A 111,090-nucleotide genomic window follows, 5' to 3' on the forward strand; every position below is an offset into this window, starting at 1 on the left:
CCGCGTGGCCGGTCCGGATGCCCTGTTGTCCCTGCTGCGCGAGGACTTGTCGAACGCCTTCGGTGCGCCGGTCCACATCACGCTGGTCGAGCCCGAGAATTTCGGCAAGCTCAAAATGGGCGAACTCGAAGGACTGTCGCTGGACCGCCTCGACATCGAAGTCGACGATTATTCGCCGGCGCCGCACCTGCTCACCGCCAATTTCGACGAGGCGCCGGTCGAGGAAACCCTGGTCTCGAACCTGCTGAAATCGAATTGCCTCGTCACCGGCCAGCCGGACTGGGGCAGCGTGCAGATCGAGTATGTGGGTCCGCAAATCGACCAGGAAGGCCTGCTGCGCTACCTGATCGGCTTTCGCGAGCACAATGAATTCCACGAGCAGTGCGTCGAGCGCATCTTCATCGACATCCTGCGCCAGTGCAAACCGAGCAAGCTGGCGGTGTACGCGCGCTACACCCGCCGTGGCGGCCTCGACATCAATCCGTGGCGGGCGAATTTCAGCACCGGGCGGCCGCACAACCTGCGCGGCGCGCGCCAGTAAATCGGCGCCACGACCGTTGTACCTTTCCAGCCACAGAATCGACGGACAAACGATATTTTATTGTTACCTTCAGTATGCATAATTAATATGCAAAGACGGTGAAAAGACGGCGAACGCGCCGTCTTTCCTTCGATTCATTCAGCCACTACCACTTTTCGTTGCGGAAATTGCGCGTCCTCTTGTGAAAGCGCAAAGAGGGCTAAGACAAGGGTGGCTGAGAGGTCGAAAGAATCCGGCGACAGGCGTAGGATACCGACGCGAAATCGAATTACAGGGCCGGAAAACAGGCCTATAATTCCGCTCCGCAAGTCGGCCTTGGTGCCGCATTATGAAAAGCGTGAAATGACCAACCTCAGCAAAATCCTTTCCCTCGAAAACGTCCAGCTCGACATCGAAGTGTCGAGCAAGAAGCGCGCCTTTGAACAGGCCGGACTGATTTTCGAGAACAACTGCGGGATCGCACGTTCGACCGTCTCGGAGAACCTGTTCGCGCGCGAGCGCCTCGGTTCGACCGGCCTCGGCCATGGCGTCGCCGTGCCGCACGGACGCATCAAGGGCAGCAAGAGTTTGAAGCAGCCGATCGCCGCGTTTGTTCGCCTGGCCGCACCGATCCCCTTCGAATCGCCCGACGGCCAGCCGGTCAGCCTGCTGTTCTTCCTCCTGATTCCGGACCACGTGACGCAGCAGCACCTGGAAATCCTGTCGGAAATTGCCGAGCTGTTCTCGGACGAAGCGATCCGCACTGCCCTGGCCACCGATACCGATCCGCGCTCGATCCACGAACGCATTATCAACTGGCAACCTAGCTTGCAGGCCTTGGGTTAAACTCGCAGGGGAGTCCTCTCCGCCACGCGTTTAACCTTACCGATCTTGCCATGCTGCAGACTCCGCTCACCATCCAACGGCTGTACGACGACAACCGCGACAGCCTGCAACTGGGCTGGTTCGCCGGCTTTCCGGGGGGCGAGCGGCTGATCTCGGGCGACGTCGCCTCGGCCGCCGACCAGGTCGGCCACCTGAACCTGATCCACCCGGGCCGCATCCAGGTCTTCGGACACCAGGAACTGAATTACTACCACCGCCTGAAATCGAGTTCGCGCAGCCACGTGATCGGCGAACTCATCGGCGGCGGCCCGCCGGCGCTGATCATCGCGCAAGGCCTGGAAACCCCGCCCGACATCCTCGCCATCTGCGACGAGCAGAACATTCCGCTGTTTTCGACCCCGCTGCCGGCGGCCCAGGTGATCGACTTCCTGCGCGTATACCTGTCGAAAAAGCTGGCCCAGCGCGTGATCATGCACGGCGTCTTCATGGACGTGCTCGGCGTCGGCGTGCTGATCACGGGCGATTCCGGCCTCGGCAAAAGCGAGCTCGGTCTCGAGCTGATCTCGCGCTCGCACGGTCTGGTCGCCGACGATGCCGTCGAATTCTCGCGCATCGCCCCGAACATGATCGAAGGCCGCTGCCCGCCCCTGCTGCAGAACCTGCTGGAGGTGCGCGGCCTCGGCCTGCTCGACATCAAGGCGATCTTCGGCGAGACCGCAGTGCGCCGCAAGATGCGCCTGAAACTGATCGTGCACCTGGTAAAACGCGGCGTGCTCGACGAGGAAGTCGAGCGCCTGCCCTTCCATTTCCCGACCGAAGAAGTGCTGGGACTGCCGATCCGCAAGGTCGTCATTCCGGTGGCAGCCGGCCGCAACATCGCGGTGCTGCTCGAGGCCGCGGTGCGCAATACGATCCTGCAATTGCGCGGGATCGATACGCTGCAGGAGTTCATGGAGCGGCAACGTCAAGCGATGAGCGGAGATTGAGTGTTGCCAAGGAGTCTGCCCTTGCAAGGGCAGACCGTTCCGCAGGCGCGGGACATGTCCCGCGAAACCCCTGCTCCACCAACGTCAAGCGATGAGCGGAGATTAGAGCGCTCGCTCTGCGCAAAAGCGTCACAACCCCCGTGCATTCGCTGCTAACGTTCACGATCGGAAGGTAAGCGCTTTCAACCGGTCAAAATCGGGACGATCGGGGACAAAGTTGCTACGGTTGCGGTATCATCGCGCCATGCACATCGTTCTCATCACCGGTATCTCCGGATCGGGCAAATCGGTTGCCCTGAATGTTCTGGAAGACGCGGGTTACTACTGCGTCGACAACCTGCCGCCGGCCTTGCTGCCGCAGCTGGTGAAAGCCGTGTCGAGCGAAGGCACGGGCAAGCTCGCCGTCGCGGTCGATGCCCGCAGCTCGGAATCGCTGACCGAATTGCCGCTGACGGTGGCGCGGCTGAAAGAAGAAGGCCACCAGGTCAAGGTGCTGTTCCTGACCTCGAGCACCCATTCGCTGGTGGCACGCTTCTCCGAAACGCGGCGCAGCCATCCGCTGTCGCACACGCTGCGCCCGGGCGAAAACCCGGCCTCGCGCCGCACGCTGATCGAATGCATCGCCGAGGAGCGTGAACGCCTCGGCGCGATCGAGCAGCTCGGTCACGTGATCGATACCTCCGAGGCATCGGCGAATAAACTGCGCGGCTGGATCAAGGAACTGGCCGAAGTCCAGCACGCACCGCTGACCCTGTTCTTCGAGTCCTTCGCCTTCAAGGTCGGCGTCCCGCTGGACGCCGACTTCGTGTTCGACGTGCGCGCCATCCCGAACCCGTATTACGACCTGGCGCTGCGCCCGCTGACCGGCAAGGACGCCCCCGTGATCGCCTTCCTCGAGGCCCAGCCGAGCGCCACCGAGATGCTGCACGATATCTGCAAGTTCGTGGAAAAGTGGCTGCCTTCGTTCAAGACGGACAACCGCAGCTACCTGACGGTGGCCGTCGGCTGTACCGGCGGGCAGCACCGCTCGGTGTACATGGCGGAGCGGTTGGCGGCCTATTTCAACGAGAGCGAGCGCGTGGTGCTGAGGCATCGCGAGCAGTCGTAGCTCCCGTAGGGTGGGCTCTAGTGAAACCGTCGTTGAGGCCATTGGCCTCAACGACCCCACGCGGTGATACGCGCGGGCTCCGATTTCGTGCCGGATGATCTCGCTGCCACGTATCGCCGCGTGGGCTCGGGGAGCCCACCCTGCGTTACGCGACAGTTATCAGCTTAAATGCCGCAGCGGGTGTGCGTGATCCGGCCAGACAGGTTCGAAGAACCGCTCCACCATTTCCGGAGTCACCGCGTCGAGCGTTGGCGGATTCCAGGCAGGCGCATTGTCCTTGTCGATCACCAGCGCGCGCACGCCTTCCAGCACTTCCCCGTGTTCAAAATTGCGGCGCACCAGCGAGCGTTCCATGCGCAGGCAGTCGGCGACATCGAGCGCGGCCCCACGCTGCAGCATCTCCCAGGTCACGCACATCATCAGCGGCGAACGCTGGCGCATCGCGGCCAGGGCCTTTTGCAGGAACGGATTCTCGTCCTTTTCCAGCGAGGCCATGATGGCGGCCACCGAACTGGCGCCGAAGTGCGCGTCGATCGCGGCGCGCTGCGTCTCCAGCACGCTCTGACCCGCGTCCACAGCGAAGCGCGCGGCGAAGCGACGGATCGCGTCAGCCAGCTGAGCGCCCGGCGTCGATTCGATCAGCGCGTTCAGTTCGCCCAACTGCGCGCCCGGCACGAAGACGTCGGCCAGGCCAACGTACAGCGCGTCGGCAGCGCCGATCGTCAGTCCGGTCAGGCCCAGGTAGTTGCCCAGCTGGCCCGGTGCGTGCGACAGGAAATGGCTGCCGCCGACGTCCGGGAACAGGCCGATGTTCACTTCCGGCATCGCCATCTTCGTGCGCTCGGTCACGATGCGCAGGCCAGTTTCAGGACCGCCCTGGGCGATACCCATGCCGCCGCCCATCACCACGCCGTCCATGATCGATACATACGGTTTCGGATAGAAGTGGATCAGATGGTTCAGCGCGTATTCCTCGGTGAAGAAATCTTCGAGCAGGGCGCTGCCGCCGGTGGGGGTCGCGTGGCCGGCTTCGTGGAAGAAGCGGATATCGCCGCCCGCGCACAGGGCTTTTTCGCTGCTGCTGGTGAGGACGACCGCGCACACCGACGCGTCGTCGCGCCAGGCCAGCAGGATGTCGGTCAGACGCCGCACCATCGCCAGCGAGAGGGAGTTCAGGGCCTTGGGACGGTCGAGCGTGATGATGCCGGTGCCGTTGGCAACGCGGGTCAGGACATGGTCGGTCATGGCGAATTCGTTGATGGAAAAGACAAGCATTTTACCCAAGACACTGCCGTCCACCGCACAAAATGAAAAGGGCGCCTTCCGGCGCCCTCGTTCAGACGGTGCTCGATGCGCGATCAGATCGCAGCAGCAGCCTCTCCGCCTTCAGGCAGGCGCTTGAGCGCCTCACGACTATGGTCCTTCAACATCGTCTTGTATTTCATCACCTGGCGATCGAGCCTGTCCATCAGGAGATCGATCGCCGCATACAGGTCTTGCGCCACACTTTCCACGTGTACGGTCTTGCCGGAGACGCGCAGGTTGATCTCGGCCTTCTGTCGTTTGTCTTTTTCGGTGAGGTTGTCGATCGCGAGGATGACGTGGGAATCGATCACTTGATCGAAATGGCGGGTGATGCGTTCGAGCTTGTTCTGTACGTATTCACGGATGGCGGGGGTGACGTCGAGGTGGTGGCCACTGATGGTGAGATTCATACACACTCCTTTGAAAATGTAGCGGCCGCCGCGCCGCGCAGGGAGTGCGCATGGGGGCCGCTGTTACAAGGATTTGCGGAGACTGACGGGAGGAATCTTGAGTGCCTCGCGGTATTTTGCAACCGTGCGGCGCGCAATGACCATCCCTTGTTCACCGAGCATTTCCGCGATCTTGCTGTCGGATAATGGGTTCTTTGGGTCTTCTGCTCCTGTCAGTTGCGCAATGAGCGCCCGTATCGCCGTAGACGATGCTTCGCCCCCCGCTTCGGTGGCGACATGGCTTCCGAAGAAATACTTCAGCTCAAACATGCCGTGCGGGGTCAGCATGAATTTTTGAGTTGTCACGCGAGAAATTGTGCTCTCGTGTAGTCCTAGTGTATCAGCTATCTCGCGAAGCACAAGGGGACGCATGGCAACCGCGCCATGGCTGAAAAAGTTCTTCTGGCGCTCCACAATTGCCTGCGAAACACGCAGGATCGTGTCGAAACGCTGGCGCATATTTTTAATGAGCCACTTCGCTTCCTGCAGCTGCGCGCTCATCTGGCCTTCGCCTTTGCCCTGCTTGAGCAAATTCGCATAGACGTTGTTCACACGCAGGCGCGGCATCACTTCGTTGTTCAGCGAGACGCTCCAGCCGCCCTTCGACTTGCGGACAATAACGTCCGGTACGACGTAATCCGAGACGCTCGACGCGAAGGCGGCGCCGGGATGCGGATTGCACTGGCGGATCACGGCCTGCGCTTCACGCAGGTCCTCGTCGTCGCAGTCGAGCGCTTTTTTCAGTTTCGTGAATTCGCGCTGCGCGAACCAGCTCAGATACCCCTCGACGATTTTCAGGGCCATGCGCCGCGTCACCAGCGGCACGCCCGGCATCGCGCGGATCTGCAGCGCCAGGCATTCGGATGCGCTGCGCGCGCCGACGCCGACCGGGTCCAGGCTTTGCACCAGCGCCAGCGCGCAGCGCAGTTCGTCCATCTCGACCTCGAGCTCCTCCGGCAAGCGCGCATGGATCTCGTCGAGCTGCTCCTCCAGGTAGCCGTTGTCGTCGATCGCGTCGATCACGAGTTCGGCCAGCGCGCGGTCGCGCGCCGTGACGCCCGTCACGCGAATCTGCTCGCACAGATGCTCGCGCAGGGTCACGCCGACCGCGCCGAGCTGCGGGCGGCCGTCGTCGTCGCCGTCGCCGCTCGATGCGCGCGAACCCTCTCCCCAGTCGCCCTCGGACTCGCCGCGTTCGACCTCGCCGCCTTCGCCGCCCTCGGCCGCCTCGGGCGCAGGGGCGCCCTCCTCGTTGTTCGGCGCCGGCGCCTCGGCTTGCGCCGGCGCGCTGTTGATCGCGCCGTCGGCCAGCAGGCGCACCGAGTGGTCGAGCGGGTCGTCGAGCCGTTCGAGCAGCGGGTTATCGGACAGGATCTGCTCGATCTCCTGATGTAGTTCAAGGGTGGAGAGCTGCAGCAGGCGGATCGACTGCTGAAGCTGCGGCGTGAGCGCCAGGTGCTGCGAAGTCCGGAGTTGCAGGGATTGTTTCATGGTGCCGCTCGGTGTCCCGTGTTGTTGCTACAGCCTTGCTACATGCGGAAGTGTTCGCCCAGGTAGACGCGTCGTACCGACTCGTCGGCGATGATGTCGTCGGGACGTCCCGACGCCAGCACCGCGCCCTGGTTGATGATGTAGGCGCGGTCGCAGATGCCGAGCGTCTCGCGCACATTGTGGTCGGTGATCAGGACGCCGATGCCGCGCTCCTTCAGGAAGCGCACGATGCGCTGGATCTCGATCACGGCGATCGGGTCGACGCCGGCGAACGGCTCGTCGAGCAGCACGAAGCGCGGATTGGTCGCCAGCGCGCGCGCGATCTCGACGCGGCGCCGCTCGCCGCCCGACAGCGACAGGGCCGGGTTCTCGCGCAGCTTCTCGATCTGCAGTTCGGCCAGCAGCGAGTCGAGGCGCGTATTGATGGCATCCTTCGTCAGCGCCTTGCCGTTGTCGTCGCGCTGCAGTTCGAGCACGGCGCGGATATTGTCTTCCACCGTCAGCTTGCGAAACACCGAGGCTTCCTGCGGCAGGTACGACAGGCCCATCACCGCGCGCCGGTGGATCGGCAGGCTCGAAATGTTGGCGCCATTGATCTCGATGGTGCCGGCGTCCGACGGCACCAGGCCGACGATCATGTAGAACGAGGTGGTCTTGCCGGCGCCGTTGGGGCCGAGCAGGCCGACGACTTCGCCGCAGCCGACTTCCAGCGAGACGTCGCGCACGACCAGGCGCTTGCCATAGCTTTTTTGCAGTCCGCGCACCACCAGGGTGCTGCGGTTGTCGCGTGCATCTTTCATTATTTCTTTCCTGGTGCTGCCGGCGCTGCCGGAGCCGCCGCTGGAGCCGCGGCGGGCGCAGTGCGGCGCGGCGCGATGATCAGGGTCCCGCGGCCGCCGCCGGACTTGGTCTCGCCGCTGGCGTCGTTGCGCACGGTGGCCACTTCCTTGCGGTTGTCGTAGGAGATGTAGGCGCCATCGAGTTCGTTCGTCAGGCGCCCGTTCTCGAGTTCCTTCACGATCGCCTTCGAGAACAGTTTCACGAGTTCCACCCGCTCGTCGTATTCGATGCGCTCGGCCTGGCCTTCGACCCACAGGTCCGGGCCGCCGTCGCGCTTCTGGCGGAAGGTCGCCACGCGCCCCGGGTTCGAAGTAAGCGTGACGTTCATGTAGCCTTCCGGGGTTTCCTTGAGCAGCGCGCGGTCCGACTTCAGGATCAGGGTGCCGCGCGTGAGGACCACATTCCCCGTCAGGATGCGCGTCTGCGTGACTTCGTCGACGTCGAGCGAATCGAAGTTGATGACGGCCTGCTTGAGCGAGTCCGCGCGCTCGGCGTGGGCTGCCGTCAGCGACAGCAGCGAAAGGAAGGCGGCGGCGAAGATGTTTTTCATTAGGGCTCGTTCCTGTTATTGGTTGGGTGCGGGGCTCGTACGCGGCGGATAGACGATCTGGCCGCGGCCGCCGAGGTGCAGCTTCTGCGTCGGGTTCTCGGCCACCATGCCGACGCCGTTGGCCGAGGCGGCGCCGAGCGTCATCTGGACCGGACGATCGGTCTTGACGATCTCGTCGTCGGCCAGCACGGTCAGGGCCTCGGTTTTCGCGCGCAGGGCCGCGCTCTTCGGCGTGGCCGGGCGGTTGACGTCGACGTTGCCCATCAACTCGACGCGGTCTTCGCCGTGGTAGACCTGGCCGCGGTCGGCGTGCATGGTCATGCGCGGGCGGCCCGGCGCCATGCTCTCGACGACCGGCCTGGTCACTTCCGAAACGTCGTTGTCCGGATGGTGGGCCAGGCGCGCGCCCGACACCACGTAGCGCGGCGCGCCGTGTTCGGTCATGCGCACGAAGCTGAAATTCTCGACGATGTAGTCGGGTTCGTTCAGGCCGTTGCCGACGCCCGTCGCATCGTCGGTCTGGACCGCCTGCAGCAGCCAGAAGCTGCCGAAGGCGAAGAAGACCGCCGTCAGCATCAAGGCCAGCAGGCGCCAGCGGTGCGCGGTCCGTTTGTTCACGTAGGTTGCCATGCGGTTAAGCGCTTAGTCGAATTCATTTGAACTCATGCGAAATAGGGCGAGAGCGCCTGCTCGTACGTGCCCTGGGCGCGCATGACCATGTCGCACACTTCGCGCACGGCGCCGCGGCCGCCGCCGGCTTTCGTCACATAGTGCGCACGGTGCTGCACTTCCGGATGCCCGGTCGGCACCGTCACGGCGAAACCGACTTTCGTCAGCAGCGGCAGGTCGATCACGTCGTCGCCGATGTAGCCGCACTGCTCGGCCGTGAAGCCGGTCTGCTCGAGCAGCTCGGCAAACGCGACGCGCTTGTCATGGTGGCCCTGCCAGACGTGGTTGATGCCGAGGTCGCGGGCACGCGCCAGCACGATCGGCGATTTGCGCGCGCTGATGATGGCGGTGATCACGCCCGTCTTCTGCAGCAGCTGGATGCCGAGGCCATCGAGCACGTTGAAGGTCTTGGTGACCTCGCCGTCCGGCCCATAGGTCAGGCTGCCGTCGGTCAGGATGCCGTCGACGTCGAAGATCATCACTTTTACGCGCGCCGCGCGGGTCATGTGTTCCAGCGGGGTCATTTAAATCACCTTGGCGCGCGTCAGGTCGTGGATGTGCAGCGCGCCGACCAGCACGCCCGCTTCATCGACGACCAGCATCTGGTTGATGCGGAACTCTTCCATGATCGCGACCGCGTCGACCGCCAGCTGGTCGGGGTGCACGGTGCGCGCGCCGACGTGCATCACGTCGCGGATGGTCACATTCGAAAAGTCCTGCATGCGCTCGATCAGGCGGCGCAGGTCGCCGTCGGTGAACACACCCAGCGGCTTGAAGCCGGGGTCGACCACGGCCGTCATGCCCATGCCCTTCTGGCTGATCTCCAGCAGCGCGCGGGTGAGCGGCGTATCCGGGGTCACGGCGGGAATCGCTTCTCCGCTGCGCATCACGTCGCGCACATGGGTCAGCAGGCGCCGGCCCAGGGCGCCGCCCGGATGCGAGCGCGCGAAGTCTTCCTCGCGGAAGCCGTGCGCATCGAGCAGCGCCACGGCCAGCGCGTCGCCCAGGGCCAGCGTGACGGTGGTGCTGGCGGTCGGCGCCAGGTTCAGGGGGCAGGCTTCCTTGGACACCGAGACGTCGAGGTGGACGTCGGAGAGCTGCGCCAGGCGCGATTGCGGCTTGCCGGTCATCGCGATCAGGGGCGTGCCCATGCGTTTCACGACCGGCAGGATGTCCATCAATTCGGAGGATTCGCCGGAATACGAGATCGCGATGAACACGTCCTTGTCGGTCACCATGCCGAGGTCGCCGTGGGCGGCTTCACCCGGGTGGACGAACATGGCCGGGGTCCCGGTCGAGGCCAGGGTCGCGGCGATCTTGCGCGCGATATGGCCGGATTTGCCCATGCCCGACACCACCACGCGGCCGGTGCAGGCGAACATCAGGCCGACCGCGCGGGCGACGCTGTCGTCGGCGCCGAGACGGGCGTGCATGGCGTGGATGGCGTCGGCCTCGATGGTCAGGGTTTCGCGCGCCAGCTCCAGCACGCGGCGCGACTGGTTCTCGTCAAAACTGTTCAGCATTGTTTTTTCATCGGTTACACTCATTCTGTAAGTATAAACGAATTGCGAAAGCAAAAAACTTGCCAGACGTATCAAAACCACGATCGCTCAGCATAAAGATCTTAAAAACGCATGGCATCCGGACTTGAATTGACCCTGCTGCTGCTCGGCAGCGCCGTGCTCGGCGTGGTCGTGTTTCGCAGCCTGCACCTGCCGCCGATGCTGGGTTACCTGGCCGTCGGCGTGCTGATCGGCCCGCACGCTTTCGGCCTCGCGGCGGAAACCGGCGCGACCCACGCGCTGGCCGAATTCGGTGTCGTATTTTTGATGTTTTCCATCGGCCTCGAATTTTCGCTGGCCCAGCTGCGCTCGATGCGGCGCATCGTGTTCGGGCTGGGACTGGCGCAGGTGGTGCTGACCATCGTCGCCACCATCCTGGGCGGCTTCGTTCTGACGATGTGGGCGCCGCAGCTGCACATCAGCTGGCAGGCCGCCTTTGCCCTGGGCGGCGCGCTGGCGATGTCGTCGACCGCCATCGTCGTCAAACTGCTGACCGAGCGGCTGGAGCTGGAAAGCGACCACGGACGGCGCATCATCGGCATCCTGCTGTTCCAGGACCTGGCCGTGGTGCCGCTCCTGATCCTGATCCCCGCGCTGGCGAAAGACCCGGAAAACCTGGTGAAAACCCTGGCCTGGGCGGGCCTCAAAGCCGCGGCGGTGCTGGCCCTGCTGCTGTTCTTCGGCCAGAAACTGATGCGCAACTGGTTCACCATTGTCGCCAAGCGCCGCTCGCAGGAGCTGTTCATGCTGAACCTGCTCTTGGTGACGCTGGGCGCGGCCTGGATCACCGAGCGCGCCGGCCTGTCGATGGCGCTGGGCGCATTCGTCGCCGGCATGCTGATCTCGGAAACCCAGTTCAAGCACCAGGTCGAGGAAGACATCAAGCCCTTCCGCGACGTGCTGCTCGGCCTCTTCTTCATCACGATCGGCATGCTGCTGAACGTGGAAGTGGTGATCACCCACTGGTGGCTCGTGCTGGTGCTGCTGGCCATTCCCGTGCTGCTGAAATTCGCGCTGATCGCGGCGCTGGCGAAGGCCTTCGGTTCCTCGGACGGGGTCGCGATGCGCACCGGTCTCGCCCTGGCCCAGGCCGGCGAGTTCGGCTTCGTGCTGCTGAACATGGCGTCCGGCTCGAAGCTGCTCGACCCGTTCCTGATGCAGCTCGTATTGGCCTCGATGGTGCTGTCGATGCTGGTCGCGCCCTTCGTCATCGCCAAGTCCGACCAGATCGTCATGAAGATCGCCGCCAACGAATGGATGATGCAGTCGCTCCAGCTGACCCAGCTGGCGAGCCGCACGATGGCCGCGCAAAAGCACGTCATTCTCGCCGGCTTCGGGCGCAGCGGCCAGAGCGTGGCGACTTTGCTGTCCGACGAAAAGCTGCCCTGGTATGCGCTCGACCTCGATCCGGAACGGGTGCAGGAAGCGCAGGCGGCGGGCTCCAGCGTCTCCTACGGCGACGCCGGACGGCGCGAGTCGCTGATCGCGGCCGGCATCAATCGCGCCAGCGCCCTGGTGATTACGTTTGCCGACACGCGCGCGGCCTTGAAAGTGCTGCACCTGGTGCACGAGCTGGCGCCCTCGCTGCCGGTGATCGTCAGGAGCCATGACGACAGCGACCTCGAACTGCTGCGCCAGGCGGGGGCGACGGAAGTCGTGCCGGAAGCGCTCGAGAGCAGCCTGATGCTGGCCTCGCACGCGCTGGTCGTGGTCGGCGTACCGCTGCGCCGCGTGGTGCACCGCGTGCAGAGCGCGCGGGACGAACGCTACGCTTCCCTGCGCGGCTATTTTCACGGCGCCAGCGACCTGATCGACGACCCCGAGCACACCTACGTGCGTTTGCACTCGGTGGTGCTGAACGCGGATGCGCAGGCGGTCGGGCGGCGCATCGACGAACTCGGGCTGGAAGAGCTGGGGGCCGAAGTCAGCGGCATCCGGCGTGTGCGGGTGCGGATCGAACCGATGCCGGGGACGGTGCTGCAGGCGGGAGACGTCGTGGTGCTGCGCGGGTCGGGCGATGCGGTGACGCGGGCGGAGGGGCGCTTGTTATAGGCAACGCTGTGCAACGGGCCGAAGGGACCCAGGGTGGGCGGCGTCAAAACCAACAATATTCGATCTTCCGGGCGAAGCCGCCCACCCTACGGGCCTGTTCGACGTTCCCGGTAAATGCCATTTCACCCCGCCATGACCACCCGGTTGCGCCCTGCTTCCTTCGCCTGATACAAGGCGCCGTCGGCGGAAGCGACGAGCGCCTGTGCCACGCCTTCGATCGCATGGTCGCGCGCGTAATCGTCGAGGGCAGCGACGCCGATCGAGACCGACACGTTCAGGTACTGCCCGCCCGCCAGGTCGAAGGGCTTGTCGGCCACGCCCGCGCGGATGCGGTCGGCGACCATGGCGGCCGCCTGCAAATCGGCATTGATCAGCAGGACGACGAATTCTTCTCCGCCGAAGCGCGCCAGCGCGTCCGACACCCGCAATTCCATCTTGATGCGCGCCGCGACTTCGCGCAGCACGTCGTCGCCCGCCTGGTGTCCAACGCTGTCGTTGACCTTTTTGAAATAATCGACGTCGATGAACATGAAGGAGATGTGGTAATTCTGGCGCTGGGCGCGCGCGATTTCTTCCACCAGGCGCCGGTCGATGTAGCGGCGGTTGTAGACGCCGGTCAGCGGATCGGTCAGCCCGATGTATTTCAACATCTCGTTGCTGATCACGTTTTCCAGGCAGATCGCGATGATCGAGGCCATGTGCTCGACGAAATCGGTGCCGAGCGCCGCGGTGAAGCGCTGGGGGTCGCAGCTGCCCAGGTTCAGGCTGCCGATCAGGCGTTTATTGCGCAGCAGCGGCACCAGCGCCACGCTTTCCAGGCCCGCGGGCGGATGCGGGAACATCGCGCCATGCGCGGCGCGCGAATACGGCCCCAGGCGCGGACGCGGGCGTTCGCCCGGCTCAAAGCCGAGTTCGACCGCGTGCTCGCAGAACAGCAGGTTGGGAAAACTCTCGAAATCGACGCCCAGCTTGTGCATCACCGTATAGATGTCGGCGTCGGTGTCGACCAGGGAGAGGGTCACGCTGTCGAGGTCGGAAATGACGGGCAGCAGGCGGAAGATCGTGCCGACCAGCTGCGGAAAATTCGAGGCGCCGACGATTTCGAGGTCGAAGGCCTGGTGGCGCGCCATGATCTCGTGATTGCGTTGGGCCTGCTCCATGACATAGCCGATCCGCGCACGCAGGCCTTCGTTCTCGGCAATGAGGTCCCGCAGGTCGGGCAATACGGCGTCCGGCTGGCGCATGGGCATTCCTTTTAGCAATAGCCGTTACATTACGTGAGTTTTCGGCAATTGAGAACGGGATTGCCGCTTTTTTCGCGCGCGGCTGGCCCGGCGCAGCCTTAAAACGACAGGCTGACCTCGAACGCCTGCCCGACGCGCAGGATGCCGCCGCTGCCCTCGCTCACGATGCAGTTCATGCCGACGCACACTGCCCCGTCCAGGATCGCCCTGGCGCGCCAGGATTGCAGGATGTCGAGCGGATCCGGGCCGGGGATGCCGGTGGCTTGGTCGATGGCCGGGATCGGACAGCGCGCGCAGGGTTTCACCGGCCGGATCACGATCTCGCCCGCACGCAGCGAGGCGGTGTAGTCCTCTTCGAACGGGTCGGTGTCCGCGACCACCAGGTTCGGGCGGAAGCGGTCCATCGGCAGGGCCGCGCGTCCGGCGGCGCGCATGCGGCCGTTGATCTCGTCGAGTGCCGATGCGCCGATCAGCAGCAGCGGATAGGCGTCGGCGAAGCGCGCGGACGAGGGTGCGCCGCCAGTCCATTTTTCGCTGGTCGGGCGGGCCGCATCGGGCTTGCAGCGCACCAGGCGGCAGCGGGTGCCGAGCACGTCGCCGAACCAGGCGGCGGCCCCGTCGCCGCAGTCGATCGCGTCGACCACGTCGTCCCAGATCTGCACGCGCCGCGTAGGTGCTACCGCTTCCAGGGCCAGCGGCAGGCGCAGCGGGCACGCGCCGGGAGCGGTGACCACCAGCGCACCATCCTCGACGCGCGGATTGATGGTGGCCATGCGTGGGAACTCGCGCTGGGTCAGGAACTGGCCCTCATCGGTGACGAGCATCCATTCGCGGTCGTGCACGCCGTGCGCGGCCAGGCCGGAGACGGTGACGACCGCCTGATCGACCGGCATGGCGGCGCAGGATTTGATCGGGTACAGGATGAGGTGGGAGAGCGTGGGCATTGCTGCGATGGGTGCGTGTCGAAGGGTCGACAGTATCGCATCAATCGGGCCGCATGAATGCTGGTCGTGCAAACGCGTGGGCTCGAGAGCCCACGCGTTACACCGTCAACGACCACGCGCCGCCTGTAAAAGCGACGCGCGGTAAACCATCAGGCCTTGGCCAGCTTCATCTGGCTCAACTCCCCCGTCAGATACCCCACCGCCGCGCCGAATTTATCCTTGTAATTCGCGCGCACCAGCGGATCGAGGGTGGTCTTGACGACGTTGTGAATCCCGCCCCAATCACCCGCGTGCTGGAAGTTGCTCATGATGTAGGTCCAGCCGTTGAGTTCATCGACCGCATGCAGGCCGGTGGACTCGCCGCCAGCCGGAATCGACATCAGGCGCGACAGCACTTTGGTGTCGACGTTATAGGCCCACAGGAAGTTATTCACGTGCTGGCCGCTGTCTTCGCCGATAAACAGCGTGCGCATCTTTTCCGAGAATTTCAAATTGTCCGGATTGCCGATGCGGTCCGGATTGGCGGTGTTGCCGAGGGCGTCGGCGGGAATGTCTTCGCCGGTCAGCAGCGCTTTTACATCGACCGGCATCCACTCGCTGTTGATGGCCGCGCCGCCAAGATCCTTCTGGCCGCCCGCCAGTTTTAAAGCCATCACGGCGCCGGCATTCAGGGCCTTCGGAATCGAGATGCCATTGCCGGGCACGTTCAGCGCATTGCCCGCCACCATCGCGCTCTGGCAGTTCTGCAGCGCCGAATAGGCGACCTTGTCCGCCGCGTTGACGGTCGTGCCTTCCATTTTCGTAAAGCCCATCGAGGCGCCGACCAGGGCGGCGTAGCGGTGGGTCTCGAGGAAAGCGGCGGCCTTTTCCATGCCGGGTTTCAGCTTGATCCACTCGATGGCGCCGTTCGCCGCCACCCGGGTAAACGTCGGGTCTTGCGGATCGAGCGTGCGCACGTCCATGATGTCGGTTGCTTTGAGCGAGGCGGCCAGGGCGCGGATCTCGGCGCTGGTGGCGGAACCGAGCCTGATCCAGGTGAGCGGCGCGGCGGCGCCCTGCGGATCGAGCGAGAAGCCGGCGCCGACTTTCGCGACATACAGGGTGCCGCTCGACAGGTCTTTTTCCTTGTCGGCGACAAAGACAAAATAGCCGCTGTTGGTGGCGTCGTCGCCCATCAGCACGGTGCGCTGGTCCGGCATCACCTGCACCAGTTCGTGCGAGATGCGGCCCAGGCAGTAGTGCTTTTTGATGGAGGCCGTACCGTCCGGGTTGACCGTCACTTCCGGCAGGTGGCCGTAGTTATACGGGTTGGCCGCCGTCTCGCTGCCGTACAAATTCTTGCTGAAGGCTTTGAATTGCGCATCGCTTGCCGCCGTAAAAGCGTTCGGTTCGTATTCCTCGCTCGACAGGTGGGTGCCCCAGGGAGACAGGCTGGCGCCGCAGGTGATCCACAGGCCCTCGACGCTGGACGTGTCGACGTTGTGGTATTTCACGAGGCTCAGTTTGCCGGTCGCCTGATCCTGGTCGAGGGTCAGCACGCCGATCGGCGACGGCAGGCGGCCGTACATGCCGGTCTTGCCATCCTGGGCGAACGTCGTGTACTCGAACTGCACCACGGCGAACACCGGCTTGCCTTTGACACCCGCCACGCTGGCGTTCGGCACGGTCAGGAGCGAGGTGCCGTCCGGCGCGTCGGAAAAGAACTGGCGTTCGCGGCCGGGAACGGTGGCGTCGATGATCGGCTTGTTCTGGATGTCGTAGTACCCGCCGGCGAGGACAGTGCCGCCGTTGCCGTTGGCGACCAGATCGCCGGTGATGAAGAAGGGTTGATAGGCCAGCTTGAAATCGAGCTTGCTGGTATCGCTGAAATTCACCGTCATGGTCGAGCCGACCGTGTTGGTCGCCATCGCGGCGGCATTCGCCAGCGTCGGCGCGGCCATCGAGCTGAAGCTGATCGAGCCAAGGGTGGCGACCGGTGCGCTCGGGGCCAGCGCGTCCGACGCGTCGTCGCTGCCGCCGCCGCAGGCGGTCAGCAACGACGCCGCGGCAACGCTCCCCAGCGGCAGCATCGGGGCGGCGCCCAGCATGCGCAACAGGCGGCGGCGGGACAGTTCGGGGGTCGTCGGGTTCATGCGTTTCTCTCCAGGGTTGCGTGATTGCGCGCGGCGGTGGCCGCGTCCATGGAGGAGCACAATAGTGGAGGTGTATGTCAGGCTGATGACAGCATGCCGCCTCGCCTAGTGCAGAGCCCAGTCGGGCAATTCGTCGAAGATTTCGTAGCCCGCCGGTCCGCCCGCCGCTGCCCGCATGCGCTCGACCAGGGGCGCGGGAACGATGTCTTCCGCCTCGCGGCTGTCCCGCCAAGCATCGATGCCGTCCCACCGCGCCACTGCAAGGTAGACATTCGCGTCGATCTGGCTTTTCAGCACGACGCTGCCGCGCGCATCGGGGCAGCCCTGCTGGATGCAGCGCGTCACCTCGCGCCACGCCGCGGCGAATTCCCCTCCACGCTCGGGGTCCACGCTCCAGCGGTAGATTACTCTGATCATCGCATCCTCAAATAAAAAGCCCCGATACGTGAAGGCAGCGGGGCTTTGGTCATCCGCCGGACTCCGGTTTCAGGATGTTAAACGTTGAACAGAAAATTCGGCCTGAAATCCGCCTCGCTTCCAGGCCATATCGTAAGATCGTCAAAATCGCACCCGGTTCTGTACCCGGTTGTCTGATCAAAAGCGCAGACCTGTACTTGTCGCGCACGCAGCGTGCGCGCCACATGCCAGGTACGTTTCTATTACATGGGAAGGAAAAGAATCGTAAATGTATTATCCGTACGATTCCACCCGTGCGCGACAACAGAATTAGCGGCACCGGCAGGCAACGCTACGGATATTCCATTGCCGGTTGAGAGTGAATTGCGATCGATCTTTGCGATTAGCGCAACGTCCAAATTGGGTTTTGCCGACGTTATGAGAAAAGCAAAACTCGAGAGCACACCGAGCGAAACTGCTATGCATAGACGGATGAGTAATCGGAGCGGGGTAAGGCTGCTATGATACGTATTTCCAGCTTGCATCTAGTCCGTTCCGCTACGAAGAACCGTTCGTCTTCAAAGCATTCGTTATAATTTAGCGATTTCATCTCCACAACAAAACCTTCCCCCGCTGCCTTGGTCGGCTGGCGCTTCGGCATGCGCCTCTGCCACGGTGGGCAAAATCGCTGCTGCGTTCGGGCATCGCGCCGGGTCGGCGCGGCGCGCCAGTCGGTCGTGGGTTGCGCATGATCATTGACCTCTTTCCATGCCAGACCGCGTCGCGCCTGTGTGCGTTGGCCGCTGATATCTGCCGCTCGCAATGACGATGCTTCCACGATCGGCCGGGCAGAGTGCGAAGCGATGGGAGATCCGGTTGAGGTCACATCCTGGCGCCACAGCGCGCTCTTGGCGTGGCGCAAGCCTTCGCAGGATCGGGACGAGAACGAGACACTCGCTTACATTATTTATCCAGGATTTGGGCCTGTAGGTTAAAATGCCAGCCCTTGATCTATTGTTGCATCCAAACAATGAATAACCGTCCTACTGCAAGCGCGCTGCTGGATATTGTTGCAGCAACCAAGCGCATTTCGCTTGTCGGTGTACTCGGCTGGCAGGACGTGCGCGCGCGTTACCGCCGCTCGGCACTGGGTCCGTTCTGGATCACGCTGAGCATGGGTGTCGTGATTGCCACCATCGGCATCGTGTTCGGGCAGATTTTCAAGTCTCCAATGCAAGAGTTTCTGCCGTTCTTGACCATCGGCCTGATCCTGTGGGCCTTCATCTCGAACATCATCACTGAAGGCGCAACTGGCTTCATCACTGCCGAAAACATCATCAAGCAGTTGCCGATTCCGATGTTCGTGCACATCATGCGCATGATCTGGCGCAATCTGCTCATCCTTTTGCATAACCTGGTGATTTTTCCGATTGTGCTTCTTGTTTTTGGCAAGACACTCGGCTGGGTTGCACTGCTGAGCATTCCGGGCCTTGCGCTCGGCGTTCTCAATCTCAGCTGGATCGCCCTGCTGCTCGCCATTGTTTGCGCACGCTATCGCGACCTGCCGCAAATGGTGACGAGCGTACTGCAGGTAGTTTTCTACCTGACGCCGGTCATGTGGTTGCCCAAGCTGCTGCCACAGAGGGCCGGCATGTATTTGCTTGACCTCAACCCGGTCTACCATTTGCTCGAAATTATCCGCGCTCCCCTGCTCGGCCAGGCGCCGAGTGTCACCAACTGGGTGGTTGCAGGTGCGTTGGCGGTCGTCGGATGGATCGTGGCGCTGTTCGTATTTGGCCGCTACCGGCGCCGTATCGCCTACTGGCTGTGAAGTGACTTATGGCTTCTATTGAATTCAAAGACGTTGCCGTCGATTTTCCGATCTACAACGCAAGTGGACGCTCACTCAAGAAGCGCCTGATCTCGGCCGCAACTGGCGGGCAGATTGGGGCAGACCCGCTTGGCCGCGTGGTCGTGCGCGCGCTCGAAGGGCTGTCCTTTACGCTGCGTGACGGTGACCGCGTGGGCCTGCTGGGCCACAACGGCGCCGGCAAGAGCACGCTGCTGCGCCTGCTCAGCGGCGTATATATGCCATCCCACGGCAGCGCCCGGATCGAGGGTGAAATCGGTTCGCTGATCGACATCTCGCTCGGTATCGACACGGAAGCAACCGGCCGCGAAAACATCTACCTGCGCGGTGCCCTGCTGGGAATGAGCAAGGCGGAGCTGAAAGATCGCATGGACGAGATTGTCGCGTTTTCCGAACTGGGTGACTTCATCGACATGCCGCTGCGCACGTACTCGAGTGGCATGCATCTGCGCCTGGCGTTCGCGGTGTCGACCACGGTGCGGCCAGAGATCCTGCTGATGGACGAGTGGCTTTCGGTGGGCGATCAGGGCTTCAAGCACAAGGCCGAGGCGCGCATGCGCGAACTGGTCCAGGCCACGAACATCCTGGTCATTGCCAGCCATACGCGCGAACTGGTGCTGGAGACGTGCAACCGGGCGATCTGGCTCGAGCATGGAAAAATCCGTATGGACGGGCCGGCTGAAGATGTTGCCGCTGCCTATTTCGGGAACTGAGCATGGAACGAGTGTAGCGCAGCAGACTGCCAGCTCCGCCAATGGCGGTGCCGATATTGGCGTTGCAGCATTGGGTATCGGTCAGCATCAGTCTCGCCTGGTCGCGCCATACCGGTTTTGACCGCCGAGTCTCTCACTCCACACCGGCATCGCGCCCGGTAAATGACAGGATGGCGACGACCTCTGCCGGACAGAGATGGATAGAAAAAGCCCCGGCTCGATAGGGAAACCGGGGCATTAGTTGTCCGTCAGAATCCAGCGGATTCCGACCTCATGCCTAGACGTTGAACAGGAAGTTCAGCACATCGCCATCCTTGACGACGTATTCCTTGCCTTCGGCACGCATCTTGCCCGCTTCCTTGGCGCCCGACTCACCCTTGTAGGCGATGTAGTCGTCATACGAAATCGTCTGCGCGCGGATGAAACCGCGTTCGAAGTCGGTGTGGATCACGCCGGCCGCCTGCGGGGCGGTGGCGCCGACCTTCACGGTCCAGGCGCGCACTTCCTTCACGCCGGCGGTGAAATAGGTCTGCAGGCCGAGCAGTTTATAGGCGGCGCGGATCAGACGATCCAGGCCCGGTTCTTCCATGCCCATGTCGCCCAGGAAGGCGGCCTTGTCGGCGTCGTCGAGGTCGGCGATTTCGGCTTCGATGGCGGCGGAAATGGCAACGATCGGCGCGTTCTGCTTCTTCGCGAATTCGGTCAGCTGATCCAGCATCGGGTTATTCGTAAAACCGGTGTCCGAGACGTTGGCCACGTACATCGCCGGTTTCGCCGTGATCAGGTACAGCTGCTTGATCAGGGCCATCTCGTCGGCGTCCAGGCCCAGGGTGCGCACTGGCTGGCCTTCGTTCAGGTGCGGCAGCAGGCGTTCGCAGATGGCGACCAATTTTGCCGCATCCTTGTCGCCCGAGCGCGCCTTCTTGTTTTCGCGGTGGATCGCCTTTTCGACGGCACCCATGTCGGCCAGCGCCAATTCCGTCTGGATGACTTCGATGTCGTCGATCGGGCTGACTTTACCCGCGACGTGGATCACGTTGTCGTCTTCGAAGCAACGCACCACATTGACGATGGCGTCGGTCTCGCGGATGTGCGACAGGAACTGGTTACCGAGGCCCTCGCCTTTCGACGCGCCGGCCACCAGGCCCGCGATGTCGACGAATTCGACGATTGCCGGCACGACGCGCTCCGGCTTGACGATGTCGGCCAGCGCCTGCATGCGCGGGTCCGGCACCTCGACCACGCCGACGTTCGGCTCGATGGTGCAGAACGGATAGTTCTCAGCCGGGATGCCGGCCTTGGTCAGCGCGTTGAACAGGGTGGACTTGCCGACGTTGGGCAGGCCGACGATGCCGCATTGGAGACTCATGGGAATTCTTTCTTTCGATGGTGGTGAGCCCGGGAGCGCGGCTCGTAACCCCATATTGTAACCGGGGCCGAAGACGAATGCCGCAAAAACAGGCGCATCGCCCGGGATTTGGCGCTAGATCGCGCGCAGGCGCGACAAGTCGGGCCGTTCGATGAAGGCGGCCAGCTCGTCGCGCAATCTCTGGCCCTCCCCCATCGCCTGCGACCAGGCCTGGATGCGCGCGTCGTGGTCGAGTCCGTAATACTTGAAATCGCTTCGGTCGGGCAGTTTCTGGCGCGGCAGGGTTTTAAGAAAGGCCGGAGTCGGCGCGACGATCAGGACATTGTCGAGCCAGGCACGATTCGGCCCGCGCGCGCAGCGGCGCCAGGGCATCGCCTTGTCGAGCCAGCCGGGCACGATGTGCTCATTGAAGTGCGGATACAGGACGATGGCATCCGGCTCTTCCCGCTCGAGGCGGGCATAGGGCAAGGCGAGGTGGTAATCGATGATACCGCCATCCCAGTAATAGCCGGGAGGCAGGCCTTCGATGCCGGTCACCGGCTGCATGATGAGCGGTAGGGTGCCGGAGGCCAGCAGGCTGGCGGCGAGGTTGGCGCGCGTGAGCGTCGAGAAATGCGTCGTAAACCCGTCGAAGCTGTCGCGCAGCCAGGGGGCCGGAGCGCGGGCATCGGCGATCACGACCCGTTCCAGCAAACCGCCCAGGCGTTCGCGCGAGGCGACATTGGTCAGTGCCGCGGCCGCGAAGCCGCGCATCTCGGCGCGCCGGTGCGCGGGCTCGGCGAGTACTCCCTTGCCGCGCACGGCCAGCAAGTGCAGGTGGTGCTGCGGATGGCCGAGGATATCGTCCTCGTGGCCGCTCACGAATTCGTGCAATAAACCCTGCACGACCTCGTTGATCTGGCCGACGCTGGGCTTGGTGCTGGAATAGCGCTGGCCGGCGTACAGGGCGCCCAGGCGCGCAAAGGCGCGTACCGGGTCGCGCTGGCAGGCCGCGGCCATGCGCCAGGCGCCGATCGAGGAACCGATCAGGGTGCGCTCGCGCGGACTGGCGGGCAGCCACTCGCCGAACACATATTGGTCGAGCGCCTGGAAGATCAGACCCTTGGGCCCGCCGGCGGCGGCGGGAATGACGGCGATATCGGCGGCGCGCAGGCCCTGCGCGCGGATCCGGGCCAGCGCGCGCGGGCCGGCGTGGAAGGAAAGTGCACTCATGCGTGCAATTATCGCAGGAGGCGCGACGCCTCACAGGCCGGCCTTGCTGGACTGGGAGAAAGAATAGCGTGCGGCATTTAATGCAGAGCAGAATTTCGGCTGGGCGATATCAAGGTCCGGTGCCGTTTCGCTTGTTTTTTGACTCGTCCGTTCCTAAGCTCGATTGCAGGAGCCGGGCCGACCGCACGACTCCATCCCGACAGGAGAGTCGCCATGAAGTCGCGCGTTGCGCTGGTGTGCTTGCTATTGTGCTCGCTGCTGAATTCGCTGGCCTGGGCCGGCTCCCAACCGCCCATCGGCGGCGGCCCGGCCTACCAGGTCCAGCCCGGCACGCGCGAGCTGCCGCCGCGCTATGCGCTGCCTTCCGGGCCGAACCCGAGCGCGCGCATCGCGTTCTGGAACGAGGCGGCGCAGCGCGCCAACGCGCTCGACCATACCCCGGCAATCGTCTCCGGCGCGGCGCTGGAAGCGGAACAGCTCGGACCGACGCGCACCAGCCGGGCGATGGCGATCGTCCAGATCGCCGTCTACGACGCCATGAACGCCATCCTCAAGCGCTATCCCGGCTACAGCGGGCCGCTGCCGGCGTTTGCCGACAGTTCGCAGGATGCCGCCATCGCCCAGGCGGCGCACGATACGCTCGTCGCACTCTATCCGCGCCAGGCGGAGCGCTTCGATGCCTGGCTGCGCGCCGACCTGGCAAGCTTGCCGCCCGGGCGTGCCACGCTCAACGGCAGCGACGTCGGACGCCGCGCGGCGGCCGCGATCCTGGCGCTGCGCGCGAGCGACGGCAATTACTATGGCGAGCCGATCGTCGGCGTGGACTACCAGGTCGGCAATGCGCCCGGCGTGTGGCGCCCCGATCCGATCAGCGGGAGTCCGATTGCGCTGGGCGCCTTCTGGCAAGGCGTGCGGCCCTTCGTGCTGCAGTCGAGCGGCCAGTTCCGGGCGCCGCCGCCGCCGTCGCTGGCGAGCGAGGCGTATACCCGCGCCTTCGACGAAGTGAAACAGCTGGGCGGCGACGGCGTGCGCACGCCGACGCGGCGCACGCTTGAACAGACGGTGGCCGGGATCTACTGGGCCTATGACGGCACGGCCTGGGTCGGCACGCCGGTGCGCCTGTACAACCAGATCGCGGTGCAGCTGGCGCTGGCGCACTGCAGGGACGCGCTCGAACTGGCGCGCGTGCTGGCCCTGGTCAACGTGGCGATGGCGGACGCGACGATGGCGGTGTGGCAGTCGAAATACGACTACGATTTCTGGCGCCCGGTGACGGCGGTGCGCGAAGCCAGCCCGGGCAGCGGCCCCAGTGGCCTGGGCGACGGCAATCCGGCCACGCTTGGCGATCCCGGCTGGACGCCGCTCGGGGCGCCGGCCAGCAACCTGACGGGCCCGAACTTCACGCCGCCCTTCCCGGCCTATGTGTCCGGTCACGCCGGTCTGGGCGGCGCCCTCTTCCACATGCTGCGCCACGTCTATGGCGACCGGTTGCCGTTCACCTTCGTGTCCGACGAATTCAACGGGATCACGCGCGACAACCAGGGGCGGACGCGGCCGCGTCTGGCGCGCAGCTTCGGCACGCTGTCGCAGGCGGAAGAAGAAAACGGGCAGAGCCGGATCTACCTGGGCGTCCACTGGCAGTTCGACAAGACCGAAGGGGTGGCGCTCGGCCACCGGATCGCGGACTATGTATTCTTGCGCGGGCTGGTGCGGCCGGATGCCGTGCCGAACGCGACGCCCTGAATATTGAACATTGGCCTAGGCAAGGCTCAGGCGGTGTGCAGCTGCATCGTCGCCGTGTCGAGCTTGCCTTCGACGGCGAGCGGAATGATGCGCAGGGCCTTGTCGATCGATTCCTCGATCAGCGATTGCTCGTCCTTGCGCGGGCGGTGCAGCACGAAGTCGGCCACCCCCTGCTGCAGGTTCAGGCTGCGCGGGTGACCGATGCCGAGGCGCAGGCGCCAGTATTCCTGGGTGCCGAGCGCGGCCGTAATGTCTTTCAGACCGTTGTGGCCGCCCGAGGAACCGCCCTTTTTCAGTTTCGCCACGCCCGGCATCAGGTCGAGTTCGTCGTGGACGACCAGCACCTCGTCCGGGTTAATTTTATAAAAGCGGGCCAGCGCGCCGACCGACTGGCCGGAACGATTCATGAAGGTCAGCGGCTCGAGCAGCCAGACCTCGTTGCCGGCGATCGCCGTCTTCGCCATCAACGCATTGAAACGGCTTTCGCGCTGCAGGCGGCAGCCGGGCAAGCTGTTGGCGAGGTTGTCGACCAGCCAGAAGCCGGCGTTGTGGCGGGTTTGTTCGTAGTCGGGGCCTGGGTTGCCGAGGCCGACGATGAGGCGGATGGACATAGCGGTCGCGTCAGGAAAAGGATGATTATCGCTCAAGTGGGGAAATAAAAAACCCGCCGGCTTGCGCACGGCGGGTTCTGTTTCACAAGCCGCTCGCGCGGCAAGTAAATTACTTCTTCTCTTCGGCTTCCGCTTCGGCAGCAACGGCGCCGCGTGGGATCGACGAGGTGACGATGGTCAGGTTCTGGCCGTGGGTCAGCGCGGTCACGCCTTCCGGCAGCTTCAGGTCGTTGACGTGGATCGAGGCACCGGCTTCCAGGTTGCCCAGGTCGACTTCGATGAACTCAGGCAGCTTGCCTGGCAGGCAGGACACGTCCAGCTCGTTCAGCACGTGCGAGATGACGGCAGCGCTCAGCTTGACGGCTGGCGAGGTCTCGGCGTTGATGAAGTGCAGGGTGACCTTGGTGTGGATCGGCTGCGAAGCGTCGACGCGCTGGAAGTCAGCGTGCAGGACCAGTTGCTTGTATGCGTGCATCTGGAAGTCGCGCAGCAGGACTTGCTGGGTCTGGCCTTCGATTTCGAGGTCCAGCACGGAACCGTGGAAAGCTTCTTTCTTGAGCGCGTGGTACAGGGCGTTGCCGTCCAGGGCGATCAGGGTCGGGGCTGCTGCACCGCCGTAGATGATGCCTGGGGTCTGGCCAGCCTTGCGCAGGCGGCGGCTCGCTCCGGTGCCCTGCAGGGTGCGGTTGAATGCAACTACTTTCATGTGAAACTCCATAAGTTTGGGATCGCATGCAGGAAAGTGTTCCCGCCCGATTTCCCGGTTGTGCCCGCCCCCGCGACCAGGGACTGGCTTGGCTGAGCGCTGAAAACGCGCTCAAGAAAAACGAATTCTTGAATGACACAACGGCGCGCCAGCTTTTCAGCCCAGCGCGCCGTGTTTTGAAGCAAGTACTTTTAGTCGACGAACAGCGACATCACCGAGTCGCCCTTGACGATACGTTTAAACGTTTCGGCCAGCAGCGGAGCACAGGTCAGCTGGCGGATCTTGCCGCAGGCACGGCCGGCTTCGCTCAGCGGGATGGTGTCGGTGACGACCAGTTCGTCCAGCGGCGAGTTCGAGATACGCTCGATCGCCGGACCCGACAGGACCGGGTGCGTGCAGTAAGCGACAACCTTCTTGGCGCCGCGTTCCTTCAGGACTTCGGCGGCCTTGCACAGCGTGCCGGCGGTATCGACCATGTCATCCATGATGACGCAGTTGCGGCCTTCGACTTCGCCGATGATGTTCATGACTTCCGACACGTTCGCTTTTGGACGACGCTTGTCGATGATCGCCAGGTCGCAGCCGAGACGCTTGGCCAGCGCACGGGCACGCACCACGCCGCCGACGTCCGGCGACACGACCAGCAGGTCGTCGTAGTTGCGCTTTTGCAGGTCACCCAGCAGCAGCGGCGATGCGTAGATGTTGTCGACCGGGATGTCGAAGAAGCCCTGGATCTGGTCGGCGTGCAAATCCATGATCAGGACGCGCTCGACGCCGGCTTCTTCGAGCATGTTGGCAACGACCTTGGCCGAGATCGCGACACGCGCCGAGCGTGGGCGGCGGTCCTGGCGGGCGTAACCAAAGTAGGGAATGGCGGCGGTGATGCGGCCGGCCGAGGCACGCTTGAGCGCGTCGACCATCAGCATGATTTCCATCAGGCTGTCGTTGGTCGGAGCACAGGTCGACTGCAGGACAAAGACATCCTTGCCGCGCACGTTCTCGTTGATTTCGACCATGACTTCGCCGTCCGAGAACTTCGAGACGACGGCCTTGCCGAGAGGAATACCGAGGCTTTTTGCGACCCCTTCTGCTAGCGCCGGATTAGCGTTGCCGGTAAAAACCATCAGGTTTTCGTAAGCCATGGGAGTCCCGAGAGAAGAGCGTTGATACTTGAAAAAAAAGCAGCCGGCTATACCGGCTGATTATGCGCTAAGGCTGGACCACGAGAGCGGTTTCGCCCCATTTATCCGCTGGACGCATCAGCATCGACAGGCCGGATAAAACGAATGGCAGGGGAACAAGGATTCGAACCTTGGTATGCCGGAATCAAAATCCGGTGCCTTAACCAGCTTGGCGATTCCCCTACGCAACTTACAGCTTGTTGCACTACTCACTGATCATCGTATCGACTGATCGTCAAATCCTGCAACAGGCAAAATTTTATTCTACAACTCATTGTTTTGCAAGAGCGATTTCAGCGGATGTTGCATCAAGGACCGGGCTTTCCATGCTCGCCAGCGAGTGGGAACCTGCCCCAACACCTGATCCGCCTGTGCCTCGCCGGGAAGCGCACAAAACACACATGCTCCCGAACCAGTCATCCTTGCTGCACCGTATTGCCCCAGCCATTCGATCGCCTGTGCTACCGGCGGAAACAAACGGGACGCCACTGCTTGCAAATCATTTTTCCCAAACTCACTTAATAAGTTCGCTTCAGGAAAGTCCGCTATTCTAACGGGCTTCGTATCGCGCGTCAAATCCTCTGCAGCAAAAATTGCCGGAGTCGGCACGGAGACGCCCGGTTCGAGCACGACATACCAGCAATCCGGCCCGTCGACCGGCTGCATCGCCTCCCCCACGCCTTCGACGAAGGCGGTGCGGCCGTAAATAAAAAAGGGAATGTCGGCGCCCAGCGGCAAGCCGATCTCCATCAGCTCCCCGTCGCTGAAGCCACCCTGCCACAGGTGATTCGCCGCCATCAGCGCCGTGGCCGCATCGGAGGAGCCGCCACCGAGCCCACCACCCATCGGCAGAATTTTATGGACGGCGACATCGATGCCGGGCGCGGCGCGGCCATGGCGTTCACGATAGGCAGCGGCCAGCCGCTGGAGCGCGCGCACGATCAGATCGGCGTCTTCGGGCACCCCGGGCACGTCGTTGGTGCGATGAATGCGGCCATCCGCGCGCAGGTCGAAATCCAGGGTATCGCCGCGCTCGATTAGTTGAAACACGCTTTGCAGCAAGTGATAACCGTCGGCACGGCGGCCGACGATGTGCAGGAACAGGTTCAGTTTGGCCGGAGCCGGGCAGCCGTGCAGCGAACGCATGCTCAAGCGCTCGGATCGAGAATGATCTGGATCGCCAGCTCGCTGCCGGCATTGGCGCCACGTTCAGCAACGATATTCCTGGGCATTTGCGCACCATCCTTGCCCGCTTGCCAGGAAACGAAGCGCAGGCGCCAGCCGTCCCTGGTGTAGACGCTGTTGTTGGCGGGAGAAGCAATAAAACGCTTGCCGTCGGCGCCGGTCGCATAGCCCTGCAGCCAGTCGCGCAGGCCGGACACCGGCAGCGCCCAGCCGAGCGCCTGCGCGCTCAGGGTGTCGATGTCGCTGGCCGTGCGCGGCGCGCGGCCGGCTTCGGTGAGCGTGGCGCCCTGCGGCGTGACGCTGATCGTGGCGACCGTCTGTTTTAATGGACTGAGGAAGGCCACGTCGATCTGGCCCGGACGCTGCGACCACTCGAAGCCGCCGTTGGTGGAGCCGGGCTGGCCATCCTTCTGGTAGGTCACCTGCAGGCGGCCCGTGAGCTCGATGGTATCGCGGTAGGGAGCGACGGCGGCGGCAGTCGCGGTACCGCTCGGCTGGGTGGCGGTGGTGGCGCAGCCAGCGAGCGCGGCGGCCAGGACGAACAGGGAGAGACGGCGGTTGATCGGCATCGGTCGAAATAGGAACAGTAGGGGAAGCGGCGGGCGCCCTGCCCGCCATGCTAATCCAGCATTATTTCACAGCGACAGCTTCAGGCGCGCCAGCGTGCTGCGCAGCGTGTCGTTCTGCGGGTCTTTCGCGCGCGCTTCGCGCCACAGTTTCTGGGCGTCGGCCTGCTTGCCCTTCTGCCACAGCACTTCTCCCAGGTGGACGGCGATCTCGGGATCGTGGCGCAGGCCGTAGGCGCGGCGCAGATGGGCTTCGGCGGCGTCGAGGTTACCGAGGCGATATTGAACCCAGCCCATGCTGTCCATAATAAAAGGGTCTTCTGGCGCCATCGCCAGCGCCTTTTCGATCAGGGCGCGCGCTTCTTCCAGGCGCACATTACGCTCGGCCAGGGAATAGCCGAGGGCGTTGTAGGCGTGGTGGTTGTCGGGCGCCAGGCGCATCACTTCGCGCAGGCTGCCTTCCATCACGTCGACGTGACCGGTCTTTTCGGCCAGCAGCGCGAAGTCGTACAGTAAATCAGGGTTGTTCGGGAAACGGCGCGTCGCGTTCTGCATCAGCTGGAAGGCCTGTTCGGCCTGGCCGGCATCGCGCAGCACCTGCGCCTCGGTGGCGGCAACTTGCGCCTGGGCGACTGGCTCGCCGGGCTTCAGGGAGGCCAGCAGGCGGCGCGCGGCCGGCACGTCGCCGCCCTTGCCGAGCAGCTGGGCGCGGCGCAACTGGGCACCGAACGCTGCCTTTTCGTCGCCCTCGGGCAGTTTATCGAGCCAGCCGACGGCGGCCTTGATGTCGCCGCGTTCTTCCGCCAGCTGCGACAGGATCAACAAAGCCTTCGAGGGATCGCGTTCGTCTTCCGGGTTGCGCCCGAGGACGTCGACGAAGCGCGCAAAGTATCGCTCGGCGCTGCTCGGGTCGTTCAGCTGGGTCGACAGCACGCCGAGCGCGTACAGGGTGGTGACGTTGTCCGGTTGCTGTTTATCGAGCAGCAGGAATTCGCTCCGGGCGGCCTCGAACTGCTTGTCGTTGACCAGCAGGCGGGCACGGGCGGCGCGCACTTCGCGCGCATTCGGATTGGCGGCGATAAATTTCGCCAGCAACTCGGCGACCTGCGCCTCGTTCTCGCCCGCCTGCGCCAGGGTCAGGACGGCGATCTCGGAATCCGGTTTCATGGCCAGCGCGGCGCGCGCCTCGCGCCCGGCTTGCGCCTTGTCGCCGCGCGCCAGCGCGCCCTGGGCCAGGACCACATGGCCCTCGAGCGTGTCGCGATAGGGCGCCACAATACGCTCCAGCATGGCGGCCGCCGCTTCCTTGTCCTTGGCGCGCGAGAGCAGTTGCTGCACCTGGTAGAGCACGATGCCGCGCACGCCGGCCGGCGCGCCCTCTAAACGCTTGCGGAAAATTTCTTCTGCGTCCGAGATATTGTCGGACAGGATGACCATCCCCAGATAGTACTGGGTCGCCTCGTCGGACTGCGGGTCGAGCTGGCGCCACTGGCGCACGGCGGCCAGCGTGTCTTCCGGCTGGCGCGCGGCCAGCGCCATTTCGGCGGCGCGGCGCGCCAGGCGCGGGTCGCGCGTCTGCTGCGCCAGGCTCAGCATCGTCAGGTAGGGCCCTTGCCAGTCGCCGGCGCGAAACGCGAACTCGGCGCGCAGCAGCTGATTCAGCAAGGTGCTCGTCAGTTCGACCTTCGGCAGGCGCGCCTTTTCCGCCTCAAGCTCGGCTTTCGCGTCGCTCTCGGCCTTGGCCTGCGCCTCAAGCTTTGCTTCCGCTTGCTGCTCTGGCGACAGCTGCGCCGATTGCGCAACAGGCGGCTGCTGCGGCGCCACGGCACACGCAGCCAGCAAGCCGGAGAGGGTTACAATGACGAAAGCGTTTTTCAAGGCAAGTCCATGTGTGGAATGATGTTCGATTCTACGCCCAAGCCCCGTCGCGCGTGCGAGGGCGCAACACGAATTTACAAGAATTTTGTCAGATTTTCATGCCTGAACTCCCCGAAGTAGAAGTGACCCGGCGCGGCGTGGCGCCCCACCTCGAAGGCCGCATCGTCGAGCAGGTCGTGTTCCGGCGCGAAGGCTTGCGCTGGCCGTTTCCCGGCCACCTGACCGATTCGCTGCTCGGCCAGCGCATCATGCAGGTCGGCCGGCGCGGCAAGTATCTGTTGATCGGTTTCGATGCCGGCACGCTCATCATCCACCTTGGCATGTCCGGTCATTTGCGCATCCTGCCCGTGGGGACCGAGCTGAAGAAGCATGACCACTTCGACCTGGTCGTCAGCGACGGCGCGCAACTGCAGGTGCTGCGCCTGCACGATCCGCGCCGCTTCGGCGCCGTGCTCTGGCATGCGCACGACGACGGCGATATCGACGAACACGTGCTGCTGCGCGGCCTCGGCGTCGAGCCCCTGGAAGACAAATTTTCGGCCGAGCTGCTGCACAAGGCAACGCGCAAGCGCAGCGCGCCGATCAAGCAGGTGCTGCTCGCGGGCGATATCGTCGTCGGCGTCGGCAATATCTACGCCTGCGAAAGCCTGTTCAAGGCCGGTATCAGCCCGAAGACGCCGGCTTCGCGCATCAGCCGCGCCCGCTACGACAAGCTGGCGACGGCGATTCGCGAGATCCTGGCGGAAGCCATCGTGCAGGGCGGCAGTACCCTGAAAGACTTTATTGCGGTGAATGGTCAATCTGGCTATTTCCAGCAGACATATTTCGTCTATGATCGTGCAGGAGTGCCTTGCAGAAACTGTGGCGCGCCGGTGCGCCAGATCAAGCAGGGGCAGCGGTCGACGTTTTATTGCGCGACTTGCCAGCGCTGAAGACCTCACTGATTAGCAGGCGGAACCCCATGCAAGATATCCAAGAATACAGCGCCTGGCGCGCATCGATCGCGGCGGCGCTGAACGAATACCGCGCGGCGCTGGGCAGCGTCGACGTGCTTGATGCGGCGACCACGCAACGCATGGCGCAAGCCGCGGCGCGGGTACGCGACGACCGCCTCTCGGTGGCTTTCGTGGCCGAATTCTCGCGCGGCAAATCCGAGCTGATCAACGCGATCTTCTTCGCCGACTACGGCCAGCGCATCCTGCCCTCCTCCGCCGGCCGCACGACCATGTGCCCGACCGAACTGCTGTACGACGCCGCCTGGGAACCCTGCATCCGCCTGCTGCCGATCGAAACCCGCGCGCGCCAGCTCTCCACCAGCGATTTTCGCGAGGATGCGTCCGCCTGGACCGTGCTGCCGCTCGCGCTCGACGCGCCGGAGCGCATGGCGCAGGCGTTCCGCCAGGTCAGCATGACCCGCCGCGTGCCTCCCGAGGAAGCGCAGCGCTATGGCCTCTACGATCCGGACGATCCCGAACTGGCGGACGCGCTCGGGGGCGACGGCCTGGTCGAGATCTCGCAGTGGCGGCATGCGATCATCAACCTGCCGCACCCGCTCCTGAAACAGGGGCTCGTGATTCTCGATACCCCGGGCCTGAACGCGATCGGCACCGAGCCCGAACTGACGCTGAACCTGATCCCGAACGCGCATGCCGTCCTGTTCGTGCTGGCCGCCGAAACGGGCGTCACCCGCAGCGACATCGAGGTCTGGCGCACCCATATCGGCGCCGGACCAGGCCGCATCGTCGTGCTCAACAAGATCGACGCGATGTGGGATGCCTTGCGTAGCGACGAGCAGAACGAAGCCGAGATCGCGCGCCAGCAGGCCAGCGTGGCGCAGCAGCTCGGCCTCGCGCCCGGGCAGGTGTATCCGGTGTCGGCGCAGAAGGCGCTGGTCGGCCGCATCCAGGGCGACATGGATTTATTCGAGCGCAGCCGCCTGGGCGAACTGGAAGCGGCCCTGCTGCATGGCCTGATCCCGCAGAAGAAGGCGATCCTGGGCAGCGCGCTGCGCGAGGACTTGCAGGCGCTGGCGAGCGCGCAGACGAGCGCCCTGGCGGCGCGCGCACGCGGCCTGGTCGAGCAGCTGCAGGAACTCAAAAGCCTGCGCGGCAAGAACCAGAACGTGCTGGCGCACATGATGCGCCGCATCGAGGCCGAACGGAAGGATTTCGATGCCGGCCTGCTGCGCCTGCAGGACGCGCGCGCCCGTTTTACGAAGCTGTCGACCGAACTGTATTCGATCCTCGACATGGACGCCGTCGCGCGCCAGGCCGAGACGGTGCGCATGGCGCTGCATGCCTCGCGCTTCGCGACCGGCATGCGCGCCCCGGTGCGCGCCTTTTTCGAGAACGTCCGCGCCAGCCTCGATGCGGCCGACGCGCAAGTGTCCGAGATCGGCAAGGTGATGGACATGATGGTGCGCGGCCTGGCCGCCGAGCACGGTCTCACCATGTCGCCGCCGATGCCGCTGTCCCTCGCCCTCTACCGCGACGAGATCGATGCCGTCGAGGCGCTGTACGTCAAGCAGTTCGGCACCGCGACCCTGCTCATGAGCAGCCGCAGTACCCTGCTCGACCGCTTCTTCGATTCGATCGTCTCGAACGTGCGCCGCAGTGTCCGCGCCGCGAATGCGGACGTCGAGGCCTGGCTGAAGGTGATCATGGTGCCGCTCGAGACCCAAATCCGCCAGCACAAGGAGCAGTTGCGGCATCGCCTGTCCTCGATCCAGCGCATCCACGATGCCACCGACAGCCTGGAGCAAAAGATCGCGGCATTCGAAACGAGCCAGGAAGAACTGGACGGACAGCGCCGGCGCCTGGACGCCTTGAACGATGCCGTCGCCGCGGCGCTGGACGACGCGCCGCTGCGGGAGGCCGCATGAAGCGCCTGACGGAATTCGACGACCTGCTTGATCCGACGTTTTCGCAGGCCGTGATCGACTGGCAGCGCACGCACGGGCGCCACACCCTGCCGTGGCAGAACACGCGCGACGCCTACCGCGTCTGGCTCTCCGAGATCATGCTGCAGCAGACGCAGGTGGCCGCGGTGCTCGGCTATTACGCGCGCTTCCTGGAGCGCTTCCCGACCGTGCAGGACCTGGCCAGCGCGCCGATCGAGGACGTGATGGCGCACTGGAGCGGGCTCGGTTACTACACGCGGGCGAGAAACCTGCACGCCTGCGCGATCCGCGTTGTCAACGAATATGGTGGCCAGTTCCCGGCCGATCCTGCGCTGCTGGCCGATTTGCCCGGCATCGGGCGCTCGACCGCCGCCGCGATCACAGCCTTCTCGAACGGCACCCGCGCCGCGATTTTGGACGGGAACGTGAAACGCGTGTTCGCGCGCGTCTTCGGCGTCGAGGGCTATCCGGGCGAAAAGCGCATCGAAGAGGGACTATGGCGCCGCGCCGAGGCGCTGCTGCCGGCAGAGGGCATCGAATCGTACACGCAGGGCCTGATGGACCTCGGTGCGACGCTGTGCACGCGTTCGAAGCCCGACTGCGGCCGCTGCCCGCTGCAGGCGCGCTGCGTCGCGTTTGCAACGAACCGTACCGATGAACTCCCGGTGCGCAAACCGAAGAAGACCACGCCGGAGAAGCGTGCGGCCATGCTGGTCGTGATCCACGATGACCATGTGCTGCTCGAGCAGCGTCCTGCCAGCGGCATCTGGGGAGGATTGCTGTCGCTGCCGGAAGTGGACGGCCACGTCGGCATCGAGCTCGCGCAAGATGGCGGGATTGCGCTCGCGGCGCAGGTGCAGGTGCAGGCGCTGGGCCAGGTCGAGGAAGTGCAGGCGCTGCTGCCGCTGGTGCATGTGTTCACGCACTATAAATTGCACATTCATCCGCACAAGGTGACGCTGGCCGAGCGTGGGGCGACGCCGGACGGTCATGTGTGGGTCGCGATGGAGGCGGTTGGCGATGCCGCGCTGCCGGCGCCGGTCAAGAAGCTGCTGCTGGACCTGGCGCGCCCGAGTTTGTTCTAGCGCGCGCTAAGGTTGCGCACAGGGTGGACGCGTGGGCTCGGAGAGCCCACCCTACGGTGCACCAGCGCCGCGTGGTGCTATTTTGCGCCCGTTGCGTAACGTAGGGTGGGCACCTGTGCCCACGCGGTACGGCATCTACACGTTTCGACCATCATGCGCAGTACCGCGTGGGCATGAATCCGATCGCGGCCCGGCCCACCCTACAATTCGTCCAGCGAAAAAATCCGCTTGTGCTCGCGGATCGCATAGCGGTCCGTCATGCCCGCGATGTAGTCCGCAATCTTCCTCGCCTGCTTCACGGTGTCGCCGTTGGCCACCTGGTAATCCGGCGGCAGCAGCACCGGGTCCGTCATGAAGGCGTCGAACAGTTCGCGCACGATGCGGCTGGCCTTTACCCGCATGCGGTTGACCTTGAAGTGGCGGTACAGGTTCGCATACAGGAAGCGTTTCAAGGCCGTGGTCTCGGCGCGCATCTGGTCCGAAAAACGGATCAGGGGCGGCGAAGTCCGCACTGCGTCGATGTTCGCCGGCGCGGCATCGAGCAGCAAGGCGGCCGAGGTCTCGACCAGGTCAGCCGTCATGGCCGTGATCATCAAACGGATCGTCTCGTACAGCGCACGCCGGCCCGGCAGGCCGGGATACTGCGCTTCCACCGCGTTGCGATGGCGCGCGAACAGCTCGACCTGCATCATCTGCTCCATCGTGAGCAGGCCCGAACGCAGGCCGTCGTCGATGTCGTGGTTGTTGTACGCGATCTCGTCGGCGAGATTGGTCAGCTGCGCTTCCAGGCTGGGCTGGGTCTTGTCGATGAAGCGCTGGCCGAGCGGGCCAAGCTGGCGCGCGTTGTTCAGCGAGCAGTGCTTCAAAATGCCTTCGCGCGTTTCGAACGTGAGGTTCAGGCCGTCGAAGGCGCCGTAGTGCTCTTCCAGGTGATCCACCACCCGCAGGCTTTGCAGGTTGTGCTCGAAGCCGCCGTAGTCCTTCATGCATTCGTTGAGCACGTCCTGGCCGACGTGGCCGAACGGCGTGTGCCCGAGGTCGTGCGCCAGCGCCGTGGCTTCGACCAGGTCTTCGTTCAGGCGCAGGCTGCGCGCCAGCGTGCGGCCGATTTGCGCGACTTCGATCGAGTGCGTCAGGCGCGTGCGGAACAGGTCACCCTCGTGATTGAGAAAAACCTGGGTCTTGTATTCGAGGCGGCGGAAAGCCGTGGAGTGGATGATGCGGTCGCGGTCGCGCTGATACTCGCTGCGCGAACCGGGCGCGGGCTCGTCGAAACGGCGCCCGCGCGAGGCCTTCGAATGCGCCGCATACGGAGCCAGGTGGGCGTCGAAATCGATCATGCGCGGCGCCTCTTCACTTTATGCCGGCGTCCACGCAGCTTTCCAGCGTGGCACGCAGCAGTTCCGGCGGCACGCTGCTGATGCTCGGGCTGCCCAGGGGTTTCAACAGGATGAATTTGATGGCACCGCCCTCGTTCTTCTTGTCCACTTCCATCAGCTCGATCCAGCGCTCGATGCCGAGGTCCGGCGCTTTGACCGGCAGGCCGGCGGCGGCGACCAGCGCCCGCACGCGTTCGACGGTGGCATCGTCGACCAGGCCCAGGCGGCGCGACAGGTCGGCCGCCATCACCATCCCGCAGCCGACCGCCTCGCCGTGCAGCCAGGTGCCGTAGCCGAGGCCCGCTTCGATCGCATGCCCGAAGGTGTGGCCGAAGTTCAGCACGGCGCGCAGGCCGCCCTCCCGTTCGTCCTTGCGCACGACTTCGGCCTTGATCTCGCAGGAGCGCGCGATCGCATGCGACAGCGCGCCCGGATCGCGCGCCACCAGGCGATCGATGTTCGCTTCGATCCAGTCGAAGAAGGCGGCATCCAGGATCGCGCCGTGCTTGATCACTTCGGCCAGGCCCGCCGACAGTTCGCGCGCCGGCAAGGTCGACAGGGTGGCGGTATCGGCCAGCACCGCGCGCGGCTGGTAAAAGGCGCCGATCATGTTCTTGCCGAGCGGGTGGTTGATGCCGGTCTTGCCGCCGACCGAGGAGTCGACCTGCGAGAGCAAGGTAGTCGGTATTTGCACAAACGGCACGCCGCGCATGTAGCTGGCCGCGGCATAGCCGGTCAGGTCGCCGATGACGCCGCCGCCCAGGGCGATCAGGGTCGTCTTGCGGTCGCATTTATTTGCCAGCAGCGCGTCGAAGACCAGCATCAGCGACTGCCAGTTCTTGTGCTCTTCGCCGTCGGGCAGGATGATCTCGACCACCTCGCGCCCGGCCGCGCGCAAGGGTGCCGCGACCTTGTCCAGGTACAGCGGCGCGACCGTCGTGTTGGTGACGATGGCCGCCTTGTTGCCGCCCACCTGGCGCGCAAGCAGCGCGCCGTCGTCGAGGACGCCGGGGCCGATGGCGATCGGGTAGCTGCGCTCGCCCAGGTCGACGTTGAGATTGAGAGGTGCTTGTACGTTCATCGATGTCGCCTTTGCGCGCCGCGAACGCGCCGAATTGAGCGCGTCGAGCTGGTCCAAAATTGTCTGAACCATCGATTGTACGTTAGGTCGGCCGGTATCGATGACGAGGTCCGCGATCTCGCGGTACAGCGGCTCCCTCTGGGCCAGCAGTTCCTCGAGCTTCCTGCGCGGGTCGGCGGTTTGAAGCAGCGGCCGGTTCTTGTCGTGCGAGGTGCGCTGCAGGATGCTGCCGACGCTGGCGCGCAGGTAGATGACCGTGCCGCGTTCGGCGAGGAAGGCGCGGCTGCCCGCATCGAGCACGGCGCCGCCGCCGGTGGCCAGCACAATGCCGCGCTGGGCGGTGAGTTCGCGGATCATGTCCGCTTCGCGCCGGCGGAAGCTGGCCTCCCCTTCGATTTCGAAGATCCACGGGATCGTGGCGCCGGTGCGCGCCTCGATCGCATGGTCGGAATCGACGAAGCGCATGTTCAGCCGGCGCGCCAGCAGCCGGCCGATGGTGGTCTTGCCGGACCCCATCAGTCCGACAAGAAACACATTTTCGGATTTCACATCAATTAGCGGTGAACTTGAATTCCGTAATCTTACCCTGTGGCGTCTTGGTCTGGAGAGTGAAATCGCCCGGCGCGCATTGCGCATCCGGCGAGACCGTCATCTGGTGGAGGGTGCCGCCGGCCGCGAGCGTCGATGGAATCGTCGCCGGCGACAGTCCCGTGACCGACAATTTGGTCGCGGACGACACCGACACGCCGGTACCGAACGGCAGCGGATTGTTGTTGACGTCGGTCAGGCGGACCGACAGTGCACGCGCGGCGCAGCCCGTTCCTGCCAGTCCGGCGAGCGGGATCGAGGCGCCGTTGGCGTAGGTCGCGCCGGTACAGCTGCCGTTGTAGCAGACGTCGCTCAGCCGCGCATAGGAGCCGCTGAATACGATCTCGATGTCGCGGCGCAGGTAATTCAGGCCCCAGGCGCCATTGCCGACCGGCTTGTAGGTGCTGCTGTTGAAGGGGATCGGCAGGTCGTTGTCGGCCGCTTCGTACACGCCGTTCAGGTTCGTGTCCAGGAACGGATCGGGCATGTCCGTAAACGGTTCGCCGCCGCTCGGGCAAGTGTCGACCAGTGGCCGGTAGCTGCCGGCCGGGCCGGTCCAGCCGGTGCAGCTGTACTGGCCGTCGCCGTTCATGTCGACGAAGTCCTCCACGCCCTGGACGAAGGCCATCACGGTCACGCGGCCGGTCGCGGGACGCACGTTCTGGCCGACCAGGTCGACGGAGCAGTGGCCGTCGACCGTCACGCAGCCGCCCTGGGCCGAGCTGGCGACGGCGCCGCCTTCGGTCACGAAGTTGACCGCGGTGCCATCGGACACCTTGTTGCCGTACTGGTCAGCGAGGTAGACGGAAATCCCCACCGTCTCGCCCGTCACGTCCCAGGCCTCGAGATTGCGGAACGCCGGGCTCATCGTCATCGACTTCTGGATCGGCAGGCCGGTCGACACGATCAGGGTGTCCGACAGGCCGGTGATGACGGAGCCGTTGCGGCTGGCGGAGGCCAGCACGCGCACCGGGGTCGGGATCGAGCCCGAGGCCACGGTCGTGGAGACCTTGCCCGAGGCGTCGGTGGTGGCGCGGATCGGGCTGACCGTCAGGCCGCCGGTGGCCGTGGTGGCACTGAAGTCGACGTCGACGCCGGCCAGGCCATTGCCCTGCTGGTCGACGACGCGGTAGTTCAATTGGGCCGATTCCGAACGGCCCTGGCCGCCCGAACCCTTGAGCACGATCGCGGTGCCGCTCAGGCTCGAACCCGAGAACTGGATCGCGCCGATATTGGCCGCGCTGACGTCGATGCCGATGGTCTGGCTCGAGTTGCCGATCGAAGCGGTGATGACGTCGCGCCCGAGCGTGCAGCCATTGTTGGTGTAGGTTGCCAGCTGCACGCCGTTGCTGATCGCGCCCGGCACCAGCGTCGCGCTACCGTTGCCGGCGCACAGCGAGGTCAGGCTCAGGCCGGTCGATGCGGTGGCAGCCTGGCCATTGCTGGTGACCGGGATGTTCAGTGCCAGGGTGTTGAAGGCCGGCAGGCGGCCGGCCGGGGCCGGCGAGAACGACAGCGCGCCCACGGTCAGGGGCGCGGCGCCGATGGCGATGTTCAGGCCGGCGCTGCCGGTCTTGCTTTCGACGACGGAGGTCGCGGTCAGGGCGAGCGCGCCCGCGGTGGTGTAGGTGGCCGGCTTGATCGTCACGACGGCCACGCCGTTGGCGTCGGTCAGGGCCGAACCGGTGTCCGGCGTAAAGGCGACCATGCCCGCGGTCGCGGTGGCGAACTGGACGATCGCGCCGACGGCGGGCTTGCCGGACGGGGTGAGGACGGTTGCCTTCAGCGTCGCGCTCTGGCCGCCGGACAGGCTCGTGACCGGCTGGTTGGTGCCGTCCGTCATCGTCAGGCTGACCTTGGTGTCAGCGGTGGCGGTGGTGCCCGTGCCGGTGCCGGTGCCGGTGCCGCCGGTACCGGTGTTGCCCGTGGCGCCGGATGCGGCCGGCACCGCGCCGGGATTGCCGCCACCGCCGCCACAGGCGCTCAACACTGCGGCGGCGATCAGGGTCAGGACCGCCACGCGCTTGATGCCGGCGGAAGGATGGTGGGTCGATGCTGTCAGCATGTTGTTGTTCCTATTCTTTTTCAGCTGTAAAAAATGCCGGAACGTCGGGAGGACGGTCCGGCATCGGTGTCAGGTGTTGTCTGGCTCGATATGGATCAAGGTCCCGGATCAGCGTCCGGATGCCACGCGGTCGGCGACGATCTTCGGCGTGATGAACACCAGCAGTTCGGTCTTCGCGCTCTCGCGGCCCTGGGTCTTGAACAGGTAGCCGAGCACCGGAACGTCGCCCAGCAGCGGCACCTTGCTCACGTTGCTGCGCTCGGTCTGCTGGTAGATACCGCCCAGCACCACGGTGCCGCCGTTTTCGACCATGACCTTGGTTTTCACGTGCTGGGTGTTGATGGCGAAGCCGGCGCGCGTTTCCTCGCCCTTCGAATCCTTGCTCACGTCCACTTCCAGCACCACGTTGCCGTCCGGCGTGATCTGCGGGATCACTTCCAGGCGCAGGTTCGCCTTCTTGAATTCGATCGAGGTGGCGCCGCTCGAGGAGGCGACCTGGTACGGCAGTTCGATACCCTGCTCGATCACGGCCACCATCTTGTCTTCGGTGACCACGCGCGGGCTGGAGATGATCTTGCCCTTGCCGTCCGCTTCCAGCGCCGACAGTTCCAGGTTCAGGAAGCGATTGTCGGCCGAGGAGAACAGGGAGAAGGCCAGGCTCGGCGCCGAGATGCCGCCGATCGCCGCCGCCGGCAGGTTCACCATCGTCGTATTCGTGTAGGCATCGCCGTTGTCCGGGGTCTGGCCCGTGACCTGGCCGACGCCGGTCAGGTTGCCGCCGATGGCGACGCGGTTGTTGCCGCCGATGCCGTAGCCGGCATCGCCGCCGCGCACGCCGCGCATGTCGCCAAAGCCGATCTTGGCGCCCAGGTTGCGCGAGAAGCCATCGTTCGCCTCGACCAGGCGGGCTTCGATCAGGACCTGCTTCGATGCCACGTCGGTCTTCTGGATCAGCATCCGGATGTCTTCGATCTTCGAGGCGATGTCGGTCACGAACAGCTGGTTCGTGCGCGGATCGATGATCGCGCTGCCGCGCTTGGACAGCACGCGGTTGCGGTCGGCGCCGCTTGCCGCGCCGCCGTTCGCGTCCAGGCCGAACACGGTGCGGAAGGATTCGGCTTTCTGGTAGTTCAGCTGGAAGATTTCGGACTTCAGCGGCTCGAGGTCCGAGATCTGGGCGCGTTGCTCGAGTTCGAGCTTTTCCTTGGTCAGCAGTTCTTCCCTCGGCGCGATCCAGATGACGCTGCCGTTCTTGCGCATGTCCAGGCCCTTCGACTGCAGGATCACGTCCAGCGCCTGGTCCCAGGGCACGTCCTTCAGGCGCAGGGTCAGGCTGCCGGTGACGGAATCGCTGGCGATGATGTTCAGGCCCGAAATATCGGCCACGGCCTGCAGCGCCGCGCGCACTTCGATGTTCTGGAAGTCGAAGCTGATCTTCTCGCCGCGGTAACCCTGCGCGCCCTTCGCCAGCTTGTTCGGGTCTTCCTTCACCGGACGCACGGCCACGACCAGCTGGGTGTCGCTCTGGTAGACCGACTGTTCCCACTGTCCTTGCGCTTCGATGATCATGCGCACGTTGGCGCCGTTGCTGCTCGTCGTCACGCGCGACACCGGGGTGCCGAAATCGGTGACGTCCAGGCGCCGGCGCAGGGTTTCCGGCAGGCCGATGTTCATGAAGTCCACCTGCACCTTGTTGCCGAGCTGGCGCACGTCGACGGCGACCGCATTGTTCGGCAGGTCGACCACGACCCGGCCTTCGCCTTCGTTACCTCGGCGGAAGTCGAGGTTGCGCAAGGTCTGGCGCGGCCCTGCGGCTGCGCTCTGCGCGCCCGGCGCCGGGGCCGCGGCGAGCGGCGCGGCAGCCGCACCGGCGCCGGCCACGGTGACCACGACCGACTTGCCGTCGATCGCCGTCGAATAGCTGGCCGGACGTTTCAGATTCATCACCAGGCGGGTGCGTTCGCCGGCCTGCACCACGTTCACGCCGCGCACTTCGCCCAGGTTGATGTCCTGCGCATTCTGGCCGGTGGCATTCGTCGTGGCGCCGAAGTCGAGCGCGATGCGCGCCGGATTCGTGATCGCAAAGCCGAGCGGCAATTTGGTCGGGGCGTTTTTCATCGCGATGTTGACCACCACGTTCGCGCCCTGCTGGTTGGCGCTGATCGATTCGATGGCGTTATCTTGAGCCTGGGCCGCGCCTGCGCCGAGCGCCAGCAATACCGGCACCAGCAGCGTGCCGACGGCGCGCTTCAGGTTCATCATTGCGAATGGGGTCATTTCCCGATCTCCTTACTTTCCTGCAACTCCAGCTTCGATATCCGCTCGACCCAATCGCCGCCAGCGTCCTGTACCATTTCCCGGATTTCCACGGCCGCCGGGGTCACGCGCGTTACCTGGCCAAAGTTCTGGCCCAGGCGCTGTCCTGCCCGCACGCGGTAGACACTGCGCTCGATCTGCACCAGGGCAAAGCTGACGCCGCCCTTTTGCATCATACCGACCATCCTCATGGTATCGAGAGGATAGTTCTCCAAGGCTTCACGGGGACGATTCAAGTCCGGCCGGGCCGCGTACGGCTGCCCCGCATTCGGTTGCGCGGCGGCCAGCACGCCCGGTCCCGCCAGCTTGTCGGCGCTGAAGGGATCCGGCGCCTGGGCGCCGTTATAGGCGTACGGCAGGAATTCCTTGGACTCCGGCAGCGGTTTCACCGACGGCCTGGTTTGCGCCTTCGTCTCTTCCATCCAGGTGCGCACTTCGCGCACGTCGCTGTCGCCGCAGCCGGCCAGCAGCACGGTCATCAAGGCCGGCACGATCAGGTTCTTCATCATGGCGCGCCCTCCGCTTTCTTGTTCTTCTTCGCCTTCAGGCGCGCCGCTTTCTGCGTGGCCAGTTCATCGGCGTCGAGGTAGCGGAAGGTCTTCGCGATCGCGTCCAGGGTCAGGACGCCATCCTTGTCGGTTTTCAGGCGCATGTTGTTGAGCGTGACGATGCGCGGCAGATGCGCCATGTCGGCCGCGAAGGCGCCCAGGTCGTGGTAACTGCCGGAGAGTTCGATCGCGATCGGCAATTCGGCGTAGTAGTCGCGCACGACGACCTGGTCGGGACGGAACAGCTTGAATTGCAAACCGCGGCCGACGCCGGCCTGGTTGATGTCGGAGAGCAGCGCGGCCATCTCGGCCTTGCTCGGCAACTGCTTTTCCAGGCGCTCGACCGACCGGTCGACCTGGATCTTCTGCGCCTGCAGCGCTTCCAGGTTCACCGCCTGCGCGATTTTCGAACGGTATTCGTCGCGCAGCGTCGATTCCTGGGCCGCCAGCGACTCCTGGGTCTCGAACTGCCCGCTCCAGTACAGGAAATAGCCGGCAATGACGACCAGCGCCATCGCGCCGGCCGCGCACAGCAGGCGCGGCGCCAGCGGCCACAGGCCCGGCGGGCGGCCCTGCAGCCCCTGGAATTGCGCCGACAGCTCGGCGCCCAGTTGTTTCAGGTCGATGTTCATGGCTTGTTCTCTCCCGCTTTCGCTTCCGTCCTGGCGATGCCGGCCAGCGGGGCCTTCTTGCCGTCTGCCGCTTCTTCGGTGTCGCGGGCACGCTTGATGGCCACCGCCAGCGTGAACTCGACCGCCTTGCGCACGAGCTTGTTCTGGGTCAGCGTGGCCGCCTTGACCTCGGTGAGTTCGGGACGCTCGAGCCAGGGCGAATTGCCAGACAGGTTGCGCAGCAGCTCGGCCACGCGTTCCTGCGACTGCGCATAACCATTCAGGACCACGCGCTGGCCGCTCTGCTCGAAGGATTTCAGGTAGACGCCTTCCGGCGTCTGGCGCACCAGTTCGTCGAACAGGTAGACCGGCTGGTTGCGGTCGCCCTGCAAGTCTTCCACCGCCTGCTGCCGCGATTTCAGGGCATTGATTTCTTCCTTCAGGGTGGCGATGTCCTTGATCTTCTTGTCGAGTTCGGCGTTCTCGGTGGACAGCGCGGCATTGCGCTGTTCCTGGATCGCGATGCGGCTGGCGTTCCAGCCGCCGACCAGCAGCACCACGGCCACGCCCAGCAGGCCGCCGAGCACCAGCATGGCGATGAAAGCCGCCTGTTTCTGTTTGCGTTTCGCTTCCCGGTGCGGGAGCAGGTTAATCCGGATCATCAGCCAAACCTCCGCAGGCCGAGGCCGCAGGCAACCAGGTAGGACGCGCCGTCGGCGCGCACTTGCGCTTCGCGCAAGCCGGGGGCCAGCAGCATGCCGTCGAAGGGCGTCACTTGCGCGGTCGGGATGCGCGTGCGGCCGCCGATCAGCTCGACCAGGCCGGGCAGCGGGGCGCTGCCGCCGGCCAGCCAGATCTGGTCGATGCGGGTATACGGCGTCGAGGTGAAGAAGAACTGGATCGCGCGCGTCACTTCCAGCGCGGCGCTTTCCAGGAATGGCGTCAATACGTCGGCGCGGAAGTTTTCCGGCAAATCGCCGGATTTCTTGCGCGTTTCCGCTTCCTCGTAGGCCAGGCCGTAGCTGCGCACGATTTCCTGGGTCAGCGTGTTGCCGCCGAAAGCCTGCTCTTTCTCGTAGACGGTGTCGCCGTTGTGCAGCATCGATACGTGGGTGATGCCGGCGCCGATCTGGAACAGGGCGACGATCTTGTCCTTGCCTGCAGGTGCGGCGCGCTCGAGGGCGGCACGCGCGGCGTAGGATTCGATGTCCATCACGGTGGCCGTCAGGCCGGCCGCTTCGGCGATCGCCACCCGGTCCTCGACCTTTTCGCGGCGCGCAGCGGCCAGCATCACTTCCATGTCGTCGGGAGAATTCGGCGCCGGGCCGACCACGTCGAAGTCCAGGCTCACTTCGTCGAGCGCGAACGGGATGTACTGGCTGGCTTCGGATTCGACCTGCACTTCCAGCTGGTCTTCGGCCATGCCGGCCGGCAGGATGATTTTTTTCGTGATGACCGACGCAGGCGGCATGCCGAGCGCGACGTTCTTGGCGCGGGTGCCGCTTTTCTTCCAGATGCGGCGCACGGCCTCGGCCACCTGGTCGAAGTTTTCGATATTCCCGTCGACCACGGCGCCGCGCGGCAGCGCCTCGAACGCGTGGCGCTCCAGGCGCAGCACGCCCTTGCCGGCATCGGCCAGCTCGACCAGGCGCAGGCCCGAGGTGCTGATGTCGAGTCCGGCAAGCGGCGGGCTCGACTTACCGAACAAGGAACCCAGATTGATCACGCGCCTACTCCTCAGCTGCGGCCCGGATGCCGGGCCAATGTCGTTCAATGCCCGCGTGCGGGAAAATCTTGTAGTGAAATCTTTAGTTACTGCATATTTATGAGGCAGTACATTAAATCGTAGCGGCAATAGTGCGCCTCGACAAGATATTTCTACACTGGAACATTACAATCCGGCGGGGATGCCACAGTCTGATATTCCCGTGTTAATACCCCTTGTCATGCATGCCACACACTGCTTGTGGATGAGTCCGCGCCACCATGGAAGGGGGTGCCTTATAATGAGGCGGATCAATTTTGCGAGTCAGCATGAAATCTTCCCAAACGACGAATTCCCCGGCACCGAAGAAATACAGTCCGAAGCGCCTGGTCCTGATGGCTTTTGCCGCGCTGGGCGGGCTCGCCCTGACCGGCGTGCTGGTGGTCGTGTTCGCGCTGGCCATGGCCTACCCGAACCTGCCGGCCCTCGACACCATCACCGACTACCGGCCCAAGATGCCGCTGCGGATTTTTACCGCCGATAACGTCCTCATCGGCGAATTCGGCGAGGAGCGCCGCACCCTGGTGCGTTTCAAGGAAATCCCGGACGTCATGAAAAAGGCGGTGCTCTCGATCGAGGACGACCGTTTCTACCAGCACGGCGGCGTCGACTACATGGGCGTGCTGCGCGCAGCCCTGCACAATGCCGCAGGCAGCGGCGCGCGCCAGGGCGCCTCGACGATCACGCAGCAGGTCGCGCGCAACTTCTTCCTGTCGTCCGAGCAGACCCTGAAACGCAAGGCCTACGAGGCCCTGCTGGCGTGGAAAATCGAAAAGAACCTGACCAAGGACCAGATCCTCGAGGTCTACATGAACCAGATCTACCTGGGCCAGCGCGCCTTCGGCTTCCAGTCGGCGGCCCAGATCTATTTCGGCAAGGACCTGCGCGACATCAGCGTCGCCGAAGCGGCCATGCTGGCCGGCCTGCCGAAAGCGCCGTCGGCCTACAACCCGGTGGTCAACCCGACCCGCGCCCGCACCCGCCAGCAGTACATCCTGCAGCGCATGCATTCGCTCGGCTACATCACGGATGCGCAGTTCGAGACGGCGAAAAACGAAGAACTGAAAGTCAAGTCCGACAGCACCGCCTTCGGCGTACACGCCGAATACGTGGCCGAGATGGCGCGCCAGCTGGTGTATGAACAATTTAAAGAGGACACGTATACGCGCGGCCTGAACGTGTTCACCACGATCACCAAGGCCGACCAGGACGCGGCCTACCTCGCCCTGCGCCGCGGCGTGATGGACTACGAGCGCCGGCACCCCTACCGCGGCCCGGAATCGTATATCGAGATCCCGACCGACAAGACCGAAGCCGACGAGGCGATCGAAGCGGAACTGGCCGAGAAGCCCGACAGCGACGACATCGTGGCCGCCGTCGTGCTGACGGCCTCGCCGTCGAGTGTGAGCGCCGTGCTGGCCTCGGGCGAGGAAATCAAGATCACCGGCCCCGGCCTGTCCTTCGCGTCGAGCTGGCTGTCGGCGAAGGCGGCGCCGAACCGCCGCATCCGCCGCGGCGCGCTGATCCGCGTCACGCAGGACGGTGGCGACGGCTGGAAGATCACGCAGATGCCGGAAGTCGAATCGGCCTTCGTTGCGGCCAACACCGAGGACGGCGCGATCCGCGCCCTGGTCGGCGGCTTCGACTACAACCGCAACAAATTCAATCACGTCACGCAAGCCTGGCGCCAGCCGGGTTCCTCGTTCAAGCCGTTCATCTATTCCGCTTCCCTGGAACGCGGCCTGTCGCCATCGACCCTGATCAACGACGCGCCGATCTCCTTCGACGCCGGCCAGACCGGCGGCCAGGCCTGGGAGCCGAAGAACTACGACGCGAAATACGAAGGTCCGATGACGATGCGGCGCGGCCTGACCAAGTCGAAGAACATGATCTCGATCCGCATCCTGAACCGCATCGGCGCGCGCTACGGCCAGGAATACGCGACCCGCTTCGGCTTCGATCCGGAAAAGAACCCGCCGTACCTGACGCTGGCCCTGGGCGCCGGCGCCACCACGCCGCTGCAGATGGCCGGCGCGTATGCCGTCTTCGCCAACGGCGGCTACCGCGTCAGCCCCTACCTGATCTCGAAGGTGACCGACAGCGCCGGTAAAGTGCTGTCCGAAGCGCGTCCCGAGCGCGCCGGCACGGAAGCGAACCGCGTGATCGACGCGCGCAACGCCTTCCTGATGGACAGCATGCTCAAGGACGTGGCGCGCTACGGCACCGCGGCCAAGGCGCAGGCGACGCTGAAACGCACCGACATCGCCGGTAAAACCGGCACCACCAACGACTCGATCGACGCCTGGTTCGCCGGCTACCAGCCGAAGGTGGTCGGAATTGCCTGGATGGGCTATGACCAGCCGAAGAACCTGGGCAACAAGGAAACCGGCGGCGGCCTGGCATTACCGATCTGGATCGGCTACATGCAGACGGCCCTGAAATCGGTGCCGGTCGAGGAACGCCCGGTGCCGCCGGGGCTGATCATGGCCAATGGCGAGTACTACTATGCCGAGAATCCGCCGGGAACGGGCGTGCAGTCGCTCGACGTGGGAACGACGCCGGCGCCGGCGCAGCAGAAGGCGCAGGACGCGGTCAAGAACGAGTTGTTTTGAATTGTAGGGTGGGCATTCCATGCCCACGCGGTGCGGCATGTGCATCGTGATTTGCATGCCGCACCGCGTGGGCATGAATGCCCACCCTACAAAATCAACCGATTTTTACTGGCGCCCCGCCCTGCTGCGTGGCCACATCCGACAAGGCTGCAAAAAACTCCGAATCGTCGCGCGTATTGCGCCACTCGTCGCCCACGCGCTTGTAGTGGTAGCCGCCGGCGCGCGCCGCCATCCACATCTCCTGCAGCGGCGCCTGGCTGTTGACGATGATCTTCGAGCCGTTGGCGATGAACTCGATCTCGAGCACGTTGCCGTTGCGCTTGCACTCGACGTCGACCACGTCCTGGTCGTTGAGGTTGTCGAAACAGGTCTCGATGCGGTTCAGCGTCGAATCGGCCAGGTCCAAAAATTCGGATTCGGTCATGCTACACTCCAAGGTCTTGATTAAACCGTGATTCTAATCGTGAAGTCACCTTACGCGCTTTCCATCGCCGCCGCGCTGACCGTTGCCGCGCTCGCCGGCTGCGGCCAGACCGGCCCCTTATACATGCCGAAACCGCCTGCCAAGCCTGCCGCGGCGCCAGCCAAACCGGTGACGCCCATTGTCGCGCCGACCACCGACGCCGCGCCGGCCCAGACTTTGACTCCAACTCCCGCCCCCGTCCAATAAGAACTTCATGTCGCACTTTTCGTACCGAGACGGCGTCCTGCACGCCGAGAGCATCCCTTTGTCCCGCGTTGCCGAAGAGTTCGGAACGCCCACTTATGTCTATTCGAAAGCGGCGCTGCTGCAGAATTTCGCAGCGTACGCCGATGCCTGCCAGGGCCGCGATGCCCTGGTCTGCTATGCGATGAAGGCCAATTCGAATCTCGCCATCCTCGACCTGCTGGCGCGCGAAGGCGCCGGCTTCGACATCGTCTCGGGCGGCGAACTGCTGCGCGTGATCGCGGCCGGCGGCGATCCAGATAAAGTGATCTTCTCGGGCGTGGGCAAGACCGAAGCTGAAATGCGCCTGGCGCTGGAAAAAGGCATCCTCTGCTTCAACGTCGAGTCGATCCCGGAACTGCACCGCCTGAACGAGGTCGCGGCCGGCATGGGCAAGCGCGCCCCGGTCTCGCTGCGGGTGAACCCGAACGTGGACGCCAAGACCCACCCGTATATCGCGACCGGCCTGAAGGCAAACAAGTTTGGCGTGGCTTTCGATGACGCGCTCGCCACCTACCGCGCCGCCGCGTCTCTCCCCAACCTGGACGTGGTCGGTATCGACTGCCACATCGGTTCGCAGCTGCTGGACGACGCGCCGCTGCTGGAAGCGCTCGATAAACTGATCGAACTGATCGACACGCTCGACGCCGAGGGCATCCACATCCACCACCTCGACATCGGCGGCGGCGTCGGCGTCGATTACGGTGCGCCCGGCGACAAGCCGCCGGTGCCGGTGGGCGACTACTTGGGACGCCTGTTCGCGCGCATCGACGCCTGGCGCGCGGCGCGCCACGACGGCCGTGCCGTCAAGGTCATTTTTGAGCCGGGCCGTTCGATCGTCGCCAACACCGGCGTGCTGGTCACCAAAGTCGAGTTCCTGAAACCCGGCGCGGAAAAGAATTTCGCCATCATCGACGCCGCCATGAACGACATGATGCGCCCGACGCTCTACGGCGCCTGGATGGACATGAAGCCGGTCGTGCCGCGCGAAGGTGAAAAAGCCGTGTACGACGTCGTCGGCCCGGTCTGCGAATCGGGAGACTGGCTGGCGAAAGAGCGTGAACTGGCCGTCGAGCCGGGCGATTTGCTGGCGATGATGAGCGCAGGCGCCTACGGCATGACGATGGCCTCGAACTACAACACGCGCGGCCGCGCGGCCGAAATCATGGTCGACGGCGAGCAGGTGCACGTGATTCGCCAGCGCGAGAATCCGGCGGACCTGTTTGCGCTGGAATCGATGCTGAAATAAAGCACTTCAGTCGAAAAAAAAGCCCCGGTCAAGCGACCGGGGCTTTTTTTTGTCCGCGCACCGTGGCGCGCGCCTTGAGGCGGCTCCAATACACCCGCATTCCCAGCAGAACGAACACGATCGTCGCGAACAGCGCCGGCTGCGCCAGGTTGTTCTTGGCCGCCTTCATCCACCAGAAGTGGAGCACGGCCAGCGGCGCGATCAGGTAGATCAGCCGATGCAGCCATTGCCAGCGCTTGCCGCCCAGGCGCCTGATCATGGCGTTGGTGCTGGTCGCCGCGAGCGGGATCAGCAGCACGAAGGCGGTGAAGCCGACGAGAATGAATGGCCGCTTGCCGACGTCGCGCAGCATCGCCGCGACATCGAAGAAATGGTCGAACCAGAAGAAGGCCATGAAATGCAGGAAGGCGTAGAAAAAGGTGAACAGCCCGAACATGCGCCGCAGTTTCAGCAGCCAGTTCCAGCCCGACAGGCGGCGCACGGGCGTCACCGCCAGCGTGATGCAGAGCAGATATAAAGCCCAGTCGCCGGTCTCGTGGGTGATGAAGGCGAGCGGATCGACGGGGACCTGGCGCAACACGAGCCAGGCCACCCGCAAGAACGGCAGCAGTGCCGCGACGAAGACGATGCCCTTGATGGTCGACAGCTGTTTTGGTGCGGGATTGAACGCCATCGCTCAGAAGAATTTTTTCAGGTCCATGCCGGCGTACAGCGAGGCGACTTCCGGGTAGCCGTTGAACATCAGGGTTTCGCGCTTCTTCTTGAAAAAGCCGTCTTCGCCGATGCGGCGCTCGCTCGCCTGCGACCAGCGCGGGTGATCGACCTTCGGGTTCACGTTCGAGTAAAAGCCGTATTCGGAGGGCGCGGACACGTTCCAGGCCGTCTTCGGCTGGTCGCGCGTAAACCGGATGCGCACGATCGACTTGGCCGATTTAAAACCATACTTCCAGGGCACGACGACGCGCACCGGGGCACCGTTCTGGTTCGGCAGCACCTGGCCGTACATGCCGACGGTCAGCAGCGCCAGCGGGTGCATGGCTTCGTCCAGGCGCAGGCCCTCGACATAGGGCCAGTCGAGCACGCCGCTGCGCAGGCCCGGCATCTGCTTGGGGTCGGCCAGGGTCGTGAATTCGACATATTTCGCGTTGCCGGTCGGCTCGACATGCTTGATGAGATTGGACAGCGAATAGCCGACCCAGGGAATCACCATCGACCAGCCCTCCACGCAGCGCAGCCGGTAGACGCGCTCTTCCAGCGGGGCCAGCTTGACCAGGCTGTCGATGTCGAGGCGCATCGGCTTTTTCACTTCGCCTTCGATGGAGACGGTCCAGGGACGCGGGCGCAGCGTGTGCGCGTTCTCGGCCGGGTCGCCTTTATCCAGACCGAACTCGTAGTAATTGTTGTAGTTGGTCGCGTCCTTGAAGGCCGTACGCGGCTCGGTGGTCGAGAACGTGGGATTGGCCTTCGCGGCGAGCTTCTGCGCTGCCGGTGCTTGGGCAAAGGCTTCGCGGTTCGCCATCTCCCACAAGGCGCTGCCGGCGGCGGCGCCGACCGCCATACGGGCAATGAACTTGCGCCGCTCTTCATAGACCTCGCGCGGCGTGATTTCAGAAGAGAGCGGCGGATTCGCACCGTCGCGGCTTGATTTGATGAGCATCGCTAACTCCAGGCAATTGAATCTTCACGATACACGATTTCGTCAAATTGCCTTGCCTGGTTGCGAACTTTTACAGTTCCCCGTAAGAATGCAGACCCGAGAGGAACATGTTGACGCCGAGGAAGGCAAACGTCGTCACCAGCAGGCCCACGACCGACCACCAGGCCGCCACGCGTCCGCGCAGGCCGCTCATCAAGCGCATGTGCAGCCAGGCCGCGTAGTTCAGCCAGACGATCAGTGCCCAGGTCTCTTTCGGATCCCAGGACCAGTAGCCGCCCCAGGCCTCGGCGGCCCACAGCGCGCCGAGAATCGTGGCGACCGTGAAGAAGGCGAAGCCGACCGAAATCGCCTTGTACATGACGTCGTCGAGCACCTCGAGGCTGGGCAAGCGGTCGGCCAGGATGCCATGCGATTTCAGCAAATACGCAGTGCCGACCATCGCCGCCAGGGCAAAGGTGCCGTAGCCGATGAAGTTGGCTGGCACGTGGATCTTCATCCACCAGCTCTGCAGGGCCGGCACCAGCGGCTGAATCGCGGCGGCGTCGCGCGAGACCGTGTACCAGAGGAGGAAGGCGACGGCGGCGCCGATCACCAGCAGGACAAAGGCGCCCAGCTGGCGCGTCGCGTAGCGCTCCTCGTAATACAGGTAAAACAGCGCCGTGATCATCGCGAACAGGATGAAGACCTCGTACAGGTTCGACACCGGGATATGGCCGACGTCGGCGCCGATCAGGTAACTTTCGAACCAGCGCACCATCATGCCCGTAAAGCCGAGCACGACCGCCGCCCAGCACAGGCGCGAACCGATCGCCGCGCCGAACGGGGAACGGGCCAGCAGGCCGATCCAGTAGAACACCGTCGAGAATGCGAACATCGCGCTCATCCACAGGATGGCCGACTGGCTCGACAGCATGTATTTGAGGAAGAATTTTTGATCGGCATTCGCGAGCGAACCGCCGTACAGCGAAATCGCCCACAGCGCCAGCAAGGCAACCAGCGGGATCAGCCAGCGCACCGGTTTCCAATGCCAGCCGAGGGCGGCAAAGGTGGGCGCGGCCAGCAGCAGGATCGCGCGCTCATAGACGTCCATGTAGCCGGCGTAGCGGTTCAGGGCGAACAGCACGGCCGCAAGCAGGCCGGCGCCGAACAGCCAGTCGACGGTGCTCAGGCTGCGGAAATAGCCGGGCGCTTCCTTGTAGACGACGCCAGGGTTCTTTTGAAATGCTTCCATGTTTGTCTCCAGTGCCTGTATTGAACTCGGCAACGCTGCCAGCTTACGCCGATTGCGGCAGCTTGGCTGCCAGCTCGGCGAACTCTTTTTCGAAATCCAGTGTCTTGCGCTGGGTGCTCATCGCCATCAGGGCATGCGCCCCACTTGCTCCATTACGCACCCAGATCCACAAGCGCCGCTCGCGAATATAGAACATCGAGAAGATACCCGCGATCAGCAGCACGCAGCCGAGATACACGATCTTCTTGCCGGGCGAACGCGTCACCTGCAGCACCGAGGCTTTGACTTCATGGAACTCGTCGAGCTGCAGATAGACCGGGGCGCCGTAGAAGAAACTGTCCGATAAAGCATTCGTCGCCAGCTGCAGGAAGCGCGCGTGGGTATCGTTGCCTTCGATCAGAGGGAGTCCCTCGTGCGCGCGCGCGGCCTGCCACAGTTCCCACAGCACGCCGTTGAGCATCTTGATGAAGACGGCGGCCGCCTTTTCCTGCTCCGCTGCCGGAATCTTTTCCAGGAACTGCGCCACGGCGACGAAGCCGCCCGGCGTGCCCACGCCGGCGAACATGCCCAGCGTGCGCTCGGCCGATTCGCGCAGCTGGCCGGCGAAGGCGTCGCCGCCCTTCTGCCCCTGCGCCATGGTGCGCGCGGCATAGCGGCGTGCCGCTTCAAGCCGCAAGGCCGGGTCGGCCAGCGCCGCGCGCAGGCGCATCCATTCGCGCACGCTGTAAGCGTCGTCGGCCGGGATGCGCAGGAAGCGGAAGGCCTCGGACGGACTGGAGCGCACGCCGGCCAGATACACCTGGGAACCCTCGAGCGTTACCGGCTGCATGTAGTTCAGGAATTCCTTTGCTTGCCCGGTCTGGTCGCGCAGCTTGTATTGCACGCTGGGGCCGACATTTTTGAGATCCTTGTTGCCGGCATGCTTGCCGGCCGAACCGGAGGCTTTTCCAAGGGTCGCCGCGAATTGCTCGTTGAGCGTCTGGCCCTTGGCCACGGCGCGTACGTCATTGCCCGCGGTGTTCTCGACGTTGAAAGGACGGAAGCCCGACCACTCGACGGAATAAGTGCTGCCAGCCGCTTTCAGTTCCGTTGCGCCGTTCACCTCGCCGGCGATCGGGAAAGCCCTGGCATCGGCGCCCGCCATCGGGAAGCCGGTCAGTTTCAGGCGGCTGCCGCCATCCTCGAAGCTCGACTGGTAGACGGCGACGCCCTTGTAGATCAGCGGCTCGTTGACTTTAATGGTCGCCGGAAAGGTTTTGCCGAGCTCGCGGTCGTGCACGAGGACATCGCTGGCGAACAGCTTCGGCATGCCGGTCGAGTAGAACTCGATGTGGAATTTTTTCAGCTGCAGGTCGAACGGCAATTCCTGCAGCAGCGAGCCGCTCGGCTGGGCGATGGTGGCGACGCGCCCGGTCTGCCCTTCCGCCAGCAGGATATTGCCCCGATACGTAGGGTTGTTCACACTGAGGCGGTGCTGGGCCGGCACGTCGGCGATCAGGCCGCCGCCGGTGTAGGGCGTTTTGCCGAGGAACCATTGCTGCAAACGGATGGGCAGCTCGGAATCGAGCATGCCGCCCAGCAGGATCACGATGATGGCCGTGTGCGCGAAGATATAGCCGAACTTGTTGCCGGCGCCCTTCTTCGCCGCCACCAGCGTCCCGTGTTCCTTCTCGACGATTTTTACTTTATAGCCGGCATGGCCCAGGCGCAGCGCGCTCTGCTGGGCCAGCGCGGACGCATTCAGCGGCGTGGTCCATTCGGACTTGTGGTGGAAATTGCGCAGCGATTCTTCGCGCACCGACTCGCGCCAACTGCGCATGTCGCGCGTCATCTTCGGCGCATTGCGGATCAGGCACAGGCTGGTCGAGACGATCAGCACCATCAGGATGAGCAGGAACCACCAGCTGGTGTAGACGGTGTACAGGCCGAGTTTGGCGAACACTTCGTACCAGAAGGGGCCGAACTGGTTCACGTAGTTCGGCATGATGTCGCCCTGGCGCAGCACGGTGCCGATGATGGCGGCGATCGCCAGGATCACCAGCAGGCTGATGGCGAAGCGCATCGACGACACCAGCTCGACGGTCTCGGCCAGCCAGGAGCGGCGCGTTTTCAGTTCAATTCCAGTGGTGCTCATGGTTCTACGACTTTCTCGTGCAGCTAGTTTGCAGCAAAAAGGGCGCCAGCTTGCGCTGCCGCCCCTTTATTACTTCAGCATACGTTGATTAACTTAACGCAGGCCGGCGATATAATCCGCGACTGCCTTCATTTCGGCGTCCGACAGGCGCTGTGCCAGCGTCGTCATCTGCGGGCTGTTGGTACGCGCGCCGGTGCGGAAATTGACCAGCTGGGCGACCGTGTAGTCTTGCTGCTGGCCGGCCAGGCGCGGATACTGTACCGGAATGCCGGCGCCGGCGGCGCCATGGCAGCTGGCGCAGGCGGCGACACCCTTCTCGGCGATGCCGCCGCGATAGATCTTGCGGCCCAGTTCGATGGTGTCCTTGTTCTTCGCTGCGCCCTGCTTGGTCTTCTGCATGGCGAGGTAGGCGGCGACGTTGCGCTTTTCCTCGTCGGTGAGCATCTTGGCGTAGGTGGTCATGACCGGATTCACGCGCTGCGGCGTGGTGAAGTCGACCAGCTGCTTGTGGGTGTAGGCTTCGATCTGGGACGACAGCTTCGGATTGACTGCGATGCTCGAGTTGCCGTTGGCGCCGTGGCAGGACAGGCAGGCCGGCAGGCCGCGCGCGGTGTCGCCGCTTTCGTACAGGGTGGCGCCCTTGGCGGCGTCTGGTTTGGCGGGGTGCTGCGCTTCGGCTGCGCCAGCGATGCTGCCGAGAGCCAGGGTTGCAACCAACAACGATTTCACGAACACCGCGTTAGCGGACGATACAGACACACGATTCATTCGAGCACCCTGAAAAAGTCGACAACAGATTTATTGTAATTACAGCGGCCTGACCGGCGTCCCTGAAAGGGCAGCCCATACAATTGATAACCCCTTATTGTACAATAGCTTTGTTTCCCCATTGCTTCATTTCATTGCCTTTTTCACCTCTTCCCCATGTCCAAACTCTGGCAAGCCCGCTTCTTCACGACCGTCAATCAATTGCGCGATCTCCCCAACACCGTGGTGCCGGAGATCGCCTTTGCCGGCCGTTCCAACGCGGGCAAGTCGACCGCGATTAATATCCTGACGAACCAGAAGGGCCTGGCTTTCGCCTCGAAGACCCCTGGCCGCACGCAGCACATCAATTATTTCTCGATCGGCGGCGCCCACGTCGCCCAGCACCGCAAGGACCCGACCATCGTCGAGGAAATCCGCGCCCTGCTGGTCGACTTGCCGGGTTATGGCTACGCGGAAGTATCGGGCAATGCGAAACTGCACTGGCAAAAGCTGCTGGGCGACTATGTCCAGCGCCGCGAGCAACTGGCCGCGCTGGTCCTGATCATGGATTCGCGCCGCCCGTTTACGGACCTGGACACGCAAATGCTGGAATGGTTCGCCCCGACCGGCAAACCGATCCACTGCATCCTCACCAAGGCCGACAAGCTGAACCGCAACGAGCAGGCTAACGCACTGCGCGAAGCGAAAGGCGTGCTGGAAAGCTATGTGGATGAAGACGGCGAAGGCTTCCCGTTCACGGTGCAATTGTTCTCGGCGTTGAAACGGATCGGCATCGAGGAAGCGGACGCCAAGATCCAGTCCCTGATCGGCCTGGACGTCGAAGAAGAAGACGACATCGACGACGCGCAAGACGGCGGCAGCGACGAAGGCAAGGCCCCCGACCAACCCTGAAGAAAGCGATCACGATGAGCTCCATCATTACCGGCCAGTACCCCGCCACCCGCATGCGCCGCATGCGCCGCGACCCGTTCTCGCGCGCCATGATGCGCGAAAACACCGTCACCGCGTCCGACCTGATCTACCCGGTCTTCATCCTCGACGGCGAGAACCAGCGCCAGCAGGTGGCCTCGATGCCGGGCGTGGAGCGTTTATCCGTGGACTTGCTGATGGGGGTGGCCGAGGAATGCGTGGCACTCGGCATTCCGGTACTGGCGCTGTTCCCGGTGATCGACGCCTCTCTTAAAACCTATGACGGCGTGGAAGCGACCAATCCCGATGGCCTGGTGCCGCGCGCGGTAAGAAAGCTCAAGCAGCAGTTCCCGCAGCTGGGCATCCTGACCGACGTCGCGCTCGACCCGTACACGACCCACGGCCAGGATGGCCTGCCGGACGAGACCGGCTACATCGTCAACGAGAAAACCATCGAGATGCTGACGCGCCAGGCCCTGGCCCAGGCCGAGGCCGGCGTCGACATCGTCGCGCCTTCGGACATGATGGACGGGCGCATGGGCGTGATCCGCAATGCCCTGGAAGAAAAAGGTTTTATTCATACCCGCCTGATGGCCTACTCGGCCAAGTATGCGTCGGCCTTCTACGGCCCCTTCCGCGACGCCGTCGGCTCGGCCGCCAATCTCGGCAAGGCCGACAAGAACACCTACCAGATGGATCCGGCCAATACCGACGAAGCCCTGCGCGAAGTGGCGCTGGACCTGGCCGAAGGCGCCGACATGGTGATGGTCAAGCCGGGCATGCCCTATCTGGACGTGGTGCGGCGTGTCAAAGACGAGTTCAAGGTGCCGACCTTCGCCTACCAGGTCAGCGGCGAATACGCGATGATCAAGGCGGCCGCGCAGAACGGCTGGCTCGATCACGACAAGGTCATGATGGAATCGATGATGGCCTTTAAACGCGCAGGAGCGGATGGGGTGCTGACCTATTTCGCGCTGGACGTGGCGCGCAAGCTCAAGGCCGGCGGATAAACGTTTCGTCGCCAAACAAAAAAACCGTGCCGAGGCACGGTTTTTTTTATGGAGCGGGACTCACCGCACCGGCGGCTTGTACTCCGGGAACATCTCCTTCATCAGGAAGGCCTGCAACTGTTCCGTATCCTTCACCCGCGCGCTCATCGTGATCACCTTGCCGAGGCGGTGCGAATCCCACTCGAAATCGCCCGTCTTTTCGCGCCGGATCAGTTCGATCATCTTCTTGACGACCGCCGTCTCCACATCCGGCTCGCTGCCCTGCTCCACCGTCACCGAGGTCAGCCAGCGCCGTTTGAAACTCGGGTTCCAGCCACGGAATTTCAGGTCCATGCTGTGGAAGGTTTTATTCGAGATCGAGAACACGCCGCCGCTCTCGTTGGCGTCGTCGCGCCCGCGGTTGTTGACCGCCGCGATGTTCGCCAGCGCATTGCGGCTGCCGCGCGCGGCTTCGCTTTCTTCCGTGGACGTGCTGGGGTCGGTGGCGCCCCTGGCCTGGCGGCGCTTGGCGATGTATTCCGTCATGTCCATCTCGGGCGCAACTTCCTCGCGCTTCGGCTCTGGCGGCGGCTGCACCTTGGCCACTTCGACCGGTTTTTCATTCGGCAAGGTAATGGTGTTCGGCAGACGCTGGACCGGCGGCGTCGTGGGACGCGGGCGCGGGGTGCTCTTGGTGGGTTTGCGCGCGGCCGATTTTTGCGGCGGCGGCTGGGCCGGCTTCGCCAGCGGCGCGACATAGACGACTTCGCCGCCATCGGGCGGACGGGCCTTCTTTTCTTTCTTTTGCGGCTGGTAAAAATACAGCGCGACCAGCAGCAGGTGCAGCAAGACCGTGAGTATCAGACCGGTGCGATTGGCGCGGCGCTCACCATACTGCGGCACGGTGCGGCCAGGCAGGGGCTGGCCGCAATGGTCGCATACATCGCCGTGCTCTACGCAAATATGGGATTGGTCACGCAAAATCGATAGCACTTTCCGGATAGCCAAATAACGCGACACGCGGCCGCGTGCGAAGTCTACCCCGTTTGGATCGACTTCGCACGGCCGCATTCCACGTTACAGCTTATACAACTGTCGTCCTGACGGTTGTTACAGGATGTTTCAGCCGACCCGTACGCGTGGGTGTTTCACCGGTTCGTGCTGCGCATGGCCGGCCTCGGACTCGGCTTCCGCCGCGGCGACGTCGTCGTCCGTCATCGGGCCGGAGCCGCTGTACTTGTCGAGGTACAGGTAGATGACCGGCGTGATGTAGAGCGTGATCACCTGTGAGAAGATCAGGCCGCCCACCACGGCGAGACCCAGGGGCTGGCGCAATTCCGCGCCGGCACCGATGCCCAGCGCGATCGGCAGCGCGCCCATCATTGCGGCGAGCGTCGTCATCAGGATCGGACGGAAACGCAGGACGCAGGCCTCGCGGATCGCCTCGTCCGGCGTCATGCCGGCATTCCTCTGGGCGTCGAGGGCGAAGTCGATCATCATGATCGCGTTCTTTTTCACGATACCGATCAGCATCAGGATGCCGATCATCGCGATCAGGGTCAGGTCCATATTGAAAATCCACAGCGTCAGCAAGGCGCCGACCGCCGCCGACGGCAGGCCGGCCAGAATCGTCAACGGGTGGATATAGCTCTCGTACAGCACGCCGAGCAGCACGTAAATGACGCCGATGGCCGTGATGATCAGGATCAGCTGGCTCGACTGGGTGTCCTGGAACACCGCTGCATCGCCGCCGTACTGGGTGATGACCGAAGCCGGCAGCTTCATGTCGCGGCCCATCTGGTCGATCGCCGCGGTGGCGTCGCCCAGCGGCACGCCCGGCGCCAGGTTGAATGCCAGCGTGATCGCCTGCAACTGCCCCTGGTGGTTGATGGCGATCGGGCCGACCGTGCGGCGCACGCTCGCAAAGCTCGACAGTTTCACGAGCGCGCCCGATTTCGAGCGCACCGACACTTTTGACAGGGCGTCGTCGTAATAGCGGTCGGCCTCGGCCGCTTCCAGGATCACGTAATAGCTGGCCGCGCTGGAATAAATGGTCGAGACCTGGCGCTCGCCGAAGGTTGCGTACAGCACGGTGCGCACGTCGGCCATCTGGACGCCGAGCAGCGCCGCCTTGTCGCGGTCGATGTCGAGCGTGGCTTGCAGGCCGCGGTTCTGCGAGTCGCTGGTGACGTCGCGGAAAATCGGGTTGGCGCGCATGCGCTCGAGGAACTGGTCGGCCCAGCCGCCGATTTCCCCGCCCGACACGCTTTGCAGCGAGTACTGGTAGCGGCTTTTGCTTGGACGGCCGCCCAGCTGCAGGTTCTGCACCGGGGCCATGTAGACCTGCACGCCGGCGATGTTGCGCGTGGCCTTGCGCAGTTCATCAAGGACTGCGGGCATTGCAGGACGCTCTGCCCGCGGCACCAGCACCAGGAACATGCGGCCGCTGTTGCCGCCGCCGGTAAACGAGGTCACGCTCTGCACGTTCTTGTTTGCGCGCATCACGTCGACCACCTTGCCCTGCAGTTCCAGCAGCCTGCTTGATGAGGTGTCTTCCGCCGTTTCGACGGTCACGCGCAATTGCCCCAGGTCTTCCTCGGGGAAGAAGCCTTTTGGCATGGTCGAATACAGGAAGATGGTCAGCACCAGGGTGCCCAGCGCCAGCATCAGCACCAGGAAACGGTGCCGCAGCGCGCGGTCCAGGCTGCGCGCATACCCATTGCGCACGCTCGTGAACAGCGCCTCGAAACGGCGCCCGATCCAGGACATCTCGTGCGGCTCGACGTGGCCGCCGCCTTTCAACAGGCGCGAGCACAGCATCGGCACCAGGGTCAACGACACGGCTGCCGAGACCAGCACGGCGAGGCCGACGATGACGGCGAACTCACGGAACAGCAGGCCGATCACGCCCGGCATGAAGAAGATCGGGATAAAAACGGCGACCAGCGAAATCGAGATCGAGATGATGGTAAAACCCATCTCGCGCGAACCTACCAGGGCCGCGTGGAAGGGTTTTTTACCGAGCTCCATGTGGCGCACGATGTTTTCCAGCACCACGATGGCGTCGTCGACCACCAGGCCGACTGCCAGCGTAATGCCCAGCAGCGAGATGTTGTCGAGGCTATAGCCGAGCGCATACAACAGCGACAGCGCGCCCAGCAGAGAGATGGGCACGGTGACCGCCGGAATCAGGGTTGCCGTGAGGCGGTGCAGGAACAGGAAGATCACCAGGATGACCAGCACGATGGTACCGGCCAGGGTCAGGTTGACGTCGTGGATCGCCTCCCTGATCGAGATCGAGCGGTCGTTGACCAGGTGGATCTTGATCGAGGCCGGCAGTTGCTGCTCGAATTTCGGCAGCAGCGCGCGCACGGCGTCGACCACCTGCACGGTATTCGCGTTCGGCTGGCGCTGCACCATGAGCACGATGGAACGTTCGCCGTTCAGGCTGCCAGCCGCCTTGACGGACTGGTAGCTGTCCTCGACTTGCGCGACATCCTGCAGGCGCACCGGCATGCCGTCGCGGGTGGCGATGATCAATTTCGCGAAATCGGCCGCCTTCATCAGCTGGGCGCCGCCCTGGATGGTCAGCGTTTGCGCCGGGCCGTCGAGCACGCCCAGCGGCGCATTCGAGTTGGCGGCGCGCAGCGCGGTCGCCAGTTCATCCATCGAAATATTTCTCGCGTTCATCAGGTCGGAACGGGCACGCACGCGCACGGCGAAACGCTTCTGGCCATTCACGGTGACCTGGGCAATGCCCGGCAGGGTCGAGATCGCCGGCGAGATCATGTTCTCGGCGTAATCGTTCAGCTCGGCCAGGCTCATCGACGGCGAGGTCATGTGCGCAAACAGGATCGGGGCGTCGGCCGGATTGACCTTGCGATAGGACGGCAGGTCCGTCATTTCGAGCGGCAACTGGCGCTGGGCGCCCAGCAGCGCCGCCTGGACGTCGACGGCGGCCTTGTCGACATCGATCTTGGTGTCGAATTCCAGGGTGAGCGAGGTGCTGCCCTGGGTGCTGGTCGACGTGATCAGCTTGATGCCGGCGATCGTCGAGAATTGTTTTTCCAGCGGCAAGGCGACGGACGAGGCCATCGTCTCGGGGCTGGCGCCCGGCAGGTTGGCGTTGACGTTGATGACCGGCGTGTTATAGCTGGGCAGCGCCGCAACCGGAATGTGCATGTAGGCGAGGATGCCGACCAGCACCAGGCTGATCGACAGCAGCACGGCCATTACCGGCCGGCGGATACACAGTTCGGACAAATTCATGCCGCTTTATCCTTTCCTGCCGGCGCAGCTTGTTGCGTGCCTTGCTGCTTCGCTCCCGCGAGCCGTACCTTGCCGCCCGGACGCAGGTTCTGCTTGCCTTCGGTAATGACCTGCTCGTCGCCGTTCAGGCCCGTCACCGCCGCATTCAGGCCGAACGCATGCTGGCGTGCAATCGGCACCTGGCGCGCGGTGCCATCCTTCTCGGCCACGTAGACGAAGGTGCCTTGCGCGTTGATGATAATCGCATTCTGCGGAATCACCACCGCGTCCTTTATCGTGCGCACGGTGACGCGCGTGTTCACGTATTGCCCCGGCCACAGCAGGCCGTCGCTGTTGCCGAACTGCGCTTTCACGCGGATGGTGCCGCTGGTCGGGTCGACCGTGTTGTCGACGAAACTCAGTTCGCCGGTCACCGGTTTCGCATCGGCGCCGGTGCTGGCTTCGACTGCCACCTTGCCCTGCTTCTGCGCGGCCAGCAGCGAACCGAGGCTCGATTCCGGCAGCGTAAACGCGACGTCGATCGGGTCGAGCTGGGTGACGGTGGTCAATGAGGTTGCCGGCTGCACCAGGCTGCCCGGATAGACATTGATCGCGCCGACGCGGCCCGCCATCGGTGCGCGGATGCTCGTGTAGCTGGCGTTCACCTGGCTGGCGCGCACGGCGGCGCTGCTGGCGGCCAGGGCGGCTCTGGCGCCCTCGACCTGGCTCCTCAATGTGTCGACGGCGCTTTGCGCCAGGAATTTCTGGGCCACCAGGTCCTGGCTGCGCTTGTACTGGCGCTCGAGGTCGGCCAGGCTGGCACGGCCGCGCGCCACTTCCGCTTCGGCCTGCGCCACGCTGGCGCGGTCGCTGCGGTCATCCAAGGAGAACATCAATTGACCGGCTTTCACGAACTGGCCTTCCTTGATGTGGACCTGCCGGATCGTGCTGGTCGTCTGCGGACGCAGGTCGACGGTGCGTTGCGGCGTGACGGTGCCGTTCGCGGCAACGTCCACGCCGACATCCTGGCGCTGCGGAGTGATCACGTTGACGGTGGTCGGCGGCTGCGCGCCGCCCTTTCCACCCGCGCCGCCCTGTGCGCTTTCGGCTTCGGCATGGGCGCCCCGGTTCATGTACCAGGCGCCGCCGGCACCAGCGGCCACGACAATGGCGATCACTGCGAGAGTATTCTTTTTCATTCAGGTCCCTTACCGCGCGTGCCGGCGGCTTTATCAGTCAATTAAATCGGTGCGATGAGATTAGTCAGTATGACACTGGCATATCACAGTGTCATTTGCCCGGGTAGTACTCCGGCAGCATGAGGGTAACCTCGAGGCCGCCTTCCAGGTGGTTCGCCAGGGAGATGCTGCCGCCGTGCTGCTCGGCGATGTTGCGGGCGATGGTCAGGCCCAGGCCGGTGCCGCCCGATTCGCGCGAGCGCGAGATCTCGACACGGTAGAAGGGATCGAACACGCGGACCTGCTCCGATTGCTCGATGCCGGGGCCGCTGTCGCGCACGCGGATGCGCGCTGCACCGTTCACGCGGTCGACCGTGACCTGGGCCTGGTGCCCGTATTTCACCGCGTTGTCGATCAGGTTGCCGAGGCAGCGGCGCAGGTCGAGCGGACGGCCCAGCAGCGCCATGCCCGAGCGCCCCGCCAGCGTGACGGCCTGGCTGGCGTCGGCGGCGTCGTCGCACACGGAGTCCAGTAGCGAATCGAGGTCGAGCAGCTGCATGCTTTCGGTGGTGTCCATGCTGCGCGCGAGATCGAGTCCCTCCCGCACCATCGCCTGCATGGCCGACAAGTCGCCGATCAGGCGTTCCTGGAGCTCGTGGTCCGACACCTTTTCCAGGCGCAGGCGCATGCGCGTGAGCGGCGTTTGCAGATCGTGGGTGATCGCGGCCAGCATCTGCGTGCGCTGGAAGATGTACTGGCGAATCCGCGCCTGCATGGCGTTGAAGGCCGCGCTCGCTTGCCGGATTTCGCTGGCGCCGGTGAGGTCGAGCGGGGCGCGGTTGATGTCGTTGCCGAGGTCCTGCGCGGCCTGCGCCAGCTGTTTCAGCGGACGGGTCGTCATGCGCGCGACGAGGTAGGCGAGAATCGCGATGCTGACAAAAAACAGCGCCAGCACGGCGCGGTAATCGGTATCGGCAAGCACCAGGCTGCGCGGCGGCAGCACGGACAGGTGCAATTGTTCGCCGTCGCGCAGGCGCACGTTCAGGTTTTCGCAGGCGCCGCGCCATTCGGCGCTCAGCAGGCCGTACAGCAGCGGCATCCGCGGCGGGTTGGCGCAGGCCGCCGGACGGGCCGCGGCGCTGCCGATCCGGTATTCCTTGCCGAGCCTGTCGGTCAGGGTGCGGGCGAAGTCCGAGGGTGTGGGCGCGAGCGGCTGCAGCTCACCGGCATCGAGCTGCAGGCCGGGACGGTTGGCAACGCCGAGATAGGCGCGTCGGGCCGAGGCCGGCACGATCTCGGTTGCCATGATGAGTTGCTCGGCGCGCTCGATCAGGGTCTGGTCGCGCTGGCGTTCGAGCACGCGCTGGCGTTCGACGTCGGCCAGCCACTGGGTGAGCGCAGCCGAAATCAGAATACCGAGGAGCAAGGTGGCAAAGACACGGCCCGTCATCGAGCCGAGGAAGGCTTTCACGCTGCGGGCTCCACGGTGACCTGGCCGGCCAGCACGTAGCCGCCGTTACGCACGGTTTTGATGATTTGCGGCATGCGCGCGTCTTCGCCCAGCTTCTGGCGCAGGCGGCTGATCTGGATATCGATCGAGCGGTCGAAGGGGTCGGCGTCGCGCCCTTGCGTCAGGTTCAGCAGCTGGTCGCGGTTCAGGACGCGGTTCGGGTGTTCGAGGAAGACGCGCAGCAGGCGGAACTCGGCGCCCGACAGCATGATCACCATGCCGTCCGGATTGAGCAGGTGGCGCGCCGTCAGGTCCAGGGTCCAGCCCGAAAAGCGCATCTGCTGCACGTTCTCGGCCGGGGCATTCGAGGGCATCGCATGCGAGCGGCGCAGCACGCTGCGGATGCGCGCCAGCAGCTCGCGCGGCTCGAAGGGTTTCGGGAGGTAATCGTCGGCGCCCATTTCCAGGCCGAGGATGCGGTCGAGCGGCTCGTTTCTCGCCGTAAGCATGATCACCGGCAGGCTGGAGGTGGCGCGCAGCTTGCGGCACAGCGTCAGGCCGTCGTCGCCCGGCAGGTTCAGGTCGAGCACGATCAGGTCGGGACGAGCCTCGTCGAGGATCTTCCACATCGCCACGCCGTCGGCGGCGGCCAGCGCGCGGTAGCCGTTCGACTCGAGGTAGTCGGCCAGCAACTGGCGGATGTCGCGGTCGTCGTCGACGATGAGGATGGTAGATGGATTGTCCATGCTCGCAATTATCCTTGCTTCTACAGGGCATGAACAGCGGGTTTGTATCTGTATGTATATGAATAAACGAAGGAAACATATTGATACAAAGAGTGTGGCAGGGGACACGCTGGGCTTACATTTATTCGCGATGATGGATCCCGTGCAGTGAGTAGTTCACGCACAACATCAACTGACTCACACACCACGAGGACCTGAAATGAAAACTCTTCACAAAAATGTCTTGATCGCCCTGACCGCCCTCGGTATCGCCGGCGCCGCCGTCGCCCAGACTGCCCCTGTCCAGCCGCAGGAAGGCCGCCATGGCCAGGCCGTCAGCGCCGAACAGCGCGCGGCATTCAAAGCCGAGCGCCAGGCCAAGCGCGCCGAATGGCAAGCCCAGCGTGAAGCCAAGCTGCGTGCCGAGCTCAAGCTGACCCGGCAGCAGGAACCGGCTTTCGCCGCCTTCATCGCAGCCGGCAAGCCCGCACAGGGCCCGCAAGCCCGTGCCGAGCACGAGAAGCTGGCGGCCCTACCCGCGCCGCAGCGCCTGCAGCAGCAGATCGAGCGCCAGAAGCAGCGCACCGCCCGCATGGAAGCGCGCCTGGCGGCCTTGAACAACCTGTATGCCGTGCTCACGCCGGAGCAGAAGCAGGTGTTGGACAGCAAAGCGATGCGTTTCGGCGGCAGGCATCACGGTCATCGCGGTGGTCAGCACGGCGAGCGTGGCGCGGCGCTGCAAAGCTAAATGATTTAGCTGATAACGAAAAAGGGATGCCTCGGCATCCCTTTTTTGTCCTCTGTCCGATACGCGAACGATGTACCGCGTGGGCGGAGCCCACCCTACGGGCTACTCGAGCTTTTGCAGCGAATTCAGGAATTTGGCGGCATTCTGGTAGCCGATCACGCGGCTGTCACTGATCTCCTTGCCCGCCCGGTCGAAGAAAATGATCCCCGGTGGGCCGAACAGGCCAAACCGTTTCAGCATCGCCTTGTCGTGCGCATCGTTGGCGGTCACGTCGACCTGCAGCAGCATCGTATTGGCCAGCTTGGCCTGCACCGCGGGATCGATGAAGGTCAGCTTCTCCATCTCCTTGCACGACACGCACCAGTCGGCATAAAAGTCGAGCATGGCCGTCTTGCCGGCGTTCGCGGCCAGCACCGCATCGAGCTCGGCCACGGTTTTCACGCGCTTGAAGGTCAGCGCGTGTTTTGGCGTACCCGTCAGGTGTGCCAGCGGTGCGAGCGGGTCGCGCCCGCCCGTGGCGGCGCCAACCAGCTGCAAGGCACCCAGGATGCCGAATGCGGCGCCGCAGGCGATGGCCGCCCAGTGCCCGCGCCGGCTCAGCAGATACGCACCGTAGCCGAGCAGCAGCGCAGCCCACAGGATCATCTGCAGCAACGGCGGCAAGACCGGAGAGACCAGCCACAGCGCCATGCCCAGCATCAGTACGCCGAAGAAGCGCTTGACGGTGTCCATCCAGGCGCCGGCGCGCGGCAGCAGCGAGCCGGCGGAGACGCCCACCAGCAGCAGCGGGATGCTCATGCCGATCGCCATCGAAAACAGCGCGGCGCCGCCGACCAGCACGTCTCTCGTCTGGCTGATGTAGACCAGGGCGCCGGCCAGCGGGGCAGCCACGCAGGGCCCGACGATCAGGGCGGAAATCGCACCCATGGCGAACACGCCGGCCAGCTTGCCCGACGCCTGGCGCCCGGACGCATTGGCCAGTTTCGTTTGCATCGAAGCGGGCACCTGCAGCTCATAAAAACCGAACATCGACATCGCCATCGCGACGATCAACAGGGAGAAGGCGCCCAGCACCCACGGGTTTTGCAGGGCGGCCGACAAGCCCTCCCCGATCAGGCCGGCGGCTACGCCGAGCGCCGTGTAGACGATGGCCATGCCGAGCGAATAGGTGACCGACAGCACCAGGCCGCGCGAGCGTCTGGTCTTGCCGCCCTCCCCCACGATGATGGACGACAGGATCGGCACCATCGGCAGCACGCAGGGTGTGAACGCCAGGCCCAGGCCGAGCAGCGCGAAGGCGGGGACAATGGCGAGCAGGCGCCCGCCTTGCAGGATGGCGCCGATACCGGCCATGTCGGAGGGCGTGCCGGCAGGATTGGCCGCGGGCGCACTGGCCGCCGGCACGGTGCCGGGTGCCGGGCTCTGCGGCACCGCGCTCGCGGCCGCCGGCGCCGTGGCGGGCGTGCTGCTCGCGCCCGGGGCGGCGACGCTTGCCGGCCCTTCGCTGAGGGGCGCGGACGACAGCGCGATCGACGACGGCGGCTGTGCATTCGCGCCGATCGGTATGCTCGCCTCGGAGGATCCGGCGGCGGCCGTCAATCGCGCGCTGTGTTCCTGCGGCGGGTAGCACAGGCCGGCGTCGGCGCAGCCCTGGCTGGTGGCGTTCAGCGTGAAGGCGGACCCGCTTTCGACGGGGATGCGGATCGTTACGCTCCCGTGGTAAGTTTCGACGTTCTTTTCGAAAGTCTGGTCGTATTTGACCTTGCCTGGCGGGATTTGCGGCCCGCCCAGCTTCGCTCCGGTCGCCGTAAATGTAAAACGCTCGCGGTACATGTAGTAGCCGGGGGCGATGTCGTAGGTGACGACGGCCGTGCGTTCGCCTTCCATGCGCGCGGAGAATTTGAAGGCGACCGCAGGATCGAGGAAATCCTCGGCGCGGCCAGGTGCCGCCAGCAGCACGAGCGAGACGAACAGCAGCGTCAGCGCGGCCAGCAGGCGCGTATGGGCTGCACGAAAACGGGAGACGGACATGACTTCCTTTGATGAACACAACGCAGCAGAATGGTACACCGGCTGTGTGCGGACGGGTACGGGCGAAAAAAAACCAGGCGCAAGGCCTGGTTTTTTTATTCGCAAGAAGCGATTACTCAGCGGTCGGTGCTTCGTCGGCCGAGGTGACTTCCGGACGGTCCAGCAGCTCGACATACGCCATTGGCGCGTTGTCGCCCACGCGGAAACCCATTTTCAGGATGCGCAGGTAGCCGCCGTTACGGTTGGCGTAACGTGGGCCCAGTTCGGCGAACAGCTTCTGCACCATTTCGCGGTCGCGCAGGCGGGCGAATGCCAGGCGCTTGTTGGCCAGCGTGTCGGTCTTGCCCAGGGTCAGGATCGGCTCGATGACGCGACGCAGTTCCTTGGCTTTTGGCACGGTGGTCTTGATGGCTTCATGACGCAGCAGCGAGACGGTCATGTTGCGCAGCATGGCGAGACGGTGGGACGAGGTACGGTTCAGCTTACGGAGGCCGTGACGGTGACGCATGGTACTTCCTTTCGAGTGTTTAATTTCCAGTTCTTCGATCGTTCATGCAGATGCATGACCGCGGACCGGTTCATAAGGGTTGAACTATCCGGACACCCTTGTCCGGATAGTGGTACTACAAATCAAATTACTTTTCCAGGCCGGCAGGCGGCCAGTTTTCCAGCTTCATACCGAGGGTCAGGCCGCGCGAAGCAAGGACTTCCTTGATTTCGTTGAGCGACTTGCGGCCCAGGTTCGGCGTCTTGAGCAGTTCGTTTTCCGAACGCTGGATCAGGTCGCCGATGTAATAGATGTTTTCTGCTTTCAGGCAGTTGGCCGAACGGACGGTCAGTTCCAGGTCGTCGACTGGACGCAGCAGGATCGGATCGACCAACGGAGCACGCGATGGTGCTTCGGCGGCGGCTTCCGTGCCTTCCAGGGCGGCGAACACGTTCAGCTGGTCGACCAGCACGCGTGCCGACTGGCGAATCGCCTCTTCCGGGGTGATGACGCCGTTGGTCTCGATGTTGATGATCAGCTTGTCCAGGTCGGTACGCTGTTCGACGCGCGCCGATTCGACGGCGTACGACACGCGGCGCACTGGCGAGAACGATGCGTCCAGGATGATGCGGCCGATCGTCTTGTTCGTGTCTTCCGACAGGCGACGGACGTTACCAGGAACATAGCCACGGCCTTTTTCGACCTTGATCTGCATGTCCAGCTTGCCACCGGCGGTCAGGTGAGCGATCACGTGATCCGGGTTGATCAGTTCCACGTCATGCGGCAGATCGATGTCCGATGCCAGGACGGCGCCTTCGCCTTCCTTTTTCAGGGTCAGGGTCACGGAGTCACGGTTGTGCACCTTGAACACGACGCCCTTCAGGTTCAGCAGCAGGTCGACGACGTCTTCCTGCACGCCGTCGAGCGACGAGTACTCGTGCACGACGCCGGCGATGGTGACTTCGGTCGGCGCGTAGCCGATCATCGACGACAGCAGGACGCGGCGCAGTGCGTTGCCCAGCGTGTGGCCATAGCCACGCTCGAACGGCTCCATCACGACTTTGGCGTGACCGGCACCGAGTGCTTCGACATCGATGATACGTGGCTTCAACAAACTATTTTGCATGAAATGTCCTTTTCAATACCCTCGGCTCGTTACACCGATAAGGCTGATGGCATGTTTAAAATTCTTGAATTGCAAACGCCCGCTCGGTGAGGAGCGGGCGCAAATACCGACTAACGATTAACGCGAGTACAGTTCGACGATCAGTGCTTCGTTGACGTCAGCGGCGATCTCGTTACGCTCTGGGAACGAACGGAAGGTGCCTTCCATCTTCTTCGCGTCGACCGACACCCAGCTCGGCATGCCGATCTGTTCAGCCAGCGACAGGGCTTCGACGATACGCACTTGCTTCTTCGCCTTTTCGCGAACGGCGATGACGTCGCCGGTCTTGACAGCGTACGAAGCGATGTTCACGACGTTACCGTTGACGGTGAAGGCCTTGTGGCTCACCAGCTGACGCGCTTCAGCGCGGGTCGAGCCGAAGCCCATGCGGTAGGTGACGTTGTCCAGGCGCGATTCCAGCAGCTTCAGCAGGGTTTCGCCGGTGTTGCCCTTCTTGCGCGACGCTTCAGCGAAGTAGCGGCGGAACTGGCGCTCGAGGATACCGTACATGCGCTTGACCTTCTGCTTTTCGCGCAGCTGGTTGCCGTAGTCCGAGGTGCGGGCACCCGACTTGACACCGTGCTGGCCTGGCTTGACGTCCAGTTTGCACTTCGAGTCGAGCGAGCGGCGTGCGCTCTTGAGGAACAGGTCGGTGCCTTCACGGCGCGACAGTTTTGCTTTTGGTCCGATATAACGTGCCACGTTGAATCCTTTGATGTATTAATCACGCCCCAGAGGCATTCTTGAGAATGCGGCAGGCGCTAGTCCGACCCTGATAAGAGCGGACGTGGCTAAAAATAAACCCCGAGCAAACGCCCGAGGCGACAACAGCCGGGCAGTATACCCGAATTCGGGTCACTGCACCGGCTTTTGCTACTGCATACTGCCTAAGCGCTGTACTGAAAACAACAGGGCAGCAGAACTGCCCGGATGAATTTAGATACGACGACGCTTTGGAGGACGGCAGCCGTTGTGCGGCACTGGCGTCACGTCCTGGATCTCGGTGATCTTGATGCCGAGGTTGTTCAGTGCACGGACAGCCGATTCACGGCCTGGGCCTGGGCCCTTGATGCGCACTTCCAGGTTCTTCACGCCGCTTTCCTGGGCGACCTTGCCGGCTGCTTCAGCAGCGACCTGAGCCGCGAACGGGGTCGATTTACGCGAGCCTTTGAAGCCTGCGCCACCCGACGTCGCCCACGACAGGGCATTGCCCTGGCGATCGGTGATCGTGATGATGGTGTTGTTGAACGAAGCGTGGACGTGGGCGATGCCCTCAGCCACGTTCTTCTTGACTTTCTTACGGACGCGCGCTGCTGCTGCGCTGCTTTGTTGCTTGGCCATGGTCGATTCCTAGATTATTTCTTCAGCGATTGAGCGGCCTTGCGCGGACCTTTGCGGGTACGTGCATTGGTGCGGGTACGCTGACCGCGCACTGGCAGACCCTTACGGTGACGCATGCCGCGGTAGCAGCCCAGATCCATCAGACGCTTGATGTTCATGGACAGTTCGCGGCGCAGATCGCCTTCCACGACAAACTTCGCGACTTCGTCACGCAGCTTCTCGAGTTCGTTATCGTCGAGGTCCTTGACCTTCTTGTTGGTCGCGATACCGGTCGCATCGCAGATCTTCTGCGAGCGCGGACGGCCAACACCGTAGATCGCCGTCAGGCCGATAACAGTGTGCTGATGATTTGGGATGTTAACCCCTGCAATACGTGCCATTCGTTATTCCTCTTAACCTTGACGCTGCTTGTGACGCGGCTCGACGCAGATCACACGGACCACGCCCTTGCGCTTGATGATCTTGCAGTTGCGGCAGATCCGCTTGACTGAAGCATTAACTTTCATTTTGCACTCTCTTCCTGGTGAGTATTTACTTAGATTTTTTACTTGGTGCGGAATACGATGCGCGCCCGGGACAAGTCGTACGGCGTCAACTCGACCGTTACCTTGTCTCCCGGGAGAATGCGGATATAGTTCATCCGCATTTTACCCGAGATATGCCCCAGGACCACATGCCCGTTTTCCAGCTTTACGCGAAATGTCGCATTTGGGAGATTCTCGAGAATCTCGCCTTGCATTTGGATGACGTCGTCTTTTGCCATTCGGTCTCTACACTCCCGCTTATCGCGTCGGAATTCCGCCCTTGAAGTTCGCCTTCCGCAGCAGCGATTCATATTGCTGCGACATGACGTAGTTCTGCACTTGTGCCATGAAGTCCATCGTTACTACCACGATGATCAGGAGCGAGGTGCCGCCGAAATAGAAAGGAACTTTCGCAAACGACTGCAGGAACTCCGGCACCAGGCACACGACGGTGATGTAGACCGCACCAGCCAAAGTCAGGCGCATCAGGATCTTGTCGATGTAGCGGGCCGTCTGGTCACCTGGACGGATGCCAGGCACAAACGCACCGCTTTTCTTCAAGTTGTCCGCCGTTTCCTTGCTGTTGAACACCAGCGCGGTATAGAAGAAGCAGAAAAACACGATTGCCACCGCATACAGCAACGCGTGGATCGGCGAACCGGTACCGAGCGAAGCGGCGAGGTCTTTCAGGAACCCGATGAACGGGCCGCTGGAATCCTTGCCACGCGTGTACCAGTCGACGATCGTCGCCGGGAACAGGATGATCGACGACGCGAAGATCGGCGGGATCACGCCGGCCATGTTCAGCTTCAGGGGCAGGTGGCTGGTTTGGCCACCGTACACCTTGTTGCCGACCTGGCGCTTGGCGTAATTCACGAGGATCTTGCGCTGACCACGTTCCACGAACACCACCGCATAGGTCACACCAATCACCAGGACGACAATGCCGATTGCGGCAATACTGTTGATCGAGCCATTCGACACCAGAGTGAACAAGCCACCCAATGCCGACGGCAGACCGGCTGCGATACCGGCGAAGATGATGATCGAAATGCCGTTACCGAGGCCACGTTCGGTGATCTGCTCGCCCAGCCACATGAGGAACATGGTGCCGGTAAGCAGGGTCACGACCGTGACGAAGCGGAAGCCCATGCCTGGATCGAGCACGAGACCCGGCTGGGCTTCGAGCGCGACGGCGATGCCGAACGCCTGGAACAAGGCCAGTGCCACCGTGAAGTAACGGGTGTACTGGGTGATCTTGCGGCGCCCTGCTTCGCCCTCTTTCTTCAGCGCTTCGAGCTGTGGCGAGACGATCGACCCCAGCTGCATGATGATCGAAGCCGAAATGTAGGGCATGATCCCGAGTGCGAACACGGTAAAGCGGGACAACGCGCCACCCGAGAACATGTTGAACATGCCCAGGATGCCGCCTTCGTTCTGCTTGAACAGCGACGCCAACGCAATCGGGTCAATCCCGGGGACCGGGATGTGAGCACCGATGCGGTACACGACCAACGCGCCAAGCAAAAACCACAACCGACCCCAGGGGAAGCCGGCAGCGGCGCTTTTACCAAGTTGTGAATTAGTCGCCAATTTGTGCTCCGATCAGGCAGCGATCGCTTTAAGCGACCGAACCGCCAGCTGCTTCGATGGCCGCTTTCGCGCCCGCGGTCGCCTTCAGGCCCTTGAGGTTCACCGCTTTGGTGATCTCGCCCGACAGGATGACGCGCACGTCGCGTGCCACCACCGACAGGATGCCTGCTTGCTTGAGCACCAGGATGTCGACATCGCCGACGGCCAGGTTGTTCAGGTCCGACAGACGCACTTCAGCCTTGAACGTAGCGTTCAGCGACTTGAAGCCACGCTTCGGCAGACGACGCTGCAGAGGCATCTGACCGCCTTCGAAGCCGACCTTGTGGAAGCCGCCCGAACGCGACTTCTGACCCTTGTGACCGCGACCGGCGGTCTTGCCCAGGCCGGAGCCGATACCGCGGCCGACGCGACGCTTGTAGTGCTTGGCGCCGTCAGCTGGTTGAATGGTATTCAATTCCATTGTTTTCTCCGTTCGTAAGCCGAGGCTTACGAAACAACTTTAACGAGGTACGAGACTTTGTTGATCATGCCACGCACGGATGGGGTGTCCTGCAACTCGGAAACCGAGTTGACGCGACGCAGACCCAGACCACGCACGGTAGCGCGGTGATCTTGACGGGTGCCGATCAGGCCCTTGACCAGTTGTACTTTGATGGTGTTTGCCATTGTCTTCACCTTAACCGATGATGTCTTCGACCGACTTGCCACGCTTGGCGGCGATGTCGGACGCGGTGCTCATCTTCGACAGGCCGTCGAGGGTAGCGCGCACCAGGTTGTACGGGTTCGACGAGCCGGTCGACTTGGCGACCACGTCGGTCACGCCCATCACCTCGAAGATGGCGCGCATCGCGCCACCAGCGATGACGCCGGTACCAGGTTTCGCTGGCATCATCATGACGCGCGAGGCGCCGTGACGACCGGAGACGGTGTGGTGCAGGGTACCGTTCTTGAGGGGCACCTTGATCAGGTTGCGGCGGGCTTCTTCCATCGCTTTTTGCACGCCGACTGGAACTTCCTTCGACTTGCCTTTACCCATGCCGATGCGGCCATCGCCGTCACCGACAACGGTCAGCGCTGCAAAACCCATGATACGACCACCCTTGACCACTTTGGTCACGCGGTTGATCGCGATCATTTTTTCGCGCATGCCATCATCCGGCTTGTCGCTTGCCATTTTCGCTTGCATTTTTGCCATGACGATTCTTCCTTAGAACTTCAGACCGGCTTCACGCGCGGCTTCTGCCAGCGCCTTCACACGGCCGTGGTAACGGAAACCGGAGCGGTCAAATGCCACTTCGGTGATCCCTGCTTGCAGTGCTTTCTCTGCAACGCGCTTGCCAACCAGTGCCGCGGCAGCAGCGTTGCCGCCCTTGCCGCTCTGGCCTGCCAGTTCGGCGCGCACGTCTGCTTCCAGCGTCGAAGCCGAAACCAGGACCTTCGCATCCGGGCTGATCAGGTTCGCATAGATGTGCAGGTTGGTGCGGTGAACCGACAAACGGTTCACGCCCAGCTGCGCGATCTTGATGCGGGTTTGGCGTCCGCGACGCAGACGCGATTCTTTCTTGTCCATCGTCAGCTCCGATTATTTCTTCTTGGTTTCTTTAAGCTTCACCACTTCGTCCGAATAACGGACACCCTTGCCTTTGTAAGGCTCAGGGGAGCGGTAAGCGCGCACTTCGGCAGCAACCTGGCCAACCTTTTGACGATCGATACCCTTGATCAGGATTTCGGTCGGGGTCGGGGTCACGGCAGTGATACCTTCCGGCATCGCGTGCAGCACCGGGTGCGAGAAGCCCAGGGACAGGTTCAGGGCGTTGCCCTGCACTGCTGCCTTGTAGCCCACGCCGACCAGGTTCAGCTTCTTCTCGAAGCCCTTGGTCACGCCGGTCACCATGTTGTTGACCAGGGCACGCAGGGTACCGGACATGGCGTTCGATTCACGGGAATCGTCCACCACGTCGAAGGTCAGCGTGCCGTTGTTGTTTTCCACCTTGACCATGCCGTTCAACGGCTGGGTCAGGCTGCCCAGTGGGCCTTTGACCGTGATCGCTGCTGCAGTGATCGCCACTTCGGCGCCTGCTGGGACAGCGATTGGCATCTTAGCTACTCGAGACATCGTCTACTCCTTAAGCTACGTAGCAGATAACTTCGCCGCCGACGCCATTGGCGCGGGCTTTGCGGTCAGTCATCACGCCTTGCGGGGTCGAGACAATCGCCACGCCCAGGCCGTTCATCACGGTTGGGATCTCGTCTTTGCCTTTGTAGACACGCAGGCCAGGACGGGACACGCGCTCGATGCGCTCGATAACCGGACGGCCGGTGTAATACTTCAAACCGATTTTCAGTTCCGACTTGCCACCTTCGGTGGACACGGCGAAATCTTCAATGTAACCCTCGTCCTTCAGGACGTTGGCAATGGCAACCTTGACTTTCGACGACGGCATTGCGACCGTGGTCTTTTGAACAGTTTGTGCGTTGCGAATGCGGGTCAGCATATCGGCGATAGGATCGCTCATACTCATTGCTTATTCTCCTATTACCAGCTGGCTTTAGTCATACCCGGGATTTCGCCTTTCATGGCGAATTCGCGGAGTTTGGTACGGGCAAGGCCGAATTTACGGAACGTGCCACGTGGACGGCCGGTGATCGCGCAGCGGTTACGCTGGCGGGTCGGGGCCGAATTACGCGGCAGGGCCTGCAGTTTCAGGCGCGCTTCGTAACGCTCTTCTTCGGTCTTCGACTGGTCGTCGATGATTGCTTTCAGAGCTGCACGCTTTGCGGCGAATTTCTCCACCAGGTCTGCACGCTTCTGTTCGCGGTTAATCAGTGCAAGTTTTGCCATGCTCTTAGTTCCTGAACGGGAATTTGAAGGCGGCGAGCAGCGCTTTGGCTTCGTCGTCGGTCTTAGCGGTCGTGGTGATCGAGATGTTCATGCCACGCAGCGCGTCGATCTTGTCGTAATCGATTTCAGGGAAGATGATCTGTTCCTTGACACCGATGTTGTAGTTACCACGACCATCGAACGATTTGCCGTTCACGCCACGGAAGTCACGCACGCGCGGCAGGGCCACGGTGATGAAACGGTCCAGGAACTCGTACATACGGGCGCCGCGCAGGGTCACCATCGTACCGATCGGGTAGCCTTCGCGGATCTTGAAACCGGCGATTGCCTTGCGCGACTTGGTGGTCACTGGCTTCTGGCCGGCGATCTTGGTCAGGTCGCCCACAGCGTGCTCGAGCACTTTCTTGTCGGCGATCGCTTCACCAACACCCATGTTCAGGGTGATCTTGGTCAGGCGCGGCACTTCCATCACGGACTTGTAGCCGAATTTCTCGGTCAGGTCAGCGACGACTTTGTCTTTGTAGAATTGTTGGAGACGGGCCATGTTCTTACACCTTCACTTCTTCGCCGGACGACTTGTAGACGCGGACTTTCTTGCCGTCCTGGTCTTTGAAGCCTACGCGGTCTGCCTTGCCGGTCGCGGCGTTGAACAGCGCGACGTTGGAGACGTGAATCGGCATCGTCTTGTCGACGATACCACCTTGGACGCCGGTCATCGGGTTTGGCTTGACGGCCTTCTTGGCAACGTTCACGCCTTCGACGATCACGTGCTCGGCGTCGACGCGACGCGAAACCACGCCACGCTTGCCCTTGTCTTTACCGGCCAAAACGATGACTTCGTCGTTTTTACGAATCTTATCCATTACGACTCCTTACAGTACTTCAGGTGCCAGGGACACGATCTTCATGAACTTTTCAGTGCGCAGTTCGCGGGTCACTGGTCCGAAGATACGGGTGCCGATCGGTTCCAGCTTGGCGTTGAGCAGCACTGCGGCATTGCCGTCGAACTTCACCAGGGAGCCGTCTTGGCGGCGCACACCTTTAGCGGTACGCACAACCACAGCGTTATAAATTTCACCTTTTTTGACACGGCCACGTGGCGCAGCAACCTTGACGGTTACCTTGATGATGTCGCCAATGCTCGCATAACGGCGCTTGGAGCCGCCCAACACCTTGATGCACAAAACTTCTTTTGCACCGGTGTTGTCGGCTACTTCGAGCCGGCTTTCAGTTTGAATCATAGTATTTTCTTTCCCAACTTAAGCCGAAGAAATCCCACGGAAAACCGTAGGCCTGCGGTCAGTCTTGGTCCCGCCGTACCGCCCCTGCTGGAGCACTACGATTGGGTGATTGGACTTTCCAATTGCTTCGAACAGGCCGCAGTTACCGAGGGGGACAAACTGCGGCAACACATGAACGAAGCCCGCTAGTATCTCAGATACCAGCGGGCCACGCAAGACAAATTTTGCTAGTACTTACAGTACCTGTGCGACCTGCACAACACGGGTCACAGTCCAAGCTTTCGTCTTCGAGATCGGACGACCTTCCGCGATCTCGACCGTGTCACCGGTCTTGGCCTGGTTGGTTTCGTCGTGTGCGTGATACTTGTTCGAACGCACGATGATCTTGCCGTACAGCGGGTGCTTGACGTGACGTTCGATCAGTACGGTTACCGTCTTGTCCATTTTGTCGGACACGACTTTGCCGACCAGCGTACGCTTCAGCGCCGTTTTAGTGGTGTCGTTCATTTGGCTTCCTTCTGGTTCATCACAGTCTTCACACGCGCGATGTCGCGACGTACTTTCTTGAGCTGCGCGGTGTTGCCCAGCTGCTGGGTAGCGATTTGCATGCGCAGGCCAAACTGGGCCTTCAGCAGCTCACTCAGCTCCTTTTGCAGCGCTTCCTGGTCCTTGCCGCGGAGTTCCGATGCTTTCATATTCAACTCCTGTTATTGGCCGACCTGGCGCACGACGAACGTGGTAGCCAGTGGCAGTTTGGCAGCGGCCAGGCGGAATGCTTCGCGCGCCAGTGTTTCGTCGACGCCGTCCATCTCATACAGGACTTTGCCTGGCTGGATTTCTGCGACGTAGTATTCCGGATTACCTTTACCGTTACCCATACGGACTTCGGCCGGCTTGTTCGAAATCGGCTTGTCCGGGAAGATACGGATCCAGATACGACCGCCACGCTTGATGTGACGGGTCATGGCGCGACGTGCAGCTTCGATCTGGCGTGCAGTGATACGGCCGCGGGCAACTGCCTTCAGACCGAATTCACCGAACGAGACCGCGGTGCCGCGGGTGTGCGAAATGCCGGTGTTACGGCCTTTCTGCTCTTTACGATACTTCCTGCGCGATGGTTGCAGCATGCTTATTCTCCTGCTTTCTCAGCTGGTGCAGCAGCGGCCGGGGTCGCCAGCTTGACGGCTGGACGCGCACGCACGGTTGGTGCTGCAGTGCCTGGACGGGCACCGCCGGCTGGACGTGGGCCGCGCGATGGCTTGCCATCGTCACGACGTGGGCCGCGTGGCTTCTTCTCGTCCGGCGGGGTGTCGATGACTGGGGCTTCGCCGGTGACCGAACGGTCGCCCTTGTAGACCCAGACCTTGACGCCGATGATGCCGTACGTGGTCGATGCTTCGCTGGTGCCGTAGTCGATATCGGCGCGCAGGGTGTGCAGAGGCACACGGCCTTCGCGGTACCATTCGGTACGTGCGATTTCGATGCCGTTCAGACGGCCCGACGACATGATCTTGATGCCGACGGCACCCAGACGCATGGCGTTTTGCATGGCGCGCTTCATCGCGCGGCGGAACATGATGCGCTTCTCGAGCTGCTGCGAGATCGAATCGGCGATCAGCTGCGAGTCGATTTCCGGCTTGCGGATCTCTTCGATATTGACGTGCACGGGCACGCCCATGATCTTCGTCAGCGACGACTTCAGCACTTCGATGTCTTCGCCTTTTTTACCGATCACGACACCTGGACGCGACGAGTAGATGGTGAAGCGCGCGTTCTTGGCTGGACGCTCGATGACGATGCGGCCGACCGAAGCGTTCTTCAGCTTCTTCTTCAGGAAGGCGCGGGCCTTCAGGTCTTCGTTGAGCATCTCAGCGAAGTTGCCGTTGCCGGCGTACCAGCGCGACGCCCAGTTACGGGTGACGGACAGGCGGAAGCCTGTTGGGTGAATCTTCTGTCCCATCGTGTGACTCCTTAGTTACCGACAGTCACGTAGATGTGACAGGATTGTTTAGAAATGCGATCGCCGCGGCCTTTGGCACGTGCCGTAAAGCGCTTCAGGATCGGGCCTTTTTCAACGTAGATCTCGACGACTTTCAGCTCGTCGATATCGGCGCCATCATTGTGCTCTGCATTGGCGATAGCCGATTCCAGAACCTTCTTGATGATGGTGGCACCTTTCTTCGGGCTGAATTGCAGAATGTTGAGTGCTGCGTCAACTTTCTTGCCGCGGATCAGGTCAGCAACGAGGCGACCTTTCTGATCCGACAGGCGCACGCCTTTGAGGATAGCTTTAGTTTCCATTATTTTTTCGCCTTCTTGTCAGCGGCGTGGCCCTTGAACGTACGGGTCAGCGCGAATTCGCCGAGCTTGTGGCCAACCATGTTCTCGGAGACGTACACCGGCACGTGCAGCTTGCCGTTGTGAACTGCGATCGTCAGACCGATGAAGTCAGGCGTGATCGTCGAGCGGCGCGACCAGGTTTTGACTGGCTTTTTGTCTTTGTTCGCTTGCGCGGCTTCGACTTTTTTCACCAGGTGGGCGTCAACGAACGGCCCTTTTTTCAATGAACGAGTCATGTGTTATCCCTTATTTCTTGCCGCGGCGCGAAACGATCATCGAAGAAGTACGCTTGTTCGAACGCGTCTTCTTGCCCTTCGTCTGTTGGCCCCAAGGCGACACTGGATGGCGACCAGCTGCGGTTTTACCTTCACCACCACCGTGCGGGTGATCGACCGGGTTCATGACCACACCGCGAACGGTAGGACGAACACCGCGCCAGCGCATCGCACCAGCTTTACCGATCTTGCGCAGGCTGTGCTCGGCATTGCCGACTTCGCCAACGGTAGCGCGGCACTCGATGTGCACGCGACGAACTTCACCCGAGCGCAGGCGGACCTGGGCGTAGGTGCCTTCGCGGGCCATCAGCACGACGGCGGCGCCGGCGGTACGGGCCATCTGGGCACCCTTACCTGGCAGCATTTCGACGCAGTGCATCACGGTACCGACCGGGATGTTACGGATTGGCAGGCAGTTACCCGACTTGATCGGCGCTTCCGAGCCGTTCATGACGCTGTCGCCGACAGCCATGCCTTTGGTGGCGATGATGTACTGACGCTCGCCGTCCGCGTAGCACAGCAGTGCGATGTGCGCGGTACGGTTCGGGTCGTATTCAATACGCTCGACCTTGGCAGGAATGCCGTCCTTCTGGCGCTTGAAGTCGACCAGACGGTAGTGGTGCTTGTGGCCACCGCCGATGTGACGGGTGGTGATGTGACCGTTGTTGTTACGGCCAGCAGTCTTCGATTTCTTCTCAACCAGTGCTGCGAACGGACGGCCCTTGTACAGGCCTTCGGTCACAACTTTCACCATGCCGCGGCGGCCTGGGGAGGTTGGCTTCATCTTAACGAGTGCCATTATTTAGCCTCCTCGACAAAATTGATTTCCTGGCCTGGCTTCAGGCACACGAAAGCACGCTTGGTGTGGTTGCGACGACCGTTGAAACGGCCCGAACGCTTCTGTTTGCCTTCGCGGTTCACGGTTTGCACCGATTCCACTTCGACCTTGAACAGCAGCTCGACGGCAGCCTTGATTTCCGGCTTGGTCGCGTCAGGCAGGACCTTGAACACGATCTGCTCGTTCTTTTCCGCGACGAAGGTAGCCTTTTCGGAGATGACCGGAGCCATCAGCACCTTCATCAGGCGCTCTTCGCTAAATTTGATTGCGGTGCTCATGCGTACATCTCCTCGATCTTGGCCAGTGCAGCTTTGGTGACCAGGACTTTCTTGTAGAACACCAGCGACATCGGGTCAGCTGCTTTTGGCTCGACAACCAGCACGTTCGGCAGGTTACGCGATGCCAGCAACAGGTTTTCTTCGATGGTGTCGGTGATCACCAGGACCGATTCCAGGCCCATGCTCTGCAGCTTTTGCGACAGCAGCTTGGTCTTCGGAGCTTCGATCGACAGGTTTTCGACAACGCTCAGACGGCCTTCGCGGGCCAGCTGCGAGAAGATCGAGCAGATACCTGCGCGGAACATCTTCTTGTTGACCTTGTGCGTGAAGTTCTCGTCAGGCGAGTTCGGGAAGATGCGACCACCGCCGCGCCACAGTGGCGACGACGACATACCAGCACGAGCGCGGCCGGTACCTTTTTGGCGCCATGGCTTCTTCGTGGTGTGGCTGACTTCTTCACGGTCTTTCTGCTTGCGGTTACCGCTACGTGCGTTAGCAGCGTAAGCAACCACGACCTGGTGAATCAGGGCTTCGTTGTATTCGCGACCGAAGACTTCGTCGGTAGCGGCAACAGCGGCGCCGGCTTGACCTTGCTCATTCAGGAGCTGAAGTTCCATAATTAAGCTCCTTTCTGTGCTTTGGTTTTGACGGCTGGCTTGACGATCACTTGACCGTTTTTCGCGCCAGGAACTGCACCCTTGACCAGCAGCAGTTGACGCTCAGCGTCGATGCGGGCGATTTCCAGGTTCTGGGTGGTGACGGTGACGTCGCCCATGTGACCGGTCATGCGCTTGCCTGGGAACACGCGGCCTGGATCCTGCGCCATACCGATGGAGCCAGGAACATTGTGCGAACGCGAGTTACCGTGGGTCTGACGACCCGATGCGAAGTTGTGACGCTTGATGGTACCGGCGTAGCCTTTACCGATCGAGGTGCCTTGCACGTCGATCTTCTGGCCCACTTCGAACAGCGAGACATTGACTGCGTCGCCAGTTTTCAGTTCGGCTGCCTTGGCAGCGTCAACGCGGAATTCGCGCAGCATGGTGCCAGCTTCGACGCCTGCTTTTGCGTGGTGACCCGCAACAGCCTTGGTCACGCGGGAAGCGCGACGTTGACCGAATGCGACCTGGACTGCAGCATAGCCGTCAGTTTCAGGAGTTTTGATTTGTGCGACACGGTTGTTCGACACGTCGAGCACGGTAACTGGGATCGAGTCCCCGTCATCCGTGAAGATGCGCATCATGCCAACCTTGCGACCGAGAAGGCCCAAGCTCATTTTTTCTCCATTCCCACCTACGATTGGGCGGGGGTAGTTGAACTACTAAAAACGTACAGACTCAAAACGACGAGTCCATACCGAAGCCGGCTAGTATAGCGCGCAAAAGGGCTTGACGCAACAAGAGAATCGGAGGTATGTCGACCCTGTTGCGAATTTTCGCAGTAGCGTGGAGAAGAAAGGAATCTGGCAAGGCTTGCCAGCACAGAAAAGGCACATCAGCGCCTTTTCTCTGCAGAACTCGGGGTTCTGCGACATTTGAATTTTGGTGGGCGGTGCAGGATTCGAACCTGCGACCCCTTGGATGTCGACCAAGTATTCTAACCAACTGAACTAACCGCCCGGGGAGCCGCATTATGCCAAGGGTTCGGAAGGTTTGCAATAGCTGAGTTCGAATGCGTGCGTTCAATCCGCGTGGGCTCGGGGAGCGCACCCTACGATGCGCCACGGCCCTTGGCAACATCAAGCGACCGTGGCGTACCGTAGGGTGGGCATTCATGCCCACGCGTCCAGGCGATGCCGATAGCGGCCTCGGCGTCAGCCGCACGACCCCTAAGTCTTCCATAAGCCCGCATGTGTAATATCCGTCAATTAGCGTTATATTCACATGGCACACTCGCGGCGGCCGCACGGCCGCGCCACACGACCCGTTTCATTTCACGAAAGGAGCTGTGATGGCAATCAGTCTGCAAAAGGGCGGCAACGTCAACCTCAGCAAGGAAGCACCGAACCTCACCAAGGTCGTCATTGGCCTGGGCTGGGACCCGCGCTCGACCGATGGCGCCGCCTTCGACCTCGACGGCTCCGCCTTCATGCTCAAGTCGGACGCCAAGGTGCGCGGCGACGCCGACTTCATCTTCTATAACAACCTGAAATCGAGCGACGGCTCCGTCGTCCACAACGGCGACAACACCACCGGCCAGGGCGAAGGCGACGACGAGACCGTCACCGTCGACCTGACCCGCGTCCCGCCGGACATCGACAAGATCTCCTTCTGCGTCACCATCCACGAAGCGGAAAGCCGGCGCCAGAGCTTCGGCATGGTCGGCAAAGCCTTCATTCGCTGCCTGGACGCCAACGGCAACAGGGAAATTGCCCGCTACGACCTCTCCGAGGACAGCTCGACCGAAACGGCCATGATCTTCGGCGAACTGTATCGCGCCGGCGGCGACTGGAAATTCCGCGCCGTCGGCCAGGGCTATAACGGCGGCCTCGGCCCGCTGGCCCGCTCGTTCGGCGTCAACGTCTGAGCCGGCAAGCCATGCCCGCAGTCCCGCAGCCTGGTTGCGGGACTGCTCCCTCCCCTGCAAGCGAAGAATCCCATGCGCGTCTGGTTCAACCGTAGCTTCTCGTCCGTCCATACCGCGATCGACCTGATCCGCCAGGCCGATACCGGAGAACGCTTCACGATCATCCACAGCAATCCGAATCCGAAGTCGCCCGTCGCCCGGGTGGCGCACGCATTCCACCTCGAACCGACCGGCCTCGCTACGCCTGAATACATCGACTGGTGCGTCGCCTTCTGCCGCGAGCACCAGGTCGAGATCTTCGTTCCGGGACGCGAAGCGACGGCGATCGCCGGCGTTCATGCGCGTTTCGAAGAAGTCGGCACCCGCGTATTGAGCGCGGCGTCGGAAGCATCCCTTCAGCTCATCCACGACAAGGCACGCTTCTACGCCGAGACCGACCTGCCCGTCGCCCCGGTCGCCGAGTTCCGCCATTTCGAGGATGCCGCCGGTTTCGAAGCCGCCTGGGACCTGCTGCGCCGGCGCCACGCCAAGCTGTGCGTCAAACCCTCGCACTCGATCTACGGGCTCGGTTTCGCCGTGCTCGACGAAACGAGGAACAGCGCCGAACTGCTGATGGCCGGCGCCGAATACCACGTCTCGCTGGCGGATTTCCGCGCCGGCCTTGCCCGCCTCGGGGGCTTTCGCAGCATGCTGCTGATGGAATACCTGGACGGACGAGAATACAGCGTCGACTGCGTGGGAGACGCAGGCCGCCTGGTGACCGCCGTGGTGCGCCGCAAATCGAACCAGGCCGGCGCCGGCCAGCGCATCGACCAGAGACAGGACATCCTCGACGCCACCGCCCAGCTGTGCCGTACCCATGGCCTGAACGGCATCTTCAATGTCCAGTTCCGCGAAGCGGCCGGCAAACCGCGCCTCCTGGAGATCAACCCGCGCATGTCGGGCGGGATCGGCATGGCCTGCGTGGCCGGCCCCAACCTGCCGTATATCGCCCTGCGCGGTTTCGCGGACGGCTTCGATGCGGTCGACGTGACGCCGGTCCGCAATGGCATCCGCGTGGCCGAACTGGCGCGCGCCGTGGAGCTGGTGTGAACGCCCGCAACGACGTTTTGCCGCTACGCGTGACGCAGCAGCTGCCGACCGGCCTGCTCGAAGTCGAACTGCATGCAGGCGCCGACGAACTCGATGCCCTGCTCGGCTTTGCCGCGCGCGCCAACGCCAAGCGCGGTTTTCTCTTCGTGAGCAAGGTGCTCGGCAAGCATTGGCCGGTACGCCCGGGCCGCATGCTGGCCATCCACGAGCGCCTCGCCGCCGGCGTCCCCGATGCGCCCGGCCCGGTACTGTTCATCGCGATGGCGGAAACCGGCCTCGGTCTCGGCCAGGGCGTCTTTGAGGCCTGGCTGCGCGCGCACCCGGGACAACAGGCGCTGTTCCTGCAGACGACGCGCTACCGCGTCGGCACCGGCCCCATCATCGAATTCGAGGAAGCGCACAGCCACGCGCCGCGCCAGTTCCTGCACATGCCCGACGGCGCGCAGGAACAGGCGCTGTTGAAAAGCGCGCGCACCATCGTGCTGGTCGACGACGAGGCCAGCACCGGCAACACCTTCCTGAATTTAACGCAAGCCTGCCGGCGCCTGAATCCCGCTTTGGAACGCGTGCACCTGGCGGTGCTGGCCAATTTCATGGGAGCAGAGGCGACGGATGTCCTGAGCGCGCGTTTCGGGCTGCCGACGACGATGGGCGCCCTGATCGCCGGCGCTTACCGGTTTACCCCGGCCGACTGCCCTGTGGACGCGGCGCCGGCCCAGCGCTACGACGCACAGGCCGAACGCGGCGCGAGTACCGCCTTTGGCCGCCTGGGTCTCGCCCGCGCCCTGCGCACGCCCGACAGGCTGGCGCGCGACCTGGCCGCGACCATTGCGCCGCAAGATCGCGTGCTGGTGCTCGGTACCGGCGAATTCATGCACCCCTCGACCCTGCTCGGCGCCGCGCTGGAGCGGCTCGGCGTCGATGTCGTCGTGCAGTCGACCACGCGCTCGCCCATCCTCACCTGGGGCGCCATCGGGCACGCCCTCGGTCTACCCGACAACTACGGCGAAGGCATCCCGAATTTTATTTACAACGTCGCGCCCGGCCAGTACGACCACGTGCTGGTCTGCCACGAGACGCCGGCGGGCGAGGCCTTGCCCGGCTTTGCGCGCCTGTTGAATGCCCGCCTGTTCCACTACCATGCCGAGGACGATGTTGAAGAAGTTCCTGTTCGCTGACCTGGACGACACCCTGTTCCAGACGCTGGAAAAATGCGCCGTACGCGATGCGCTCGAGCCGGCCGCGTACTACAGCAATGGCAGCATTTGCTCGTACACCACGCCTGCCCAACGTGCCTTTTTCAGCTTTGTCAGCGAGGGCATGACGGTGATCCCGACCACGGCGCGCAGCCTGGACGCCTTCAGCCGTGTGCACCTCGGTTTTAGCAGTTATGCCGTGCTGAATTTCGGCGGCATCATCCTGCAGCCCGATGGCGGCATCGAGCGCGACTGGCAGGGCCGCATGCACGGCCTCATGCTGGCCGCCCTGCCCGGCCTGCAGGAACTCTCCGCGCACATCGATGACTGGTGCGCACGCACCGGTTACGGCGGCCGCGCGCGCCTGGTGGAAGACGCAGGCACCCCGTTCTTCATCGTCGTCAAAGATCCGGACAAGGTCGCGCTGAACCTGGAGCGTGTCGAGCGCGAGGTCGTCCTGCCCTGGATCGCCGGCGAGGGCAAGGCCTACTGCGTCCACCGCAACGGCAACAACCTGGCAGTGCTGCCGCGCACCCTGGACAAGGCCGATGCAGTGGCCTGGATCACCGAACGCCTGCGCCGCGAGCATGGAGAGATCGTCACCTTCGGCATGGGCGACAGCCGATCCGATGCGCGTTTCATGGCCGACTGCGACTATGCGATCATCCCGCGCCGCACCCAGCTGGCGAAGCTGACGGTGGAGACGCTGTGAGCCTCTCCCTGGGCTTCGCGGGCAGCTATCGCGAGGGCGACGTGCGCTTCCTGCTCACGCGCCTGCCGGCCGCCGATTTCGTCGACGTCAAGGCGAAGGAGGCGCTGATCCAGGCAGGAAAGCGCCACTACAGCGAGATGCTGTCGCCCGAACGTGCTCCTTCTCCGCGCTATATGGCGCTGTTCGAAGAAGCTTGCCGCATGAACGGCGAACGCATGGCACGCGACTGCCTGCACCTGGCAGGCCTGATCGCGGCGCGGCGCAACGGGGCGGTCACGCTGGTGTCGCTGGTGCGTGGCGGCACGCCGGTCGGCGTCGTCTTGAAACGCCTGCTGGCCAAGGTGTTCGGGCGCGAAACAGTCCACTATTCGGTCTCGATCGTGCGCGACCGCGGCATCGATGCCAATGCGCTGCGCCACATCCTCGCGCACGGCCACGCGCCCGAATCGATCGTTTTTATTGACGGCTGGACCGGCAAGGGCGTGATCGCACGCGAACTGGCAAGCGCGGTCGCCCGCTTCAATGCGCAGCACGGCGTGGCGCTCGACCCCGGTTTATATGTGCTGTCCGACCTGGCCGGCGCCGCCTTTGTCGCGGCCTCCTGCGAGGATTATCTGATCCCGTCGAGCATCCTGAATGCGACGGTGTCTGGCCTGATCAGCCGCTCGGTGCTCAACGAGGCGATCGGCCCGGACGATTTTCATGGCTGCGTGCTGTACGAACAATTCGCGGGCGAGGACCGTTCGCGCAGCTTTGTCGACCTGATCGAAAGCCTGGCGCTGGAACAGGCGCGCACCGACGGTCCGGTGATTGCTGCCGACACCGACGCCGCCGCCGCCCGCTCCCAGGCGTATATCGAACAGGTCCGGCAGCGCTACGGCATCGAGGACGTCAATCTGATTAAGCCCGGCATCGGCGAAGCGACGCGGGTGCTGTTGCGCCGCGTGCCGCGCCTGTTGCTGCTGCGCGATGCGCACTCGCCTGCCGTGGCGCACCTGCGCCTGCTGGCCGAAGAAAAACACGTGCCGGTCGAGATCGACCCGGCACTGCCCTACCAAGCTGTTTCCCTGATCAGGAGTGCGTCGGATGCATAAATCGATGGGCGCGTCGCTGTACGTGCCGGCCAACCATAAACACCTGCTCAGCATCGCTAACGGAGAAAAGCTGCCGGACGCGCGCTCGCTGATCTTCTGCACCGAGGATTCGGTGGCGGACCGCGACCTGGGCTGGGCGCTGTTCAACCTGTCGGTGGTGCTCGAACACATGCGGCCCGATGTCGCGGTGGAGCGCTTCGTGCGCGTGCGCAGTCCCGAAGTGCTGGCGCGCGTGCTGGCGATGAAGGGCGCGCATAAACTGACCGGCTTCGTGATCCCGAAAGCGACCCGCCAGAATTTCGAGGCCTACTACCGCCAGGTGCGCGATACGGACCACATGCTGATGCCGACGCTGGAAACGGCGGAGGTGTTCAGCGAGCGCGAGATGGAAGCCTTCCGCGACCTGTTGCAGTCGCCCGGCGTGCGTGGCCGCATCCTGGCGCTGCGCATCGGCGGCAACGATTTACTGGCCCTGCTCGGCCTGCGCCGCCCGCGCAACATGACGCTCTACCGTACCCCGCTCGGCCCCGTCATCGCGCGCCTGGTGACGATCTTCCGCCCACACGGCTTCGTGCTCACCGCTCCCGTGTTCGAGCACCTCGACCTGCCGGAGCTGCTGGCGCAGGAGGTCGGCGAGGACATCGCCTACGGCATGGTCGGCAAGACGGCGATCCACCCGAGCCAGATCCTGCCGATCGAAGAGCACTACAAGGTGAAACCGCAGGACCTGGCGGCAGCACACGCGATCCTCGACGAGAACAGCCCGGCCGTCTTCAAGATGCACGACTCGATGTGCGAAGTCGCCACGCACCGCGCCTGGGCCGAGCGCATGGTCGCGCAATCGCACCTGTTCGGCGCCCATGGAGCCAACGTATTGAATATCGAAAGGGAAGGCAGATGAACGTTTTTTCACGCGGCCAGAAAGGCAAGCTGACGGACCTCGGCGTCGGCAGCAGTTTTAGCGTCGACCTCGACGTCAACGCACCGGGCTTCGCCGTCGACGTTTCCTGCTTTGGACTGGACAACGCCGACAAACTGGCGGACGACCGCTACATGGTCTTTTATAACCAGCTGGCCAGCCCCGGCGAAGCGGTGCGCCTGACCCTGGGCAGCCCGGCGCGCTTCAGCGTCAACCTCGACGCATTGCCGCCATCGATCGCCAAGCTCGTCTTTGTGGCCGCGATCGACGGCGCCCAGACCATGCGTGCCCTGGGCAGCAGCAGCCTCACCCTGGGCGGTGCCCTGCGCTTTCCGTGGTCGGGCGCCGACTTCGGCGACGAGAAGGCGGTCATCGTGGCCGAGATCTACCGGAGAGATGGCCAGTGGCGCTTCGGCGCCGTCGGCCAGGGTTTCAATGGCGGCCTGTCGGCGCTATTGAAACACTTTGGTGGGACCGAGGCAGCGCCGGTGCGCGGCGCTGCGCCCGCATCTCTCCAACCTGCGCCGGCCGCCCCCAAAATCTCGCTCTCGAAAGTCACGCTGGAGAAGCGCGGCGACAAGGTCTCGCTCGACAAGCGCGCCGGTGCCGGCTTCGGCCGCATCCACGTCAACCTGAACTGGAACCGCTCGGGGATGGCGTCGGCCCCGCCGCCGCAGGCGCCCCAAAAAGGCGGCCTGCTCGGCCGCCTGAGCGGGGTCGTGAACGACGCGATGGCAAATAAACGGCGCTCCGGCGGCATCGACCTCGACCTCGGTTGCATGTTCGAGCTGAGCGACGGCCGCAAGGGCCTGGTGCAGGCGCTCGGCAATGCCTGGGGCGACTACGAGCGCGCGCCATTCATCAAACTCGACGCCGACGACCGCACTGGCGCTTCCACCAATGGCGAAAACCTGTTCATCAACGGCGACCAGTTCGCCCAGATCCGGCGCGCCATCATTTTTTCGTTCATTTACGAGGGCGTCCCGAACTGGTCGGCCACCGATGGCGTGGTCACGATCGCGGTGCCGAACCAGGCGCCGATCGAGGTGCGCCTCGATGGCGGCGGCAACCAGATGATGTGCGCGATCGCCATGATCGAGAACCAGGGCGGCCAGCTGCAGGTAACGAAGATGACCGACTATTTCGAGCAGCAGGGCCAGACCAGCGCGCACGAGATGATGGACCGGCGGTTCAACTTCGGGCTGCGCTGGAAGACGGGCAGAAAGGATTGACGCTGCCCGGCATGCCGGCACCCCTTCCAGGGTGGCGGCATGGCCGGACTATTTGTTACCGGATTGCTTGTTACCTGGCTGCGCGGCTGGCTGGGCCGGATGGCCCTGCGCGTTGCCGCGGAACAGGGCCTCTCCTGCCGACTGCATGCTGGCCGCTACGCCCTCGCGTGCATCCTGCGCGCTCGCCTTGGCGCGGAAGGCGCCGTTGGCCTGCGCCGCCGCCTCTTTCTGGAACGGATCGCGGAACTGCTTCAGGAAGTCCTCCTTCTGACGCGTGTTCTGCTCGCTCGCTTCCGTGGCGGCACGGGTCACCTCGTCCGACAGCGCATGCGCGGTACGCGAGGTTTCCTCTCCATGCTGCTGGGTTACCCGCGCGAGCTCGACCTGGGAATCGGCCGTCACGCGCGAGAGGTGCTGCTGGTAGGCACGCAGCTTGTCGGCTGCCGGCTGGGCACTGGAGGCGGCAGCGCCAAACGCGTCGCTGACGTTCTTGCTGGCCAGCATGCGCTGGCCGGCGCCCATGCTTTCTTCCAGCATGGTCCGGCTGAGCTTGAGGTTGGCGTCGCAAATACTCTGGAAAGTACCCGACAGCGAGGTCGACAGGTCGTTGAAGAAGGCGAGCTGGGAATCGAGATAGGAACGTAGAACCGGATTGACAGGTTGGGAGAATGGAAACATGGTGTACCTTTTCAGTGTTGAGCCGCAAAGGATGCGGTCACATGAGCAATGAGGAGCGGGGGTGCCCGGTGCGGGCGAAGGGGAAAACAGCAGGCTGCTGCTTGAATGCAGGATCACGAAGGGACCGTGCGAACAAAGGACACTATGCGCCATTTATCGCGAGGATAGGACAAAATACCAAAAGTATTTACGCGCCTTAAAATCGGGCAATGTTTCGCCATGGCGTACGCAGGGGCGTACTGCCGGCGGAATGACGCGCTCAGCGCGTCGATGCGCGGGGTAGCGGTGGCGCTCCCTCCCATGCAAGGCCCGATAACTTGTCGGTGTGCGCCATCTCGTCGCCATAGCGATAGGCCGGGCCTGGATCGTCGAAGCCGGTATCGTAGGCGTCCGGATAGCGCGCAGGGTGACCGTCGTCGGGATGCTCGTTGCCCAGATCGATCCTGCCCCAGCCGTGAAGCACGGCATCGTTGAATCTGTCCCAGGGCGGCAGTTCCCCCCATGGCGCAATGACCAGCTTGCCTTCCGGTCTGCCGCCTGCGCGGTCCAGCGGCGCATCCGGCATTGGAAACCATCCCTGGCTTGCGGCGCAGCGGGCCGGTCCGTCCCGGCAATACCGAAGCGTCCGACGAGCGCGGTGGCGCGGTCTGCTTCCATGTCCGCCCCGGTCGTCAGCGTGAGCACGTGGCTGCGCGCTGCCTCGTCCGCCGTACTGCCCTTACCGGCCTGTCCCGCCGGAACAGCAAGGGAAAGCGCCACGTCCGCACGTGTAAATCCGGCAGCAAGCAATTTGTTCAGCGCATGCTGTGCAGCGCCGCGGTCGTCAAAAACCGCCGTCAAGGCGTGTCTCATGGTGTTCTCCCGGTGGCATCGTTGGAAGCTGCGGTTGCCGACGATTCCGGAGGCGTGACGCGATCGTGCTTGCGATTTCCGGTAAAAATCTTCGTACCGTATCTGGTATTGCCCGCATCGCGCGAGCTGTAGCGGTCGAGCCCGCCTTTGGTCAGGACCTTCTTGCTCGTGAGCGACGCTGTCTGACAAGAAAGTTAAATCGCGCAAGAAGCAATTGGCATTTCAGTATAGTCCGCAGGCGCGCACTATGCTGAACTAATGCGAGCGTCTGGCAAAGGTGAACTTGCCTGTGCTTCGCACGCGCTCGTCCGGGCAAGGCACGGCGCGGAAGGCGGTATCGGGAGGATGAGGGGACGCCAGTCGGATCTGCTGATGCATCGAAGAGACGCATTCGCCATGCGTAAACGGAATCGGGGCCGGGAAAGTTCGCCAGTTGGCGGCCCTTCCCGGCCCCGATTTTTATTTCAGCCCGCGAATTGCTCCGCGTCGGCTTCAATGATTACTGCAGCTTGATTTCGACATCGACGCCAGCTGGCAGGTCCAGCTTCATCAGTGCGTCGACGGTCTTGTCGGTTGGGTCCACGATGTCCATCAGACGCTGGTGCGTACGGATCTCGAACTGGTCGCGCGAGGTCTTGTTGACGTGCGGCGAACGCAGGACGTCAAAACGCTGGATACGGGTCGGCAGTGGAACTGGGCCCTTGACGACGGCGCCGGTGCGCTTGGCGGTGTCGACGATTTCCAGTGCGGACTGGTCGATCAGCTTGTAGTCGAACGCTTTCAGGCGGATACGGATTTTTTGATTTGCGGACATGCGATTTCCTTGGAAAAGAGCGAACCGGTTTTAGGACCGGCAATGATTTGTCAGGTACTACGTGCTGCAAAGGAGCGAGAGTATATCACTCTTCTTCCTTAAACAGAGGGGGCAGAATCGAGATTCTGCCCCCTCTTGTTGTGCCGGCGGAACGAACCGCCGGCAAATCAAAGCTTGATTAGGCGATGATCTTGGCAACGACGCCGGCGCCGACGGTACGGCCGCCTTCGCGGATTGCGAAGCGCAGGCCTTCTTCCATCGCGATCGGGTTGATCAGCTTGACGGTGATCGACACGTTATCGCCTGGCATGACCATTTCCTTGTCCGCTGGCAGCTCGATCGAGCCGGTCACGTCGGTGGTACGGAAGTAGAACTGCGGACGGTAGTTGTTGAAGAACGGGGTGTGACGGCCGCCTTCATCTTTCGACAGAACGTAGATCTCGCCGGTGAAGTGGTTGTGCGGCTTGATCGAGCCCGGCTTGGCCAGAACCTGACCACGCTGGACGTCTTCACGCTTGGTGCCGCGCAGCAGCAGACCGACGTTGTCGCCAGCCTGACCCTGGTCCAGCAGCTTGCGGAACATTTCCACGCCGGTGCAGGTCGTCTTGACGGTGTCGATGATGCCGACGATTTCGATCTCTTCGCCGACCTTGATGATGCCGCGCTCGACACGACCGGTGACGACGGTGCCGCGACCCGAGATCGAGAACACGTCTTCGACTGGCATCAGGAAGGCGCCGTCAACAGCGCGCTCTGGCGTCGGGATGTAGGTGTCCAGGGCATCGGCCAGACGGATGATGCACTCTTCGCCCATTTCGCCTGGCTGGCCTTCCAGCGCCATACGTGCCGAACCCTTGATGATCGGCAGGTCGTCGCCTGGGAACTCGTACTTCGACAGAAGCTCACGCACTTCCATTTCGACCAGTTCCAGCAGTTCTGCGTCGTCGACCAGGTCGCACTTGTTCAGGAACACGATGATGTAAGGAACGCCAACCTGACGCGCCAGCAGGATGTGCTCGCGGGTCTGTGGCATCGGGCCGTCAGCGGCCGAGCACACCAGGATCGCGCCGTCCATCTGGGCGGCACCGGTAATCATGTTCTTGATGTAGTCGGCGTGGCCTGGGCAGTCGACGTGCGCGTAGTGGCGCGCGGCGGTTTCGTACTCGACGTGCGCGGTGTTGATGGTGATGCCGCGTGCCTTCTCTTCCGGAGCTGCATCGATCTGGTCGTATGCTTTCGCTTCGCCGCCGAACTTCTTCGACAGGACGGTTGCGATTGCTGCGGTCAGCGTGGTCTTGCCGTGGTCAACGTGTCCGATGGTACCGACGTTGACGTGCGGCTTGGTCCGCTCGAATTTACCTTTTGCCATTTTGATCTTCCTTTAAAAGAACGATTTATTTGTGTTTTGTTGGCTCTGATGGCGACGTTCACGTCTCCATCAGAGCGTATTACTTTAATTACTTATTACTTCGACTTGGCAGTGACGATCGCGTCGATCACGTGCTTAGGCGCTTCCGAATAGTGCTTGAATTCCATCGTGTAGGTTGCACGGCCTTGGGTCGCCGAACGCAGCGAGGTCGAGTAACCAAACATTTCCGACAGAGGCACTTCGGCTTTGATGATCTTGCCACCGCCGCCTGGGATTTCGTCCATGCCCTGCACCATGCCGCGGCGGGACGACAGGTCGCCCATCACGGAACCGGCGTAGTCTTCCGGCGTTTCCACTTCCACGGCCATCATTGGCTCGAGGATGACTGGCGATGCTTTGCGGCAGCCGTCCTTGAATGCCATCGAACCGGCCATACGGAACGCGTTCTCGTTCGAGTCGACGTCGTGGTACGAACCGAAGGTGACGGTGACTTTCACGTCGACGACCGGGTAACCAGCCAGCACGCCGGCGGTCAGGGTCTCGCGCACACCTTTTTCGACCGCAGGGATGTATTCGCGAGGAATCACACCGCCCTTGATGGCGTCGACGAACTCGAAGCCCTTGCCCGGCTCTTGCGGCTCGATGGTCAGGACTGCGTGACCGTACTGGCCGCGACCACCCGACTGCTTGACGAACTTGCCTTCGACGTCCGACACCGACTTGCGGATCGTTTCGCGGTAGGCAACCTGTGGCTTGCCGACGGTGGCTTCGACGCCGAATTCGCGCTTCATGCGGTCAACGATAATTTCCAGGTGCAGCTCGCCCATACCACCGATGATGGTCTGGCCCGACTCTTCGTCGGTACGCACGCGGAACGACGGATCTTCCTGTGCCAGGCGGTTCAGGGCCAGGCCCATCTTTTCCTGGTCGGCCTTGGTCTTCGGCTCGACAGCCTGCTGAATGACCGGCTCAGGGAAGACCATCTTTTCCAGCGTGATGATCGACGAAGGATCGCACAGGGTTTCGCCCGTGGTCGCTTCTTTCAGGCCGACTGCAGCGGCGATGTCGCCGGCGCGGACTTCCTTGATTTCTTCGCGCTGGTTCGCGTGCATCTGCAGAATACGACCCAGGCGTTCCTTCTTGCCCTTGACCGGGTTGTAGACGGTGTCGCCCGAATTGACCATGCCCGAGTAGACGCGGAAGAAGATCAGCTGGCCGACGAACGGGTCGGTCATGATCTTGAATGCCAGCGCCGAGAATTTCTCGTCGTCGGCAGCGCGGCGGGTGGTCGGCTGGTCGTCTTCGTCCGTGCCGCCGACTGGTGGAATGTCCACTGGCGATGGCAGGTATTCGATGACGGCGTCGAGCATGGCTTGCACGCCCTTGTTCTTGAACGCGGTGCCGCACATCATCGGGACGATTTCCGACGCGATGGTACGCTGGCGCAGGGCTGCCTTGATGTCGGCTTCCGACAGGTCGCCTTCTTCCAGGTACTTGTTCATCAGCTCTTCGGTCGCTTCAGCAGCGGTCTCGACCAGCTTCTCGCGCCATTCGTTGGCTTGATCAACCAGTTCGGCCGGGATGTCGCGGTAGTCGAACTTCATGCCTTGCGAAGCGTCGTCCCAGATGATTGCTTTCATCTTGACCAGGTCGACCACGCCCAGGAAGTTCTCTTCCGCGCCGATCGGGATCTGCAGAGGGATCGGGTTTGCCTTCAGGCGAGCGCGCATCTGCTCGTAGACCTTGAAGAAGTTCGCACCGGTACGGTCCATCTTGTTGACGAAGGCCAGACGTGGCACTTTGTACTTGTTAGCCTGGCGCCACACGGTTTCCGACTGTGGCTGCACGCCGCCGACTGCGCAGTAAACCATGCAGGCGCCGTCCAGCACGCGCATCGAGCGCTCGACTTCAATGGTGAAGTCGACGTGGCCCGGGGTGTCGATGATGTTGATGTGGTGCGGCTCGAAGTTGTTGGCCATACCCTTCCAGAAGCAGGTCGTCGCTGCCGAGGTAATGGTAATGCCGCGTTCCTGCTCCTGCTCCATCCAGTCCATGGTCGCGGCGCCGTCGTGCACTTCGCCGATCTTGTGGTTCACGCCGGTGTAGAACAGGACGCGTTCGGTGGTGGTGGTTTTACCAGCATCGATGTGAGCGGAGATACCGATATTGCGGTAGCGCTCAATGGGGGTCTTGCGTGCCATAATTTTTCCTAAATCTTTGAATGGACAAAACCGGGCGGCATCTTGTTATCAAAATGTGCCCGGCCTGAACAACAGATGCTGCTTTGTGCTTAGAAGCGGAAGTGCGAGAACGCCTTGTTCGCTTCAGCCATACGGTGCACTTCGTCACGACGCTTCATGGCGCCACCGCGCATTTCAGCCGCTTCCATCAGTTCACCGCCGAGGCGTTGTGGCATGGATTTTTCGCTGCGCTTGTTTGCGGCTTCGCGCAACCAACGCATGGACAGCGCCATACGACGGACCGGACGAACTTCCACTGGCACCTGGTAGTTGGCGCCGCCGACGCGGCGGGATTTCACCTCGACCATCGGCTTGCAGTTGTTGATCGCGGCCGCGAACACTTCCAGCGGGTCCTTGCCCGATTTGGTCTGGATATGTTCAAACGCACCGTAGATGATGTTTTCAGCGACCGACTTCTTGCCGGACAACATCAGAACGTTGACGAACTTGGCGACATCCGTATTGCCGAATTTTGGATCTGGCAGGATCTCGCGCTTGGGTACTTCACGACGACGTGGCATTTCAATTCCTTCCTATCTTCAGTTGAGTGCTGATCCAGCACTCGCGAGGGCCATCATGACCACTCACTTACTCGACCTTACGGCCGGCTCAACTTAACTTTTAAATGTGACCCCGATGTGACCAGGACCGCAGAATATTACTTCTTGGCGCCGGCCTTGGCGCGCTTCGCACCGTACTTCGAGCGAGCTTGCTTACGGTCTTTCACGCCCTGGGTATCCAGTGCACCGCGGACCATGTGGTAACGCACACCCGGCAAGTCTTTCACACGACCGCCGCGCAGCAGGACAACGCTGTGCTCTTGCAGGTTGTGGCCTTCACCGCCGATGTACGAAATGACTTCGAAACCGTTGGTCAGGCGAACTTTGGCGACTTTACGCAGAGCCGAGTTAGGCTTCTTCGGGGTCGTGGTGTACACACGGGTGCAGACACCGCGCTTTTGCGGGCAGTTTTCAAGTGCCGGCGACTTGCTCTTCACAACCGCGGCAACGCGCGGCTTGCGAATCAGTTGATTGATGGTTGGCATCGTTCCTAATCCAACAAAGTACTACAGTTGATGACCCGAACATGAGGTCCGGGGACTGAAACCTAGTCCCGAATGACTACTAGCTACGGCGACGAAAGCCACTCACCGAAGGAGCGGCTGCGAATGCGTAAGCGATGTGCAGAATAAATCGAGAACTCGCGAGTATAGACTTGTCGCAATCTGCGGTCAACCGATTTGCTGATTTGATGGGCAGCCCCGCGGCCGAAGACGCAAACGGCTGTGGTAGTCCTGACACACAGAGCAGCGACTCCCTGCCTGCTTGGCGGCAGAGAAATCGCTTTTCCGGCCGCATTTCCTGCGCCAAAGGCCGGATAATAGCCGACCTTTATCGTCCCCGTTCTCCATGCGACCTTTGCTGCGCCCCGCCAACCTGACCCTCGTCCTCACTTACCTGGTGCTGTCGGTGGTGCCCCTGTTTCCGCTGGCGCTGGGCCTGCCCGTCACGCGCCCGGCCCAGCTGGCCGGCATGGCCGTGTTCGCCTGGATCGCCGTCTGGGCCCTGTTCAAGCGCCCGGCCTGGTTCCACTGGCTGTTGCTGCCGGCCTTTATCGCGCTGCCGGCCGAACTGTATTTGTATCTCTACTATGGCCAGGGCATCTCGACCCACCACCTGGGCATCATGGCCGAGACCAGCCCGATGGAGGCACTGGAATTCCTGGGCGCGCGTGCCTGGCTGCTGCTGGGCGTGATGGTGGGCGTGGTCGCCTGGTGGGCGGCGACCTGGCGCATCGCGCTGGCGACGCGCGACTTCGACTGGAACGACCGCTCGCGCCCGCTCGTGCTGGGTCTGCTGCTCGTCGCCCTCGCCCTGTTCGCCTACGGGCACAAAACGAATGTCGCCGCGGCCAAGGGGAGCGCCCCGTCCGCCTTCACCCTGCCGCGCCTGCCTTCCTGGGCGCAGCCGCCCTTCGACATCAAAGCCTTTGCCCAGTCCTGGCCCTTCGGCGTGGTGGCGCGCGGACTCGATTTTTACAAGGAACGGGTGTATCTGGCGGACCTGAACCGGAGAAGCGCCGCGTTCCGCTTCGGCGCCCGCCAGGCCGATCCGGCCCATTCTCCGGACGTGATCGTGATGGTGCTGGGAGAATCGGCGCGCTTCGACCGCTGGAGCCTGAACGGCTACGCACGCCCGACCAATCCGCTGCTGTCGCAGGAAGAAAATCTGGTGGCCCTGCAGGACCTGATCACCTCGGTCTCGGCCACGCGCCTGTCGGTGCCGGTCATCATTTCGCGCAAACCCGCGATGCAGAGTCTAAAGGACGGCTTTACCGAAAAATCCTTTATTACGGCCTTCAAGGAAGCGGGTTATAAAACCTTCTGGCTGTCGAACCAGATGTCCTTCGGTAAATTCGACACGCCGGTCTCCGTCTTCGCCAAGGAAGCGGACCAGGTCGAATTCCTGAACCTGGGCGGCTTCCGGGATAACTCGAATTACGACGAGGCGCTGCTCAAGCCTTTCGCGCGCGCGCTGGGCGACCCGGCCGCAAAAAAGCTGATCGTCCTGCACACCCTGGGCAGCCACTGGAATTACGCGCAGCGCTATCCGGCCCGCTTCGACCAGTGGAAACCTTCGCTGGCCGGAGTATTGAAACCGGTGGTCACCGATACCGCGATCAAGCCGCAGCTGAACAACAGCTACGACAATTCGATTTTATATACGGACTGGTTCCTGGCCCAGCTGATCGGCAACCTGAAAGTGTCGGACAAGGCGGCGGCGCTGATGTACGTGGCCGATCACGGCCAGACCCTGTTCGACGGCAGCTGCCGCCAGGTTTTCCATGGCCATAATACGCAGTACGAATTCCACGTGCCCGCCTTTGCCTGGTATTCGGACAGCTATGGCGCGCGCTTCCCCGACAAGGTCGCGCAACTGCGCGCGCACCGGCAAGCGCCCCTCTCTACCGAGAACGTGTTCCATACGCTGGTCGATTTGGGCGACATCCGCTATCCGGGCGAGACGCTGGACCGCAGCATCGCCAGCGCCCGGTTGAAGCGGCATACACGCTATGTCGACAGCTATGGCTGGACCGACTATGACAATGCCCGCATCAGGGGCGATTGCCACGAGGTGATCGACAAGGGAACGCCGCTGCCGCGCTCCAGATAGCGGCCGGGCGTTCAGGCCGACAGCTTCTGCATCTCGGCGTACAGGTCCGCCTTGCCTTCGAAGCCGATGCCGGGCAGGTCCGGCATGGTGATGTAGCCGTTGTCGACCCTGACCCCGTCCGGGAAACCACCGAAGGGCTGGAACAGGTCCGGATAGGACTCGTTGCCGCCCAGGCCCAGGCCGGCCGCGATATTCAGCGACATCTGGTGCCCGCCGTGCGGGATGCAGCGGCGCGGGGACCAGCCGTGCTCGCGCAGCATGTCGAGGGTACGCAGGTATTCGACCAGGCCGTACGACAGGGCGCAGTCGAACTGCAGCCAGTCGCGGTCGGCGCGCATGCCGCCGTAGCGGATCAGGTTGCGCGCGTCCTGCATCGAGAACAGGTCCTCGCCGGTCGCCATCGGATTCTTGTAGTAGTTGCGCAGGGTCGCCTGCAGCTCGAAGTCGAGCGGGTCACCCGGCTCTTCGTACCAGAACAGGTCGTACTGCGACAGCGCCTTGGCGTACTGGATCGCAGTATCGAGGTCGAAGCGGCCGTTGGCATCCACCGCCAGCTTCTGGCCGTCCTGCAGCACGGACAAGACGCTGTCGATGCGGCGCAGGTCCTCGTCGAGCGAGGCGCCGCCGATCTTCTTTTTCACCACGGTGTAGCCGCGGTCGATGTAGCTGCGCATCTCGTCCTTGAGCTTGTTGTGGTCCTGGCCCGGATAGTAATAGCCGCCGGCCGCGTAGACGAAGATCTTGCGCTCCGGCTGGCCGTTGCCGTAGCGGTCGGCCAGCAGCTGGAACAGGGGTTTGCCCTCGATTTTCGCCACCGCATCCCAGACCGCCATGTCGATGGTGCCGATGGCAACCGAGCGCTCGCCATGGCCGCCCGGCTTTTCGTTGGTGAACATGCAGTTCCAGATCTTGTGCGGGTCGAGGTTGGTCCCGGCATCGTCGACCAGAGACCCTGGCTCGGCTTCCATGATGCGCGGAATGAAACGCTCGCGCATCAGCTTGCCCTGGCCGTAACGGCCGTTCGAATTGAAGCCATAGCCGACCACCGGCTTGCCGTCCCTGACCACGTCGGTGATCACGGCGACCAGGCTCAGCGTCATCTTGCTGAAGTCGATATACGCATTCCGGATCGGCGAGCTGATGGGCAAAGTTTGTTCACGGATTTCTACGATTCTCACGGCTGTCTCCTGGTGTGGTCTGGGGCATGGAAAGCGATAGAGTAAATCGTGCGGACCGCCCTATAATTCACTTCAATTCAATTATTAACTGAACTAAAGTGAAGACTGAACCCACGTCGGACATGCGTTTCTTCGTGCTGGTCGCGCGCCTCGGCAGCCTGGCCGCGGCAGCGCGCGCGATCGACCTGACCCCGCCCGCGGCCACCAAGCGCCTCGCGGCCCTGGAAAGCCGGCTCGGCGTGCGTCTCTTGAACCGCAACACGCGCAGCGTCAGCCTGACGAGCGAGGGCGAGTCCTACCTGCGCCACGCGACGCGCATCCTGGCCGAGATCACGGAAATGGAAGACGAAGTGGCGCAGGGACGCGCCACGCCGCGCGGACTGCTGCGGGTGAACGCGACGCTGGGGTTCGGACGCACGACGATCGCGCCGCTGGTATCGCACTTTGCGGCGCGCTATCCGGAGGTGGAAGTGCAGATGGAAGTGACGGACCGGCCGGTCGACCTGGTGGAAAGCGGCTTCGACCTGGCGATCCGCTTCGGCGCGCTACCGGACAAACGCCTGAACGCGCGCCGCATCCTGTCGAACCGGCGCTTTCTATGTGCTTCGCCGGCCTACCTCGAGCGCCACGGCAGCCCGCGCAGCCTGGCCGAACTCGCCGATCACCGCTGCATCATCCACCGCCAGAACGACGATGCCTACGGGATCTGGCGCTTCCTGCAAGGGGACGACACCGAAGTCGTCAAGGTCCACAGCATGTTGTCAAGCAACGACGGCGACATTGTCCTCGGCTGGGCGCTGGACGGCCACGGCATCCTGATCCGCTCGGAATGGGACCTGGCCCGCTACCTCGACAGCGGCAGGCTCAGGATCGTGCTGCCCGAGTTCGCCCTGCCCGCGGCCGACCTGTTCGTCTACTACCCGAGCCAGAGAAACCAGACGCTCCGCGCGCGCGCCTTCATCGATTTCCTGGTCGAGCATTTCCAGGGGCCGCCAGAGCGGCCGGCGCGCGGCGCGAAGACAAAGCCGGGTTAACGAAAAAAGGCCAACTGCGTGCAGTTGGCCTTTTATTTTTTACCTTCGAACGACTCAGGCCTTGCGCTTGCGGCTGACGCCGAAGGCTGCGGCGCCCAGGCCCAGCAGCATCAGGGTTGCCGGTTCCGGCACATCGTTCTGGGCCGGACGTGCGATGACATTACCGGCCAGGTTCAGGGTCAGGTTATAGCCCGAGTACAGCGTGCTGGCCGCGTAGCTGCCCGACGGGGCCAGGTCCGCCAGGGTCAGCTGGTAGCTGGTGCTGTAGCTGCCCAGCTGGTTGGCCAGGAAGGAGGCCATGAAGGCCTGGCTGGCGCCTGCAGCGATGTTGCTGTAGGTGTTCAGGTTGGTCGAGAACATGCCGTTGCCGGTACCGGTCTGGTTCACGCCGGTCAATTTCAGGCCGACACGGTTACCAGCCCCGTTGAAGATCGAGAAAGCCTGGTCGCCGACGCTGTCGCCCAGGTAGACCGAACCGAAGTCCAGGTTCAGGGTCAGTGCCGACTTACCGTCGAACGATTGCGCTGCGTGCAGCAGGTATTCGTAGGTTGCGCTCAGTTTGCCGGTCCAGTTGACGGTCGAGGTCGTGGTCGCCTCGCTTGGGAAGCTGTTCGCCGTCGTCTCTGCCGACAGCGCTGCCGTCTGCGTCACGCCAAAGGTGCCGCTGCCGGCGTACGCATCCAGTGCGCTCGAAGCGACCGAGAAATTGTAATTCGCCGTTTGCGTCGCGGCGCCGTCGGAACAGGCATCTTTCCGTTTCGCTGCACAGGAATCGATCTTGGTGAGCGAGCTCGAGGTGGTCGGCGCACCCGTCACCACGGCCTTGACCGTGCTGCTGCCGGAGCCCGATGCGGTTTCACTGCCGTTGTTCGAACCGGCCGTCGTGCCGGCCGAGGTGACCGCCGTCGTCTGCTTGTGTACGGACTCCGTGAGATTCACCGTTACGCCGGTCAGGACACCGGTGTTGGGGTTGAATTTGGCGACCTGGGTGGTGCCGAGGGTCGGCGACGAAGTGGTAGGACCATTGGTCGTTGCGCCAGCAGCGAGCTTGTCCGTCACGGAGCCGGACAGATCGAAGCCGACGGCAGCGGTGGTGGTCGAGTTCGGAATGACGGCGGCATGTGCAAACATCGGGGCCGACAGCATGGCGCCAAAGGCGGTGATCAGGGTGGAACGCAGCAGGTTTTTCGACATGGTTCGCTTTCAGTAGGTTTGGACGCGTCCGTATGAATGTCGGACTTTTCAGTTACCCATGCTGAGTTAGCAATTACCGTGCCTGTATTGCAACTTATTGATCCATAAGGAAATAAAATAGCCGGTCGTCAATACGAAGACCGGCTTGTAAAGTTTCTCGACAATAATATTTGTTGCAAAAATGATTTCGATTGTTAAATTCAGAAACCCGTTTCTTTGTGTTCAGCAGGCAGCCAGCTTGACGCGCTCGACTTCCAGGCCGAACAGCGGGCGCAGGCGCGTCCCGAACACGTTGCCGGCAAACGCAGCGACCAGCCACAGCCAGCCGTGCAGGCTGCCCGAGACGATGCCGCTGAAATAGGCGCCGATGTTGCAGCCATAGGCCAGGCGCGCGCCGAAGCCGAGCATCAGGCCGCCGACGACCGCCGCAATGAAGGAGCGCAGCGGCAGGCGCCAGACCGGAGCATAGCGGCCGGCCAGCGCCGCCGCCAGCATCGCGCCGAGCACGATGCCGAGGTCCATCATCGAGGTCACGTCATGCGAGACCGGCGCCGCCAGCGCGGCGGCATTCGCCTTGGTCGACCAGTAGGCCCAGCTCGGCGTGTCGATGCCGATCAGCGCCGCGCCCTTCGCGCCCCACAGGGCAAAGGCCGAGGTCACGCCCCAGGGCCGGCCCGACAGCGCCAGCGTGGCGAAATTGAGCAGCACCAGCGCCAGCGCGCCTGCCACCAGCGGCCACGGGCCGCGCAGCCAGGGCGAACGCGGTGCGCGCTGCGCCTCCGGCACCACCAGCCGGCCGTGGCGGCGCTTTTCGACGACCACCGTGATGGCCGCGATCGCCGCGAACACGATCCAGTTGAGCAGCAGCGCCGGCGCCAGCCCCAGTGTCTTGACGAGGGAGATCGGCTGCAATTGCGGCAGCGAGGTCCAGAACGGCATGTAGGCGGTGGCGACCACGGAACCGACGATGAAGAAGAACAGGGTCACCAGCATGCGCGTGCTGCCGCCGCCGACCGTGTACAGGGTGCCGGAAGCGCAGCCGCCGCCGAGCTGCATGCCGACGCCGAAGATGAAGGCGCCGACGATCACCGAGGTGCCGGCCGGCGACACCAGGCCGGTGACCGGATTGCCGAACAGGCTGCCGTTGGCGAGCGCCGGGAAGAACAGCGCCACGCCGACGGCGAGCATCAGCATTTGCGCGCGCAGGCCGGCGCCGCGGCCGTCGGCGATGAAGACGCGCCAGGCGGAAGTAAAGCCGAAGGCGGCGTGGTACAGCGAGATGCCGAGCAGCGCGCCGACCACGAACAGGGCGGCGATCTTGGCGCTGACGGCCTGCGACAGGTACAGGGCGCCGAGCACGATCAGCAGGAGGGCGATACCGAGCGGGCGCGCATTGATGTCGGCGCGGCCCGGCAGGGACGAAGGAGTAGTAGCGATGGACATGGTGCAAGGGCCTGATGGCGGCCAGAAACGGAATGCACCATTTTCGCGCGTTTACGCTTTTTCTGCAGTTCCGCCCGCCGTTTGCGGATAGTCGCAAAACCCTGCGCGCCGAGCAGGGCATGCCCCTCCTCGGGACACGCGTAGCCAGGTTTCGAATGCGCTCGCCGACAGCGGTGCCCGTAGGATGGGCTTGCCCATGCGGATTGAACACACCGAGAGCGCCGCAGGCAACAGCCCCACCTCCGCACGCCATTCGAACGGACACGCCCGTGTCCGCGTACGTACGGACGCCCCTGTACGGACACGCCGGACACCCGTCCGCGCGCCCGGTCACCAATGGAATCAATGACTTAAGGCCTGGCACGGATCGTGCGATAACGACAGCATTCACGTCGTTATCGAAACCATCATGATCCGCGATACATCCCATCAAGACACCGTCGTCACCGCCCCGCCGGGCCAGAAAACGAAACGTCGCGCCCTGCTGATCGGCGGCGCCCTCGCATTGATCGCCGTGTCCGCCCTGCTGCTGAAAAGCTGGCGCGACAGCGAGCATTCGGTCAGCGCCAGCCGCCTGCGCATCGCCGAAGTCAGCCGCGGCACCCTGGTGCGCGACGCTTCCGTCAACGGCCGTGTCGTTGCCGCCGTCAGCCCGACCCTGTTCTCGACCGCGCCGGCCACCGTCAATTTGAAAGTCGCGGCCGGCGACACCGTCAAACGGGGCGACGTCCTCGCCGTGCTCGAATCGCCCGACCTGTCCGACGCCCTGAAACGCGAACAATCCACTTACGAACAATTGAAAGCCGAGGTCGCGCGCCAGCAGATCCTGTCGCGCAAGCAGAAGCTCCTCGCCCAGCGCGAAGCCGACGTCGCCGAGATCGAGCGCCTGTCGGCCCAGCGCACACTCGAGCGCTACGAGAGCGTGGCGCAGGTCGGCGTCATCGCCAAGATCGACTACCAGAAAGCCAAGGACGCCCTGAACTCGGCCGGCATCCGCGCCAGACACGCCACGCAAGCGGCCACGCTGGAAGGCGACGACGTGGCGCTCGCCATCCGCACCAAGACCAACGAGATGGAGCGCGCCCGCCTGTCGATGGCGAACGCCCAGCGCCGCGTCGACGAACTGACGGTGCGCGCCCCGGTCGACGGTTTTATCGGCACCCTGAACGTGCAGAACCGGATGGTCGTCGCGGCCAACGCGCCCCTGATGACCCTGGTCGACCTGTCGCGCCTGGAAGTCGAACTCGAGGTACCGGAAACCTATGTGTCCGACATGGGCCTGGGCATGACGGCCGAAATCACCCTGCCTTCCGGTACCGCCAGCGGCAAGCTGGTCGCCCTGTCGCCGGAAGTCGTGAAAAACCAGGTGCTGGCCCGGGTCCGTTTCGACGGCGAGCAACCAAAAGGCCTGCGCCAGAGCCAGCGCGTCACGGCGCGCCTCCTGATCGAAGAAAAGCCGAACGTCCTGATGCTGCCGCGCGGCCCCTTCGTCGAAAGCGAAGGCGGACGCTTCGCCTACGTGGTCCAGGATGGCATCGCGACCCGTACCCCGATCCAGCTGGGCGCCACCAGCATCTCCGCCGTCGAAATCGTCAAAGGCCTGAAATCGGGCGACAAGGTCGTCGTCGCCGGTACCGACACCTTCGAGAACGCGAACCGCATCTCGATCAACCGTTAATAAGTAAAACCTCTCCTGAAAGGACATCCCATGCTGCGCATGACCAACCTCTCCAAGGTGTACCGCACCCACATGATCGAAACCCACGCGCTGCGCGGCTTCGAGATCCAGGTCAACCAGGGCGAATTCGTGACCGTCACCGGTCCTTCGGGCTCGGGCAAAACCAGTTTTCTCAACATCGCCGGCCTGCTGGAGGAATTCACCAGCGGAGAATATGTGCTCGACGGCGTCAACGTGAAGGGCATGGACGACGACGCCCGTTCGCGCCTGCGCAACGAGAAGCTGGGCTTCATCTTCCAGGGTTTCAATCTGATCCCCGATTTGAGCCTGTTCGACAACGTCGACGTCCCGCTGCGCTACCGCGGCTTCAATGCGGCCGAGCGCAAGGAACGGATCGAGGACGCGCTGGCCAAGGTCGGCCTGGCCTCGCGCATGAAGCACTTCCCGGCCGAGCTGTCGGGCGGCCAGCAGCAACGCGTGGCGATCGCGCGCGCACTGGCCGGCTCGCCGAAGCTGCTGCTGGCCGACGAGCCGACCGGTAACCTGGACACGCAAATGGCGCGCGGCGTCATGGAACTGCTGGAAGAGATCAACGCGGCCGGCACCACGATCCTGATGGTCACCCACGATCCGGAACTGGCCGTGCGCACCACGCGCAACGTGCACATCATCGACGGCCAGGTGTCGGACCTGGTGCGCAAGGGGCCGACCCTGGCCGCCAGCGTGGCGTCGGTTTGATCGGGGAGCGACCATGTTCAGCTATTACTTCAAGCTCGGCCTGCGCAGCCTGCGCCGCAATCCCGCGCTGACCGCGCTGATGGTGCTCACGCTCGCCATCGGCGTGGCCGCCAGCGTCTCGACGCTGACCATCCTGCACATGATGTCGGGCGACCCGATCCCGCAGAAGAGCGAGCGCCTGTTCGTGCCGATCTTCGACGTGGCGCCGGTCGACAACTACAACCCTGGGGAAAAGCTGCGCGAGAACCAGGTGACCTACCAGGACGCGATGAACCTCCTGAAAAGCGGCCAGGGCGAGCGCCGCGTGGCCCTGTACGGCATCGCCTCGCCGATCGAGCCGCCGCGCAAGGACCTGCCGGCCTTCTCCGCCTCCGGCGTGGCGCCGACGCGCGAGTTCTTCGCCATGTTCGACGTGCCCTTCCTGCGCGGCCAGACCTGGAGCGTGCAGGATGACGAGCGCGGCGCCGACGTCGTCGTCCTCAGCCGCAAGATCGCCGAAAAGCTGTACGGCGAAGCCAACCCGGTCGGCCAGCGCATCAACATCATGGGCTTTCCGTTCACGGTCGTCGGCGTGACCGACAAGTGGGCGCCGAAACCGCGCTACTACAAGCTGGTCGGCGGCGAACAGTTCGGCGACGGCGAGGACTTCTTCATTCCCCTGGGGAGCGCGATCCGCCACGAGACCACGCACAACGGCGGCATGAACTGCTCGGAGCGCTCGGAACCGGGCTTCCAGGGCATCCTGCGTTCGAACTGCACCTGGATCCAGTTCTGGTTCGAGACCGCCTCCAGCGCCGACCGCGCGGGGCTCCAGACCTACATCGACAGCTACGCCGCCGAGCAGCGCAAACTCGGGCGCATGAAGCGCGCCGCGCCGAATAAGCTGTTCAACGTGAAGGAATGGATGGAAGAGCGCGAAGTGGTGGACAAGGACACGAAACTGTCGGCCTGGCTCGCCTTCGGCTTCCTGCTGCTGTGCCTCGTGAACACCATCGGCCTCTTGCTGGCGAAGTTCTCGGTGCGCGCCGCCGAAGTCGGCATCCGCCGCGCGCTGGGCGCCTCGCGCCGCGAGATCTTCCGCCAGTTCCTGATCGAGAGCGCGGTGGTCGGCCTCGCCGGCGGCGTGCTGGGCCTGGTGCTGGCCTTCGGCGCACTGGCCTTGATCGCCATGCAGAGCAGCGAAGTGGCCTCGATTGCCCACATGGACCTGACCATGCTCGCCTTTACCTTCGCGATGTCGGTGCTGGCCGCGATCCTGGCCGGCCTGCTGCCGACCTGGCGCGCCTGCCAGGTGACGCCAGCCATCCAGCTCAAATCGCAATAACCTCGATACGAACAGAGAGAACCATCATGGAAATCCGTCCTATCCTGTCCGCGCTGCTGCGCAACAAGACCGGCGCGATCCTGGTCGCGCTGCAGGTCGCGCTCAGCCTCGCCATCCTTGCCAACGCGCTGCACATCGTCAGCGAACGGCGCCAGGCATCAAGCCGCCCGAGCGGCGTGGCCGACGAACACGCCGTGTTCTCGATCAGCGTGCGCAACCTGTCCGCCGGCGGCCCCGAGCAGATGCTCGCCACGCAAAAACGCGAAGCCGAGGTGATTCGCGCCGTACCGGGCGTCGTCTCGGTTGCCAACGTCAACCAGATCCCGCTGTCGCAATCGGGCTGGAACAACAGCGTCGCCGTCGACCGCAAGCAGGTCGACGAAACGGCGCCGTCCTCGTTCTACTTTTCCCCGGATTCTCTGGTCAAGACCTGGGGCCTGAAACTGGTCGAAGGACGCGACTTCCTGCCGGACGAATACATCGACGTCGACGCCAATACCGAGGTCTATCCGCGCCACGTGATCATCACCAAGGCACTGGCCGAGAAGATGTGGCCGGGCGTGCCGGCGACCGGCAAGAACATGTACTTCGGTACCGGGGAAGACGCGATCGAAGTGCGCGTGGTCGGCGTGGTCGAACGCCTGCAGACCCAGAGCGGGCAGGTCACGCCGCGCGGCGAATACTCCAGCATCGCACCGATGCGCATCTACGGGAACTATCCGGGCGCGCTGTACACCGTGCGCGCCGAAGCGGGCCAGCGCGAGCGCGTGATCCGCGAAGTCGAGGCGGCACTGCGCAAGGCTTCGCCGACGCCGGTGATCCTGGAATCGACCACGCTCGACAAGTACCGCAAGGACCGCTACCGTGCCGACATGGCGCTGTCGTGGATGCTGGTCACCGTCAGCGTGCTGCTGCTGCTGATTACGGCCAGCGGCATCGTCGGCATGGCCAGCCTGTGGGTCACGCAGCGCCGTAAACAGATCGGCGTGCGCCGCGCGCTCGGTGCGCGAAAGGCCGATATCCTGCGTTACTTCATCACCGAGAACTTCATGATTACCAGCGCCGGCGTGGTGGGCGGAATCCTGCTCGGGGTGGCGCTGAACCAGCTGCTGGTCAGCAAACTCCAGATGGCGCGCCTGCCGCTCGCCTACCTGGTGACGGGCGGCGTGGTGTTCTGGCTGCTGGGCGTGATCGCGGTGTACGGGCCGGCCTGGCGCGCGGCGAGCATTTCGCCGGCGCTGGCCACCCGCAGCGCTTGAAGCTGCTTGATTTGCAATGCAGCAATGTTATCCTGACGGCCATGCCTACCGTACTCATCATTGACGACAACGCCGCCGTCGGGATCGCCCTCGACGTGCTGTTCTCCCTGCACGACATCGCGGCCCTGCATGCGGCGTCCCCGGAAGAAGGGCTCGCGCTCCTGCAGCGCGAGCCGGTCGACCTGGTGATCCAGGACATGAATTTTACGGCCGACACCACCTCGGGCGAGGAAGGGGTGGCCTTGTTCCGGCAGATCCGTTCCCGGTATCCGGATTTGCCGGTGATCCTGCTGACGGCCTGGACCCACCTCGACGCGGCGGTCGACCTGGTGAAAGCGGGCGCCGCCGACTATTTACCGAAACCCTGGAACGACGAGCGCCTGCTGGCGACGGTAACGAACCTGGTCGAACTCGGCCAGGCCAATCGCGCGCTGGCCCAACGCGTGGGCCGCGAGCGGCGCGAACGGCGCGAGCTGGAACAGCAATACGATTTACGTAACCTGGTCTGGGCCGACCCGGCCACCGAACGCGTGCTGCAACTGGCCTGCCAGGTCGCGCGCGCCGACGTGCCGGTCCTGATCACGGGACCGAACGGCACGGGTAAAGAACGCATCGCCGAGATCATTCAGGCGAATTCGCAAGTGAGCAGGGGCCCCTTCGTGGTGCTGAACTGCGGCGCCCTGCCCTCGGAGCTGATCGAGGCCGAGCTGTTCGGGGCCGAGGCCGGCGCCTACACCGGCGCCTCGCGTGCGCGAGAGGGCAAATTCGAGGCGGCCGACGGCGGCACCCTGTTCCTCGACGAGATCGGGAACCTGCCGCCGGCCGGCCAGATGAAGCTGTTGCGCGTGTTAGAGACCGGCCGCTTCGAGCGACTGGGGTCGAACCGCGAGCGCCAGGTCAAAGTGCGGGTGATCAGTGCCACGAATGCGGATTTATCCGCGATGATCCGCGCCGGCACCTTCCGCGAAGACCTGTTTTACCGGTTGAACGTGATCGAACTGCGGCTGCCGCCGCTGGCGGCCCGCCCGGGCGATATCCTGCCGCTGGCGCTGGGTTTCCTCGCCCCCGGCAAGCAGCTCGATCGGAGCGCGGAGAGCGCCCTGCTCGCCCACGCCTGGCCCGGCAATGTGCGCGAACTCAAAAACGTGATGGCGCGCGCCAACCTGCTGGCCCAGGGCGCAGTCATCCGCGCGCCCGACCTCGGCCTGCCGGCGGCGGTTTCCGCACCGGCGCCGGCGCTCGAGGCCGAGCCGGACCGCGAGACCATCGTTGCGGCCCTGGCGCGCGCCGGCGGCGTCGTCTCGCAGGCGGCCGCCGAACTCGGCCTGTCGCGCCAGGCGCTGTACCGGCGCATGGAGCGTTTGGGTATCGGTCGCGCGTAACAAACGACCGCGATGCGCCTCTCTCTCGTCACCCGTTTTTCCGCGCTGGTCGGCACCCTGCTCACGGTCGGCATCATCATCGCCCTCGCGCTCGACCACCTGCTCCCCGGGCGACCGCTGCTGACGGCGGTCCTGTGCCTGGCCTGCGTCGTCCCGATCGCCATCATCACCATCCGCTCGCAGGTGCAGCCGATCCTCTCTCTGTTCCGGGCCCTGGAGGGCACGGTGACGAGCTACCGCGACGGCGATTTTTCGTTCAGCCTGCACTGGCCGCAGAACGACGAACTGGCCGACCTGATCCGCGCCCACAATGAACTGGGCAACGTGCTGCGCGAACAGCGGCGCGACCTGGTGCAGCGCGAACTGCTGCTCGATACCATGGTCCAGAACACCCCGGTGGCGATGCTGCTGGTGGCCGCCGTGCCCAACCAGGCCGGCGCCGGCGCCGTCGTCTACGCCAACCTGGCTGCACGCCAACTGCTGGCCGACGGCAGGAAACTCGAGGGCCATGCGCTCGACGATTTACTGGCGCAGGCCTCGCCGGCCCTCGGCGAAGCCCTGGCGCGCGGCGGCGACGGCCTGTTCACCGCCGGCGAAGGAGAAGAAGAACAGGTCTACCACCTGGCGCGCAGCAGTTTCAGCCTGAACGGGCGCAGGCACGAGCTGCTGCTGCTGCGCCACCTGACGGCAGAACTGCGGCGCCAGGAAGTGCAGACCTGGAAGAAGGTGATCCGCGTGATCAGCCACGAATTGAACAATTCGCTCGCGCCGCTGGCTTCGCTCGCCCACTCGGGCGCGGAACTGGTGCGGCGCGGCCAGACCGAGCGGCTGCCGCAAATCCTGGAGACCATCGGCGAGCGCACGCGCCACCTCGAGAGTTTCATTCTGGGCTACGCGCGCTTCGCGAAGCTGCCGACGCCGCGCCTGGAGCGCTGCAACTGGCAAGCCTTCATTGCCCGCCTCGCCTCGCAGATTCCTTTCCGCCTGGAGGGCGAGCTGCCGCCGGAACCAGCCCTGCTCGACCAGGCGCAACTCGAACAGGCTTTACTCAACCTCCTCAAAAATGCGCACGAATCGGGTTCCGCGCCCGAACATGTCGCCTTGCAGGTACGGCGCGTGCAGGACGTATTACGCGTCGAGGTGGTCGACCGCGGCAGCGGCATGAACGAAGCGGTGCTGACGAATGCCCTGGTGCCCTTCTATTCGACCAAGCGCAGCGGCACCGGCCTGGGACTGGCGCTCGCGCGCGAGATCGCCGAAGCCCACGGCGGACGCATCCTGCTGTCGAACCGCGAAGGCGGCGGCCTGGCCGTCACCATGATCCTGCCGGCACTGACCCCACACTGAAAGGGAACGCATGCTCACCATCATCGGCAAACCGACTTCGATCAACGTGCGCAAGGTGCTGTGGACCTGCGTCGAACTGGGCCTGCCTTTTACGCGCGAGGACTGGCGCGAGGAACACGCGGCGCTCAATCCCAACCGCATGGTGCCGGTGCTGGTCGATGGCGATTTCACGCTGTGGGAGTCGAACGCGATCTGCCGCTACCTGTGTGCGCGCGCGGGGAGCGATGCGCTGCTGCCGCGCGACGCGCGGGCGCGCGCCCGGGTCGAGCAATGGATGGACTGGCAGGCGACGGAGCTGAACAATGCCTGGCGCTACCCCTTCATGGCGCTGGTGCGCGCCAGCCCGGCACACACGGATCCCGCGCAGATCGAAGCGGGCAGCGCCGGCTGGAACCGCCACGTCGGCATCCTCGAGGCGCAGCTGGCCGCCACCGGCGCGTATGTCGCGGGCGAGCGCTTCACGCTGGCAGATGTCGTGATCGGCCTGTCTCTCAACCGCTGGTCGATGACGCCGATGGCGCGCCCCGATTATCCGCATGTGGCCGCCTACCTGGCGCGTCTCGTGGAAAGGCCGGGCTACCGTGCATGGTGC

General features: G+C 63.5%; 112 protein-coding genes and 2 tRNA genes (2 of these 114 running past the window's edge). 34 read left to right on the forward strand and 80 right to left on the reverse strand.

Annotated features, from left to right (window positions below):
* The 4 genes from queF to rapZ all read left to right on the forward strand — a co-directional run.
* Positions 1-541, forward strand: partial view of an NADPH-dependent 7-cyano-7-deazaguanine reductase QueF gene (queF, locus tag LPB04_RS03505; protein WP_193687405.1) — the 3' portion only. 290 nt of this gene lie to the left of the window's left edge; the window shows 541 of its 831 coding nt (coding positions 291-831); its start codon lies beyond the left edge, outside the window; it ends in the stop codon at positions 539-541.
* A gap of 342 nt (positions 542-883) precedes the next feature.
* Positions 884-1,366, forward strand: coding sequence for a PTS sugar transporter subunit IIA (locus LPB04_RS03510; RefSeq protein ID WP_056345172.1), 483 nt, complete (start codon positions 884-886; stop codon positions 1,364-1,366).
* A 50-nt stretch (positions 1,367-1,416) separates the two neighbouring features.
* Entirely contained in the window at positions 1,417-2,352 is a 936-nt protein-coding gene (hprK, locus tag LPB04_RS03515; protein ID WP_056345175.1) for an HPr(Ser) kinase/phosphatase, read from the forward strand.
* A 244-nt stretch (positions 2,353-2,596) separates the two neighbouring features.
* Entirely contained in the window at positions 2,597-3,460 is an 864-nt protein-coding gene (gene rapZ, locus LPB04_RS03520; protein WP_193687406.1) for an RNase adapter RapZ, read from the forward strand.
* 159 nt (positions 3,461-3,619) lie between these two features.
* Here rapZ and LPB04_RS03525 read toward each other — a convergent pair whose 3' ends face one another.
* The 8 genes from LPB04_RS03525 to LPB04_RS03560 form a co-directional block, all read right to left on the reverse strand.
* A complete protein-coding gene (locus LPB04_RS03525; RefSeq protein ID WP_193687407.1) occupies positions 3,620-4,705 on the reverse strand; it encodes an enoyl-CoA hydratase/isomerase family protein in 1,086 nt (361 codons plus the stop codon).
* Between the two features lie 113 nt (positions 4,706-4,818).
* Positions 4,819-5,175: a ribosome hibernation-promoting factor, HPF/YfiA family gene (gene hpf, locus LPB04_RS03530; RefSeq protein ID WP_193687408.1), complete on the reverse strand. Its 357-nt coding sequence runs from the start codon at positions 5,173-5,175 to the stop codon at positions 4,819-4,821.
* Positions 5,176-5,238: 63 nt separating this feature from the next.
* Complete coding sequence (locus LPB04_RS03535) at positions 5,239-6,705, reverse strand: RNA polymerase factor sigma-54 (RefSeq protein ID WP_193687409.1); 1,467 nt, start codon at positions 6,703-6,705, stop codon at positions 5,239-5,241.
* 38 nt (positions 6,706-6,743) lie between these two features.
* On the reverse strand, positions 6,744-7,505 hold the full coding sequence (gene lptB, locus LPB04_RS03540; RefSeq protein ID WP_193687410.1) for an LPS export ABC transporter ATP-binding protein: 762 nt from the start codon (positions 7,503-7,505) through the stop codon (positions 6,744-6,746).
* Complete coding sequence (gene lptA, locus LPB04_RS03545) at positions 7,505-8,095, reverse strand: lipopolysaccharide transport periplasmic protein LptA (protein WP_193687411.1); 591 nt, start codon at positions 8,093-8,095, stop codon at positions 7,505-7,507. Before lptA ends, lptB begins: the two co-directional genes overlap by 1 nt.
* Before the next feature lie 15 nt (positions 8,096-8,110).
* Positions 8,111-8,713, reverse strand: coding sequence for an LPS export ABC transporter periplasmic protein LptC (gene lptC, locus LPB04_RS03550; RefSeq protein ID WP_227496604.1), 603 nt, complete (start codon positions 8,711-8,713; stop codon positions 8,111-8,113).
* A 44-nt stretch (positions 8,714-8,757) separates the two neighbouring features.
* Complete coding sequence (locus LPB04_RS03555; protein ID WP_193687413.1) at positions 8,758-9,288, reverse strand: KdsC family phosphatase; 531 nt, start codon at positions 9,286-9,288, stop codon at positions 8,758-8,760.
* Positions 9,289-10,311 (reverse strand): KpsF/GutQ family sugar-phosphate isomerase, encoded by a 1,023-nt coding sequence (locus LPB04_RS03560; protein ID WP_330635406.1) that lies wholly within the window; start codon positions 10,309-10,311, stop codon positions 9,289-9,291.
* An 87-nt stretch (positions 10,312-10,398) separates the two neighbouring features.
* Here LPB04_RS03560 and LPB04_RS03565 point away from each other — a divergent pair, with 87 nt between their 5' ends.
* Entirely contained in the window at positions 10,399-12,378 is a 1,980-nt protein-coding gene (locus LPB04_RS03565) for a monovalent cation:proton antiporter family protein (RefSeq protein WP_193687415.1), read from the forward strand.
* Between the two features lie 122 nt (positions 12,379-12,500).
* Here the strand turns inward: LPB04_RS03565 and LPB04_RS03570 are convergent, their stop codons facing one another.
* The 4 genes from LPB04_RS03570 to LPB04_RS03585 form a co-directional block, all read right to left on the reverse strand.
* Positions 12,501-13,622: a DUF484 family protein gene (locus LPB04_RS03570; RefSeq protein ID WP_193687416.1), complete on the reverse strand. Its 1,122-nt coding sequence runs from the start codon at positions 13,620-13,622 to the stop codon at positions 12,501-12,503.
* A gap of 98 nt (positions 13,623-13,720) precedes the next feature.
* The gene (locus LPB04_RS03575; RefSeq protein ID WP_193687417.1) at positions 13,721-14,566 is read right to left on the reverse strand and encodes an MOSC domain-containing protein; all 846 of its coding nucleotides are present in this window, start codon (positions 14,564-14,566) and stop codon (positions 13,721-13,723) included.
* Positions 14,567-14,715: 149 nt separating this feature from the next.
* Positions 14,716-16,698: a PhoX family protein gene (locus tag LPB04_RS03580; protein ID WP_193687418.1), complete on the reverse strand. Its 1,983-nt coding sequence runs from the start codon at positions 16,696-16,698 to the stop codon at positions 14,716-14,718.
* A gap of 105 nt (positions 16,699-16,803) precedes the next feature.
* Positions 16,804-17,115 carry an antibiotic biosynthesis monooxygenase family protein gene (locus tag LPB04_RS03585; RefSeq protein WP_193687419.1) on the reverse strand — a complete coding sequence of 104 codons (312 nt, stop codon included), beginning with the start codon at positions 17,113-17,115 and terminating at the stop codon, positions 16,804-16,806.
* Between the two features lie 1,009 nt (positions 17,116-18,124).
* On the opposite strand from LPB04_RS03585, the gene LPB04_RS03590 reads away from it, so the two are divergent.
* Positions 18,125-18,925 carry an ABC transporter permease gene (locus tag LPB04_RS03590; RefSeq protein ID WP_193687420.1) on the forward strand — a complete coding sequence of 267 codons (801 nt, stop codon included), beginning with the start codon at positions 18,125-18,127 and terminating at the stop codon, positions 18,923-18,925.
* Between the two features lie 8 nt (positions 18,926-18,933).
* Positions 18,934-19,677: an ABC transporter ATP-binding protein gene (locus LPB04_RS03595; protein ID WP_193687421.1), complete on the forward strand. Its 744-nt coding sequence runs from the start codon at positions 18,934-18,936 to the stop codon at positions 19,675-19,677.
* Between the two features lie 277 nt (positions 19,678-19,954).
* Here the strand turns inward: LPB04_RS03595 and ychF are convergent, their stop codons facing one another.
* Both ychF and LPB04_RS03605 read right to left on the reverse strand, forming a co-directional pair.
* On the reverse strand, positions 19,955-21,046 hold the full coding sequence (gene ychF, locus LPB04_RS03600; RefSeq protein ID WP_193687422.1) for a redox-regulated ATPase YchF: 1,092 nt from the start codon (positions 21,044-21,046) through the stop codon (positions 19,955-19,957).
* Positions 21,047-21,160: 114 nt separating this feature from the next.
* Positions 21,161-22,258, reverse strand: a complete 1,098-nt coding sequence (locus LPB04_RS03605) for a patatin-like phospholipase family protein (RefSeq protein ID WP_193687423.1) — start codon at positions 22,256-22,258, stop codon at positions 21,161-21,163.
* Positions 22,259-22,471: 213 nt separating this feature from the next.
* Between LPB04_RS03605 and LPB04_RS03610 the strand changes: the two genes are divergently transcribed.
* Complete coding sequence (locus LPB04_RS03610; RefSeq protein WP_193687424.1) at positions 22,472-24,001, forward strand: vanadium-dependent haloperoxidase; 1,530 nt, start codon at positions 22,472-22,474, stop codon at positions 23,999-24,001.
* Between the two features lie 26 nt (positions 24,002-24,027).
* On the opposite strand, the gene pth is transcribed toward LPB04_RS03610, so the two are convergent.
* The 7 genes from pth to LPB04_RS03645 form a co-directional block, all read right to left on the reverse strand.
* Positions 24,028-24,612, reverse strand: coding sequence for an aminoacyl-tRNA hydrolase (gene pth, locus LPB04_RS03615; RefSeq protein WP_193687425.1), 585 nt, complete (start codon positions 24,610-24,612; stop codon positions 24,028-24,030).
* A gap of 109 nt (positions 24,613-24,721) precedes the next feature.
* On the reverse strand, positions 24,722-25,318 hold the full coding sequence (locus LPB04_RS03620) for a 50S ribosomal protein L25/general stress protein Ctc (RefSeq protein WP_193687426.1): 597 nt from the start codon (positions 25,316-25,318) through the stop codon (positions 24,722-24,724).
* Positions 25,319-25,509: 191 nt separating this feature from the next.
* A complete protein-coding gene (locus LPB04_RS03625; protein WP_193687427.1) occupies positions 25,510-26,460 on the reverse strand; it encodes a ribose-phosphate pyrophosphokinase in 951 nt (316 codons plus the stop codon).
* 145 nt (positions 26,461-26,605) lie between these two features.
* Positions 26,606-26,682 (reverse strand) — tRNA-Gln (locus tag LPB04_RS03630).
* A gap of 81 nt (positions 26,683-26,763) precedes the next feature.
* Positions 26,764-27,645, reverse strand: coding sequence for a 4-(cytidine 5'-diphospho)-2-C-methyl-D-erythritol kinase (gene ispE, locus LPB04_RS03635; RefSeq protein ID WP_193687428.1), 882 nt, complete (start codon positions 27,643-27,645; stop codon positions 26,764-26,766).
* A 2-nt stretch (positions 27,646-27,647) separates the two neighbouring features.
* Entirely contained in the window at positions 27,648-28,253 is a 606-nt protein-coding gene (locus tag LPB04_RS03640) for an outer membrane lipoprotein LolB (protein WP_193687429.1), read from the reverse strand.
* A 66-nt stretch (positions 28,254-28,319) separates the two neighbouring features.
* Complete coding sequence (locus tag LPB04_RS03645) at positions 28,320-30,128, reverse strand: tetratricopeptide repeat protein (protein ID WP_193687430.1); 1,809 nt, start codon at positions 30,126-30,128, stop codon at positions 28,320-28,322.
* Positions 30,129-30,226: 98 nt separating this feature from the next.
* Here LPB04_RS03645 and mutM point away from each other — a divergent pair, with 98 nt between their 5' ends.
* From mutM to mutY, 3 genes are read left to right on the forward strand one after another with little or no spacing between them, the layout of a single operon-like run.
* Positions 30,227-31,060 carry a bifunctional DNA-formamidopyrimidine glycosylase/DNA-(apurinic or apyrimidinic site) lyase gene (mutM, locus tag LPB04_RS03650; protein WP_193687431.1) on the forward strand — a complete coding sequence of 278 codons (834 nt, stop codon included), beginning with the start codon at positions 30,227-30,229 and terminating at the stop codon, positions 31,058-31,060.
* A 29-nt stretch (positions 31,061-31,089) separates the two neighbouring features.
* Entirely contained in the window at positions 31,090-33,009 is a 1,920-nt protein-coding gene (locus LPB04_RS03655; RefSeq protein WP_193687432.1) for a dynamin family protein, read from the forward strand.
* A complete protein-coding gene (gene mutY, locus LPB04_RS03660; protein ID WP_193687433.1) occupies positions 33,006-34,112 on the forward strand; it encodes an A/G-specific adenine glycosylase in 1,107 nt (368 codons plus the stop codon). The genes LPB04_RS03655 and mutY overlap by 4 nt, the downstream gene beginning before the upstream one ends.
* 200 nt (positions 34,113-34,312) lie before the next feature.
* On the opposite strand, the gene LPB04_RS03665 is transcribed toward mutY, so the two are convergent.
* The 8 genes from LPB04_RS03665 to LPB04_RS03700 all read right to left on the reverse strand — a co-directional run bounded on the left by LPB04_RS03665 (position 34,313) and on the right by LPB04_RS03700 (position 44,426).
* Entirely contained in the window at positions 34,313-35,452 is a 1,140-nt protein-coding gene (locus LPB04_RS03665; RefSeq protein ID WP_193687434.1) for a deoxyguanosinetriphosphate triphosphohydrolase, read from the reverse strand.
* Positions 35,453-35,465: 13 nt separating this feature from the next.
* On the reverse strand, positions 35,466-37,088 hold the full coding sequence (aroKB, locus tag LPB04_RS03670; RefSeq protein WP_229515019.1) for a bifunctional shikimate kinase/3-dehydroquinate synthase AroKB: 1,623 nt from the start codon (positions 37,086-37,088) through the stop codon (positions 35,466-35,468).
* Between the two features lie 34 nt (positions 37,089-37,122).
* Positions 37,123-39,225 carry an Ig-like domain-containing protein gene (locus LPB04_RS03675; RefSeq protein WP_193687436.1) on the reverse strand — a complete coding sequence of 701 codons (2,103 nt, stop codon included), beginning with the start codon at positions 39,223-39,225 and terminating at the stop codon, positions 37,123-37,125.
* Between the two features lie 108 nt (positions 39,226-39,333).
* A complete protein-coding gene (pilQ, locus tag LPB04_RS03680) occupies positions 39,334-41,502 on the reverse strand; it encodes a type IV pilus secretin PilQ (protein ID WP_227496606.1) in 2,169 nt (722 codons plus the stop codon).
* A complete protein-coding gene (locus LPB04_RS03685; protein WP_307727339.1) occupies positions 41,499-42,050 on the reverse strand; it encodes a pilus assembly protein PilP in 552 nt (183 codons plus the stop codon). The genes pilQ and LPB04_RS03685 overlap by 4 nt, the downstream gene beginning before the upstream one ends.
* Positions 42,047-42,721 (reverse strand): type IV pilus inner membrane component PilO, encoded by a 675-nt coding sequence (locus LPB04_RS03690; RefSeq protein ID WP_193687437.1) that lies wholly within the window; start codon positions 42,719-42,721, stop codon positions 42,047-42,049. Before LPB04_RS03690 ends, LPB04_RS03685 begins: the two co-directional genes overlap by 4 nt.
* Positions 42,718-43,362, reverse strand: a complete 645-nt coding sequence (locus LPB04_RS03695) for a PilN domain-containing protein (RefSeq protein ID WP_193687438.1) — start codon at positions 43,360-43,362, stop codon at positions 42,718-42,720. The genes LPB04_RS03690 and LPB04_RS03695 overlap by 4 nt, the downstream gene beginning before the upstream one ends.
* A complete protein-coding gene (locus LPB04_RS03700; RefSeq protein WP_193687439.1) occupies positions 43,362-44,426 on the reverse strand; it encodes a pilus assembly protein PilM in 1,065 nt (354 codons plus the stop codon). The genes LPB04_RS03695 and LPB04_RS03700 overlap by 1 nt, the downstream gene beginning before the upstream one ends.
* Positions 44,427-44,734: 308 nt before the next feature.
* Between LPB04_RS03700 and LPB04_RS03705 the strand changes: the two genes are divergently transcribed.
* Positions 44,735-47,077, forward strand: coding sequence for a penicillin-binding protein 1A (locus LPB04_RS03705; protein WP_193687440.1), 2,343 nt, complete (start codon positions 44,735-44,737; stop codon positions 47,075-47,077).
* A gap of 94 nt (positions 47,078-47,171) precedes the next feature.
* Here LPB04_RS03705 and cyaY read toward each other — a convergent pair whose 3' ends face one another.
* Positions 47,172-47,501, reverse strand: coding sequence for an iron donor protein CyaY (gene cyaY / locus LPB04_RS03710; protein ID WP_193687441.1), 330 nt, complete (start codon positions 47,499-47,501; stop codon positions 47,172-47,174).
* 39 nt (positions 47,502-47,540) lie between these two features.
* On the opposite strand from cyaY, the gene lptM reads away from it, so the two are divergent.
* Both lptM and lysA read left to right on the forward strand, forming a co-directional pair.
* Entirely contained in the window at positions 47,541-47,747 is a 207-nt protein-coding gene (gene lptM, locus LPB04_RS03715) for an LPS translocon maturation chaperone LptM (protein WP_193687442.1), read from the forward strand.
* A gap of 7 nt (positions 47,748-47,754) precedes the next feature.
* Positions 47,755-49,032 (forward strand): diaminopimelate decarboxylase, encoded by a 1,278-nt coding sequence (gene lysA / locus LPB04_RS03720; protein WP_193687443.1) that lies wholly within the window; start codon positions 47,755-47,757, stop codon positions 49,030-49,032.
* A 28-nt stretch (positions 49,033-49,060) separates the two neighbouring features.
* Here the strand turns inward: lysA and LPB04_RS03725 are convergent, their stop codons facing one another.
* From LPB04_RS03725 to LPB04_RS03745, 5 genes are all read right to left on the reverse strand, one after another.
* Complete coding sequence (locus LPB04_RS03725) at positions 49,061-49,705, reverse strand: protein-methionine-sulfoxide reductase heme-binding subunit MsrQ (RefSeq protein ID WP_193687444.1); 645 nt, start codon at positions 49,703-49,705, stop codon at positions 49,061-49,063.
* A 3-nt stretch (positions 49,706-49,708) separates the two neighbouring features.
* On the reverse strand, positions 49,709-50,689 hold the full coding sequence (msrP, locus tag LPB04_RS03730; RefSeq protein WP_193687445.1) for a protein-methionine-sulfoxide reductase catalytic subunit MsrP: 981 nt from the start codon (positions 50,687-50,689) through the stop codon (positions 49,709-49,711).
* Positions 50,690-50,759: 70 nt separating this feature from the next.
* On the reverse strand, positions 50,760-51,920 hold the full coding sequence (gene ccsB / locus LPB04_RS03735; RefSeq protein ID WP_193687446.1) for a c-type cytochrome biogenesis protein CcsB: 1,161 nt from the start codon (positions 51,918-51,920) through the stop codon (positions 50,760-50,762).
* Positions 51,921-51,963: 43 nt separating this feature from the next.
* The gene (locus LPB04_RS03740; RefSeq protein WP_193687447.1) at positions 51,964-54,054 is read right to left on the reverse strand and encodes a cytochrome c biogenesis protein ResB; all 2,091 of its coding nucleotides are present in this window, start codon (positions 54,052-54,054) and stop codon (positions 51,964-51,966) included.
* 93 nt (positions 54,055-54,147) lie between these two features.
* Positions 54,148-54,822, reverse strand: a complete 675-nt coding sequence (locus LPB04_RS03745) for a c-type cytochrome (RefSeq protein ID WP_193687448.1) — start codon at positions 54,820-54,822, stop codon at positions 54,148-54,150.
* Between the two features lie 156 nt (positions 54,823-54,978).
* Between LPB04_RS03745 and yihA the strand changes: the two genes are divergently transcribed.
* Positions 54,979-55,713 carry a ribosome biogenesis GTP-binding protein YihA/YsxC gene (gene yihA / locus LPB04_RS03750; RefSeq protein ID WP_193687449.1) on the forward strand — a complete coding sequence of 245 codons (735 nt, stop codon included), beginning with the start codon at positions 54,979-54,981 and terminating at the stop codon, positions 55,711-55,713.
* Positions 55,714-55,727: 14 nt separating this feature from the next.
* Complete coding sequence (gene hemB, locus LPB04_RS03755; protein ID WP_193687450.1) at positions 55,728-56,741, forward strand: porphobilinogen synthase; 1,014 nt, start codon at positions 55,728-55,730, stop codon at positions 56,739-56,741.
* 60 nt (positions 56,742-56,801) lie between these two features.
* Here the strand turns inward: hemB and LPB04_RS03760 are convergent, their stop codons facing one another.
* The 5 genes from LPB04_RS03760 to LPB04_RS03780 form a co-directional block, all read right to left on the reverse strand.
* Positions 56,802-57,623, reverse strand: coding sequence for a hypothetical protein (locus LPB04_RS03760; RefSeq protein WP_227496607.1), 822 nt, complete (start codon positions 57,621-57,623; stop codon positions 56,802-56,804).
* A gap of 219 nt (positions 57,624-57,842) precedes the next feature.
* On the reverse strand, positions 57,843-60,989 hold the full coding sequence (locus LPB04_RS03765; RefSeq protein WP_193687452.1) for an efflux RND transporter permease subunit: 3,147 nt from the start codon (positions 60,987-60,989) through the stop codon (positions 57,843-57,845).
* Positions 60,986-62,167: an efflux RND transporter periplasmic adaptor subunit gene (locus LPB04_RS03770; RefSeq protein ID WP_193687453.1), complete on the reverse strand. Its 1,182-nt coding sequence runs from the start codon at positions 62,165-62,167 to the stop codon at positions 60,986-60,988. Before LPB04_RS03770 ends, LPB04_RS03765 begins: the two co-directional genes overlap by 4 nt.
* A 91-nt stretch (positions 62,168-62,258) precedes the next feature.
* On the reverse strand, positions 62,259-63,617 hold the full coding sequence (locus LPB04_RS03775; RefSeq protein ID WP_193687454.1) for an ATP-binding protein: 1,359 nt from the start codon (positions 63,615-63,617) through the stop codon (positions 62,259-62,261).
* On the reverse strand, positions 63,614-64,342 hold the full coding sequence (locus LPB04_RS03780) for a response regulator (protein ID WP_193687455.1): 729 nt from the start codon (positions 64,340-64,342) through the stop codon (positions 63,614-63,616). The genes LPB04_RS03775 and LPB04_RS03780 overlap by 4 nt, the downstream gene beginning before the upstream one ends.
* 199 nt (positions 64,343-64,541) lie before the next feature.
* Between LPB04_RS03780 and LPB04_RS03785 the strand changes: the two genes are divergently transcribed.
* A complete protein-coding gene (locus LPB04_RS03785; RefSeq protein ID WP_193687456.1) occupies positions 64,542-65,069 on the forward strand; it encodes a Spy/CpxP family protein refolding chaperone in 528 nt (175 codons plus the stop codon).
* A 102-nt stretch (positions 65,070-65,171) separates the two neighbouring features.
* On the opposite strand, the gene dsbD is transcribed toward LPB04_RS03785, so the two are convergent.
* The 30 genes from dsbD to LPB04_RS03935 all read right to left on the reverse strand — a co-directional run bounded on the left by dsbD (position 65,172) and on the right by LPB04_RS03935 (position 81,643).
* The gene (dsbD, locus tag LPB04_RS03790) at positions 65,172-67,100 is read right to left on the reverse strand and encodes a protein-disulfide reductase DsbD (protein WP_193687457.1); all 1,929 of its coding nucleotides are present in this window, start codon (positions 67,098-67,100) and stop codon (positions 65,172-65,174) included.
* Positions 67,101-67,212: 112 nt separating this feature from the next.
* Positions 67,213-67,608, reverse strand: coding sequence for a 50S ribosomal protein L17 (gene rplQ, locus LPB04_RS03795; RefSeq protein WP_159698303.1), 396 nt, complete (start codon positions 67,606-67,608; stop codon positions 67,213-67,215).
* Between the two features lie 127 nt (positions 67,609-67,735).
* Positions 67,736-68,713, reverse strand: coding sequence for a DNA-directed RNA polymerase subunit alpha (locus LPB04_RS03800; protein ID WP_026354946.1), 978 nt, complete (start codon positions 68,711-68,713; stop codon positions 67,736-67,738).
* Positions 68,714-68,830: 117 nt separating this feature from the next.
* Positions 68,831-69,454 carry a 30S ribosomal protein S4 gene (gene rpsD / locus LPB04_RS03805; protein WP_193687458.1) on the reverse strand — a complete coding sequence of 208 codons (624 nt, stop codon included), beginning with the start codon at positions 69,452-69,454 and terminating at the stop codon, positions 68,831-68,833.
* A 234-nt stretch (positions 69,455-69,688) separates the two neighbouring features.
* Entirely contained in the window at positions 69,689-70,093 is a 405-nt protein-coding gene (rpsK, locus tag LPB04_RS03810) for a 30S ribosomal protein S11 (protein ID WP_005663404.1), read from the reverse strand.
* A 14-nt stretch (positions 70,094-70,107) separates the two neighbouring features.
* Positions 70,108-70,473, reverse strand: coding sequence for a 30S ribosomal protein S13 (rpsM, locus tag LPB04_RS03815; RefSeq protein WP_056337616.1), 366 nt, complete (start codon positions 70,471-70,473; stop codon positions 70,108-70,110).
* Positions 70,474-70,485: 12 nt separating this feature from the next.
* Entirely contained in the window at positions 70,486-70,599 is a 114-nt protein-coding gene (gene rpmJ / locus LPB04_RS03820; protein ID WP_005663407.1) for a 50S ribosomal protein L36, read from the reverse strand.
* 38 nt (positions 70,600-70,637) lie between these two features.
* Positions 70,638-70,856 carry a translation initiation factor IF-1 gene (gene infA / locus LPB04_RS03825; protein ID WP_005663428.1) on the reverse strand — a complete coding sequence of 73 codons (219 nt, stop codon included), beginning with the start codon at positions 70,854-70,856 and terminating at the stop codon, positions 70,638-70,640.
* Positions 70,857-70,875: 19 nt separating this feature from the next.
* Positions 70,876-72,210 (reverse strand): preprotein translocase subunit SecY, encoded by a 1,335-nt coding sequence (gene secY / locus LPB04_RS03830; RefSeq protein WP_193687459.1) that lies wholly within the window; start codon positions 72,208-72,210, stop codon positions 70,876-70,878.
* Positions 72,211-72,238: 28 nt separating this feature from the next.
* Positions 72,239-72,670 (reverse strand): 50S ribosomal protein L15, encoded by a 432-nt coding sequence (gene rplO / locus LPB04_RS03835; protein ID WP_137172335.1) that lies wholly within the window; start codon positions 72,668-72,670, stop codon positions 72,239-72,241.
* A 26-nt stretch (positions 72,671-72,696) separates the two neighbouring features.
* The gene (gene rpmD / locus LPB04_RS03840) at positions 72,697-72,876 is read right to left on the reverse strand and encodes a 50S ribosomal protein L30 (protein WP_007875342.1); all 180 of its coding nucleotides are present in this window, start codon (positions 72,874-72,876) and stop codon (positions 72,697-72,699) included.
* A 10-nt stretch (positions 72,877-72,886) separates the two neighbouring features.
* Positions 72,887-73,405, reverse strand: a complete 519-nt coding sequence (gene rpsE / locus LPB04_RS03845; protein ID WP_193687461.1) for a 30S ribosomal protein S5 — start codon at positions 73,403-73,405, stop codon at positions 72,887-72,889.
* 12 nt (positions 73,406-73,417) lie between these two features.
* Complete coding sequence (rplR, locus tag LPB04_RS03850) at positions 73,418-73,780, reverse strand: 50S ribosomal protein L18 (RefSeq protein WP_192056825.1); 363 nt, start codon at positions 73,778-73,780, stop codon at positions 73,418-73,420.
* Positions 73,781-73,792: 12 nt separating this feature from the next.
* On the reverse strand, positions 73,793-74,326 hold the full coding sequence (rplF, locus tag LPB04_RS03855) for a 50S ribosomal protein L6 (protein WP_193687462.1): 534 nt from the start codon (positions 74,324-74,326) through the stop codon (positions 73,793-73,795).
* Positions 74,327-74,336: 10 nt separating this feature from the next.
* The gene (gene rpsH / locus LPB04_RS03860) at positions 74,337-74,732 is read right to left on the reverse strand and encodes a 30S ribosomal protein S8 (RefSeq protein ID WP_056337601.1); all 396 of its coding nucleotides are present in this window, start codon (positions 74,730-74,732) and stop codon (positions 74,337-74,339) included.
* A 14-nt stretch (positions 74,733-74,746) separates the two neighbouring features.
* Complete coding sequence (rpsN, locus tag LPB04_RS03865; protein WP_056449167.1) at positions 74,747-75,052, reverse strand: 30S ribosomal protein S14; 306 nt, start codon at positions 75,050-75,052, stop codon at positions 74,747-74,749.
* A 4-nt stretch (positions 75,053-75,056) separates the two neighbouring features.
* Entirely contained in the window at positions 75,057-75,596 is a 540-nt protein-coding gene (rplE, locus tag LPB04_RS03870; protein WP_182990708.1) for a 50S ribosomal protein L5, read from the reverse strand.
* Positions 75,597-75,600: 4 nt separating this feature from the next.
* A complete protein-coding gene (gene rplX / locus LPB04_RS03875) occupies positions 75,601-75,915 on the reverse strand; it encodes a 50S ribosomal protein L24 (RefSeq protein ID WP_056337594.1) in 315 nt (104 codons plus the stop codon).
* Between the two features lie 9 nt (positions 75,916-75,924).
* On the reverse strand, positions 75,925-76,293 hold the full coding sequence (gene rplN / locus LPB04_RS03880) for a 50S ribosomal protein L14 (protein WP_005663451.1): 369 nt from the start codon (positions 76,291-76,293) through the stop codon (positions 75,925-75,927).
* Between the two features lie 234 nt (positions 76,294-76,527).
* Positions 76,528-76,800, reverse strand: coding sequence for a 30S ribosomal protein S17 (rpsQ, locus tag LPB04_RS03885; RefSeq protein ID WP_020655684.1), 273 nt, complete (start codon positions 76,798-76,800; stop codon positions 76,528-76,530).
* Positions 76,797-76,988 (reverse strand): 50S ribosomal protein L29, encoded by a 192-nt coding sequence (gene rpmC, locus LPB04_RS03890; RefSeq protein WP_159698333.1) that lies wholly within the window; start codon positions 76,986-76,988, stop codon positions 76,797-76,799. The genes rpsQ and rpmC overlap by 4 nt, the downstream gene beginning before the upstream one ends.
* A 12-nt stretch (positions 76,989-77,000) precedes the next feature.
* A complete protein-coding gene (rplP, locus tag LPB04_RS03895; RefSeq protein ID WP_145653055.1) occupies positions 77,001-77,420 on the reverse strand; it encodes a 50S ribosomal protein L16 in 420 nt (139 codons plus the stop codon).
* Between the two features lie 2 nt (positions 77,421-77,422).
* Positions 77,423-78,253 carry a 30S ribosomal protein S3 gene (rpsC, locus tag LPB04_RS03900; RefSeq protein ID WP_056337585.1) on the reverse strand — a complete coding sequence of 277 codons (831 nt, stop codon included), beginning with the start codon at positions 78,251-78,253 and terminating at the stop codon, positions 77,423-77,425.
* An 11-nt stretch (positions 78,254-78,264) separates the two neighbouring features.
* A complete protein-coding gene (gene rplV / locus LPB04_RS03905; protein ID WP_181017582.1) occupies positions 78,265-78,597 on the reverse strand; it encodes a 50S ribosomal protein L22 in 333 nt (110 codons plus the stop codon).
* Positions 78,594-78,869: a 30S ribosomal protein S19 gene (gene rpsS / locus LPB04_RS03910; protein ID WP_056337578.1), complete on the reverse strand. Its 276-nt coding sequence runs from the start codon at positions 78,867-78,869 to the stop codon at positions 78,594-78,596. The genes rplV and rpsS overlap by 4 nt, the downstream gene beginning before the upstream one ends.
* A 10-nt stretch (positions 78,870-78,879) precedes the next feature.
* Positions 78,880-79,707: a 50S ribosomal protein L2 gene (gene rplB / locus LPB04_RS03915; RefSeq protein ID WP_193687463.1), complete on the reverse strand. Its 828-nt coding sequence runs from the start codon at positions 79,705-79,707 to the stop codon at positions 78,880-78,882.
* Positions 79,707-80,024 (reverse strand): 50S ribosomal protein L23, encoded by a 318-nt coding sequence (rplW, locus tag LPB04_RS03920; RefSeq protein ID WP_182990702.1) that lies wholly within the window; start codon positions 80,022-80,024, stop codon positions 79,707-79,709. The genes rplB and rplW overlap by 1 nt, the downstream gene beginning before the upstream one ends.
* Entirely contained in the window at positions 80,021-80,641 is a 621-nt protein-coding gene (gene rplD, locus LPB04_RS03925; protein WP_193687464.1) for a 50S ribosomal protein L4, read from the reverse strand. The genes rplW and rplD overlap by 4 nt, the downstream gene beginning before the upstream one ends.
* A 2-nt stretch (positions 80,642-80,643) precedes the next feature.
* The gene (gene rplC / locus LPB04_RS03930; protein WP_056337567.1) at positions 80,644-81,300 is read right to left on the reverse strand and encodes a 50S ribosomal protein L3; all 657 of its coding nucleotides are present in this window, start codon (positions 81,298-81,300) and stop codon (positions 80,644-80,646) included.
* Between the two features lie 266 nt (positions 81,301-81,566).
* A tRNA-Val gene (locus tag LPB04_RS03935) sits at positions 81,567-81,643 on the reverse strand.
* A gap of 331 nt (positions 81,644-81,974) precedes the next feature.
* On the opposite strand from LPB04_RS03935, the gene LPB04_RS03940 reads away from it, so the two are divergent.
* From LPB04_RS03940 to LPB04_RS03970, 7 genes are all read left to right on the forward strand, one after another.
* On the forward strand, positions 81,975-82,550 hold the full coding sequence (locus LPB04_RS03940) for a TerD family protein (protein WP_193687465.1): 576 nt from the start codon (positions 81,975-81,977) through the stop codon (positions 82,548-82,550).
* A 72-nt stretch (positions 82,551-82,622) separates the two neighbouring features.
* Positions 82,623-83,642, forward strand: a complete 1,020-nt coding sequence (locus LPB04_RS03945) for an ATP-grasp domain-containing protein (RefSeq protein ID WP_193687466.1) — start codon at positions 82,623-82,625, stop codon at positions 83,640-83,642.
* On the forward strand, positions 83,639-84,820 hold the full coding sequence (locus LPB04_RS03950) for a phosphoribosyltransferase domain-containing protein (RefSeq protein ID WP_193687467.1): 1,182 nt from the start codon (positions 83,639-83,641) through the stop codon (positions 84,818-84,820). Before LPB04_RS03945 ends, LPB04_RS03950 begins: the two co-directional genes overlap by 4 nt.
* Entirely contained in the window at positions 84,795-85,550 is a 756-nt protein-coding gene (locus LPB04_RS03955) for an HAD family hydrolase (protein ID WP_307727340.1), read from the forward strand. The genes LPB04_RS03950 and LPB04_RS03955 overlap by 26 nt, the downstream gene beginning before the upstream one ends.
* On the forward strand, positions 85,547-86,644 hold the full coding sequence (locus LPB04_RS03960) for a cysteine protease StiP domain-containing protein (protein ID WP_227496608.1): 1,098 nt from the start codon (positions 85,547-85,549) through the stop codon (positions 86,642-86,644). Before LPB04_RS03955 ends, LPB04_RS03960 begins: the two co-directional genes overlap by 4 nt.
* Positions 86,637-87,545 carry an HpcH/HpaI aldolase/citrate lyase family protein gene (locus tag LPB04_RS03965; protein ID WP_193687468.1) on the forward strand — a complete coding sequence of 303 codons (909 nt, stop codon included), beginning with the start codon at positions 86,637-86,639 and terminating at the stop codon, positions 87,543-87,545. Before LPB04_RS03960 ends, LPB04_RS03965 begins: the two co-directional genes overlap by 8 nt.
* Positions 87,542-88,795: a TerD family protein gene (locus LPB04_RS03970; protein ID WP_193687469.1), complete on the forward strand. Its 1,254-nt coding sequence runs from the start codon at positions 87,542-87,544 to the stop codon at positions 88,793-88,795. The genes LPB04_RS03965 and LPB04_RS03970 overlap by 4 nt, the downstream gene beginning before the upstream one ends.
* A gap of 48 nt (positions 88,796-88,843) precedes the next feature.
* Here the strand turns inward: LPB04_RS03970 and LPB04_RS03975 are convergent, their stop codons facing one another.
* A complete protein-coding gene (locus LPB04_RS03975) occupies positions 88,844-89,473 on the reverse strand; it encodes a phasin family protein (protein ID WP_193687470.1) in 630 nt (209 codons plus the stop codon).
* 259 nt (positions 89,474-89,732) lie between these two features.
* Positions 89,733-90,038, reverse strand: coding sequence for a hypothetical protein (locus LPB04_RS03980; RefSeq protein ID WP_193687471.1), 306 nt, complete (start codon positions 90,036-90,038; stop codon positions 89,733-89,735).
* Between LPB04_RS03980 and LPB04_RS03985 the strand changes: the two genes are divergently transcribed.
* On the forward strand, positions 90,038-90,457 hold the full coding sequence (locus LPB04_RS03985; RefSeq protein WP_193687472.1) for a hypothetical protein: 420 nt from the start codon (positions 90,038-90,040) through the stop codon (positions 90,455-90,457). The genes LPB04_RS03980 and LPB04_RS03985 overlap by 1 nt on opposite strands.
* A gap of 367 nt (positions 90,458-90,824) precedes the next feature.
* Here LPB04_RS03985 and rpsJ read toward each other — a convergent pair whose 3' ends face one another.
* The 5 genes from rpsJ to rpsL form a co-directional block, all read right to left on the reverse strand.
* Positions 90,825-91,139, reverse strand: coding sequence for a 30S ribosomal protein S10 (rpsJ, locus tag LPB04_RS03990; RefSeq protein ID WP_136219921.1), 315 nt, complete (start codon positions 91,137-91,139; stop codon positions 90,825-90,827).
* Positions 91,140-91,317: 178 nt separating this feature from the next.
* A complete protein-coding gene (gene tuf / locus LPB04_RS03995) occupies positions 91,318-92,508 on the reverse strand; it encodes an elongation factor Tu (protein WP_193687473.1) in 1,191 nt (396 codons plus the stop codon).
* A 95-nt stretch (positions 92,509-92,603) separates the two neighbouring features.
* Entirely contained in the window at positions 92,604-94,709 is a 2,106-nt protein-coding gene (fusA, locus tag LPB04_RS04000; protein ID WP_193687474.1) for an elongation factor G, read from the reverse strand.
* Positions 94,710-94,798: 89 nt separating this feature from the next.
* Positions 94,799-95,269: a 30S ribosomal protein S7 gene (gene rpsG / locus LPB04_RS04005; protein ID WP_056336784.1), complete on the reverse strand. Its 471-nt coding sequence runs from the start codon at positions 95,267-95,269 to the stop codon at positions 94,799-94,801.
* Positions 95,270-95,406: 137 nt separating this feature from the next.
* The gene (rpsL, locus tag LPB04_RS04010) at positions 95,407-95,793 is read right to left on the reverse strand and encodes a 30S ribosomal protein S12 (protein ID WP_056336781.1); all 387 of its coding nucleotides are present in this window, start codon (positions 95,791-95,793) and stop codon (positions 95,407-95,409) included.
* A gap of 364 nt (positions 95,794-96,157) precedes the next feature.
* On the opposite strand from rpsL, the gene LPB04_RS04015 reads away from it, so the two are divergent.
* A complete protein-coding gene (locus LPB04_RS04015) occupies positions 96,158-97,921 on the forward strand; it encodes a phosphoethanolamine transferase (protein ID WP_193687475.1) in 1,764 nt (587 codons plus the stop codon).
* Between the two features lie 11 nt (positions 97,922-97,932).
* On the opposite strand, the gene LPB04_RS04020 is transcribed toward LPB04_RS04015, so the two are convergent.
* Complete coding sequence (locus tag LPB04_RS04020; RefSeq protein WP_193687476.1) at positions 97,933-99,099, reverse strand: mandelate racemase/muconate lactonizing enzyme family protein; 1,167 nt, start codon at positions 99,097-99,099, stop codon at positions 97,933-97,935.
* A gap of 98 nt (positions 99,100-99,197) precedes the next feature.
* Between LPB04_RS04020 and LPB04_RS04025 the strand changes: the two genes are divergently transcribed.
* Positions 99,198-100,133, forward strand: a complete 936-nt coding sequence (locus LPB04_RS04025; RefSeq protein ID WP_193687477.1) for a LysR family transcriptional regulator — start codon at positions 99,198-99,200, stop codon at positions 100,131-100,133.
* 54 nt (positions 100,134-100,187) lie between these two features.
* Here the strand turns inward: LPB04_RS04025 and LPB04_RS04030 are convergent, their stop codons facing one another.
* Positions 100,188-101,327: a PEP-CTERM sorting domain-containing protein gene (locus LPB04_RS04030; protein ID WP_193687478.1), complete on the reverse strand. Its 1,140-nt coding sequence runs from the start codon at positions 101,325-101,327 to the stop codon at positions 100,188-100,190.
* A 222-nt stretch (positions 101,328-101,549) separates the two neighbouring features.
* Positions 101,550-102,770 (reverse strand): YeeE/YedE family protein, encoded by a 1,221-nt coding sequence (locus LPB04_RS04035; protein ID WP_193687479.1) that lies wholly within the window; start codon positions 102,768-102,770, stop codon positions 101,550-101,552.
* A gap of 409 nt (positions 102,771-103,179) precedes the next feature.
* On the opposite strand from LPB04_RS04035, the gene LPB04_RS04040 reads away from it, so the two are divergent.
* The 7 genes in view from LPB04_RS04040 to LPB04_RS04070 are tightly spaced (at most 41 nt apart) and all read left to right on the forward strand, a layout consistent with a single transcriptional unit that may run on beyond the window.
* Positions 103,180-104,448: an efflux RND transporter periplasmic adaptor subunit gene (locus LPB04_RS04040; RefSeq protein WP_193687480.1), complete on the forward strand. Its 1,269-nt coding sequence runs from the start codon at positions 103,180-103,182 to the stop codon at positions 104,446-104,448.
* Between the two features lie 30 nt (positions 104,449-104,478).
* A complete protein-coding gene (locus LPB04_RS04045; RefSeq protein WP_193687481.1) occupies positions 104,479-105,186 on the forward strand; it encodes an ABC transporter ATP-binding protein in 708 nt (235 codons plus the stop codon).
* A 13-nt stretch (positions 105,187-105,199) separates the two neighbouring features.
* The gene (locus LPB04_RS04050) at positions 105,200-106,510 is read left to right on the forward strand and encodes an ABC transporter permease (protein WP_193687482.1); all 1,311 of its coding nucleotides are present in this window, start codon (positions 105,200-105,202) and stop codon (positions 106,508-106,510) included.
* A gap of 26 nt (positions 106,511-106,536) precedes the next feature.
* Entirely contained in the window at positions 106,537-107,769 is a 1,233-nt protein-coding gene (locus LPB04_RS04055; protein WP_193687483.1) for an ABC transporter permease, read from the forward strand.
* A gap of 41 nt (positions 107,770-107,810) precedes the next feature.
* A complete protein-coding gene (locus LPB04_RS04060; protein WP_193687484.1) occupies positions 107,811-109,151 on the forward strand; it encodes a sigma-54-dependent transcriptional regulator in 1,341 nt (446 codons plus the stop codon).
* Between the two features lie 12 nt (positions 109,152-109,163).
* Positions 109,164-110,498: a sensor histidine kinase gene (locus LPB04_RS04065; protein WP_193687485.1), complete on the forward strand. Its 1,335-nt coding sequence runs from the start codon at positions 109,164-109,166 to the stop codon at positions 110,496-110,498.
* Positions 110,499-110,508: 10 nt separating this feature from the next.
* Positions 110,509-111,090: the 5' portion of a glutathione S-transferase family protein gene (locus LPB04_RS04070; RefSeq protein WP_193687486.1), read on the forward strand. Its footprint extends 18 nt past the window's final position; 582 of the gene's 600 nt are visible here — the first part of the coding sequence; it begins with the start codon at positions 110,509-110,511; its stop codon lies off the right edge, out of view.

Source organism: Massilia litorea (genome assembly GCF_015101885.1).
Taxonomy (GTDB): domain Bacteria; phylum Pseudomonadota; class Gammaproteobacteria; order Burkholderiales; family Burkholderiaceae_D; genus Telluria; species Telluria litorea.

Excerpts from the sequence above, each read along its gene's own strand:
- LPB04_RS03510 (WP_056345172.1), top strand. The coding sequence starts at position 884 with ATGACCAACCTCAGCAAAATCCTTTCCCTCGAAAACGTCCAGCTCGAC.
- hprK (WP_056345175.1), top strand. The coding sequence starts at position 1,417 with ATGCTGCAGACTCCGCTCACCATCCAACGGCTGTACGACGACAACCGC.
- rapZ (WP_193687406.1), top strand. The coding sequence starts at position 2,597 with ATGCACATCGTTCTCATCACCGGTATCTCCGGATCGGGCAAATCGGTT.
- LPB04_RS03525 (WP_193687407.1), bottom strand. The coding sequence starts at position 4,705 with ATGACCGACCATGTCCTGACCCGCGTTGCCAACGGCACCGGCATCATC.
- hpf (WP_193687408.1), bottom strand. The coding sequence starts at position 5,175 with ATGAATCTCACCATCAGTGGCCACCACCTCGACGTCACCCCCGCCATC.
- LPB04_RS03535 (WP_193687409.1), bottom strand. The coding sequence starts at position 6,705 with ATGAAACAATCCCTGCAACTCCGGACTTCGCAGCACCTGGCGCTCACG.
- lptB (WP_193687410.1), bottom strand. The coding sequence starts at position 7,505 with ATGAAAGATGCACGCGACAACCGCAGCACCCTGGTGGTGCGCGGACTG.
- lptA (WP_193687411.1), bottom strand. The coding sequence starts at position 8,095 with ATGAAAAACATCTTCGCCGCCGCCTTCCTTTCGCTGCTGTCGCTGACG.
- LPB04_RS03555 (WP_193687413.1), bottom strand. The coding sequence starts at position 9,288 with ATGACCCCGCTGGAACACATGACCCGCGCGGCGCGCGTAAAAGTGATG.
- LPB04_RS03560 (WP_330635406.1), bottom strand. The coding sequence starts at position 10,311 with ATGAGTGTAACCGATGAAAAAACAATGCTGAACAGTTTTGACGAGAAC.
- LPB04_RS03565 (WP_193687415.1), top strand. The coding sequence starts at position 10,399 with ATGGCATCCGGACTTGAATTGACCCTGCTGCTGCTCGGCAGCGCCGTG.
- LPB04_RS03570 (WP_193687416.1), bottom strand. The coding sequence starts at position 13,622 with ATGCGCCAGCCGGACGCCGTATTGCCCGACCTGCGGGACCTCATTGCC.
- LPB04_RS03575 (WP_193687417.1), bottom strand. The coding sequence starts at position 14,566 with ATGCCCACGCTCTCCCACCTCATCCTGTACCCGATCAAATCCTGCGCC.
- LPB04_RS03580 (WP_193687418.1), bottom strand. The coding sequence starts at position 16,698 with ATGAACCCGACGACCCCCGAACTGTCCCGCCGCCGCCTGTTGCGCATG.
- LPB04_RS03585 (WP_193687419.1), bottom strand. The coding sequence starts at position 17,115 with ATGATCAGAGTAATCTACCGCTGGAGCGTGGACCCCGAGCGTGGAGGG.
- LPB04_RS03590 (WP_193687420.1), top strand. The coding sequence starts at position 18,125 with ATGAATAACCGTCCTACTGCAAGCGCGCTGCTGGATATTGTTGCAGCA.
- LPB04_RS03595 (WP_193687421.1), top strand. The coding sequence starts at position 18,934 with ATGGCTTCTATTGAATTCAAAGACGTTGCCGTCGATTTTCCGATCTAC.
- ychF (WP_193687422.1), bottom strand. The coding sequence starts at position 21,046 with ATGAGTCTCCAATGCGGCATCGTCGGCCTGCCCAACGTCGGCAAGTCC.
- LPB04_RS03605 (WP_193687423.1), bottom strand. The coding sequence starts at position 22,258 with ATGAGTGCACTTTCCTTCCACGCCGGCCCGCGCGCGCTGGCCCGGATC.
- LPB04_RS03610 (WP_193687424.1), top strand. The coding sequence starts at position 22,472 with ATGAAGTCGCGCGTTGCGCTGGTGTGCTTGCTATTGTGCTCGCTGCTG.
- pth (WP_193687425.1), bottom strand. The coding sequence starts at position 24,612 with ATGTCCATCCGCCTCATCGTCGGCCTCGGCAACCCAGGCCCCGACTAC.
- LPB04_RS03620 (WP_193687426.1), bottom strand. The coding sequence starts at position 25,318 with ATGAAAGTAGTTGCATTCAACCGCACCCTGCAGGGCACCGGAGCGAGC.
- LPB04_RS03625 (WP_193687427.1), bottom strand. The coding sequence starts at position 26,460 with ATGGCTTACGAAAACCTGATGGTTTTTACCGGCAACGCTAATCCGGCG.
- ispE (WP_193687428.1), bottom strand. The coding sequence starts at position 27,645 with ATGCGTTCGCTGCACGGCTGCCCGGCTCCGGCCAAACTGAACCTGTTC.
- LPB04_RS03640 (WP_193687429.1), bottom strand. The coding sequence starts at position 28,253 with ATGCCGATCAACCGCCGTCTCTCCCTGTTCGTCCTGGCCGCCGCGCTC.
- mutM (WP_193687431.1), top strand. The coding sequence starts at position 30,227 with ATGCCTGAACTCCCCGAAGTAGAAGTGACCCGGCGCGGCGTGGCGCCC.
- LPB04_RS03655 (WP_193687432.1), top strand. The coding sequence starts at position 31,090 with ATGCAAGATATCCAAGAATACAGCGCCTGGCGCGCATCGATCGCGGCG.
- mutY (WP_193687433.1), top strand. The coding sequence starts at position 33,006 with ATGAAGCGCCTGACGGAATTCGACGACCTGCTTGATCCGACGTTTTCG.
- LPB04_RS03665 (WP_193687434.1), bottom strand. The coding sequence starts at position 35,452 with ATGATCGATTTCGACGCCCACCTGGCTCCGTATGCGGCGCATTCGAAG.
- aroKB (WP_229515019.1), bottom strand. The coding sequence starts at position 37,088 with ATGGGGTCCGGCAAGACCACCATCGGCCGGCTGCTGGCGCGCCGGCTG.
- LPB04_RS03675 (WP_193687436.1), bottom strand. The coding sequence starts at position 39,225 with ATGCTGACAGCATCGACCCACCATCCTTCCGCCGGCATCAAGCGCGTG.
- pilQ (WP_227496606.1), bottom strand. The coding sequence starts at position 41,502 with ATGACCCCATTCGCAATGATGAACCTGAAGCGCGCCGTCGGCACGCTG.
- LPB04_RS03685 (WP_307727339.1), bottom strand. The coding sequence starts at position 42,050 with ATGATGAAGAACCTGATCGTGCCGGCCTTGATGACCGTGCTGCTGGCC.
- LPB04_RS03690 (WP_193687437.1), bottom strand. The coding sequence starts at position 42,721 with ATGAACATCGACCTGAAACAACTGGGCGCCGAGCTGTCGGCGCAATTC.
- LPB04_RS03695 (WP_193687438.1), bottom strand. The coding sequence starts at position 43,362 with ATGATCCGGATTAACCTGCTCCCGCACCGGGAAGCGAAACGCAAACAG.
- LPB04_RS03705 (WP_193687440.1), top strand. The coding sequence starts at position 44,735 with ATGAAATCTTCCCAAACGACGAATTCCCCGGCACCGAAGAAATACAGT.
- cyaY (WP_193687441.1), bottom strand. The coding sequence starts at position 47,501 with ATGACCGAATCCGAATTTTTGGACCTGGCCGATTCGACGCTGAACCGC.
- lysA (WP_193687443.1), top strand. The coding sequence starts at position 47,755 with ATGTCGCACTTTTCGTACCGAGACGGCGTCCTGCACGCCGAGAGCATC.
- LPB04_RS03725 (WP_193687444.1), bottom strand. The coding sequence starts at position 49,705 with ATGGCGTTCAATCCCGCACCAAAACAGCTGTCGACCATCAAGGGCATC.
- msrP (WP_193687445.1), bottom strand. The coding sequence starts at position 50,689 with ATGCTCATCAAATCAAGCCGCGACGGTGCGAATCCGCCGCTCTCTTCT.
- ccsB (WP_193687446.1), bottom strand. The coding sequence starts at position 51,920 with ATGGAAGCATTTCAAAAGAACCCTGGCGTCGTCTACAAGGAAGCGCCC.
- LPB04_RS03740 (WP_193687447.1), bottom strand. The coding sequence starts at position 54,054 with ATGAGCACCACTGGAATTGAACTGAAAACGCGCCGCTCCTGGCTGGCC.
- LPB04_RS03745 (WP_193687448.1), bottom strand. The coding sequence starts at position 54,822 with ATGAATCGTGTGTCTGTATCGTCCGCTAACGCGGTGTTCGTGAAATCG.
- yihA (WP_193687449.1), top strand. The coding sequence starts at position 54,979 with ATGTCCAAACTCTGGCAAGCCCGCTTCTTCACGACCGTCAATCAATTG.
- hemB (WP_193687450.1), top strand. The coding sequence starts at position 55,728 with ATGAGCTCCATCATTACCGGCCAGTACCCCGCCACCCGCATGCGCCGC.
- LPB04_RS03765 (WP_193687452.1), bottom strand. The coding sequence starts at position 60,989 with ATGAATTTGTCCGAACTGTGTATCCGCCGGCCGGTAATGGCCGTGCTG.
- LPB04_RS03770 (WP_193687453.1), bottom strand. The coding sequence starts at position 62,167 with ATGAAAAAGAATACTCTCGCAGTGATCGCCATTGTCGTGGCCGCTGGT.
- LPB04_RS03780 (WP_193687455.1), bottom strand. The coding sequence starts at position 64,342 with ATGGACAATCCATCTACCATCCTCATCGTCGACGACGACCGCGACATC.
- LPB04_RS03785 (WP_193687456.1), top strand. The coding sequence starts at position 64,542 with ATGAAAACTCTTCACAAAAATGTCTTGATCGCCCTGACCGCCCTCGGT.
- dsbD (WP_193687457.1), bottom strand. The coding sequence starts at position 67,100 with ATGTCCGTCTCCCGTTTTCGTGCAGCCCATACGCGCCTGCTGGCCGCG.
- rplQ (WP_159698303.1), bottom strand. The coding sequence starts at position 67,608 with ATGCGTCACCGTCACGGCCTCCGTAAGCTGAACCGTACCTCGTCCCAC.
- LPB04_RS03800 (WP_026354946.1), bottom strand. The coding sequence starts at position 68,713 with ATGCAAAATAGTTTGTTGAAGCCACGTATCATCGATGTCGAAGCACTC.
- rpsK (WP_005663404.1), bottom strand. The coding sequence starts at position 70,093 with ATGGCCAAGCAACAAAGCAGCGCAGCAGCAGCGCGCGTCCGTAAGAAA.
- rpsM (WP_056337616.1), bottom strand. The coding sequence starts at position 70,473 with ATGGCACGTATTGCAGGGGTTAACATCCCAAATCATCAGCACACTGTT.
- rpmJ (WP_005663407.1), bottom strand. The coding sequence starts at position 70,599 with ATGAAAGTTAATGCTTCAGTCAAGCGGATCTGCCGCAACTGCAAGATC.
- infA (WP_005663428.1), bottom strand. The coding sequence starts at position 70,856 with ATGGCAAAAGACGACGTCATCCAAATGCAAGGCGAGATTCTCGAGAAT.
- rplO (WP_137172335.1), bottom strand. The coding sequence starts at position 72,670 with ATGGAATTGAATACCATTCAACCAGCTGACGGCGCCAAGCACTACAAG.
- rpmD (WP_007875342.1), bottom strand. The coding sequence starts at position 72,876 with ATGGCAAACACCATCAAAGTACAACTGGTCAAGGGCCTGATCGGCACC.
- rpsE (WP_193687461.1), bottom strand. The coding sequence starts at position 73,405 with ATGGCAAAAATGCAAGCGAAAATGGCAAGCGACAAGCCGGATGATGGC.
- rplR (WP_192056825.1), bottom strand. The coding sequence starts at position 73,780 with ATGGACAAGAAAGAATCGCGTCTGCGTCGCGGACGCCAAACCCGCATC.
- rplF (WP_193687462.1), bottom strand. The coding sequence starts at position 74,326 with ATGTCTCGAGTAGCTAAGATGCCAATCGCTGTCCCAGCAGGCGCCGAA.
- rpsH (WP_056337601.1), bottom strand. The coding sequence starts at position 74,732 with ATGAGTATGAGCGATCCTATCGCCGATATGCTGACCCGCATTCGCAAC.
- rpsN (WP_056449167.1), bottom strand. The coding sequence starts at position 75,052 with ATGGCAAAACTTGCACTGATTAACCGCGAACAGAAGCGTGCAGACCTG.
- rplE (WP_182990708.1), bottom strand. The coding sequence starts at position 75,596 with ATGGCCCGTCTCCAACAATTCTACAAAGACAAAGTCGTCGCTGACCTG.
- rplX (WP_056337594.1), bottom strand. The coding sequence starts at position 75,915 with ATGGATAAGATTCGTAAAAACGACGAAGTCATCGTTTTGGCCGGTAAA.
- rplN (WP_005663451.1), bottom strand. The coding sequence starts at position 76,293 with ATGATTCAAACTGAAAGCCGGCTCGAAGTAGCCGACAACACCGGTGCA.
- rpsQ (WP_020655684.1), bottom strand. The coding sequence starts at position 76,800 with ATGAACGACACCACTAAAACGGCGCTGAAGCGTACGCTGGTCGGCAAA.
- rpmC (WP_159698333.1), bottom strand. The coding sequence starts at position 76,988 with ATGAAAGCATCGGAACTCCGCGGCAAGGACCAGGAAGCGCTGCAAAAG.
- rplP (WP_145653055.1), bottom strand. The coding sequence starts at position 77,420 with ATGCTGCAACCATCGCGCAGGAAGTATCGTAAAGAGCAGAAAGGCCGT.
- rpsC (WP_056337585.1), bottom strand. The coding sequence starts at position 78,253 with ATGGGACAGAAGATTCACCCAACAGGCTTCCGCCTGTCCGTCACCCGT.
- rpsS (WP_056337578.1), bottom strand. The coding sequence starts at position 78,869 with ATGACTCGTTCATTGAAAAAAGGGCCGTTCGTTGACGCCCACCTGGTG.
- rplB (WP_193687463.1), bottom strand. The coding sequence starts at position 79,707 with ATGGCACTCGTTAAGATGAAGCCAACCTCCCCAGGCCGCCGCGGCATG.
- rplW (WP_182990702.1), bottom strand. The coding sequence starts at position 80,024 with ATGAGCACCGCAATCAAATTTAGCGAAGAGCGCCTGATGAAGGTGCTG.
- rplD (WP_193687464.1), bottom strand. The coding sequence starts at position 80,641 with ATGGAACTTCAGCTCCTGAATGAGCAAGGTCAAGCCGGCGCCGCTGTT.
- rplC (WP_056337567.1), bottom strand. The coding sequence starts at position 81,300 with ATGAGCTTGGGCCTTCTCGGTCGCAAGGTTGGCATGATGCGCATCTTC.
- LPB04_RS03940 (WP_193687465.1), top strand. The coding sequence starts at position 81,975 with ATGGCAATCAGTCTGCAAAAGGGCGGCAACGTCAACCTCAGCAAGGAA.
- LPB04_RS03945 (WP_193687466.1), top strand. The coding sequence starts at position 82,623 with ATGCGCGTCTGGTTCAACCGTAGCTTCTCGTCCGTCCATACCGCGATC.
- LPB04_RS03955 (WP_307727340.1), top strand. The coding sequence starts at position 84,795 with ATGTTGAAGAAGTTCCTGTTCGCTGACCTGGACGACACCCTGTTCCAG.
- LPB04_RS03965 (WP_193687468.1), top strand. The coding sequence starts at position 86,637 with ATGCATAAATCGATGGGCGCGTCGCTGTACGTGCCGGCCAACCATAAA.
- LPB04_RS03970 (WP_193687469.1), top strand. The coding sequence starts at position 87,542 with ATGAACGTTTTTTCACGCGGCCAGAAAGGCAAGCTGACGGACCTCGGC.
- LPB04_RS03975 (WP_193687470.1), bottom strand. The coding sequence starts at position 89,473 with ATGTTTCCATTCTCCCAACCTGTCAATCCGGTTCTACGTTCCTATCTC.
- LPB04_RS03980 (WP_193687471.1), bottom strand. The coding sequence starts at position 90,038 with ATGCCGGATGCGCCGCTGGACCGCGCAGGCGGCAGACCGGAAGGCAAG.
- rpsJ (WP_136219921.1), bottom strand. The coding sequence starts at position 91,139 with ATGTCCGCAAATCAAAAAATCCGTATCCGCCTGAAAGCGTTCGACTAC.
- tuf (WP_193687473.1), bottom strand. The coding sequence starts at position 92,508 with ATGGCAAAAGGTAAATTCGAGCGGACCAAGCCGCACGTCAACGTCGGT.
- fusA (WP_193687474.1), bottom strand. The coding sequence starts at position 94,709 with ATGGCACGCAAGACCCCCATTGAGCGCTACCGCAATATCGGTATCTCC.
- rpsG (WP_056336784.1), bottom strand. The coding sequence starts at position 95,269 with ATGCCACGTCGTCGTGAAGTACCCAAGCGCGAGATCCTGCCAGATCCA.
- rpsL (WP_056336781.1), bottom strand. The coding sequence starts at position 95,793 with ATGCCAACCATCAATCAACTGATTCGCAAGCCGCGCGTTGCCGCGGTT.
- LPB04_RS04015 (WP_193687475.1), top strand. The coding sequence starts at position 96,158 with ATGCGACCTTTGCTGCGCCCCGCCAACCTGACCCTCGTCCTCACTTAC.
- LPB04_RS04030 (WP_193687478.1), bottom strand. The coding sequence starts at position 101,327 with ATGTCGAAAAACCTGCTGCGTTCCACCCTGATCACCGCCTTTGGCGCC.
- LPB04_RS04035 (WP_193687479.1), bottom strand. The coding sequence starts at position 102,770 with ATGTCCATCGCTACTACTCCTTCGTCCCTGCCGGGCCGCGCCGACATC.
- LPB04_RS04040 (WP_193687480.1), top strand. The coding sequence starts at position 103,180 with ATGATCCGCGATACATCCCATCAAGACACCGTCGTCACCGCCCCGCCG.
- LPB04_RS04045 (WP_193687481.1), top strand. The coding sequence starts at position 104,479 with ATGCTGCGCATGACCAACCTCTCCAAGGTGTACCGCACCCACATGATC.
- LPB04_RS04050 (WP_193687482.1), top strand. The coding sequence starts at position 105,200 with ATGTTCAGCTATTACTTCAAGCTCGGCCTGCGCAGCCTGCGCCGCAAT.
- LPB04_RS04055 (WP_193687483.1), top strand. The coding sequence starts at position 106,537 with ATGGAAATCCGTCCTATCCTGTCCGCGCTGCTGCGCAACAAGACCGGC.
- LPB04_RS04060 (WP_193687484.1), top strand. The coding sequence starts at position 107,811 with ATGCCTACCGTACTCATCATTGACGACAACGCCGCCGTCGGGATCGCC.
- LPB04_RS04065 (WP_193687485.1), top strand. The coding sequence starts at position 109,164 with ATGCGCCTCTCTCTCGTCACCCGTTTTTCCGCGCTGGTCGGCACCCTG.